Raw genomic sequence first — 114,260 nt, forward strand, 5'->3', positions numbered from 1 at the left:
TTGGACTTTTGATAATAATTGTTCACGGCCGTTTCCTCATTGGAGCGAAAGGTGGCCGGACGAACCATTAAAATGGTATTGGTAATCTGCATTGCTCGCTTATCTTTTCTTTTTATTTGCAAGGGTAAATATACGTGCAATTGCAACAATTTTAGGCAAGAAAAAGTCTCAATAAAGACTTTTTTTATCTGAAATTTCCGTGAAAATCCACCTCAATCCCAAAGGGATTTAACATCTTGTCCACCAGAACACTAACTGTACGTCGGTCAAGTTGTGTAGATATGGAAAATGGGATTTCAATGCCTTCTGAATCCCAAATTTCCTTAATGGCATCCAAGGTGATTCCTTTATTAACCTTGTTTAAGGTTGTTGCCAGGAACAGCGGGGTAACACCTGCTCCAGAAGCATGTTCATTCTTTAACTTCGGATATAGGGGCAACAGGCCATTTTTCAACTCAAATTCCGAGACAATCCTTTCAGGATAAAACCAGGTCTCGTTGGCCCATTTGTAAGGTATCCCAAATCCCTTGAGAATCCCTGTAGCTCCTATTCGCTGTATGGCTCCAAAGGCGTTATCATCTGGTGCAACATCAACATACGGCATGATATAGGCTTTGGTCTCCAATAGTGCTTGCTGTACTTGCCTAATGGAGACATCCGCTGTAGTTGTTTGCTTTTTTACCGCTATGGCCGCAATGGTTCCTGCAGCCTGTCCAATACCCAAGACCACAGGTTGCAACCGAGTGGTTCCATTGACTATGTTGGACACACTGATGTTCTTATCAGAAACCAAAAAGTTATCTACCTGTTCCGGAACCAAACTGCCCATGGGAATGGAGTACGACGGAACCTTGATGTTGATGAATTCGATTTTTGGAGCATCTGGATTCTTATCATGATGATGGTCAATAGGGTAATCCCCAACAGCCACGCCAGTTCTATACAGTTTAAAATCATAGGGGCGCTCCAAATGATCCACGACCAAAAAGGTTTTTCCCTTGGCCCTTCTCCCCTCTCTGTGGTACGGAATCATTGGGAAATTGTCTTTAGTGGGAAATTCATTGGCCAATCTTAAATTTTTGTAGCCCAATTCATTTTGGATATAGTACACAAACCCTTGGGTAAAATCCTTTGCCTGCTTCAATGCTTCTTCTTGCTGGTCTTGGGTCATTTCCTGCCAATCCACAAAAAAGTCGTTCCCACAATTGGGCCAGTTGATCATGTATTTGTCATTCGGCAATTTCCCATAGGTCAACATTTGATCACAATCCGCTACGGAGCCAAACATTTCACCTCCCTCTCGTTTGCAGGCACAGGTATAGGCATCAGCGTTGTAGTTTTTTGGTTTTTTTACAAGGCCTCTGCGATTTTTTTCATCCCCAACATCCTTTAGGATGGCTACATAGGTTAAATCCTGTACTATGGAATTGGCATTTTCAGGTGCTTCCTTTTCCCCAGTATCCGCTTTGGAATCCATTCCCAAACGAAAATTGGCCCCAACCAAGGGCAGCAGTTCCCCCGTTTCGGTAGCATCAATTAGAATGGAAGCCTTGGTCGAAAATGATTTGCCCTTCTTTTTATACCGCACCAGCCACTTGTCTTCCATTTTTTCGATACGATCAAAGCTGGCCTTGTACTCAATTTCTAGATTGTCAAGGTTGGCCATTTCTGTTAAAATCGACTTCCCTACGGAGGGTTCAAAAAGAGTGTGACTGACCCATCCCGTAGCAACAGCCTTGGGTCCTCCATAATAATCATATAGTTTTTGGCGGAATTCGCCCCAAATCCCCGATGGCATTTTGTGATTTCCGTCTATTGCCGAAACTCCCGCAGAGGTGAGCATCCCCCCTAACCACGAGGTTTTTTCAATAATCTGAACCTTGGCACCCATACGTGCTGCTTGGATTCCGGCGGACGTGCCTCCAGCTCCTCCACCGACAATAACTATATCTACTTCCTTTTGTGCATTGGCGAGAACAAAAGCCATGCTAAAAACGATAAGTCCAATGATTTTTTTCATTCGATCTACAATTTTGGATATACTGATTTGAAGAAAGCGTCATGGTCCTTTAAGCCTTCATAAAAAAAGAATACTTCACCCTGCAAACCCATATCTCTATTGGTTTTAATCATTCTTTTTAAAAATCGCTTGGAAGGTGAATAATCCCCAACTTTTAATAACACCCCAGGCACAAATAGGTTCTTTTTGTCCTTGGGCATAAACTCTAAGTTAGCTTCCAGTGTTGAACGATATGCTTTCCTATTGTATCGATAAACCTGCGGGATAATTTGATCTACCCATCCATTTTGCACCCAGGTTGGCCAATCTTGAAGGTATTCCTCCTTGCTCCATGGAAAAATACTTGGAGCCATGGTCACTTGGACATCCGAATTGATGTCTTTGACCGTTTTATAAATCTTCTCAGCAAATAGGTTTAGTCTCTTCGCTCGCCAATCAACCCAAGAGCTATCCCTGTAGTCTTTGGGAGGGAGCTGATTGTTGTGTTCCTTTTTATATTCCGAGACAGTATAGGTATCATAACCCGAGGTGGAAGGGTTGGCCGGAAGTCTATCATCCCCTTGCACTCCATCGATATCATATTTTTTAACCACCTCAACAATCAAGGACAATAAAAAATCCTGAACTTCTGGATCAAACGCGTTCATCCATTGAAATCCATTTTTGGATACCAGATTTCCATCCACATCGATGGCTTTCCATTCTGGTTTTTTCCGCAGGATGTGTCCCCCATCTTCCTCTTGATAACTGGAAGAGAATCCAAACTCAAACCAGGCGTGTACTTGCAAACCTTCCTTGTGTGCTTCATCTATTAGGGCCCGTAGCACATCAAATTTTGAAAACCTAGGAGCTACCTTGATTCCAAATTGTTCTTCCATTACCTCACTGGGGTATATCGTATATCCCCGATTCCATACCACTACATAGATGTGTTCCAATCCTATGGCCTTACATCTGGAGACGGCCTCTTGAATGCTTGCTTTGGAATCCAGTGCCGTGCTTGCCACATCGGTAAGCCATACCCCTTTTCGTGATTGCGAAAAACCAAGGCCAAAAGTCAGTACCGCGATGAATAGTATTAGATGTTTTCTACAGCTTAGTGTTTTCATTGATATTGAGCTTACCGATCCAATGCTTTTGAAATCTCATACAAAGCACGGGGCACATGAAAACAACCTTTCCATTTGCCTCCTTTTAAACGTAACAAAAGTTCTCCCGTGCGATTCAAATAACCATACCATTCCCCTCCGTTAACCGGATCCCTAAAATGATTCCAGGTATAATCATGCACTTTTTGAAACCAAGCTTCGGCCTTGGGACTTTGGTTAAAGGCGTACGTCTTGGCCAATGCCACCAAAGTTTCCAGATGTACCCACCATAATTTTTGATCCCATTCCAGTTTTTCAGGCGGATGACCTTTGGAATCCATAAAGTAAAAAATACCTCCATGAGTTTCATCCCAGCCGTTTTCCAGTTGTTGATACATGATTGCCTCCGCTTTGTTCACCAATTGCTGGTCCTTTCTTTTTAAACCAACATTCATTACAAACCACATGGCCTCGATGGCATGTCCGGGGTTTATCAACCTTCCTTCAAAACTGTCTACAAATTCACCTGTTGATGATACCTTTTCATAAACCAGACCTGTTTTGGCATCGTAGAACTGGTTCATGATTAGGTCAATAACAGCATCTGTTAATTCTTCCACCTGTTTTCCGTCCAATAGGTGTTCCAATTCCAAGGCCAAATTGCAAAGGATCATGGGCAGGGCAAAGTCCTGAAGATCTCGGGTTCCAGGGTATTTTTTGTTGTATTCCCCCTTGGGGTTGTGTTGTCTTGCCAAAATATGTTGAAAGGTGTCAAAAGCAATTTTAGCATAGGCCTCATCTCCCTCCACTTTGTAGTATTCACCAAATGCCATAGCGGCAAAACAATCCGCAAAAATGTTGTAAGGTTGCACCAAGGGCCTCCCTTTCTGATCTAGGGAGAAGTACCAATTTCCACCTTCATCTCTACCATATTTCTCCAAAAATTCGATGCCCTTTTTGGCCATTGTTTTCCAGCTTGCATTAGGGTGCAAGGAATTGTACAATTTAGAGAACATCCAAACCTGTCGTGCTTGCAGCCAAACAAATTTGTCCGTATCATATACCGTACCTTCCGGAGTCAAACAGGTAAAATAGCCTCCGTTTACCTTATCCACCGAAAATCGCTCCCAAAATGGAATGACCTGCTCCAAAAGCTCCGAACGGTATAGTTGGGCATATTTTTTCAAACTACCTACCTTTTGTTGGTTTTAAGGGAATCGTCAAAGTGCTCCATATATCGATTGTACAAATGACCTGCCTGCAAGTAGGAAGATTGCGGACTCATAAAATGGGAAAACTCAAATGTAATTGCCTTTTTACAGCCAGCCCGTTGGGCCGCTTGTATTTTCAACAACAACTTCTCAAACTTAATGGGCAGGAATTTAATGGGCATATCCCGATCAAAAGATTCAATATTGGACCAGGATTGCATTCCATAGGTATCAGCCAGTTTCTTGTTGACTACCAAATATTCTTCAAGTTCATCATAATCCACATGACCATCTTGGAAGGCTACGATATCCACCGCTCCTTTAATTCCTTGGAAAATCTCGTCCCATTCTTGGGCGTGTTCCTCCAAGGAGATTGCATTGTCTTTGGTTGTAAAACCTTCCGAAGACATTACGGCTTTTTTACCGTCAATCCAAGGGGAAATCAAAACCGGAAGATTATTGCTGACCGTTTTGCAGTGCTTGCCCAATTGCGCAATGGCCGCAATAGCACCTTTCGTCTTTCTACTTAATTCCAGACTTATGTACCATCCTTTGAAACTCTTATGGTGCCCATACATTTTAAAGGCTTCCTCAATAATTTGAAGATTCACCTCAATCTCATGGGTCATATCTCCCGTTTTCCAATACTCCCCACCATCATAGGTTCCGAAATAGAAGTCCATATCATACTTCTCCGAGAGCTCTAAAAATTGTTGGACCAAATCCACTGGAGGGGTAAAACAGGCTTTATTTTCTATAAGATATGGGGATGGATAGGCAAGGAATTTTTGATAGCCACAACGAATGAGCACCACTGTATTAATGCCCATTTGTTTCATATGCTTAAAATCAGCATCCCATTCCTTTCTGCCCCAATTCTGGTGTGGAATATCATGGCTTACTTCATCCAAAAAAGTGGCGCTAATCATTAAACCTCTATCCATCTAGTCCATATTCTTAAGGTTATCCCACCAGAATTTTTTGAGCAAATAGCTGGTCAAAATCAATATGGCGGACCAAATGACCATTTCGGTGTTTTCACGAAGCATAAAGTAGATAGGGATAACCACCTGGGCCATTTGCCAAATGATTCCCACAACCACATTAAATGTATCGCGTTTAAAATCCATGTTGGGAACAAAGGACGGGTCTTCTTGCATGACTTCCTTTTTTATGGGGCCCCAAAATCCCCAAGGTTTCGTCTGCTTGTAAAACTGTTTTACTTTTTCCCGATTTGGAAGCGGCTCCATATAGGTTCCAATGATGCAGCCCAAGAAGGAAAACAGGAATATGATAGGGAATACAAAAATGTCCACATATTCTGGGAAGAAAAACAATTTGACCGTGGACGCTATCAGTCCAAAGAGCATACCCCAGAAATATCCGTTTCCACTAAAACGCCACCAAATCCACTTCAATACGTTGGCAGCCACGTATCCGCCATACAGGGCAGAACTTAACCATAAGATCAGTTCATTTAAGGAGCTTGCATTCAATCCAAAAACAATGCCCACCATGACCATGCCCAAGGAAGACCATATGCTTAACCTAACCAAGCGCTTATCCGTTGCTCCAGGGTTGATATATTTCTTATAGATATCATTGACCAGATAGGCAGGTGCTGCATTCACAAAAGCAGCGAAAGTACCCATAAAAGCAGCCAAAAACCCAGCCAACATAAGACCCTTTAAGCCTACAGGAAGGAATTTGTTGATGGCCATGGGCAGCACTTGTTCAAAATCGATGTTCTCTCCCATTGCCAGAAGCTCAGGACCTAAATACACAAGAGACAATACCGTGAAACCAACAATCATAAAATAACGGGGAATGTAGAGCACGCAAATGGTCAAAAAGCTCATTTTGGCGGCTTCCCCAGGGGTCTTTGTGGCCAAAATCCGTTGCATATCATAGGAAGGCACAGGGCCTGCAATGGAGGCAAAAATTCCCTTGAGCACCATCAAAATAAAAAGCAGTCCAAAGAGATCAAAGCCATCTTTCGCGATTTTGGAATTCACCTGCGGAAAGGCAGCATTGCTCCAATCCAGATTCAAGTTCCAGCTGAACATTAAGTCCTTCCAGCCAGATGGGACAACCTTTTCTATTTGACCGGCATCCACCATGTTATATGCAATAATCCCAACCCCAATACAGGCTATGGTCATGATCACAAATTGCATAACCTCCGTGGCCACAACACTATGCATTCCTCCTTTCACCGTATAGAGGGAAGTGAGGCCGCAAATCAACAAAGCGTAGCTTTTTGCAGACGAAACGTGATAACCCAAAAAGTCAAAGCCCAAATCCCAAGGCAAAATGGAAGTGGAATATTTTCCTATTCCCTCAAAAAAGTAGGCGATGAATCCAAGAACACTGATAACGGCAAAAATGACGATGATGATGTGCGACAGTTTGGCTCCTTTTCCATCTCCAAAACGGAAGGTGATCCACTCAGCCCCTGTCATTACATTGGATCGTCGCATCCAAATGGCCAAGTAAACAAATACAAAAACCTGATTCCAAACAGGCCAGAGCCAAGGCAACCAAGTACTTTTAAGCCCATAGACAAACAGGATGCCAACTGTCCACATAGTTCCTGAAATATCGAACATGCCGGATGCGTTGCTCAAACCCAAATAGTACCAGGGAAGTTGGTTACCTCCCAAAAAATAGGACTCTAAATTCTTTGAAGCCCTTTTAGAAAGATAAAATCCGAGCACCAGCACTCCTATCACATAAGCAAGGACGATGGCGATATCAATGTTCGAGATTTCCATTAAGGTGCTTGATTGTTAAAGGTTGTTTGCACTACAGCTATGATTTTACTCTTAATCGAGAGAAGACCAGACTGAGCAAATCTACATTTTTTTGATATATCTCATATTGTTCACGAGCACAATTATGTATTTATTAATAGAAACGTAATTTTCATGAAATATCTTAATTTTTTATTATGGATTTTGCTTTTTTATTTATTGCTAAACGTTTATAACTTCACTACTTTGGTCCATGGATAGGAAAAGATGGATTGGATCTAACATGCCGTTCAATTCCGTTTGAAATCCTATCGGGTATTACCATTAGAACTAATTATCCTTACGTGCAGCCTAAAAAATACACACTTGAAGATATTGCCAAACTTGCCCAAGTTTCCAGAGGTACTGTGGATAGGGTAGTTAACAACAGGGGTAATGTTTCAGCAAAGGCAAGGGAGAAAGTAGAAAAGGTTCTGAAAGAAATAGACTATAAACCCAATCTGATCGCCCGATCTTTAAAACGACATAAAGACCTTACCATAGCGGTGGTTATCCCCAAGCACAATGAACAGGATATATATTGGGATCAATGCGCCCAGGGCATAGCGGAAGCAGGAAAAAAATTGACCCAATTTGGAATCATGCTCAATTATTTCCGCTATCAGAAAAGTAAAGAAAGTTTTGAAAAAATGTTGAAGGAGGCAATGCTGTTAGATCCGAGTGCGATTTTGATTGCCCCAATATTCTACGAAGAACTTAAAGCACTGTTTTCACAAGTTGAAAAGAAGGGTATTCCCATTGGGCTAATCAACACCCCAATTGAAGAAATCGACCATACGACCTTTGTGGGACAAGACTATAAAATGAGCGGAAGACTTGCCGCACAACTGATGGACCATATCATTGAGCATAGGCCCAGGCAGAAAATCCTGATTGCCCATCTTGGTGTTGATACCGACCATGCGATTCATTTGCGGGATAAAGAAAGTGGGTTTAAGGCCTATTTCAGTGAGCGCAATCCGGACTTGGAAATTGAGGCGGTTTCTTTTGGCTCCGACAACTTTCCAGAAAGTTTGGAATCCATTTTTTCAGAAATCGCTGGAATCTATGTCACCACCTCTAAGACCCATCTACTGTCAGCATATCTGAACGAGAATTCCAACATTAAAGTCATTGGCTATGATTTGGTCCCCAAAAATATAGCGCAATTGCAACAGGGTAATATCAACATCCTTTTGAACCAAAACCCAAAGATGCAAGGTGATGCTTGCATCAGTTTGCTTTCAGAACAACTACTTTACAACAATGTGGTGCCAAAGAAAAAACTATTCCCCATTGACATTGTAATGACGGAGAATTTGGAAAGCTACCTATAATTGCAACCTGTTCAGCTTCGTATCAGGGGCATGGTGCTGCAACGAAGCAGTCCTTCCTGTTTGGCAATCTCTGCGTAGGGAATTTCCTCCACGGTAAAACCTTGCTCGCGCAACCAGTTGTTCAAGCGGGTAAAGTTTTGTTCCGAAACCACAACTTCAGGTGAAATGGAAAATACATTGCTGAACATTTGATACATTTCGTCCTTGGTAATCTCAAAAATGTTCTCCTTTCCAAAATAATCCACCAACCATTGGTACTCTTCTTCCACTAAAAAGCCGTTTTTGTGTAGAATGGCCTTGTCCCTGCCCACGGGTTGAAAACAGCAATCCAGATGCAACGCATTCTCTTTGGCATTGGTATTGGATTTTCGCAGCTCAAAAGCCTTTACAGTTTTATGTGGAAATTGTGCTTTTAGGAATTCCACGGCCTCTTTGTTGGTCCGTGCCGTGATATAGTCTGGATAATCAGCTCCAGTATACGTCCCTACAAAGATGTAATCGTTCCAGGGCATCACATCCCCTCCTTCAATATGCACTTCTTCGGGAGGTCTGATAATTTTATTGGGGTCTATTTTTTCAAGTACCCCATGAATCGCCTCAAATTCGCGTTCGCGATCTGGCAGAATGTTGGAATGAAACAATTTATCTTCTATTACAAAGGCAATGTCCCTTGAGAAAATTTGGTTGCAATCTATCAACACATCAGGCCTGTAAACTGTAACTCCATGTTTGTGGAACACTTGGGCAAAAGCATCCATTTCCTTGACCATATCCGCTTCGGTTGGATACGTTCCTGCTAAAATGTGCTCCAAGGATTTTGGGTCATAAGCTTCTTCCGGTTTGGGTACTGGACCACAGCTTTCGGCCGTACCCAAGATAACCGCCTTTAATGGGCTGGTTTCATTTTCAACATGCAATTGCATCATAGTTTCAATTTTCAATTCCAAAAGGATGCGTCACTATCCGTAATGGGAGGAAATCCTCAAAAATACTATGGCAAAACTAGTGCTTTGCAAGCGATTTTCCACTTCACCAAATAGAAAATATCATAGTTGCACAGGGGCTTTTTGGAACAGTAAATGCTAAATCCCTTAGTTTTATTTAACTAGTTGATTATTAGTATATTGTATTTGATTTATTTTCAAAAATTCCTGTTCAAACCTACCTTAAATACTTGGGATAATACTAACTTTAAATGAAGAAACAGTCCTTGGATGAAAAAGATTGTTCTATTCATCGGTTTTATAGTAGCGGTGAGCCTTGGTTTGGCCTCCTTAAGCATTTTCCCTGAAAAAGTTTCCCTCCCAATTACTTTTGGGGGTCCGGCTCCCAATGCCCCTGACCAATCCACCAAATATTCCGATTGTATTGATTCACTGGATCTGTCCAAGCATTTAACAAAGCAGCCTCAATCCAATTTGGAAGGTTCTTTGACATTTGGAGAGATGGACAGTTCCTTGAAAAAGTACAGGCAATCCATGGATTCCGTTGTAAACAATCTTACCGCTTTGGAAGCCCACCAATTCTTGCATGCTGCATACAATAAATATAGGAACACCCTGCAATCCGATTCCCTATCTGAAGCGAAGACCTATTATCTTTTAGGAGCTATGCGAATTTGTTACCAACTGGACAAATCCTTAAATCTTACATCAGACACTCCAGAGAAAAATGCCAAATGAAAAGGCGACCCCAAAGCCGCCTCTCCATCTTTTGATATGTACACTATATTATCTTTTGTCCACAGAAACAAAGGATCTGTGGTTTTCGCCAATGTAAACCTGTCTAGGACGTCCTATGGGCTCTCCACGTAAACGCATTTCCCTCCATTGGGCAATCCATCCTGGCAACCTTCCCAAAGCAAACATTACCGTAAACATTTCTGTTGGAATTCCCAGGGCCCTATAGATTATCCCTGAGTAAAAGTCCACGTTGGGATACAACTTGCGTTTTACAAAGTATTCATCTTCCAAAGCTTCCTTTTCCAAGCCTTTGGCTATATCCAAAATAGGATCATCGATACCCAAATTTCCCAAAACCTCATCTGCAGCCTTTTTGATGATTCTGGCCCTTGGGTCAAAGTTCTTATACACTCTATGACCGAAGCCCATCAAACGGAAAGGGTCATTTTTATCCTTGGCTTTGGCCATATATTTTTTGGTGTCTCCACCATCTTCTTGAATGGCTTCCAACATTTCCAATACAGCTTGGTTGGCACCTCCGTGCAAGGGACCCCAAAGGGCAGAAATTCCCGCAGATAGGGATGCAAACAATCCAGCGTGCGAAGAACCGACTATCCGAACTGTGGAAGTGGAACAGTTTTGCTCATGATCTGCGTGCAATATGAGTAGCTTATCCAAAGCATCAATGGCAATACCATCCCTTTTATATTCCTGACTGGGTTTCTTGAACATCATTTTATGGATGTTCTCCACATATCCTAAGCTATCATCCCCATAATCCAGAGGCAGTCCTTTTTTCTTTCGCTGAGTCCAAGCTACCAAAACCGGGAATTTGGCCAATATACGTACAATGGAACGGTACATTGCTTTTTCTGAGGAAACATCAACCGATGTGGGATTGAATGCTACCAGGGCACTGGTCAATGAAGACAGTACGCCCATAGGGTGTGCAGATTTTGGAAAAGCATCCAAAATCTTTTTCATTTCCTCGTCCACATGGGACTCCTCCTTAATATCGTTATGGAATGTCTCCAGTTGTTCCTTATTGGGAAGTTCTCCAAAAATCAAAAGGTAGGCCACTTCCAAAAAATCAGCTTTTTCGGCCAAATCTTCGATAGAATATCCTCGATAACGCAGAATTCCCTTTTCCCCATCCAAAAAGGTAATGGCACTTTCACAGGAACCGGTATTCTTGTACCCCGGGTCCAAAGTTACTATCCCGCTAGTGCCACGGAGGGTTTTGATATCAATAGCGTGCTCATTTTCAGAGCCTTTGATAACTGGAAATTCGTATTTCTCACCTGCATATTCGAGTATTGCTTTGTCCGACATTTTAACTGATAAAGGATTAATAAAACAGAAGGTGAAAATTACGAAAAAGCGCAGCCATTAACAATTTCTGGGCACCCTTTCTAGGCCAGCAAAAACACAAATAAATGTTAAGTTTCAAACAGCCTATTCCGTATCCAACTGATAGAGGTCTTTGTAGTACTTGTCAACCGATTTTTCCCAAGTAAACCTCATTTTTTTGGCGGCAGTCTGCATTTTTTTCCAAGCCGGTTTATCATTTTGGAACATATCCAACGCCTGATCAAAACCATCCAACATGCTCTTTATCTTTTCGTCATACGTATCACCGTCAAAGGCAAAGCCCGTTTTCATGTGTTTAACCGTATCCTTAAGTCCACCAGTGTGGTGCACCAAACAGGGATTTCCATTTCGCATGGCCAACATCTGGCTAATACCACAAGGCTCAAATAGGCTCGGCATAAAATAGAGGTCGGATTCCAGGTAAATCGAGTCTATCAGACTTTCGGATTGCCCATTGGTAAAAACGAAGTTTTTATGTTCATAGCTCAATTGCCTGAACAATTCTTCATATTCTGGAGCCCCAGTACCCAACAGCATAAAAATCCCATCCACCTTTTCCAGTTTCTTTAAAATCTCCACAAATGCCTCCGGAGACCGTCTAAAAAAGTAGAATTTCTGTTCTGTAAGTCTAGCCACACTGGAAGCAATGAACTTGGGTCGATTATCCACATATTCCATGATCTTCTCCCCGGTATGGGCCAAAAAGTCCGCTTTGTACTTCTTGGATTCTTCTTGCAACCATCGGAACAGGGCCTTGACGGTATTACGGTAAATAAACCCTTTTTCCTCTATATTGATGTTCTTGTAATTACACCCGTTCAAAATCCCGAACAATCTTCCTTCCTCATCGGCAGTACGTAAATCCTGCTCCAGACTTTCTCCACCAATAAACTCTGGGGGCGAGCTTGGCTTCATTACGTCTTCCTTATAGGACGGGGATACGGTATGCACGGCATCTGCAAATCGGATTCCAACAGCCATAAGGTTGATGCAATCCTGGTAGCGATAGTCCATCAAGGTCCTATGGTCAAAAACCACATCGGGAAACCAATTTCTAACTGAAGAATAGTTGTCGTCAAAAGGACGGATTCCTTGTATGGCCAAATTATGGATGCTATATACAAAACGGATATCCTTTAGGTTGGTATACTCTTGATGATATGCCCTTAAAAATAGGAGCAGACTGGCATGCCAATCGTGTAAATGAACAATATCGATGTCCCCAAATGCTCCTTTTTTAACTGCCTCGGCCACAGCAGTGTTAAAGATGAAATATTTAATGGCATCTGTATAAAAGGGCTCTTCCGGGTCATTGTGATAAATGTGCGCTATATCCCCAGCTTCAATTTCTGGATGGTGCAGCACATAGTGAACAATATTGGGAAATTCTTTTTTGGGTTTCACCTCATACAGTTCAGCGGTATACGAGAGTCCCCGAAGACTAAAATTGAGATGGGTCTTAAAAAGTCCTTCCTTATGCAATCTGCTGTAGGAGGGAACAATCACATGAACTTTGTCCCCATGTTCCGAAATCTGTCTGGGAACATCCCTAACCACATCTCCCATTCCACCCGCTTTGCAATTGGCCAGTGCATCGTTTTCAGCTGCGACAAAAAGAAAGTTCTTCATTTAGGTAAGTTTGCTTGGTTTATTGAATTAAGTTAGCCAAAGTTCTTTTTTGAAACAAAAAAAAGCCTTTCACATTTCGGAAAGGCCTTTTCATTGCTATTAAATCATCAACAATTAATTTACTTTGAATGCTTTTTCCTGCGGATAGTAGGCCGTACTTCCCAATTCTTCCTCAATTCTCAATAATTGATTGTACTTGGCCATTCTATCACTACGTGAAGCGGAACCTGTTTTAATCTGACCTGTGTTCAATGCCACGGCCAAATCAGCGATGGTATTGTCCTCTGTCTCTCCAGAACGGTGGGACATTACGGAGGTGTAACCGGCATTTTTAGCCATATTTACTGCTGCAATAGTCTCCGTTAGGGTACCAATTTGGTTTACCTTGATCAATATGGAGTTGGCAATGCCATTTTCAATTCCACGGGAAAGTCGTTCTACATTGGTAACGAACAAATCGTCACCCACCAATTGTACTTTGTCCCCAACTTTTTCTGTCAACACTTTCCAACCGTCCCAATCGTTCTCATCCATTCCATCTTCAATGGATATGATGGGATATTTTTCGCAAAGATCAGCCAAATACTGAGCTTGCTCTTCAGAAGTCCTAACCACTCCTTTATCGCCTTCAAACTTGGTATAATCATATTTCCCGTCCACATAGAACTCGGCAGAAGCGCAATCCAACGCAATCATGATCTCATCCCCTAGTTTGTATCCCGCTTTGTCCACTGCTTTTGCGATGGTATCCAAGGCATCTTCCGTACCACCTTCCAAGGTTGGTGCAAATCCACCTTCATCTCCTACCGCTGTGCTCAAACCTCTATCGTGAAGTACTTTTTTAAGATTGTGAAAAATTTCAGTTCCCATTTGCATGGCATGGCTAAAATCTTTGGCCTTTACCGGCATTACCATAAACTCTTGGAATGCGATTGGCGCATCTGAGTGGGAACCCCCGTTGATGATATTCATCATGGGAACCGGAAGGGTGTTGGCACTTACGCCACCCACGTAGCGGTACAAAGGCAATCCCAATTCGTTGGCTGCTGCTTTGGCTACCGCCAAGGAAACACCCAAGATGGCATTCGCGCCCAACTTTGATTTGTTTGGCGTTCCATCCAAGGCAATCATGGCATCATCGATTTGATTTTGCTCAAATACCGAAGTACCTACCAATTCCTCTGCGATAATGGTATTTACATTGTTCACGGCCTGACCTACACCTTTGCCCATAAAAGAACTTCCACCATCCCTAAGTTCAACGGCTTCATGCTCTCCTGTAGAAGCGCCGGATGGTACGGCAGCTCTTCCCAAAATGCCATTTTCGGTAATCACATCTACCTCTACGGTAGGATTACCTCTTGAGTCTAAAATCTGTCTTGCATGAATGTTGATAATAATGCTCATGTGAACTTAAATTTATGGTTGAAATTAATTCGGCAAAGATACAAAAGGAGTGCAGTTCTGCTTCATGATAAGGCTCATAAAACACTGATAATAACCTAAAAATAAACTACAACGTTTTAGTTGCGTCCAGTTTCTATGGCCTCAAAAAATTGGTCAAACAGATAATCTGCATCATGGGGTCCAGGACTTGCTTCTGGGTGGTACTGTACAGAAAACACATCCTTATCCTTCATCTTGATTCCTGCTACAGTATTATCATTCAAATGCATATGGGTTATCTCCAAATCGGCATGGGCCTCTGTTTCTTCCCTATTGATGGCAAAACCATGGTTCTGGGAGGTGATTTCCCCTTTTCCTGTGACCAAATTGAGAATAGGGTGGTTGATACCCCTGTGCCCGTTGTGCATTTTATAGGTTGATACCCCATTGGCCAAGGCCAGTACTTGGTGCCCTAGGCAGATTCCAAACAAAGGCTTGTTGGACTTTATCATCTCCTTGGCTGTAGCAATTGCATCTGTTAATGGCTCAGGGTCTCCAGGTCCGTTTGAGATAAAGTACCCATCCGGGTTCCAAGCTTCCAAATCTTTAAAAGGCGTATTGTACGGAAATACCTTGATATAGGCTCCCCTTTTCGCCAAGTTTCTTAGAATGTTCTTCTTGATCCCAATATCCAGGGCAGAAATTTTGATTTTGGCGTCTTCCTCGCCAAAGTAATAAGGTTCCTTGGCGGAAACTTTGGAAGCCAATTCCAATCCTTCCATGCTCGGTACCTTTTTCAGCTCTTCCTTTAGTGTATCCAACTCATCCACCCGTGTTGAGATCAAAGCGTTCATGGCTCCATTATCCCGAATATAGCTCACCAAAGCTCTAGTATCCACATCGGAAATGGCAAATAGATTGTTTTTATCCAAAAACTCCAGAAGGCTCATATCCGCATCGGGTCTTGAATATTCATAACTGAAATTCTTGACAATCAATCCAGCAATTTTAATGGAATCGGATTCCACTTCATCCAAATTGGCTCCGTAGTTGCCAATATGCGCATTGGTGGCCACCATCAGTTGCCCGTAGTAAGAGGGGTCTGTAAAAATTTCCTGGTAACCGGTCATTCCCGTATTAAAGCATACTTCCCCAACAGCAGTCCCTTCTTTGTTTCCAATGGCCTTTCCATAAAAAACGGTGCCGTCTGCCAACAACACCAGTGCCTTTTTCTTAGCGTGATACTTCATTGTGGTTTTAAAATTTCAGTTTGACAAAAAAACATAAAAAAAGGATAAGTTTTCACTTATCCTTTTTCCACTAATACAATAGTTAATAACATTCTTCTTATTCTTCTGAATCGTCCGTTGTTTTCGTTTCTGCTACTGGAGCAGCAACTTCAGCTTTTTTACCTCCACCCCTTCTACTTCTTCTTGTAGATTTCTTGGCTGGTTTTCCGGCGTTGTACAATTCATTGAAATCCACCAACTCGATCATGGCCATATCGGCATTATCCCCAAGTCGGTTTCCTAATTTGATAATTCGGGTGTATCCACCTGGTCTGTCACCAACTTTTTCTGCAACCGCTCCAAATAGTTCGGTAACTGCATACTTGTTTCTAAGGCTAGCGAAAACAACCCTTCTGTTGTGCGTACCTTTTTCGGTAGTTTGGTTGTTCTCTGTTTTGGCCTTGGTGATCAATGGCTCAACAAACTGCTTAAGCGCTTTGGCTTTGGCAACAGTGGTGTTGATTCTCTTATGCTCTATTAGGGAACTTGCCATATTGGCCAACATTGCCTTTCTGTGGGCAGCTGTTCTCCCTAGGTGGTTAAATTTCTTTCCGTGTCTCATCTTTCTGTTTTATCATCTTGCTACCAAATCCCGATTGCAATCGGGAGAGCAAAATATGATTACTTAATCTTTGTCCAATTTATATTTTGACAAATCCATTCCAAACTGGAGTCCTTTGTTGATTACCAACTCTTCCAATTCAGTCAAGGATTTTTTACCAAAGTTCCTGAACTTCATCAAATCGTTTTTGTTGAAGGAAACCAAATCTCCCAAAGTATCCACTTCGGCAGCTTTCAGACAGTTCAATGCCCTTACGGACAAATCCATGTCTACCAATTTGGTCTTCAACAACTGACGCATGTGCAATGATTCCTCATCGTAAGTCTCTGTTTGGGCAATTTCATCAGCCTCTAGGGTGATACGCTCATCAGAGAACAACATGAAGTGGTGAATCAAAACTTTGGCAGCTTCAGTCAATGCATCTTTTGGGTGGATGGAACCATCAGTGATGATTTCAAAAACCAATTTTTCGTAATCGGTCTTTTGCTCTACCCTAAAGTTTTCGATGCTGTATTTTACGTTTTTAACAGGAGTGTAAACAGAATCAACCGCAATGCTTCCCAAGGGGGCATTGGATTTCTTGTTTTCCTCAGCAGGAACGTATCCACGACCTTTTTCGATAATAACCTCAAGGTTAATACTTACTTTGGGATCCATGTTACAGATGACCAAATCAGGATTCAATACTTGGTATCCTGAAATGAACTTCTGGAAATCTCCAGCGGTCAATTGCTCTTTTCCACTTACGGAAACAGAAACAGTTTCACTTTCAACATCATCAATCTGTCTTTTGAAACGAACCTGTTTTAGGTTCAAGATCATTTCCGTAACGTCTTCAACAACGCCTGGGATAACAGAAAACTCATGTTCAACTCCATCAATACGCACGGAAGTGATCGCAAAACCTTCCAAAGAGGAAAGTAGAACTCTTCTCAGCGCATTTCCAACTGTTAATCCATAACCAGGTTCCAAAGGGCGAAATTCAAATTTCCCTTCGAAATCTGTTGAATCGATCATTATAACTTTATCGGGCTTCTGAAAATTAAGTAATGCCATATTGGATTAATGTTGATTTTATTTAGAGTATAACTCGACTATTAGTTGTTCCTTGATATTCTCAGGAATCTGAAGTCTTTCAGGAATGGCCACGTAGGTTCCTTCCTTTGTTTCAGAATTCCAGGTAATCCACTCATAAACACTGCTATTGGCAGCCAAGGAATCTTGAATGGACTGTACGGATTTAGATTTTTCACGAACACCAACTACATCCCCTGCCTTAAGGCTATAGGAAGGAATATTCACTATCTCACCGTTCACGGTAATGTGTCTGTGGGAAACCAACTGTCTGGCACCTCGTCTTGATGGGGCAATTCCCATTCTGTAGACTACGTTGTCCAAACGGGACTCGCACAATTGAAGCAATACCTCACCGGTTACTCCCTTGCTTCTGTTGGCCTTGTCAAATAGGTTTCTAAATTGTCTTTCCAAAATACCGTAGGTATACTTGGCTTTTTGCTTCTCCATTAACTGGATAGCGTATTCTGATTTTTTACCACGGCGTCTGTTGTTACCGTGCTGTCCTGGAGGATAACTTTTTTTCTCGAAGGCTTTATCGTCTCCGAAAATCGCTTCTCCAAATTTTCTAGCGATCTTTGATTTTGGTCCTGTGTATCTTGCCATCTTCTAATTTTTTGAACGTGCGATTATGAATTAAGGCTTATCCTTCGATAATCTCCATGCACCTTCGTGAAGACCCTAACGGGCCGATTATGATTAATTAAACTCTTCTTCTTTTTGGAGGTCTACAACCGTTGTGCGGAAGTGGGGTAACATCAATGATTTCCGTAACCTCGATACCGGAATTATGGATGGAACGAATTGCAGATTCCCTACCATTTCCAGGTCCTTTTACGTAAACCTTCACTTTTCTCAATCCCGCCTCATGTGCAACTTTGGCACAATCTTCTGCGGCTACCTGGGCAGCGTAGGGAGTGTTCTTTTTAGAACCTCTAAATCCTAGCTTACCAGCCGAAGACCAAGAAATTACATCACCCTTTTTATTGGTCAAGGAAATGATGATATTATTAAAGGAAGCAGTAACGTGGGCCTCTCCAACGGACTCTACCACTACTTTGCGCTTCTTTGTTGTTTTTGTACTTGCTTTTGCCATATTTTTTAGTTTCTAGTGTTAGTTCTTAGTTATTGGAATCCTAGACTTTTACATTTCAAACAGATTCTTCTAACGTCTAAATACTAACTAATGACTTCTATCTAATTATTATTTGGTCGCCTTTTTCTTGTTGGCAACTGTCTTTCTCTTTCCTTTTCTAGTCCTAGAGTTGTTTTTGGTACGTTGACCTCTAAGCGGTAATCCGGATCTATGACGAATCCCACGGTAACAACCGATGTCCATCAATCGCTTGATGTTCAATTGGGTTTCGGAACGAAGTTCACCTTCAATAGTGTATGAGGAAACAGCTTCCCTGATTCTACCGATTTCATCATCGTTCCAATCGGAAACTTTAGTATCCTCGCTCACTTTGGCCTTCTCCAAAATTTCTTGGGCCCTACTTTTACCAATTCCGTAAATGTAGGTAAGTGAAATTACTCCGCGTTTTTGTTTGGGTATATCAACCCCTGCAATTCTTGCCATAATTACCCTTGTCTTTGTTTAAATCTAGGATTCTTTTTGTTGATTACGTATAATCTGCCTTTTCTGCGAACAATCTTGCATTCGGCACTTCTCTTCTTTATTGATGCTCTTACTTTCATCGTATTAGTATCTATAAGTAATTCTTGCTTTTGTTAAATCGTATGGGCTCATTTCAAGCTTTACCTTGTCCCCTGGAAGTAATTTGATGTAATGCATGCGCATTTTTCCAGAGATGTGTGCTGTTACAACATGACCGTTCTCCAATTCAACTCTAAACATTGCGTTTGACAATGCTTCGATTATGGTTCCGTCTTGTTCTATTGCAGGCTGCTTTGCCATTCTTTAGTCTTTAGTTTTTAGTCTTTAGTTGATAGTGTTCGACTAACGTCCATCAACCAAAGTCTATCGTCTAATTATGCTACTTTTCTATTCTTTCCGGTTTTCATTAAACCGTCATAATGTCTGTTCAACAAATAAGAATTTACTTGTTGTACTGTATCGATGGCCACACCTACCATAATCAATAGGGAGGTACCACCATAAAACAATGCCCATCCAGCCTGAACGTCCATCAACTTCACCACTACTGCGGGCAATACTGCCAACAGGGCCAAGAAAACAGAACCAGGCAAAGTGATCAAGGACATGATCTTGTCCAAGAAATCACCTGTTTCCTTTCCAGGTCTAATCCCTGGAATGAATCCACCACTTCTTTTTAGATCATCCGCCATTTTGTTCGTGGGAACTGTAATGGCTGTATAGAAGTAGGTGAATATGATAATCAATATGCCGAACAGAATGTTATAGGCCAATCCGAATATATCGGCAAACTGAACCTCCATCCACTGTCCTACTGCTGTATCGTTAAAGGTCTTTCCAATCAAACTTGGCGCAAACATAATCGCTTGGGCGAAGATAATGGGCATAACCCCGGAAGCATTCAACTTTAATGGGATATATTGTCTAGATCCCATGATGTTCTTCTCATATCCGCCAGAAGCTGTTCTTCTTGCATATTGAACCGGTATCTGACGTACGGCCATCACCAACAATACACTGGCCAAGATCACTAAGAACCAAATGATTACCTCAATCAAGATAAACATGATTCCACCGGTGTTGTTTGTAGTTCTTGAGATAAATTCCTGAACAAAGGATTGTGGCATCGTGGCAATAATCCCGATCATGATCAATAGGGAAATACCGTTACCGATACCTTTATCCGTTATCTTCTCTCCCAACCACATGGCAAACACACAGCCAGTAACCAGGATAATCACGGCTGGAATCATAAAATCCAATCCTTTCCCGATCACAAAAGCGGACGCAGGAACACCAAAACCAGCTTCAAGGCTGTATAAATAAGCAGGTGCCTGGACGATACAAATACCGATAGTCAACCAACGTGTTATCTGGTTGATGGTCTTTCTTCCACTTTCACCTTCTTTCTGCAGTTTTTGCAAATAAGGAATGGCAATCCCCATCAACTGCACCACAATGGATGCAGAAATGTAGGGCATGATTCCCAGAGCAAACACAGATGCGTTGGCAAAAGCACCTCCTGTAAAAGCATTCAATAATCCTAGTAATCCCCCATCAGTCCCATCGGCCAAAGCTCCCAATTGGGAAGTATCAATACCTGGAAGAACAATTTGTGCACCAAAACGGTACACCAAAAGCAAGCCAAGGGTAACAATAATCCGTTGCCTTAGCTCTTCAATCTTCCAAATATTTGATATGGTCTCTATAAATTTCTTCATGCTTCTTATTCTTATAAACTTATTGCCTCACCTCCAGCAGCTTCGATAGCAGCTTTAGCGGAAGCACTAAATTTATGTACAGATATTTTAAGGGCAGCTTTCAATTCGCCGTCTCCCAAAATCTTTACCAAGTCGTTTTTATGTGCCAATCTGTTTTCCACAAGGGTTTCCAAGGTCACTTCTTTCTTTACAACACCATTGTCCACCAATTCTTGCAATTTGCTCAAATTAATGCCCTGGTATTCCTTTCTATTGATATTCTTAAAACCAAATTTGGGAACACGACGTTGCAAAGGCATTTGTCCACCTTCAAAACCAATCTTCTTGGAATATCCAGATCTTGACTTGGCTCCTTTGTGACCACGGGTAGAAGTACCTCCTTTACCGGAACCTTCTCCACGACCTACACGTTTTCCCGCTTTCTGTACAGCACCTTCTGCTGGCTTAAGATTATGTAACTCCATGTGCCTTTATATTTTAAGCTTCCTCAGTGGAAACCAAGTGTTTTACCTTATTAATCATTCCAAGGATATTAGGTGTTGCATCGTGTTCAACAACATGCCCTATCTTGCGCAAACCAAGAGCTTCCAGAGTCCTCTTCTGGTTCTGGGTTCTTTTGATGGCGCTTTTTACCTGCTTTACTTTAATCTTTGACATAATAATATCCTCTTATTTATCCCTTAAAGACTTTTTCTAAAGAAATTCCTCTTTGGTTGGCAACAGTTTGCGCTCCCCTTAGTTGCAACAGGGCATCAAAAGTTGCCTTTACAACGTTGTGTGGGTTGGAAGAACCTTGTGATTTTGACAATACATCGTGTACACCAACAGCTTCCAATACCGCTCTTACAGCTCCACCGGCAATTACCCCGGTACCATGTGATGCTGGCTGAATATAAACACGCGCACCTCCATACTTACCTTTTTGCTCATGAGGAAGGGTTCCCTTGTTCAAAGGAATGCGAACCAAATTCTTCTTGGCGTCCTCGATAGCTTTGGCAATGGCCGTTGCTACTTCCTTGGATTTACCCAAACCATGTCCTACTACACCATTCTCATCACCAACAACTACAATTGCTGAAAAACCGAATGCTCTACCACCTTTGGTAACTTTGGTAACCCTTTGGACTCCAACCAAACGATCTTTCAACTCCAGTCCACCTGGCTTAACTATTTCTACGTTTTTGTATTTCTGGTACATAGTTTTATTAGAATTTAAGTCCTGCTTCCCTAGCTCCTTCAGCCAATGATTTAACTCTTCCGTGATATAGGTTTCCACCTCTATCAAAAGCTACGGCCTCAACACCAAGCTTCTTTGCTTTCTCCGCAATGGTCTTTCCTACCAAAGCAGCAACTTCAGTTTTGGTCCCCTTGGCATCAAGGTCTTTATCTCTTGAAGACGCAGCAGCCAATGTAACACCTTTGTTATCGTCAATCAATTGAGCGTAGATCTCCTTGTTGCTTCTAAAAACAGAGAGTCTTGGTCTTGCTTCAGTACCGGAAGAAATCTTTCTGATTCTTCTTCTGATGCGTAATCTTCTTTCAGTCTTGGATAATCCCATAGTCTTACTTATTATGCTGATTTACCTGCTTTTCTTCTTAATTGTTCACCAACAAACTTGATTCCTTTTCCTTTGTAAGGCTCTGGCTTACGGAAAGCGCGAATCTTGGCAGCAACCTGTCCTACCAACTGCTTGTCGTGAGATGTTAACTTAACGATAGGATTTTTACCCTTTTCGGAAATAGTCTCGATTTTGACTTCGGGAGCAATATCCAATACAATGTTATGGGAAAAACCTAACGCCAAATCCAATTTTTGTCCTTGGTTACTGGCTCTGTATCCAACCCCTACCAATTCCAATTCCTTGGTCCATCCTTTGGAAACTCCATCGACCATGTTGGCAATCAAGGCACGATATAGTCCGTGTTTTGCTTTGTGCTCTTTGGAATCAGACGGTCTTTCTAGCTGAACATTTCCTTCCTCAACCTTTACTGCAATTCCCGAAATCTCTTGGGAAAGTTCTCCCAACTTACCTTTTACGGTAACCACATTGTCGTTTACCTCAACGGTGACTCCTTCTGGGATTGCAACTGGATTGTTACCTATTCTAGACATTTTTCTTTTCTTTTCTCAATTAATAAACGTAGCACAATACTTCGCCACCTACGTTTTCTTGCTTGGCCTGCTTGCTGGTCATTACCCCATGGGAGGTTGACACGATAGCAATTCCCAAACCGTTAAGAACCCTTGGAAGCTCTTCTGAACCTGCATACTTACGAAGTCCAGGCTTGCTCACCCTTTGTAATTTCTTAATCACAGGCTCTTTGGTAAACTTATCGTACTTCAAGGCAATTTTGATATTACCCTGCGTATCGTTTTCCTCAAATTTGTAGCTCAAGATGTAACCTTGGTCAAACAAAATTTTGGTCATTTGTTTTTTTAGATTGGATGCTGGAACATCTACCACCCTATGACCTGCCCTACTGGCATTTCTAATTCTGGTCAAATAATCTGAAATTGGATCTGTAAGCATTTCTCTTCTTTATCTGTTTACCAACTTGCCTTTTTAACTCCTGGAATCAAGCCCTGATTGGCCATTTCCCTGAATGTAACCCTGGAAATACCAAATGTTCTCATATATCCTCTTGGTCTACCGGTCAATTTGCAACGGTTGCGCATACGTACCGGAGATGCATTTTTGGGAAGCTTTTGCAAGGCTTCGTAATCACCAGCTTCTTTTAAAGCTTTTCTCTTTTCTGCATACTTTGCAACCATTTTTGCCCTTTTTCTTTCACGGGCTTTCATTGATTCCTTAGCCATACTAGTTCTTTTTAAAGGGTACTCCCAATTGGGTTAACAATGATTTTGCTTCTTTATCTGTTTCCGCAGAAGTAACGAAAGTGATATCCATTCCGTTTATTCTGTTGATTTTGTCGATATTGATCTCCGGAAAAATAATCTGCTCGGTCACACCCAAGTTATAATTTCCCCTACCATCAAATCCAGTAGCCTTCACTCCTTGGAAATCACGTACCCTAGGAAGAGCAGATGTAATCAATCGGTCCAAAAACTCATACATGCGCTCACCTCTTAGGGTAACTTTGGCACCTATGGGCATTCCTTTTCTCAACTTGAAGGATGCAACGTCCTTTTTGGAAATGGTTGCTACCGCCTTCTGACCTGTGATATTGGTCAACTCATCAACGGCATGGTCAATCAGCTTTTTGTCAGAAACAGCAGCTCCAACCCCACGGCTAACCACAATCTTCTCCAATTTTGGAACCTGCATTACGTTTTTGTAACCAAATTCTTCGGACAACGCCTTAATCACGCGCTCTCTATATTCTTGCTTTAATCTTGGAATGTAACTCATAACTAAATTACTTCATTGGATTTCTTGGCAAACCTAACTTTCTTCCCATCTCTTTCTTCGTACCCAACGCGAGTGGCTTCACCAGATTTTGGGTCGATCAATGAAAGGTTTGAGATATGGATAGGCGCTTCCTTTTTTACAATTCCTCCCTGAGGATTCTTTGCACTAGGTTTTTCGTGCTTGGAAACGGTATTGACTCCTTCCACGATAGCCTTGTTCTTTTCACGGTCTACCTGAAGCACTTTTCCTTCGGTGCCTTTGTGGTCTCCTGTAATGACCCTAACGGTATCCCCTGTTTTTATTTTCAACTTCATCTTAACTGATATTTCTGTTAAAGCACCTCTGGAGCTAGTGAAACAATCTTCATGAACTGCTTGTCCCTAAGCTCTCTGGCCACTGGACCAAAAACCCTGGTTCCACGCATTTCACCTGTTGGGTTCAACAAAACGCAAGCGTTATCATCAAATCGGATGTAGGAACCATCTGGTCTTCTTACTTCCTTTTTTGTTCGTACCACAACTGCAGTAGAAACAGAACCCTTTTTTACTGTTCCGTTGGGAGTAGCTTCCTTTACGGTAACCACAATCTTATCTCCCAAAGAAGCATATCTTCTCTTAGTACCTCCAAGTACGCGGATGGTCAAAACTTCCTTTGCACCAGTATTGTCCGCAACCTTTAATCTTGATTCTTGCTGTAACATAATTATTTAGCTCTTTCAAGGATTTCAACCAATCTCCAACATTTCGTCTTGCTCAATGGTCGGGTTTCCATTATTTTAACGGTATCGCCTTCGTTGCAGTCATTCTTTTCATCATGGGCCACATACTTCTTGGTCTTAAGAACGAACTTACCGTACATAGGGTGCTTTACTCGTTTTACCTCAGAAACTACAATGGACTTCTCCATTTTGCTGCTGGTAACAACGCCTATTCTTTCTTTTCTTAAATTTCTTTTATCTTCCATAAGGCAAAACCAATTATTGTACTTCCCTTTTAGTTAATTCTGTTGCAAGTCTCGCTACCGTCCTTCTAGTCTGTCTGATCTGTAAAGGATTTTCCAAAGGAGTAACCGAATGTGCGATTTTTAAATCAGCGTGTTGCTTTTTAAAATCAGCCAGCTTTTCCTTTAGCTCTTCAATTGAAAGTTCTTTTATTTCTGATTGTTTCATCTTTCTTCCCAATTAAAAATTAAGCGGAATAATCCCTAGCTACAATAAACTTTGTTTTTACCGGTAACTTTTGGGCTGCAAGACGCAATGCCTCCTTGGCAACGTCCATAGGAACACCAGCTACCTCAAACATGATTCTTCCAGGCTTAACAACGGCCACCCAATATTCTGGAGCACCCTTACCTTTACCCATACGTACCTCAAGAGGTTTTTTGGTGATGGGCTTGTCCGGGAAAATTTTGATCCAGAGCTGACCTTGTCTTTTCATATACCTTGTCGCAGCAATACGCGCAGCCTCGATCTGACGGGAAGTAATGAAATGGGAATCCAAGGATTTGATACCAAACATTCCATTGGAAAGTTGGTGCCCTCTTTGGGAATTTCCTTTCATACGCCCCTTCTGGGCTTTACGAAATTTTGTTCTTTTTGGCTGTAACATTTTACCTTTACTTTATCTTATTACTTTCTACGACGTTGTGGCTTCTTACCATCTCGTTTGTCGCCTTTTCCTTGACTTTTGGACAATCCTACGAGCGGGGAAAGTTCTCTTTTTCCATAAACCTCACCCTTCATGATCCAAACTTTGATACCCAATCTTCCGTAAGTGGTGTGTGCTTCATGTAAAGCATAGTCCACATCTGCACGGAAAGTGGATAATGGAATTCTTCCTTCCTTGTAAGATTCTGAACGTGCCATCTCAGCTCCGTTCAAACGTCCCGAAATCTGAATCTTGATACCCTCTGCATTCATACGGATTGCAGCTGCAATCGCCATTTTGATGGCTCTTCGGTATGAAATTCTGCTTTCAATTTGTCTTGCAACACTTGCTGCAACCAAATTGGCATCCAATTCAGGTCTCTTTATTTCATGGATATTGATCTGAACCTCTTTGTTGGTGATCTTCTTAAGCTCTTCCTTAAGCTTATCCACCTCTTGCCCACCTTTACCAATGATGATACCAGGTCTTGCCGTAGTAATGGTGATGGTGATCAATTTTAAGGTTCTTTCAATAATTACCCTAGACACACTGGCCTTGGCCAAACGCGCATGGATATATTTTCTAATCTTATCATCCTCAGCCAGCTTATCGCCGTAATCATTACCGCCGTACCAGTTAGATTCCCATCCTCTGATAATTCCTAAGCGATTTCCTATCGGATTGGTCTTTTGTCCCATTTTATACTCTAGCTTTGAACGTTGTTATTGGCTTCCAAGATCATGGTAACATGGTTGGAACGCTTTCTAATTCTATGTGCTCTACCTTGTGGGGCAGGACGTAGTCTTTTCAACATTGTACCACCGTCCACACGGATCTCTTTGATAATCAGGTCTGCATCCTCTATGTTGGCCTCCTCATTTTTAGCTTCCCAGTTGGCAATTGCAGAAAGCAATAGTTTCTCCAATTTTCTGGAAGCCTCTTTGGGGTTGAACCTCAAGATGGCCAATGCCATTTCTACCTGCTTTCCTCTAACCAAGTCCGCAACCAAGCGCATTTTTCTCGGCGAAGTTGGGCAGTTGTTCAACTTGGCAATAGCAAGTTGCTTCTTCTCTTCCTTTAACCTTTCGGCCATTTGTCTTTTACGAACTCCCATAGCTTACTTACTTTTTACCTTTGTTTTTAGCTCCTGCATGACCTCTAAAAGATCGTGTAGGTGAAAATTCTCCAAGTTTGTGACCTACCATGTTCTCGGTTACATACACAGGAACAAATTGTCTCCCGTTGTGCACTGCGATGGTCTGTCCTACGAAATCCGGAGTTATCATTGAGGCTCTTGACCATGTTTTGATAACCGTTTTCTTACCTGAATCTATATTGGCTTGAACTTTCTTTTCCAAGCTGTGATGAACGTAAGGTCCTTTTTTTAATGAACGTGCCATTTACTTTTCTTTTATTTCTTTCTACGTTCTATGATATATCTATTGGTGTCCTTGGTCTTGGAACGTGTCCTGAAGCCTTTGGCCGGGATACCGTTCTTAGATCTTGGGTGACCTCCGGAAGCCCTTCCTTCACCACCACCCATTGGGTGATCAACAGGGTTCATGGCTACTGGTCTAGTTCTTGGTCTTCTACCCAACCATCTGCTTCTACCTGCTTTACCAGATACCAACAATTGGTGGTCAGAGTTGGAAACCGCACCGATGGTAGCCAAACAATTGGCCAAGATCATACGAGTTTCCCCTGAAGGCAATTTAATGGTAACGAACTTACCGTCCTTTGCCATTAACTGGGCAAAAGTACCAGCACTACGCGCCATTACAGCACCTTGACCTGGTCTAAGCTCTATACAGGAAATGATGGTACCCAATGGAATTTCACTTAAAGGAAGTGCATTTCCAATTTCTGGGGCCGCCTTGGAACCGGAAGAAATCTTCTGTCCTACCTGCATTCCGTTTTGGGCAACTACATATCTCTTTTCGCCATCCTTATATTCAACCAAGGCGATAAATGCAGTTCTGTTGGGATCGTACTGGATAGACACAATGGTTGCATCAACTCCTTGCTTATCTCTTTTGAAATCGATAATACGATACCTTCTTTTATGACCCCCACCTCTGTGGCGCATGGTCATTTTTCCTTGACTGTTCCTACCACCCGACTTTTTTAACGGAGCAAGCAAGCTTTTCTCCGGCTTATCAGTAGTAATCGCGTCAAATCCGTTTACTACTCTAAAACGCTGTCCGGGGGTTATCGGTTTTAATTTTCTAACTGACATTTCTCGTCTTTATAGATTACTGTAAAAATCAATAATATCACCCTCCGCCACATCAACAATTGCCTTCTTCAAAGCATTTGTCTTTCCGTGCTGGATTCCTGTTTTTGTATAACGACTCTTACGGTTTGGACCATAGTTCATGGTTCTTACCTTTTCCACAGAAACACCATAAGCAGCCTCAACCGCCTCCTTGATCTGAAGCTTGTTGGCTGTTGGGTCAACGTAGAAACCATAACGATTGAAAAGCTCGCTATCCGCGGTCATTTTTTCCGTAATGATTGGTTTTATCAACACACTCATGATATTCTTATTTCTTAAGGTTCGATTCTATTCCTTCCAAAGCACTTTCAGTAAGCACTACACTACCAGCATTAACTATCTTGTAAGTACTTAATTCTGAGCTAGTTACAACTTCGGAACGCTCCAAATTACGCGACGACAAATATACATTTTTATTTGAGTCGCCCAATACGATAAGAGACTTTTTGTTTTCTATGCCCAAGGAGCTCAAAAACGCTTTGAAATCTTTGGTCTTTGGAGCTTCAAAATTGAAGTCCTCAACAACCGTGATTGCCTTCTCTTTTGACTTCAAAGTCAAGGCCGATTTACGCGCCAAACGCTTTACGTTTTTGTTCAACTTTTGGGTATAATCTTTAGGTCTTGGACCAAAAATTCTACCACCACCTCTAAAAATAGGAGACTTGATACTACCGGCCCTTGCGGTACCTGTACCTTTTTGCTTCTTGATCTTTCTGGTACTACCAGCAATCTCAGCTCTCTCCTTGGCCTTGTGGTTACCTTGTCTTTGATGCGCCAAATATTGCTTCACATCCAAATAGATGGCATGCTCATTGGGCTCTATTCCAAATACCTCCTTAGAAAGGTCAGCCTTTCTTCCGGTATCTTTTCCTTTGATATCTAAAACTGCAACCTTCATTACTTCTCAATTGTTACGTACGAATTCTTGTGACCTGGTACCGCACCTTTAACTACGATAAGGTTTTTCTCAGGAACCACTTTCAATACTCTCAAGTTTTGAACCGTTACTCGTTCACCACCCATTCTACCGGCCATTTTCATTCCTTTGAAAACTCTCGCAGGATAAGAAGCAGCACCGATGGAACCAGGAGCCCTCAATCTGTTGTGCTGACCGTGGGTCGCTTGTCCAACACCGCCAAAGCCGTGTCTTTTAACTACACCTTGGAAACCTTTACCTTTTGATGTACCAATAACATCAACGAACTCACCCTCTTGGAAAAGCTCTACATTTAAAGTATCTCCTAATTTAAACTCACCTTCAAAATCCCGGAACTCAACGACTTTCTTCTTAGGAGAAGTACCTGCCTTTTTAACATGACCTTGCTCGGCCTTGTTTGCACGTTTTTCTGCCTTGTCATCGAAACCAAGCTGAAGGGCACTGTACCCGTCCACCTCTTCGGTTCTGACTTGGGTAACCACGCATGGTCCAGCTTCAAGAACGGTACATGGAATGTTCTTTCCATTTTCGTCGAAGATGCTGGTCATACCGATTTTTCTACCTATTAACCCAGACATATATTAATTATTAATTGTTCTAGTTATTTAATGTGCCAATTGCTTGGCAAAAAAATTGGGTCAAAGAAAAGATTCTGTGACCCAGATATTTTTCTTTTTCCCGTTTTTCCCTCGCCCGCAGCTCAGGACATGTCCACCTTTATCTCAAAAGGCGTGCAAATTTACACTTTTATTTCGACTTCAACACCACTTGGAAGCTCTAATTTCATTAAAGCATCAATGGTTTTTGAAGAAGAGCTATAAATATCCAGCAAACGCTTGTACGAACTTAACTGGAATTGCTCTCTCGATTTCTTGTTCACGTGTGGTGAACGCAAAACTGTAAATATCTTTTTGTGCGTTGGCAATGGGATTGGCCCAGTAACCACAGCACCGGTTGTCTTAACTGTCTTTACAATCTTTTCAGCAGATTTGTCCACCAAATTGTGATCGTAAGATTTAAGTTTAATTCTAATTTTTTGACTCATCTTGCTGAAAAATTAAGCGGTTACCCCTTTTACTGATTTAATTACTTCCTCCGCAATATTGTTAGGAGTTTCTGCGTAGTGCGAAAATTCCATAGTTGAAGTTGCTCTACCAGAAGACAATGTTCTCAAAGCAGTTACATAGCCGAACATTTCGGAAAGTGGCACTTCGGCCTTAACAACTTTGGAACCAGCTCTATCATCCATGTTGTTTACCTGACCTCTTCTACGGTTCAAGTCACCAACAATATCACCCATATTCTCTTCCGGAGTCAAAACCTCCAACTTCATGATAGGCTCCATCAATACAGCTCTTGCAGCCTTGGCGGCTACTTTGTAACCCAATTTAGCGGCAAGCTCAAAAGAAAGTGAATCGGAATCCACAGGGTGGAACGAACCATCTTTAAGGGTAATCTTCATACTATCCATCTCAAATCCAGCCAAAGGACCATTCTTCATAGCCTCTTTGAATCCTTTTTCAACAGATGGGATATATTCTTTAGGAATATTACCTCCTTTAATCTCATTGATAAATTCCAGTCCAGCCTTACCTTCTTCAGCAGGCTCCATGGTAAATACAATGTCCGCAAATTTACCACGACCACCAGTCTGCTTCTTGTAAGTTTCTCTGTGGTTTGCTGTAGCAGTCAATGCTTCCTTGTACTCAACCTGAGGCTGACCCTGGTTTACCTCAACCTTGAACTCACGACGCAAACGGTCTACAATGATATCCAAGTGAAGCTCACCCATACCTGAAATAATGGTCTGACCTGAAGCTTCATCGGTCTTCACCTGGAACGTTGGATCCTCCTCGGCCAATTTAGCCAAAGACATACCCAATTTATCCACATCAGCCTTGGTTTTAGGCTCAACCGCGATACCGATTACAGGATCAGGGAAGTCCATACTTTCAAGAACGATAGGATGTTTTTCAGAAGACATGGTATCCCCAGTCTTGATATCCTTAAATCCAACAGCAGCACCAATATCTCCTGCCTCAATGTACTCTATGGCGTTCTGCTTGTTAGAGTGCATTTGGTAGATACGGGAGATACGCTCTTTTTTACCAGAACGGTTATTCAAGATGTATGAACCTGCATCCAAACGACCAGAGTATGCTCTAAAGAATGCCAATCGACCTACGAAAGGATCTGTGGCGATTTTAAATGCCAAAGCGGAAAATGGTTCTTTTGGATCCGGCTTTCTAGTGATTTCATTTCCTGTATCAGGATCTGTACCTACAATATCGTCCTTGTCCAATGGAGAAGGCAAATAGCGACATACGGCATCCAACAAGAATTGAACTCCTTTATTCTTAAAGGAAGAACCACAAACCATAGGAATAATGGCTCTATCCATAACAGCAGCTCTCAACGCAGCGTGTACTTCTTCTTCAGTGATGGAATCCTCGTCTTCGAAGAATTTCTCCATCAACTCTTCGTCATATTCAGCTACAGCCTCGATCAAGGCAGCTCTGTATTCTTTAACCTCATCTTGCATTTCAGCAGGGATATCGATTACATCAAATGTAGAACCGAAGTTCTCATCGTGCCATACGATCGCCCTGTTCTTGGCAAGATCAACAATACCTTTAAAGTCAGCCTCCTCACCAATTGGCAAAACAATTGGCACTGCATTGGATCCCAACATTTCTTTCACCTGCTTACACACGTTCAAGAAGTTGGAACCTTGACGGTCCATTTTGTTTACGAAACCAATTCGAGGTACTTTATAGTTATCGGCCAGTCTCCAGTTAGTTTCGGATTGTGGCTCAACACCATCAACTGCACTGAACAAGAAGACCAAACCATCCAAAACACGCAATGAACGGTTTACCTCTACGGTAAAGTCAACGTGCCCGGGAGTATCGATAATATTAAAGTGATATCCTTTTGCATCCGCTGTGGGCTGCCCATTTTCAGTGGGGAACTGCCATGTACAAGTTGTAGCAGCAGAGGTAATGGTAATACCACGCTCCTGCTCTTGCTCCATCCAGTCCATAGTGGCCGCACCATCGTGCACCTCACCAATCTTGTGACTTACACCTGTATAAAAAAGAATACGCTCTGTAGTAGTGGTTTTTCCAGCATCAATGTGTGCCGCAATACCTATATTCCTTGTATATTTTAAATCTCTTGACATTGTTTTGACTAGAATCTAAAGTGTGAGAATGCTTTATTGGCCTCGGCCATTTTGTGGGTGTCCACTCTTTTCTTAACAGCAGCACCTTCTTCTTTGGAAGCAGCCAAAATTTCAGCTGCCAATTTTTGCGCCATGGATTTCTCATTACGCTTTCTAGCATAGCTGATCAACCATTTCATGGCTGTAGAAATCTTCCGGTCTGGACGAATCTGCATTGGAATTTGGAATGTAGCACCCCCCACTCTTCTACTTCTTACTTCTACGTGAGGCATTACATTGGAAAGGGCATCTTTCCACAATTCCAAAGCGGTCTTTTCTTCGTCTTGGTTTTTTTCGTCCACAATGTCAATGGCATCGTAGAAAACCTTGAAGGCAACGGATTTTTTTCCGTCCCACATCATCATGTTCACAAAGCGAGTTACCAGCTGGTCATTAAACCTTGGATCCGGCAACAATGGTCTTTTTTTCGCCTGTCTTTTTCTCATGTCTTCTTATTTTTTAGGACGTTTTGCTCCGTATTTTGATCTACGTTGCGTTCTACCTGCTACCCCTGCGGTATCCAATGCACCACGAACAATGTGGTATCGCACACCAGGTAAATCCTTTACTCTTCCACCTCTAACCAATACTATCGAGTGCTCTTGGAGGTTGTGACCTTCGCCAGGGATATACGCGTTGACTTCCTTACCGTTGGTTAACCTAACCCTTGCAACTTTACGCATTGCAGAGTTTGGTTTCTTAGGCGTAGTTGTGTACACACGCGTACAAACCCCTCTTCGCTGAGGGCACGAATCCAAAGCAGCCGATTTACTCTTCTTGGTAATGGTGACTCTTCCTTTTCGTACTAATTGTGAAATTGTTGGCATTAAAATTTCTATTAAAAATCAAAACAACCCTCGTTTTGAGGGCTGCAAATGTAGTGATATTTCGGAATAATTCAAATCCCGAAAGATTAAATTTCCGATCAATCTTGAAAATCAAATAACTATACTGAATATGGAGGAAAATTGTAGCTGCCCAACAATTGGACTTATTAATTGAATTGAACTAAAGATTACCCGCAAAGGTCACTACATTGATCAGCCCTCGCTTCGTCTTTAAATCAATACCCTTTTCTTTAATGAATTTCTTGACTTCTTGTTGATGTTCAACAGAGAATAAGGCCACAAAGTCTTTTTTCTTTGCAGGGATGTAGACAGGGAATGCATCATCCAATGCCAAATAATAATTGGTTTCATCCACAAATCGATGAGGAAAGGAAACGGAATGGGATGTTTTTGCCGGCTTCCCCTCCTTGAAGAGTTTCTTGTTCCGCTCGAACAAACGATAGTTCCCCAAAGACACAATCTCCTTCAAATAAGCTTGACTCCTCTCCCCTTTTTTATCAAGAAGAATCAAATAGAAATACAGATGACCATTGAGCATACAGGAGATATTTTGATTTTTGAGAAGCGCAAGGGTCTTGTCCTCTTTCAAATTGGAGTTCTTAATTTCAAATTCATCATTGAAAGCATTGTATCTCATGAACATTTTTCGATCTTCCTGTCCTTTGAAAAGAATCGAACCACTCTCAAAAGCTTCATTCATATAAATGGACCCTTCTATATCCCTCAAATTCAACTGTTGTTCAATACCAAGAGCAGCAAATTTATCGCGCATTTGACTGTAAAAGTTTTCTGACGCCGGATTGTTGCCAAAATCCGGACCTATGCCTTGGAGTCCTTTTTGGTAAACACTGATCACCCCAGGTTGAACATTAGCTTTTTGTTGCGCCAACAACAAGGGCCCAAAACCGAAGACGAAAAAGAAAAAAAATATTGTTCTCATACCCCTTGTATATAATAAGGTATAAATTACAAATTAAAACCCACCTCAACTTTCACCAAAAGACTTTTAACAAAAAACTGTTTTATTTCCGCCCTAAAGCCCCTCTTTTTTACAAATACAACAGGTATTTCGGCATTTTCAAAGATCCATAACACATTTGTATTAGGCCCGAAATTTGTCTTTTTGACAATTTTCACCCCTTCCAATTGATGACAACACAATTATCAAATGTCATTTTGCGCGCTTTGTATTTGTAGCCGCAGTCTTAAAATTTTAGTAAAATTAGTTTGGATTATTAACATGAAATTATGATTTTAGCGGCTAGCTAATTCAAATAATTTTAAAATGAGAACAAAACTTAATGGATTGTTAACGCTGTTATTGGCGTTTGTTGTGCATGTTTCCTTTGCACAAGACAAGACGATTACAGGTACTGTTACGGATGCCGACGGCCTTCCGTTACCTGGGGTCAACATTGTCGTTGATGGTACCACTACGGGTACCCAAACAGATTTTGACGGACTCTATACGATTAGTGCAAGTCAAGGTCAGACACTTCTTTTCACCTATATAGGACAGAGAGACGCAAGAAGGGTCGTTGGTGCAAGTGACGTAATCGATGTTCAAATGGAAGAGGACACTCAGGCTCTTGAAGAGGTTGTGGTTACGGCCCTCGGTATTAAGAGGGAGAAGCAAGCACTGGGTTATGCAGTAACCGAAGTTGGCTCTGACGATTTGGAACAACGTCCTGAAGGTGATGTGGCCAGGGTGCTACAAGGTAAAGCTTCCGGGGTTCAGATCACACAACAAAGTGGTCTTTCCGGGTCTGGTACCAACATTGTAATTAGGGGTCAAACTACTTTTAGTGGTAGTAACCAAGCTTTGTTCATCATTGATGGCGTACCATTTAGTACGGACACCAACTCACAGGGTCGAAATGGGGACAGACAAGATTTTGTCAACGGTAACAACGGTTCCAGTAGATTTTTGGATCTTGACCCAAACAGTATAGAAAGTGTCAACGTACTTAAAGGTCTAGCGGCCGCAACACTTTACGGATCTCAAGGACGTAACGGTGTAATCTTAATCACCACAAAAGGTGGTTCTACGCAAGCAGGTCCTAAGAAAACTGAAATTACTGTTAACTCTTCTTTGTTCTTCAACGAAATTGCCTCGTTGCCAGATTACCAGGATGAGTACGGAAATGGTTTCGACCAGTCTTTCGGATGGTTCTTCAGTAACTGGGGACCAAGCTTTAGAAGAGAAGGAGCTTCCGGTTGGGGTGCACAAGCTGCAATCGATGACCAAGGAACTTTGGCTCACCCATACTCTACTTCTACTGCTGCTATTCAGGCTGCTTTTCCAGAATTCCAAGGAGCTCGTTACGAGTGGAGACCTTATGACAGTGTAAAAAACTTCTTTAGAACTGGTACAGTTTCCAATACTTCTGTTAACGTAAGAGGAACTTCTGACGACGGAAAGGTTGGATACAACATGAACTACGGTTACCTTAAGGATAACGGATTTACTCCCAACAACAGTGTTACACGTAATACTTTATCCCTTGGTGGTAGGGCACAATTGTCCAACAAGTTCACTATTAACGGTACAGTTAACTTTGCAAGAACCAAATTCATCTCTCCTCCCGTAGCATTGAGCCAGGGTAACGGAGCTACTGGTACGGGTTCTTCCGTATTTGGTGACCTTTGGTTTACGCCAAGAAGTATCGATGTACAAGGACTTCCTTTCCAGGATCCTATTACAGGTGGTAGTGTATATTACAGACAGAACAACTCTATCCAGCACCCCTTATGGACTGTTGCAAACGCAGAGTCAAGACAGGAAACCAATAGGGTATTTGGACAGGCTACCGTACAGTACGAGTTGAATGACAATTTGAATATCATTTACCGTGCAGGTATCGATGTATATAGTGAGAACAATACCAACCACCAAAACAAAGGAGGTATCAACAGTAACTCCGGTGATGTTAGGTTGGCCAGTGGTGTTTATGAAACTTGGAACAACACCAATACGATTTGGGATCACAACCTTGTAATCAACGGTGATTACGACCTTACCGAGAAAATTGGTTCAACCTTTAACGTTGGTGCCACTACTCGTAGAACTGTTTTCGATCAAAATGGTGTAGCGAGTGATGGTCAGCAGGTATTTGGAGTATTGAGACACTTCAACTTCTTGAACCAAAACGAGATTCAAACATTTACCGAGCAGAACATTGCAGGGGTATATGGACAAGCAGATTTTGACTACGATAATTTCCTTTATCTGACCGTTGCCGCAAGGAACGACTGGGTATCTAACTTCTCTAAAGATAACCGTTCCCAGTTCTATCCTTCCGCAAGTTTGTCCTTCATTCCAACTGCTGCTATAGACGGATTGAAATCTGAAAATGTACTGAACTACTTGAAGATTCGTGGTGGTATCGGGGTTTCTGCAAACTTTGACGTATTAACCTCCGCTTATCCTGTTGCAAGTACCTTGATTTTGGATACTCAGGATGTTCAGGATGGTACAGGTCAGAATGTGGTAACCAATACTACTGGTACTCGTTTGGGTAACCCTAACCTTAAGCCAGAGACATTGGAAGAGATTGAAATCGGTATCGAGTCTAGATGGTGGGATAGCAGAATTACATTGGATGCTTCCATTTACCAAAGAAAGACCAATGATTTGATTTTGGACAGACCTCTTGATCCCGCTACTGGATTTACAGTAACTGCGACCAACATTGGTGAGATTGAGTCAGAAGGTATCGAATTGGATTTGGGTCTTAACTGGATCAGAGGTAATGAGGAAGGTGACTTTGATTGGACCACCAACATTAACTTCACTGCCTACGAAACTACGGTTACTGACCTAGGTTTGGATACAGATCAAGTAGTTTACTCTGGATTCTCCAACTTGGGTAACGCCGCTATAGAAGGTGAGCCTCTAGGGGTATTCTTCGGTAGTAGAATAGCTACGGATGCAAGCGGTAACTACGTTGTTGGTGCGGACGGTAACTACGTTCAAGATCCAACGGATGGTATCATCGGTGATCCAAACCCAGATTGGATTGCTAACGTAAGAAACAGTGTTTCCTATAAAAACTTCACCTTAGGATTCCAGTGGAACTGGACACAAGGTGGTGATGTATACTCTTCTACAATCTCTACACTTTTGGGTAGAGGATTGATCACCGAGACCATTGACAGGGAAAACACTTTTATTTTGCCTGGAGTTGACGCCGCTGGTAATGTAAACAACAGACAAATCAACAACTCAACGTATTTCTTCAGTAACCTATTGTTTGGCCCAAGTGAACTTCAAGTTTACGACGCTACTACAGTTAGGTTGCAAGAAGCTTCTTTGAGCTACAGCTTGCCATCCAAGTTCTTGGATAAAACACCTTTCGGTTCCCTTTCCTTTACTATTTCTGGAAACAACCTTTGGTACAGAGCAATCAACACGCCTAAGGGCGCTCGCTTTGATCCAAACACAAGTGGTACTGGTGTAGGTAACGGTTTTGGTTTTGACTTTATCAACGGACCAAGCTCAAGAAGATACGGCCTTAGTGTAAAAGCATCATTCTAAGAACATAACAATAATAATAATGAAAAACATTAGCAGATATATGACTTTGACGGTCTTAGGAGGATTGCTTGCATTCACCTCTTGCGAGACCACGGAGCTCGACCTTACAGCCAACCCAAATGCGCTGACTCCAGATCAGGCGGGTGTTGATTTCTTCTTGAATTCTATTCAGGAAGATTTCGTAAGGCAGTTTGAGGGCGACGCAGATTTTGACCTTAACGATAACTGGCAATCAGGTGGTAATACCACTGGTGACGGTTTCAACGAATTGGGTATGGAAATGACCCGTATCGTAAACATGAACGGTAGGAACTATAACACCGTTTACCAAGATAGCGACATGAACGATGAGTGGCTTAACGCCTATAGAGGTGTTCTAGCCGACATCCGTGCCATGACTCCACTTGCCCAAGAAGCTGGCTTGACCAGGCATATTGGTATTGCCCAATTTATCGAGGCTTACTTGATGATCAGTATGGTGGACTTCTTTGGTGATGTTCCTTACTCTGAGATTGTACAAGGTGAAGAGCAAAACTTTAATCCAGTATTGGATTCTGGTGCCAGTATTTATGACGCTTGTTTGGCACTTATAGATCAGGCTATTGCCAATTTCAACAGCAGCCCAACAGCCAACCCAGCAGTTGATTTCTACTATGGAAACGACTACGCAAAATGGGAAAGAGCTGCCAATACACTTAAGTTGAAAATATATGTTCAGCGTAGATTGGTAGATTCAGGTGCAGCTGCTAGCTTTAATGCAATTATCGCAGGTGGTAACTACATTCAGGATACCGCAGATGATTTCTTATGGAGATGGCCAGCCACAAGTGCTACACAACCTGATACAAGACACCCAAGATACGGTATCAACTACCAAGCTGCAGGTGCCGGGGAATATATGTCCAACTGGTTGATGTCTTTGATGGATGAGTCTGCTGATCCAAGAACTCGTTACTACTTCTACAGACAAACCAATGCGGTTCCTGGTGCAGAAATTGCTCCTAACGAGGAATTGTTGAACTGTTCTTTGGAAACTCCTCCTCAGCACTACATCAACGCTGGATTCGGCGGGGATTTCTGCTGGTTGCCTAACGGTTTCTGGGGTAGAGCCCACGGAGAGGCTGATGGTATTCCACCAGATGGACTTCTTAGAGCAACTTACGGAACTTACCCTGTAGGTGGTAGATTTGATGATGATAGTTTCTTGGCCATTAGCCCATCTGCGGGTGGTGGTGGAACAGGTATCACCAACCTATTGACCGCCTTCGGTGTTGATTTCATGAGAGCTGAAATGGCTATGGCTGCTGGAAATACTGGCGATGCTAGAACCTTCATGTTGGCAGGTTACGCTAAATCTGTTGCTAAGGTTCAGGCCTTCCTGACAGGAAGAGAAGCTGGTGCTGACCTTTCTTTCGTACCTTCTGAAGGTGATGTGAATGCATACGCCACACAAGTAGGTATCGCTTTTGACGATGCTGATGCTGATGGAAAATGGGATGTATTGGGTGAGCAGTATTTCATTGCCCACTTCGGTAACGGTGTTGAGCCTTACAACTTCTATAGAAGAACAGGTTTCCCAACCACACTTCAGCCTAACTTGGAGCCAGATCCTGGAACTTTCATTAGATCTATGTACTATCCTGCAAATGCGGTTAACAATAACTCTAACATCAGCCAAAAAGCTGATCAGACGCAGCCCGTATTCTGGGATACTAACCCCACCGCTCCCGCGGCTAACTAAAAAAAAGAGCGATGAAAAACGTAAAAATGAATTACATGAAAAATTTCAAGACGTATGTCTTGCTTGCCCTGGGCATCTTTATCGCAGGGTGTAGTGAAGACGATAAGGCCACAGTCATTGTACAGGAGACCGTGACCAGTGGAGCTATTTTAAGAACGCTTTCCGCAACTGGAGCGTTGGATATGTTTGACACTGCTAGCGTTTTGGCCTTCTCCATCCAAGAACAGGATGCTGAAGGTGGAGATTTGTTGGATCGAGTAGAGATCACGGCAAGCTTTGTGGACAACAACGGTACAGATAGCTCTGTATCCAATGCTGCTTTGGCTACTATCGCAGCTAGCGAATTTGGTGAAACAGAAGGATTGCCAAGTTTCGACTACAGCGTAACAATGGCCGAGGTTCTTTCTGCAACAGGTGTAGCACTTACCGATGTACTTCCTGGCGATCAATTCGTAATTGACATGGAGCTTTTCCTAACGGATGGAAGATCGTTCAAAAACTCCGATACCACTGGTAACGTGAGTGGAGGTTCGTTCTTTAGCTCTCCTTACCAATACACAGAATTGGTTGACGATGGTATCGCTTTTGATATCGAGGATGTAAATGCCAACGAAGTTTCTTTGACCAATCCAAACATGGATTACTCAGTTACCATCACCATTGATGATGGAAACGACCAAGCTTTGGTAGAAACTTTGAATCTATACCGTGCTTTTGTAGACAGAAGTATTGTTGATGATGTTAACCTATCTGAGCCAGAAGAGCTTTTTGAAACTTGGAACATTGCCGATTTGGATATCGCCGATGGTGTTAGCTCTTTGGATTACGAAATCACTTTGGATGATTTGTACGGTCCTAACCTAACTTTTGATGATTTAGGTGTAAATGATGAATTCCAATTGCGTTACGAAATTGTAACTGCTGATGGAAGAGTGGTTACTACAGATGAAAACGATACCGAGTACTACAGAGCGGTATTTGTGACCGAATGTATTCAGTTGAACGCCGATGCGCCATTCCCAGGTGAGTACACCATCAACTTCTTCGATAGCTACGGAGATGGATGGAACGGTGCTGCTATTGGAGTAAACATTGATGACGCTGGTGTTGTTGAGTACACACTAGAGGCCGGAGATAACGGTTCAGCTACATTTGACGTACCTGAAGGTTCCGTTTCCTTGGTTATCACTTTCATCTCTGGTGACTGGGATAGTGAGGTTACCTATACTATCCAAGATCCAAACTTGAAAACCGCTGCAAGTGGAGGTCCTAGCCCAGAAGTGGGTGAGATTACTATTCTTGTATGTGAATAAGATAGCCGAGCTATCGCAATACATAAAAGGGGCATCAATGATGCCCCTTTTTTAATAATGAATTTCCTTTTATATTAGACAAGCACATAACGCCGTTTTGTTGCTCGATCAATTTTCTTGAATTTAACTACCTTTAGCTCAAAAATTACTATGAAGCGAACTTTTCGAATGATTTTGGCTTCATTGCTATCCATCTTGTTTTTGATGTATGCATGCAACAGCGATGATAACTCCGTGGATCCAGTGGATGATACAGGACAAAATCCAACAGATGACGAACCAACCACTGATGATGAACCTACCACTGACGATGAACCAACGGATCCTCCCGGCGTTGGAGAGGAAGCCGGTACTGTAGAAATTCTTAATGCCGATTTGGTAAGTGACGGCTACGTCCTGATAAACGATGCTGGAGCGGACAGGGTATACCTTATGGACAAAAATTCCATTATCCTTCATGAATGGGACTTGCCCTTTGGTATTGGCAACGATGTGGAATTGATGGAGGATGGCCGCCTTTTGGGAATTATGAAAGCAGAGGAACCGGACATCCAATACGGAGGTCAGGGCGGTAAGCTGCAATTTGTAAATCCAGATAGTTCTGTAGATTGGAATTTTGATTATTCTTCCCCAGAATATATCACTCACCATGATGTTGAGCTACTTCCCAATGGCAACGTAATCACCATCGTCTGGGAAAGAAGAACCGCAGAACAGGCAGAACAAGCAGGATCAAGTTTGGAAATCGACATTTTCCCCGAAGCTATAATAGAAATAGACCCTACCACAGATGAAATTGTATGGGAATGGCATGCCTGGGACCATCTGGTCCAAGATTATGATGACACCAAAGACAATTTTGGCGTGGTAACTGACCATCCTAACCTTATTAACCTAAATTATGTAACGGACAAGGAAGGGGACATCATGCACGCAAACGGTCTTGAATATGACGAAAATAACGATTTGATTTTCCTAAGTGTAAACTTCTATCATGAAGTCTGGGTCATAGATCATAGCACCACCACCGAGGAAGCCGCAACCAGCTCTGGGGGCAACTTTGGTATGGGCGGTGACCTGATCTACCGATTTGGAAATCCTAAAGCCTACGATAATGCGATGGGCGAAAGACTATTTAGGAACAACCATCACCCTAGATTGTTGGACGGTGCAGATTTGGGCAAGTTTTCCATTTACTCCAACGGAGCGGATCTTGAGCAATCCACAGCCTATGAACTTGAGCTTCCAGACCCCTTGGAACTCCAGGCCAATGACGACAACGAGCCTACTGTGGCTTGGAGCTTTACAGATGCAGATCTTTATGCACCTCGTGTGTCCGGTATGGTAAGGATTCCTACTGGCAACAGACTTATCACCGAAGGTGATTTTGGCGTTTGGGAAGTTACCGAGTCAGGTGAAGTAGTCTGGAAGTTTCATACTCCGGGATTCTATTGGAGATCGTATCACTACGCAACAGACCATCCTGGGATAGCAGCCCTTGGACTTTAGCATTTGTTCCTTGGTTCTTGTTCCAGTTTAACTATATCGCTTTCAATAATATAGTATATTTCGCTACAAATTGAATTTACCCATGCCCAAGCTTTATACATATATATGCGTAGCCCTGCTCCTCTTTATAGTGGGCTGTGGTACCGATAAAAAAGACAGTACGGCTTCTACTGATCCAATTGCTAAAACGGAAGGGAAAAAGCTGTTCCAGAAACTGGAAAGTGCCTATACGGGAGTAAACTTCAGCAATACTATTACCCATGATGTAAGTACCATGGAGAATCTTTTTGATTATGATTACTTCTACAATGGCGCCGGGGTAGGTATGGAAGATTTGAACAACGATGGTCTTTTAGATGTGGTTTTCTGCGGAAATCAGGTTCCAAACCGTATCTATTTGAATCAAGGGGAACTAAAGTTTAAGGACATCACTGAATCATCCGGAATCAATACCGGAAAACATTGGTCCAATGGGGTCACATTTGTGGATATTGATGCTGATGGCTGGATGGATATTTACTTCTCCCAAGGGGGTCCAAAAAATCGCCAGGAACGCAAGAATCTGCTGTTTATCAACCAAAAGGATGGAACCTTTGTTGAAAGTGCAACGGCATTTGGACTTGCGGATGAAGGCATAAGCACGCAATCCGCATTTTTCGATTATGACAAGGATGGTGACCTGGATTGCATGGTCATGAATGAAAATGAGCTATATGGCTTTGACCCCATAAGCTTGGAACGTTACATCAAGTCCAACCCAGAAAGCATCTACTATAATTCGTCCCATCTGTACCGAAACGATGGAGGTAAATTTGTGGATGTAACCCGGGCAGCTGGCCTGGAAAAACCGATTTTCGGGCTTGGACTTGCCATTTCGGACATTGATGAAGATGGGTGGTTGGACATCTATTTGGCAAGTGACTATTATCTCCCAGATGTACTCTACCTCAATAATAAAAACGGAACCTTTTCAGATCGTATAAAGGAAACAACCAACCAAATTTCTTTCTACGGTATGGGTATGGACATTGCAGACATTGATAACGATAATCTTCAGGACATTTTTGTTCTGGATATGGCAGCCAATGATCATGTACGTTCCAAAACCCTAATGGCCTCCATGAGTACCAGCAGGTTTGATTATTTGGTGAACAAAAGGGATTTTCAGTACCAGTACATGTACAACTCCCTTCAAAAAAATATTGGTGACCTAAAGTTCAATAATATTTCCCAGCTCTCTGGTGTGGCCAATACAGATTGGAGCTGGTCTGTTCTCATGAACGATTTTGATTTGGATGGACAAAAGGAAATCCATATTACCAATGGATACCGCCGCTATGCCCTGGACAATGACCTTCAAAGGCGTGTTTTTGAAGCAAGACAGATGTATAGCAACAATGTACCCCTCCAGGTAAAACAGGAACTTTATGAGTCTATGCCTTCCGAAAGGTTGCCCAATATTATGTACAAAAGCACCTCTGCCTTAAAATTCGCCAATGTTTCCCAAGAATGGGGGTTGGCTGATTTTTCCTTTAGCAATGGTGCGGCCAGTGGGGATTTGGACAATGATGGAGATTTGGATTTGGTGGTCAACAACATGGATGATGCCGCCTTTGTCTATAAAAATCTATCCGTTGAGGAGGGAAAAGGAAATTATCTTAAGGTCATTACAGAGGGAAATAGCTCTGAGGAATTTGCCAAAGTTGTTATCAATACCGGAGAAAACTCCCAGATGATAGAGGTAAAACGGGTACGAGGTTACCGATCTGCCCAGGAACCCAATGCACTTTTTGGTGTTGGCAGCATACAAACCATTGATACGGTATCTGTTTATTGGAAATCAGGGAAAATGGAACAAAAAGTCAAGGTTCCCGCCAACTCCACCCTTGTTTTTAAGGAAGAAGATGCCACTTTGCCGCATCAGACCAAAAGTAGGAACAGTCTATTTGAAGCGCTTAATGCAAGAAATATAGGTTTGGATTTCACCCATAAGGAAAACCCCTTTGACGATTTTGAAAAAGAGATTCTACTCCCTTACAAGCAATCCAATCTGGGTCCTTTTGTTACCACGGGAGATATCAACAATGACGGGAAGGTAGACCTTCATATTGGCGGAGCTTCTGGTCAAGCCGGGCAACTATATGTACAGAGTAATAATGGATTTAAAAAACTGCCCAGCCCTACCCTAGTCAATGATGCTTCTTTTGAGGATATGGAATCCATGTTTTTTGATTTTGACGGAGATCAAGACTTGGATCTCTATGTGGTCAGTGGTGGCAATGAGTTTGCAGAACATTCCTCCTACCACACAGACAGAATCTACATCAACAACGGTAATGGGGAATTTTCCAGACTGGACAGTGATGTTTTGGGCAAATTCCCCAAAAATGGTAAGGCTGTAACCTTTATCGATTTTGACAAGGATGGGGACAATGATATTATAATTGGGAATCGGGTAGTTCCCGGTGCCTATCCCAATCACCAGTCATCTGCACTTTTGGAAAACCAAAATGGGGAACTGGTGGACGCCACAGACAAAATAGCCCCGGAGTTGCTGGATTTTGGAATTATCAATGATCTTGAAACCACAGACATCAACAATGATGGGTGGGAAGATTTCATTGCCGTTGGGGAATGGACAGGCGTTGGAGTTTTTATGAATCAGCAAGGTGTATTTAAAAACATGTCCAAAGACAACCCTGTTTTGGCAGAACAAGGCTGGTATTTTTCCATTAAAGAAACTGATGTTAATAACGATGGCCTAAAGGATTACATTTTAGGGAACGCCGGACTCAATATCAAATTCAAAGCCTCTGCAGATAAACCCTTCAAAATATTCTCCGCAGATTTTGACGACAATGGAACCAATGACATTGTATTGAGCAAAAAATACAACGGTACTTATGTGCCTGTTAGAGGTCGCGAGTGTTCTTCGCAACAAATGCCTTTTATCAAGGAAAAATTTGAAACCTATAATGAGTTTGCCAATGCCACTTTGGTAGATATCTATGGTGAAAAATTGAACACTTCCTATGAAAGAAGCGTAACCACCTTCACCTCCGCTGTATTGATCAACCAAGGGGATGGGAATTTTAAAAAGCAAGAGCTTCCCATTGAAAGTCAGATGTTCCCTCTTTTGGATTGTGTTTTTATCGACATTAACCAAGATGGATTTGAAGACGTAGTTACTGCTGGGAATATTTACGAAACCGAGGTTGAAACCCCAAGATTGGATGCCATTTCTGGGCAGATACTGCTATCCAATGGGAAAGATGGCTATATCAGCTTGCCACAACAGCAATCAGGTTTATTTTTGCAAGGAAATGTCAAGGACATAGAGGTCATAGAGACTGGGAACAATATCAAATACTTGATCAGTACGGTGAACAACGGATCAGTGACGGTACACAAATTTAGCTCGTAAGCAGTCCCGACCTAAATACAACTCAAGGAATGAACAACCAGATTTACGGTATAAGGGCCATAATGGAAGCCATTGAGGCCGAACAGCCTATCAACAAGATTTTTCTACAAAAGGGATTGGGCGGTGAACTTTTTAGGGAGTTGGAAACGGTCATTCGGAAAAACGGTATCAGTAGTTCCTATGTTCCTGTTGAAAAATTAAACCGATTGACCAAGAACAACCACCAGGGTGCGGTGGCACAGATATCGCCTGTGGAGTTTCAGGCGTTTGAGTCCTTGGTGGAGCAAGTGATGGAAAAGGAACAAGTCCCCTTTTTCCTGTTATTGGATCAAATTTCAGATGTTCGAAACTTTGGTGCTATTATAAGAACTGCCGAATGCTGTGGGGTTCATGGCATCATTGTTCCCAAGAACGGGGCGGCACCCATTACCGAGGATACAGTTAAAACATCGGCTGGAGCCGTGTTCAATGTTCCCATTGCCAAAGTGGACCATCTAAAAGATGCCATTTACTACCTTCAAGCTTCAGGTATATCTGTAGTTGGGGCGACCGAAAAGACCGATAACCAGATATATTCAGCGGATTTCAAATCTCCCTGTGCCATTGTAATGGGCGCTGAGGATAAGGGCATTTCAAACTCTGTAATGAAAGTTCTGGATAGCAAGGTAAAACTACCGCTACTAGGTCAAATTGGCTCTTTAAATGTATCGGTAGCCTGTGGCGTGTTCTTGTATGAAGTGGTGAGGCAACGTAGTTCCGTAACCTAGTTCTCTTCTCTTTTTTTATAGTGATAGGTCACCTTAACGGTTTCTTCATTCTCCGTTTCGGGTTGGGTCTCAATAAAATTCCCATCCTTATCGAACTGTTTTAGGAAGGGATCGTTCTCCTCATCGTAATCTTCCCGTTCCCAATCGTATTTTTTAGTCGAAGGAACCCGTACCTTGGTGGTCAAAGCCAGAAGAAGGCCAGTGACAAATCCTGAAAGGTGTCCTTCCCAAGAAATCCCGTCCTTAACCGGAAATATATACCAAATCATACTCCCGTAAATGAACACCACCACCAAAGAAAGGGCAACCAGTCTAAAATGTTTGGCAAAGACCCCTTTAAAAAAAATAAAACTGGCCAAAACATAGATGACTCCACTGGCCCCAATATGGTATGATGGGCGGCCAATCAGCCATGTTAAAGCTCCTGAAATCAAAACTCCTAAAAGTAAAGTTTTAAAGGCTGCGTTTCTGTAGAAATAAACCAAAAATGAGGTCAAAACCGCCAGTGGAATGGTATTGTTGTATAAGTGTTCCACAGATCCGTGCACAAATGGCCCAAACAGAATACCCCTTAAACCGGATAGTTTTCTGGGATAAATCCCAAATTCGTTGAAATTGAACCCAAACCTCACCTCCATCCAGTAAACTGTCCAAATGGAAAGGATGGCAACCAAAGGTGCCAACAGAACCGCATTGGAAAATTGAAAATGTTTGCTTTCGGACATATGTTAATAACTTCAATTATCCCTCCATAGTGTTGTATAGGCACAAATTGTCAGGTTTTGCGCTACCCATTCCTTAAAATTAGAAGAAATGCACTTCAATTTCATCCTTTAATTTATCTTATTTTTATCGGTATGAATGAACCGCTTGCAGAGCGTATACGCCCAAAAACATTAGAAGATTACATAAGCCAAAACCATTTGGTGGGTGCGGAAGGTTCCCTTACCCATCAAATTAAAAACGGTATTATCCCCTCCTTAATTTTTTGGGGCCCTCCAGGAACTGGAAAGACCACGCTTGCCCATATCATTGCCAATGAAAGCGAACGCCCTTTTTATACCTTAAGCGCCATAAGCAGCGGAGTTAAAGACGTGCGGGAAGTCATTGACAAGGCCAAACAAAGCGGAGGGCTTTTTACAGCCAAAAATCCCATTCTATTTATCGATGAGATTCATAGATTCAGTAAATCCCAACAAGATTCCTTATTGGGGGCAGTGGAAAAAGGTTGGGTAACCTTGATTGGTGCTACTACTGAAAACCCCAGTTTCGAGGTAATTCCCGCGTTGCTGTCGCGCTGTCAGGTTTATGTCCTCAATCCGTTTGATAAAAGCGACTTGGAAGCTCTGCTCCATAGGGCGATGGACACCGATACCGTCCTAAAATCGAAAAAAATTCATCTAAAGGAAACTGAGGCATTATTACGATTATCGGGTGGAGACGGGAGAAAGTTGTTGAACATCTTTGAACTGATTGTCAATGCTGAAGGTGGGGATGAAATTACGGTGACCAACGAGTCTGTAATGAACAAAGTGCAGAAGAATACGGTGCTTTACGACAAGACGGGAGAGCAGCATTATGATATTATTTCGGCATTTATCAAATCCATTCGTGGCAGTGATCCCAATGCGGCCGTATATTGGTTGGCTCGAATGATCGAGGGAGGAGAGGATGTAAAATTCATCGCCCGTAGGTTGGTGATTTTGGCTTCCGAAGATATAGGAAATGCCAATCCGACGGCCCTAGTTCTTGCCAATTCCACATTTCAGGCTGTTAACACCATAGGATATCCCGAAGCTCGGATAATCCTAAGTCAATGTGCTACCTACTTGGCAAGTTCCCCTAAGAGCAACGCAAGTTACGCCGCCATTAAGCTGGCACAGCAAAAAGTAAGGGAAACGGGAGACCTTTCCGTGCCCTTGGCCATAAGAAACGCACCTACCAAGTTGATGAAGGATTTGGGGTATGGTAAAGGGTATGACTATGCCCATGACCATGAAAACAATTTTGTGGACTTTGAATTTCTACCAGAGGAAATAGAAGGAACCACCTTTTACAAACCTGGGGATAATCCCAGGGAAAAAGCCATCAAGGATTTTCTTAAAAAACGTTGGAAGGACAAATACGACTTCTAGAACTTAATATGAAGTTCTTCCTGCTTCTTTCCGCTACTATCTGAATATTCAAGTAACCACTTGTCCCCTTTTTTGAAAACCATACCACTCCTGGTGTCATCATCCACCAAGAATATATTGTCCACTGAGGTTTTGATCAGCTTAAGCACCACTTTGGGAGTACTGTCCACCAGTTGATATCCATTTTCCGTAGGTTGGGCGTACAAAAGGTCTTTTGCAGGAGCTTCGGCCTTTTCCACCTTCTTCATATTGGAAGCCACAGGTTCCATACTTTTAAAACTTTGTTCTTCCTGGGTGGCCACCTGCTCCACTACCCTAGGTGTTTGTTGTGCAGGCTTCTCCTCAACCGATTTAATATCGTTTTTAAAACTCACTGTAATAGGAGCATCTTTTTTCTCATCTTTCGGTTCTTCCTTTGGAGTATAACTGTACATCATGGCTTGGATAGGGGCAAAAGCCTCACCCAAGGCCTCCCTATAGGCAGCACGGTACTCTTTTATCTTGCTTCTCCCCTCAATTGTCCTATAAACTTCATCCCCTTGGCAATCTTTGAGAACAAGGGTGGTTTTGGTGCTGAACATGTTAGATGAATCATCCAATTCCACAAGGAGTCCCAAACAACGATTGTTGGCAAGGTCTTCAGGAAGACTGTCATCATAAACAGTGGCAAACCCTTTTTGGGAAAATAGGTATTTGACCGTGGTACTGGTCTGGTACCGGTTTTCTTTGTTAAAGGCACTAAATTGCTTGGGTACAATGATATATTTATAGTTGTCCAATTGGGCATTTAACACACTTCCCATGCCAACTGCAAATACCAATAAATGTAATAGTCGAGATTTCATATGGAACAGTAAATCAATTATCGTTCCAAGATATAATATTAAATCCGAACTGTAAAGAAGCGTAGTGGCTATCCGCCACATTTCTATAGGCCAAAAGATTGTCGCCCATAATATAGAAATTTACCGGGCCAGCCCGGAGATTTAGCCCCAATCCAATATTGGTCAATGAATATTTGTCCGCCGTGTAGGTCGTTTTAAGGGCCAACGTCCGACCCAGCCTTTTTTGATAAAATCCTGTTAGGGCGGCTTGTATCCCCCGAGGTCTTTTCATCATAAAAAGTTGGCCTCCCACACTGTTCCTGTACATGTCATTGTTTTTTCCCTCCTCACCGGTTACAGCACAACCACAATCCCTGTTGTAAGTGGATTCGGCCTGACCATAATCATACCGGATTGACCCATACAATTTCACTGGTCTAAAAGAAATATAGCCCGTCTCATTTTCCTCATACGGAATAGCCTCTTCTATCTCGTCAACCAAATCTTGCCACAGATCATTGTTAAGGTCATTGATATCCTCTGGCAAAAACACGGTCAATCCCTCATTGGCAATGCTTCCACTGACTTTATAGTTTAGGATATCTTTGGAATTGTAGATAAATCCCATATCCAATATACTTCCGGTTATTGTGGTTTGGGGAGTAAGTTTATAGGTGAATCCAGCATCGAACCCCAACCCTAGATTACCTCCAAATAGTATTCTTCTCCTTAAAAGGTTTGTGATTGATGAAGAATCCTCCTCCAAAACATCAGTGATTTCATCCACCCCTGCCGTTTGAAGTTGCATATCTACATCCAAGGAAGTTCTATAAATGTTATCCTGACCAAGGGTAGTTGTGAAGGTTCCCCTATTCCCTGTGGATTGAAACTGGAAAATGCCAGAATAGATTTTGGCCCTTGCCCCTACCGTAAGCGTGTTGTTCAGTTTTCTATTTATCCCAAAATGGAGCACACTCACCATTTCTCCCCTAAGGCTCAAATCCCCTAGGTCAAAACTCCTGCCGATGTTAGCTCCGCCATTACCCTCAAAAGCAAGAATGGCCAAATCCCGTGGCCAGTACACAATCATATCCAATTCCTCGTATAGTCCAAAGGAATAATAATCGTCTGGGCGATTTGGGCTGCGAAACCCAACATTAAACACCTCTATTTGACTGTTGAAGCTAAAGTCATCCCTTTTGCTCATCCCATTAATAACCCGTTCCCGTACCTTGGTGGTAAAATCTACCCCATCATTGGCAAAAAGATCATTGACCGTAACCCCACTGGAACCTGCCTGCAGATAGAAACCGGAAAGGGCTGGAATGCCAGTATGCCATTTTTCCGTGGTCTTGACCCCTGGATTGATCATCAGCGACTGTGGGATTTCATAGAAATCGTAAAGTATTTGTTTGTTTTGGGCACCTAATACACCTATCCCAAAACACATGGAAAAAAAGAACAATGCCCCAAATCTCATAGCAACTCGAATCTAAATTCGGCGGCAGATCTAAGGACTACCTTGGGTTCCGAGACAGCTGAGGTACTGGAATTATCACCTAAATTTTGTGCGGTCACCCTTAAACTGGAGGTATTTCTTAAAATGTCCAAGTTCTTTCCCCCAGGGCCATAGGCCACCCTTAAGGTCAATAAGGGCGCAGGTTCAGGTTCTACGTCAAAAACCTCAACATCCAAGACGTTTCCACCCTCGTCCAAATATTCTATGGAAAAAGTCAAGGGTTTGCTTGTTGTGTTTTCAATTTCATAAAGAAGTGCTCCGTCCAATAAATTATCGGCCACAAATTGTTCATTAAACGGGTCAAAATTGAACGTATGGGAATAGAAAGTTGGATTTGCGGTTGCCAAATTGATGAACTCCTCTGTGGACTCCAGATAAAATAAACTGGAGGCAACCGTCGGTGTTACGTTAAGATCATCAGCTTGGTTGAAATCCTGTTCTTCAGCACAGGAGTAGGTGAACAACACGACCATGGTCGCCATTATGCAACGAGAAAGCAATCTTTTCATGGGATAAAAAGCAATTTTCTTATAGAACAACGGGGCCATGCTGTACCCTACTATAACTCTATAAAATCCCTTTTATTTCACTCAGATTGTTAATCATTGGGCAAATCTTGTGGTGTACCTCATTATGTGCATTAAAATGAAGGGTTTGAAACCCAACTGCAATTGCCCCTTGAATATCCGCTTCCAAACTGTCGCCCACCATCAAGGAATTTTCCGCAGAAACCTTAGCCCGATCCAAGGCCATGTGAAATATTTGCGGATGGGGCTTTTTTACACCGGCTTCCTCTGAATTGATGACATGCTCAAAATAGCGGTCAATGTTGGCTCCTTTTAGTTTTTTTTCCTGGATTTCCTGAAAACCATTGGTGATGATGTGCAGATTGTATTTTGGAGACAGATATTCCAATACCTCCACAGTACCTGGGAACAGATGGGTAAAAGTGGACAAATGCTGGATGTATTCATGGGCAAGTAAATGGATATGCTCATCGGAAACTTGGGCTCCCAATGCGTCAAATGTCTTTTTCAATCGCTGATACCGCAGCTCGGTTTTGGTAATCCTATCTTCCCCATATAATTTCCAATAATCCAAATTGATGGGCACATAGACCTTTAAAAAAGAATCCAGGTTCACATCAATCTTATTTCGCCCTAGGATTTTCTCAAAAGTGAGGGCAGAATTCCTTTCAAAATCCCATAGGGTATGATCCAAATCAAAAAAAATGTCTGTGATATGGTTCTTAAACATAATACCGCCTTAGCAAGGATTGGTAGAGCTCCATCCAGTTTATTTTGTGACTGCTTCCAAGTAATTCATTGGAAAAAACAGTTATCAATCCACCATTCACCTTACGGACCACGTTATAGATCCCATCCATTTTTGAAAAGACTTCTTCCTTGTTTTTGTATTGTTGAAGCGCGTAGTCATGCACCGCAAAGGGATGCACCTTGAGCGGTTGTCTTACTTCCATATTGATATCATAGAAATAAAAAGGCGTGCATGTTCCGGCCCTAAACCCAATCTCGTGGGTGTATCCCATTGAAAAATCATCTGTAAACTCGGTCTCTATCAAAGTTCTATAGGTCAATGGTACGTTTACCCTATTGTACCTTAAACGGGAATAGTTGATGGGCCTGTTGATAAGGTTGGACAACTGCTGTTTTTCTTCCTTGAGAACCGCCATATTGGTGGATGACAAAAAAGAGGTGCTCAGGGAAACTATGCTATAATCTGCTATGGACTTAATCAGGTAGCGGAACTTGTTGTTGTTTGGGGAAATATTCTTGTCATGGGTGGAATATTTGGCAAACTGAAAAAAGAACATGCTTTTTATCGGAAACTTTTTGTGAATGTCCACCAGAGCATAAAAATTATCAAAGGGGTCTTTCCTAAAGCCCAACAACACCAAAAACCGCTGAAACATTTTGCGAATTCTAAAGGATCCCAAATCCATTAACAAGCCACCCAAGCTTCTGGCCAATCCCCTATGGGCATAACTATGGGATGTGGTCACATTAATAATGGACGTAAATGAATAGCTTTTACCTCCATGTGCCATTTCAGGAAAACGCTCCTTAAGCAATTCCAGTAGTTGATAGGCCCATAAGTCCACTACGGGCAATTCCAAAAACTTATGCTGAAAAGCAATACTTTCCTTGGCCGGAAACCTGCCTACACTGTCCTTTACATGAGGTAAATATTCCTCATATCTGCTCAGCATGAAAAAGCTGGCCGAAAAAACATCATAGGGAATAGCACTTTTATCATCAGTGGCAAAAAAACAGGGAATTCCATTCCAGTCATTCACCTTTATATCCAAATCGTTTATCCCCTGTTCAAACAAAAGGTCATTGCTTCGGATAAAAAACTCATTTTGTAGCGGTTGCTTGGAGTAGGTAAGTTTAGGCCCCGTATGCTTTATAAAATCCTCCACTTTAGTGGTGAAAATGACCTCAATCCCCAAAATCTTTTCAAATAGCTGCTTTGCGGTATATGTTAGCCGATTGGTTATTTTATGGGTAAATATCAATAGCATTTAAACCGTTCAATTAGAGCATACCTTTATCCGCAAAGCTTAGATATCCGTACTGGGTTAATATTAAATGATCCAAAACTTTGATATCCAAGGCCTCTGATGCCAACTTTAGTTTTTTGGTAATATGTTTGTCTGCTGCACTTGGCTTTAGGCCACCCGAAGGGTGGTTATGGGCCAAAATGATGGCCACGGCACCTAGTTCCAGGGCTTGCTTCAGCACTAATCTTACATCCACAAGGGTTCCCGTTATTCCTCCTTTGCTCAGTAAAGCTTTATGGATCACTTTATTGGAATTGTTCAGGTAGAGTATCCAAAATTCTTCATGCTCCAATTCTCCCATCACTGGATGTAAAATCTCAAAAGCATCCTGACTATTTTCAATTTTAGTGGTACTACATCTTTCTTCACCTCGCCTCCTCCTCCCCACTTCCAAAGCTGCGGCAATGGTCACGGCCTTTGCATCTCCAATGCCCTCAAACTGTTTCAACTGGTTGACAGAAAGTTTACCAAGTTCATTTAAATTATGGTTCACGGTTGCCAAAATTCGTTGGGACAGTCCAACTGCGCTTTCCTTTCTACTTCCAGAACCAATTAAAATGGCAATGAGTTCTGCATCTGATAGCACCGTACGCCCTTTGTTCACCAATTTTTCCCTGGGTTTGTCATCCTCTGCCCAATGTTTTATGGGAAAAGAAGCTGTTTTTTCATGCATAGCCTAAAGGTAGGGTAATAGTTTGTAAATTTATTTAAAGCTTAAGTAATGAAATCACTATTTGATTCCGGTACTCTAGACGAGGTTATGGACAGGATAGAACTACTTAACGAGTCTTCCAAAGGTCTATGGGGTAAGATGGAAGTTGGGCAGATGTTATTCCACTGCCAATTTCCTTTGCGTTTGGCACTAGGTAAATATAGGATGAAAAAGCCGAATTTCTTAATGAAATTTCTATTTAGAAGTTTTAAAAAAAGCATGTACGATGTTAAGCTTTGGAAACCCAATCTTCCCACTGCAAAGGGTTTCAAAGTTTTGGAGGACAAGGAATTTGGAAATGAAAAAAACGCCTTAATAGGGTTTATTAAGGAGTTTCACGGAGCAAAAGATAAAAAGCAATGGGATCCACATCCTGCTTTTGGGCATTTTACACCCGAACAATGGGGGCAAATGCAGTACAAACATTTAGACCACCATCTGAGGCAATTTGGTGTCTAGGCTGGGTTATTTATAGACTATAGTCATCGTCTTGGATTTCTTGTTGCTCAATCTTTGCCCGGGTATCGTTGATCAACCGGTCTTCTTCCAAAACCACATTGGATACCCCAAGAATATAGGCAGAAAGTAATATGGAAGCTATACGGCGCAGCCGTTTCAGCACTCTTTTGGACAGCTTTGGTTTGGACAATTCCATGCCCATGGAAGACAACAACTATTCCATTGCCTCCAAAACTGACAAAATTACCCTATTTACTAACTAAAAAGCTCCTTGACCTTTTCAAAATTGAGCCCACCATAATTGCCAGAACTCATTAAAAGCAATGCAGAATTGTCAAAATCCGTTGCAAAAAGTTGATCTTGAAACGATTTTGGATCCGTAAAAACTTGGATGTCATCCCGCTGAAAAGCTGCGGCTATTTGTTGGGAAGTCACCTCATCCAGTTGTTTAATCTGTACCGCCTTCGGTGAATAAAAAACCATGGCCACATCTGCAGCATCCAGAGCTCCTTCATATTCTTGAAGAAACTCTGCATTCAGGCTGCTATAGGTGTGGAGTTCCAGACAGGCAATCAATTTGCGGTTTGGGTATTGCTCCTTTACCGCATTGGTGGTCGCCTTTACTTTACTGGGAGAGTGGGCAAAGTCTTTATAAGCTATTTTATTTTGCCCTTCCGCTATTTTTTCCATGCGTTTGGAGGCCCCTTTGAACGAAGCTATCGCTTCATAAAAATCAGCCTCATCCACTCCTATTTGTTGGCAAATCCACTTGGCGCCAGCCAAATTATTCAAGTTGTGTTTCCCAAAAATCTCAACGGGCATATCACCTTCTGGGGTTTCCAAAAACGTAACCCCATCAACTACTTTATGGTCAGGAGTACTGTACGGAAACTTCCTAATGGCATTCTCGGACGATTCCACCACCTTTGCAACCTCCTTATCCTCTGCATTGAAAGTAATGCTCCCACCTCGCACAATGCCATCAACAAAAATTTGGAACTGCTCCACATAATTGGCATAGGTTGGGAAAACATTGATGTGATCCCAAGCAATACCACTCAAGAGGGCTATGTTGGGTTGGTATAGATGAAATTTAGGTCGTCTATCAATTGGGGAGGAAAGGTATTCGTCACCTTCCAAAACAATAAAATCATTGTCCTCGGTCAAGTGTACCATTCTTTCAAAACCCTCCAGTTGGGCACCCACCATATAATCCACCTCAATGTCGTTGTAATTAAGCACATGAAGAATCATGGAGGTAATTGTGGTCTTTCCATGACTGCCCCCTATGACCACCCTGGTTTTATGCTTTGATTGTTCGTATAAAAACTCGGGGTAAGAATATATTTTCAGCCCTAATTCCTGTGCCTTGATCAGCTCAGGGTTATCGGCTTTGGCGTGCATTCCCAATACCACAGCGTCCAATTCATTGTTCAATTTTTCCGGAAACCAGCCAAACGTCGCGGGCAACAATCCCTGAGCGTCCAATCTACCCTTGGAAGGTTCAAAAATTATATCATCACTGCCCGTAATAGTATATCCTTTGTGGGCCAAAGCCAAAGCCAGGTTATGCATGGCACTACCGCCAATAGCTATAAAATGAATTTTCATTGCTGTGTTTTATCCCCCAAAAATAGACATTGACCCAGCCAATGCAAATAAACAATTCATCTTATTAATTTCTATCTTGTCGGAAAATTGAACACAATGAACCTAGCTGATATTAGCACAAAGGAAATTATGCCCGGTTACCACGGAAAAATGGTGCATGGCGAGACCTTGACCTGGGCCTTTTGGGAGGTGGAAAAAGATGCCGTTGTCCCAGAACACCATCATGTCCACGAACAGATCATGCATGTGCTGGAAGGGGAATTTGAATTTACCTTGGATGGCAGAACCCAAACCTATTTAGCCGGTGATGTTGTGGTTATACCCTCAAATACTCCTCATGGTGGCAAAGCCCTTACCCCTTGTAAATTAATGGATGTTTTTAGCCCTGCTCGGGAAGAATATAGATAATTATGAAGATTTCTTTAGAAGGAAAATCAGCCTTGGTAGGTGGTAGTAGTAAAGGAATTGGAGAGGCCATCGCCCGGCAATTGGCAGATAGTGGGGCCAGCGTCACCCTTATGGCAAGAAACAAGCCCAAAATGGAAGCCATTATTCAAGAATTGGATACTTCCCAAGGACAAACACACCAATATCTTGTGGTTGATTTCTCCAATTTTGAATCGTTCAAGGAAACCATTTCTTCTTTTATCCGGGCAAATCCTATAGATATTCTGGTCAACAATACGCAAGGCCCTGAGGCTGGAGGCGCATTGGAAAAAAATGTGGAAGATTACCAACTGGCCTTTGACCTCTTGTTTAAATCAGTGGTTTATACCACCACGCTTGCATTGGAACATATGCAACGGCAGCAATGGGGTAGAATCATTAATGTAGCTTCCATTTCGGTAAAGGAACCCTTAAATTATTTGGCCTTATCCAACTCGATTAGAGCGGCAGTGGTTACCTGGGCCAAGAGCCTGGCTTTTGACGTTGCCAAAGATGGGATTACCGTCAACAATGTGCTTACCGGTTATTTTGACACCGACAGAATAGCCCAGCTCAACGCCAAGAAAGCGGAAAAACTTGGGGTAATGCCTTCTGAGGTGCGATTTAATATGGAAGAGCAGGTACCTGCAAAAAGAATTGGCAATCCGCAAGAGTTTGGCTTTTTAGCCACTTTTTTGGCTTCAGAGAAGGCAGCGTACATCAACGGTACCAACATTCCCATTGATGGTGGGTTATTAAAGTCGCTCTAATCATATTTTAAATTTAACCCCTCCTATTTTAACATATTCGCAATTTTTAGCTATTTTTATTGCTTAACCAATAAAATTCAACTAAATGAACGCAAAAGTTTTTCTGGTCGTACGAATCTTGCTTGGACTCTTTGTCCTGACCTTTGGCTTGAATAAGTTTCTACACTTTATCCCAATGGGAGAAATACCAGAAGCCGTTATGGGATACTTTGGTGCCCTATCTTCTACACAAACCTTGAATTTGGTTGCTGTGGTGGAAATTTTAGCGGGCCTAGCCCTTATTTTAAACAAATATGGTGCATTGATGTCCGTTATTTTAATGAGCGTATCTGTCAATGCCGTATTGTTCCATGCCACTTTGGCACCGGATGGGATTGGCCCAGCTGTTGGACTTTTGATCTTGAATATAGCCGCACTCATTGGTTACAAAGACCGATATAAGGATATATTACGGGCTTGATAAACCGTATCATGTATAAAAAAGGGCCTTCATTTAGAAGGCCCTTTTTTCATGCGGTCGTTTTTTGATTATAAACTCATTCTATCCTTAAAAATATAGGATTGTCTTCTTGACACCTCCACCTCCTCGCCGTTCTTCATCTGAAGTTTAAGCTTGCCATTAAACCAAGGCACAACATTATCGATAAAGTTGGTGTTCACAATTTGTTGCCTGTTGGCTCGGAAAAAATCCTGTTCGGGGAGTTTCTCCTCAACTTGGTTTAGGGACTTGTACAGCATCGGGTTTTTATCCTCAAAGAAAACCCGTGTATAATTCCCAACGATTTCAAAGTGTGAGATATCACCAATTTTTACCAACCAGCAAGCCTCACCATCCTTTATAAATATCTGACTATTCACAGATAACCTTTTATCCGCTACTTTCTCATCCGATGCTTCTGCAAGCTTCTTTTTAACCTTGTCCAAAGCCATGGAAAAGCGCTTTTCGCTCACGGGCTTCAGTAAATAATCCAGGGCATTGTATTCAAAGGATTTGATAGCATATTCGTCAAAGGCAGTGGTAAAGACCGTAATGGGCACTTCATCCAACATTTCCAATAGTTCAAACCCGTCTTTCTCTGGCATATTAATATCCAAAAACAAGAGCCTAGGGCTTTTTTCCTGAATCAATTCAAATCCCTTGTCCACATTTTCGGCTTCGCCTACCAAATCTATTTCAGGATACTTTTTGATCAGCTCCTTCAACTCGTTGCGTGCCAATCTTGAATCTTCCACTATGACCGCCTCTATTTTCATGCCAGTGGAATTTTTATGTGGGCAACCACCTCTCCCGTAATCTCACTCAAATTAAATGATGCTTTATCTGCATACAATAATTTTAATCGTTGGCGGATATTCTTTAATCCCAATTGGGTGGTGTTTTTTCCAATCTGAAGTCTTCCAGTGTTTTTCACCTCAATAATTAAAAGACCATCCTCCTGCTTTAGGTTCAACACAATACGGCCTCCCTGCTTTAGGTTGGAAATACCATGCTTTACCGCATTTTCAATGAGTAGTTGAATGATCATGGGAGGAATTTGAAATTTCAAAGTTTCCTCGTCTATCTCCTTCACAAACTCCAAGCGATCTTCCAATTGAATTTTGGACAGATCTATATAATTATCCACCACCTCCAATTCCTCTTGAACCGCGATGGCATCAATATTATTTTTGGTAAGGGAGTACCGCAAAATCTCTGAAAGTTTGGTCAGCATCTCCCTCGACTTTTCCACATCCTCTAACATCAATCCCCTAATGTTGTTAAGGCTGTTGAACATAAAATGCGGGTTGATTTGCCCCTTCAAGGTATTCAGTTGCGCTTGTTTCAGGTGGGTGTTCAACTCCAAACGCTCAATTCTGTCCCTATTGAGCTTCAGCAGCAATTTAATTACCAAATACGTAACTGTCCAGGCCCCAATAATAAACAAGGAGTTTACAATCCATATCCAGGTAGCGTCATAATTTTCAAAATGCTGCATTTCTGCCTCGGTAAGTTCTGGCCCCCATTTTACATAGGCGTATCCCAAACCAAAATTTAAGAACCCGAAAAGCCCTGAAGTGACAAAAAAGGATACCAGGATCTTTATAAAATCCTTGACATCAAAGCCTTCAAAATTCACATTTCGCTTTAAATACCACCGAAGTAGTGAAGTGGAAAAAATCCCAATCAAAATCCCTGTGATAATGGAGTAAACTACCAGTTCCACACTGATTTTCTTCAGTATGAAAATGGATAGCATATTAATAAATCCCCATCCCAAAAACTGTAGGATCCAAAAAAATCGGTTTCTTTTACTTTCTGTCAAATGCATATCGCTTGCTCAACTTAGGTCAAATATAACCTATTGAAAACTCACTATGCTTCCACGCTTTTCGTACGCTTTTTAAACCAGTTGCAACAGGTTTTCCCTGAAGGCAGGAATGCAATCCACATAAAGGACATTCCACTGTAGAAAATTGGGAAATAGTCATTGTGCTCCCAACCATTGAATTTGCCATATAACCCCACTAGGGTACCTATGATGCCCAGTATAAAAATAAGCCATTGCGCTTTGTTTAATTTTTTCATTCCAGATGACTTTTGATGTTACACATTTTTTTAGACGAGAATATCCAACAGTAGGGATATTAACAATTTTGCTAAAGTGACCATTTCGTTGTTTTTGTATTGATAAACCAAATGTACTGTCACACAGCCCTTGCACAAAGGGTTTTATGAGCAGTGGTAAATTTGGGCATCCGAACGGTAACTTCAATTTATTGCATAAAAAAAGGGAGCCATTTAGACTCCCTTGTACTATCCTACCGCTTTATTAATCCCTAAGTGGTGTAGCAATTTCCTGCTTCCCCAAATGTTTGGCATAGAAGCCCATCATGGCCTTGTACAACTCCAAACGGTTTTCTTCCTTGCCAAATCCATGTCCTTCATCATATTTAACCATATAGGGCACATCATAGCCTTTTTCCCGAAGACCACTGACAATTTGGTCAGACTCGTCAATATTTACCCTGGGATCATTGGCCCCTTGCACTACAAAGAGGGGTTTATTGATCTTATCCATTTGATATACGGGTGAAACTTCTTCCATTATGACCTTTTCTTCAGGATTATCCTCATCGTACCAGATTTCCTTAATGATTTTGAGGTAAGGTTTCCAATAGGGTGGAATGGTCTTCATGAAAGTGAACAAGTTGGAAACCCCAACATAATCAACACCACAGGCGTACAAATCTGGGGTCTTGGTCAAACCACGTAATACGGCATAACCGCCATGACTTCCACCATATATGGCAGCCCTATCACCATCTACCCAACCTTGGTCTATGACATACTGAAGCCCGTCTTCCACATCGTCCATGGCCTTTCTTCCAATTTGTTTAAATCCAGACTCCAAAAACGCACGTCCATAACCTCCGGAAATCCTAAAGTTCACCTGTAAGGTGGCATACCCCCTACTTGCAAAAAGTTGTGCCTCAGGATTGAATCCCCAGGAATCCCTAATGCCTTGTGGGCCTCCATGCGGGTTTACAATTACTGGAACCTTTTCTCCAGCCAAGGTGGCTTTTGGTAGCGTAATATATCCATGAAGCGTGATTCCATCCCTACTGGTAAAGGTAATCGGTCTCATTTCGGACATATCTTCCTCTTTGAGTTGAGGCATGGTATTGTACAGTTCTTTTAGCTCATTTTTAGCTACATCATAGGCATAATATACGCCGTACAATCGGTCACTGTCCACATAGACCATATAGAGATTCTCATCTTCCGTTTCATCCAAAACGCGGAACTGCTTACCAGGAAGTTCCGACTTCATTTTTGCAGCCAGTTTTTTATATGGTTCGCTGATGGGGACAACAATGCTCTTTTCCCCTTCATAGGAGAAATAATCTATTTCATAATTTCTGGTTCTGGAAAGACCCATGGACTGTACGTCGTACATGTCGTTCACAAAAACCGTCTCCAAACTCTTGTCCTCTTTCAAATCGTACAGTACAATTTCTGCCTTGTCACTATCAAGATTGGACAGCACATAGGCGTCATCCGGATTTGGTGTGGCATAATTAAAATCCAGAATGACGAAGTTATCCTTCCAATTAAGTTGCTTTAGAATTTTGTACCCTCCGTTTCCATCTTCATAATAGAGATCTTGCTCTACCCCATCACGAATTCTAGTGAATCCTTTTAAGTTCCCATCCTTGTCAAAACTGTAGCCAAATATGGGATTTTGGGGGTCGTCGTTGGTGTATAGTTGTTTGCTTTCCCCCGTATTCAAATTGACCAAATACGGTTCAAAGACTTGAGGATTGTTCTTGTTCATGGAAACAATGATGTGTTCCTTGTCTTCCCGTAATAATTCGGTGAACTGGGCTCTAACTCCATCAAAGGGCGTTAGGTCTTTTAAATTGCTCCCGTCCAGGTCCACGGCATAGATATGATAATTTTCATCACCCCCCTGATCCATGGAATAATACAATCTGCTATTGTTGAGCCAACCATAGCCCCGTACCAGTTCTTCCTTTTCCTCTATGGCCATTTGGGTTTCTCCCGTAGCAATATTCTTGACAAAGATGTGCTGTTTCCCATTTTCATCGCTCTCCCTATACGAAAGATATTTTCCATCAGGGGAAAATCTGAAGGTAAAGGCTTTGGGGTTCGCAAAATAATCTTCAACCGTATACCTATAATCACCTTGATCCAACGCGGCTAAAGAAAGTAGTTCGGCATCAGATGTGGCCAGTTCAGGGTTTCCCGGTTTCTCTTGGGCTAAGCTTGTAAATCCCAAAAGCAGAGACAGGCCCGCAAGCTGCAAGGCCTTAAAATTGAGTCTAGTTTTCATACGTTTTTTGATTTAGAGTGTTCTTCAAAAATTAGTAATACTATCCTAATTAGACTGTGCCAGAAAACATTTGTTACATCCAGAAGAAAAAAGTTGGAAAAGATTTAAATTCTTAAATCCTTGATTTTCAAATGTGGGCGATTGCTATTGTGGGGGAAACTTGGAAAAAACCTTTTTGACCAAGGCTCTTAAAACATCCTCGCGGATACTGGGGGATGCATTTTCACGATACCCGCTTTCGCTGGTGGCCTGCCAGAACAGTGCATCTTTTTGGGCATCCACAAAATCAAATTGGATTCGGCGTTGTATGCCCGAATTTCCCAATGGAAGTCCTACCGAAACCCCGCCGCCAACGTTTCGGCCCGTACCTCCAATACCCACACCAACCGCATTGTTGGAAGCATTTCGGAATTCACTGCTTAAGATATTGATGTAAAAATCAGGCTCTTCCGTTAGTAGAAACCCCTTTGCCTGCAGAGTGGAGTCCAAAGCGCGAAGTAACCTTTTCTCATCCAGTTGGCTAAGACCGGAGTCCATATCCGAAAAATAATTGTAGCTGGTATAGTTGGAGAAATCCGTAGCCTTATCATAGTCATAATTGACGCGGGTCCCCGCACAGGAGGCCAACAAGCACAATACAACAATGGAAAAAAGGTATTTCATAGCATTCGGGAATACCTTTAAAATTAATCAATATTTGATTTGGGAATCGAAAAAAGCCAGATTATTCGTTCAACAGCTCCCAAAGCTTATCTTTGAGTTCCTGGATGCCTTGCTGAGCCACGGAGGATATGAAAAGGTAGGACACCCCTTTTAGGTCTTTATCCAGTTCGGCGCTCATTTCTGCCATTAGCTCCTCATCCAGCATATCACTCTTGGAGATGGCCACCAAACGCTCCTTGTCCAATAGTTCTGGATTGTATCGGCGCAACTCATCCAAAAGAATTTCATATTCCTTTGAAATATCCTTACTGTCTGCGGGAATTAAAAACAGGAGGGTAGCATTTCGTTCAATATGCCTTAAAAAGTAATGCCCCAGACCCTTTCCTTCCGCCGCTCCCTCAATAATACCAGGGATATCTGCCATTACAAAGCTTCGAAAATCACGGTATTTGACAATACCCAAATTAGGTTTTAAGGTGGTAAACTCGTAATCGGCTATCTTGGGTTTTGCAGAGGTCATAACGGACAGCAGCGTGGATTTACCAGCATTTGGGAATCCCACCAAGCCCACATCGGCCAACACCTTTAACTCTAGTGTTATCTGTGTTTCCTGTCCAGGGATTCCAGGCTGCGCATAACGGGGTGTCTGATTGGTAGCACTTTTAAAATGCCAGTTACCACGACCTCCTTTTCCGCCTTCCATTACGATGCGCTCTTCTTGATCTTCTGTAATCTCAAAGAGAATGTTGTTGGTGGCAGTATCCCGAACCACAGTACCCAATGGCACATCCATATAGACATCGGCACCGTCAGCGCCTGTACTCCGATTTTTGCTGCCGTGTTCGCCATGACCGGCCTTAAAATGCTTTTTAAACTTAAAATTGATAAGTGTCCAAAGGTTTTTGTCCCCCCTTATAATGACGTGCCCTCCACGACCGCCATCACCCCCATCAGGGCCACCTTTGGTAATGTACTTTTCCCGATGTAAATGCACAGACCCTTTGCCTCCGTTTCCAGAAGCTACATGAATCTTTACGTAATCGACAAAATTTCCCTCGGTCATCTTTTCTAACTGATTTAACAGATACCCTGCACCCTATAAATTACATCATTTGGTCTAAGGTCATGGTTTTGGTCAATAACTAATTTATCTGATGGGATAAAATTCAATTTTTCCACAGCCTTCTGTGACCTAATATTTTTTCTATCGACAAAAAGTAGTACCTCTTCCATATTTTGAAGGGCATGCTTTATCATCAACTCCTTTACCATGCCATTGAATTTTCCTCCCCAATACGCCCTGGATAGAAATGTCCATCCAATCTCCACAGCATTCCCGAAGGCAGGTCGCAATACAAACCTGGAACTGCCTATGACTTTTTGGGTGGCAACATCAGAAATCAACAAGGCGCCTTTGGATTTTAGAGACTCGGCAAAAAAAGGAGCAAAACCGTAGAGTTCAGCCCTTTCCTTTATGGGATGCTGTTCCCAAATCCTTGAATCGGATGCAACACGATAAAGGTTTATGAAATCTTTGGAAATCAACGGTCTCAAATGAACCTGCCCATTCGAAAGCGTGGGTTGCAAATCCAAAACCAAGCAATTACTGAATCACCACAAACTGGTCAATCACGTCACTCAATCGCTCAGTGATTTCTGCAATCTCCCCAATTCCGTTTACGGAATGAAATTTTCCTTGCTTATCGTAGTATGCCTTTAAAGGTGCGGTCTTTTGATTGTATTCGTCAAAACGATTTCTGATCTTATTCTCGTCTTGATCATCACTACGTCCACTCTCCTTACCTCGTTCCAACAAACGGGCAACCAAGACATCATCGTCTGCCTCCAAAGCAATGGTGGCATCAACCTGCATGTTTTTGGATTCCAAGAAATTATCCAATGCTTCAGCCTGAGCCTCGGTTCGTGGGAATCCATCGAAAATAAATCCAGCTGCATCGGGGTTCTTTTCCACCTCGTCCTTCAACATCCCAATGGTTACCTCATCGGGTACCAAATCCCCTCTATCAATGTAGGATTTGGCCAGTTTTCCGAGCTCTGTATCATTTTTCATATTGAACCTAAAGACATCTCCGGTTGAAATGTGCTTTAGATTATACTTTTCCTTTAACACTCCTGCTTGGGTTCCCTTTCCTGCTCCAGGTTTTCCAAAAAGCACTAGGTTAATCATATTTCCTTGGTTTAGTTGATATACTTCTCTTAAATTTCTACCCAACTCCTTGTAATCCAGTCCAAATCCCACAATAAAGTTGTTTGGAATTTCCAAGCCCACGTAGTCAATGGCATATTCGCCGTTATAGATTTCCGATTTGTAAAAAAGCGAGGCAATCTTGAACTGTTTAACATTGGTTCCTGAAAACAGATGTACCAACTGCTTGAGGGTCCTTCCCGTATCGATCACATCTTCCAAAATGATCACATCCCTACCCTCAATATTATCTGGGACATCCAGCAGGGTCTCCACAATACCGGTAGAGGTGAGTCCGTGATACGAGCTCAATCGAACAAAGGACACCTCACAGGGGTAAGGGTAGGCTTTTAAAAAATCGGATACAAACATGAAAGCCCCGTTGAGCACCCCCACAAAAATGGGTGTTTTGTCCTTATAGTCCGAGGCTATTTCTGCAGCCATTTTATCTATGGCGGCCAAAATTTGTCCTTCGGACAAAAAGGGTTTAAAAACCTTGTCGTGAAGCTTAATCAATTGGTCATCAATTTTATCAGGTTGGCAAAGATAACATTTTTAAGCCCTCTTCAACGGCTGTATCTTTATTGCTTCAAGGAATTCCCTTATTTTTGCTGTCATTCCAATTATTCAATTGATGAATTTCTTCTCTTCCGACTTTAAACTGGGCATTTTAGGTGGCGGACAACTGGGCAAAATGCTACTTTACGAGACCCGAAAATGGGATATCCAAACCAAGGTAATGGACCCTTCTCCAGAGGCACCATGCAAAATAGCCTGTAACGAGTTTGTCTTGGGCGATCTTTTGGATTTTGACAAGGTTTATAACTTTGGAAAGGATGTGGATCTACTAACCATAGAGATTGAAAACGTAAACGTGGAAGCTTTGGAAAAACTGGAAGAGGAAGGCGTAAAAGTCTTCCCGCAGACCAAGGCACTCCGAATCATTCAAAACAAGGCCACCCAAAAGCTCTTTTATACCGATCACGGAATCCCTACCGCTCCCTTTGTGCGGTTTGCCTATACCTCGGAAATCAAAGACAGTATTACCAATGGAGGTCTTGCACTGCCCTTTGTATGGAAAAGTGCCCAGTTTGGTTATGACGGACAAGGAGTGAAGGTGGTGAGGGCGATTGAAGACCTTGAAAACCTACCCAATGTGGAGTGCATTGCGGAAGAGATGGTAGCGTTCAAGAATGAACTTGCGGTGATAGTGGCCAGAAGCTCATCAGGAGAGTTGGTGAACTATCCCGTGGTGGAAATGGAGTTTCACCCAGAGGCTAATCAGGTAGAATATGTGATTTGCCCAGCCCGAATCGATAAAAATATTGCCCAGAAAGCTATGGATGTGGCTCTGAAAGTTTCAGAAAACATTGGTCATGTGGGACTTTTGGCTGTGGAGCTGTTCCAAACCCAAGATGACGAAATTTTGGTCAATGAGGTGGCCCCCAGACCCCATAACAGTGGACATTATAGCATAGAAGCAAGCTATACCAACCAGTTTGAGCAACATATCAGGGCTATTTTGGGTCTTCCGCTGGGTAAGACGGACAGTAAGGTGGCAGGAATCATGGTGAATCTGGTGGGTGCTGAAGGCCATACCGGGGATGTAAGGTATGAAAACATGGAGTCCATTTTGGACATGCAAGGTGTCACTCCCCATATTTATGGAAAAAAACAAACACGACCATTTCGAAAAATGGGACATGTGACCATTGTTGATGAAGATATGACCCGTGCCAGAGAGGTTGCACAACAGGTGAAGGAAACCATAGAAGTAGTGAGTAAATAAACCAAATAATCAAATCCCAAATGCCATTTTTGCTATTGGTTTTGGGCGATACCTAAGGATAATGATATGAAAAAAGTAGCCGTAATCATGGGAAGCACAAGCGATCTTCCCGTTATGCAAGATGCTGTTGAAATTTTAAAGGGATTTGACATTGAAGTGGACGTGGACATTGTCTCCGCCCACCGAACCCCTGAAAAACTTTTTGAGTTTGGAAAAAATGCCCACAAAAATGGCTATGGGGTAATTATTGCCGGTGCTGGTGGTGCAGCCCATTTACCGGGAATGGTGGCTTCGTTGTCCCCATTACCCGTTATCGGGGTACCCGTGAAAAGCAGTAATTCCATAGATGGCTGGGACTCGGTACTATCCATTCTTCAAATGCCCGGAGGTGTGCCGGTTGCCACCGTGGCCCTTAACGGAGCAAAAAATGCAGGTATCCTGGCAGCCCAAATCCTTGGAAGCTCTGACCAATGTATCCTTGACAAAATTGAGGTTTACAAGCAGGGGTTGAAAGAAAAGGTGATTAAGGGAGCTGAAGAAGTACGCAAAAACAAAGGATAGAAGGAACAAATGCCGAGTTACAATGAATTGGGTATTTTGTTTGGACTGGCAAGCACGGCAGTGGTGTTATCCGTGCGGAAAAAAATAAAACAACCGCATCACAAAAGCCTGTGGAAAAGTGCCCTACTCCTATTCTCCCTTTATACATTGATGCTTCTTATTACAGAAGTCAGATGGTATTTTATCAAAGAACAGCTACAAGCTTTCGATTTGAACCAAAATGGTTTCATTGATTTGGAGGAATATACAGATGAGGCGCTTGAAGCGTTGAACAAAAGAACCAAGGACACGGCAAGAAACTACGCATTTTTGATAACAGCCGTCATCTCTGCGGTGGTTTCATTGACTTTTTATACTACGGATGTGCTAAGAACCCATCGAAAAATCAAAAACCCAAAGAATACAACGATCCATGAATAATCCCCTTTTAGAACCGTTTGACCAAGCTCCCTTTGAGCATATTGAAAATGAACATTTTAAACCTGCTTTTTTGAAGGCCATTGAACAGGCTCGAAAAGAAATTGACCAAATTGTAGATAATCCTGAGCCCCGAACGTTCAAGAATACCTTGGAAGCCTTGGATTTTTCAGGCAAACAATTGGATCGCGTTTCCAGTATATTTTTCAACTTAAATTCTGCCGAAACCAACGAGGAAATCCAGAAAATTGCCCAGGAAATTTCACCCTTGTTATCCGAGTTCAACAATGACATTACCCTAAATGAGAAATTGTTCCAAAAGGTTAAATCGGTATACGAGCAAACGGACAAGCTCAACTTAACACCCGAACAGCAAACCTTGTTGGACAAACGGTATAAAAGTTTTAGTAGAAACGGGGCCAACCTGGATGAAGTTGGAAAAAAAAGATTACGGAAAATTGATGCCGAACTGTCCAAACTCAAATTGAAGTTCGGTGAAAATGTACTGGCAGAAACCAACAAGTTTGAAATGCATCTTACCGAGGAGTCAGATTTGGCAGGTTTACCCGAGGGAGCCAAGGAAGCAGCTGCCCAATTGGCCAAATCCAAGGATAAGGAAGGCTGGCTGATCACTTTGGACTATCCGAGTTATATCCCATTTATGAAATATGCAGCTAATAGGGAATTGCGTAAAAAGCTGTCGCTGGCCTTTGGAAGCAAGGGTTTTCATGGAGATGACTTGGACAACCGGGAAAATGTGCTGCAAATTGTATCTCTTCGTCATGAACGGGCCAATCTTTTGGGTTATCCCACCCATGCCGATTTTGTTCTTGAAGAACGCATGGCAGAAACCCCACAAAAAGTCTTGGATTTTTTAAACGAACTGCTGTACAAAGCCAAACCGGCGGCCATCCGCGAATTCAATCAATTGGCATCCTTCGCCAAGGATACTGATGGTATTGAACAATTGGAAAAATGGGACAGTGCTTATTATTCTGAAAAACTGAAACAACAACTGTTCAATTTGGATGATGAAAAACTCAAGCCCTATTTTAAACTGGAAAATGTAATTGATGGGGTATTCAAAGTGGCTGAAAAATTGTTTGGGTTGACTTTTAAAGAGGTTTTTGACGTTGAAAAATACCATGAAGAGGTCAAAACCTATGAAGTCTATGATAGAGAGAACCAATTCATTGCCCTTTTTTATGCAGATTTTCATCCGAGACCTGGAAAACGTGGGGGTGCCTGGATGACCTCGTACAAATCACAGTACACCATTAACGGAGATAATAGTAGACCGCATATATCCAATGTCTGCAATTTTACCAAACCCACAGAGACCAAACCTTCACTCTTGACCTTTAATGAAGTAACCACCTTGTTCCACGAGTTTGGGCATGGTTTGCACGGCATGTTGGCCAATACCACTTATCCAAGCCTGTCCGGAACATCTGTATATTGGGACTTTGTGGAATTGCCAAGTCAGATTATGGAAAACTGGTGTTACGAAAAAGAGGCCTTGGAACTCTTTGCTTTCCATTATGAAACGGGCGAATTGATTCCCATGGAATTGGTTGCAAAAATCAAGGAATCTGCAACTTTTCAAGAAGGGATGGCCACTTTGCGCCAACTGAGCTTTGGATTTTTGGATATGGCATGGCATGCGGCTGACCCATCTGCAATCCAAAATGTAAAAGCTTTTGAAACCAAGGCTTTTGAAGGCACCCATCTGTTTCCCGACACTCCAGAAACCTGTATGAGTACGGCCTTTGGGCATATTTTCCAAGGCGGGTATTCCTCAGGATACTACAGTTACAAATGGGCCGAAGTGCTGGACGCGGATGCTTTTGCCTACTTTAAAGAGAAGGGCATTTTTAACACAGAAGTTGCTGACAAGTTCAAGGAACATGTGCTGTCTAAGGGAGGCACCGAAAATCCGATGAAACTTTATAAGCGATTTAGGGGTGCCGAACCCCAAATTGAACCGCTGTTGGAGCGTGCAGGATTGATAAAAAAGGTTGGATAAATCGTTTTTGGCTCATTTTCATTCTGTTAATCTTTCCATAAAGTAGTAAACCATGAACTTTCCGTGATACTTTTTGAAGTCGTTTGTAATGGACAAAACATGGATTCATTAACTAAAACCATTACATTTGGTACTTCTTAAAACTATGGTAGCGTACGAACTTCATCCGGAAACCTGGGTTGACCAATATGCCGATTATCTGTTCAATTATGCGGTAGCCCGTGTAAGCGATGCGGAAATCGCCAAGGATTTGGTACAGGAAACATTTTTTGCGGGACTTAATTCCGCCAAAAACTATAAGGGTGATGCCGCCGAGAGAACATGGCTGATAGCCATTCTCAAGCGAAAGGTCATTGATCATTACCGGAAAATAAATTCCAAAAAAGGTAGAGCGGAAGTGCGTGTCAACTACAACGCAAGTTCAGATTCCGAAGGCGATTGGCTGGAAGAACAGGTAGCCGACCCGTTTAGTAAAGATGGACAAGGCACCATTGAAAATGAGGAATTGGGAATGGCGATTCAAGAGTGCATTTCCAAACTTCCCAAGAAACAATCCTTGGTTTTCAACATGAAGACCATTCAAGGAATGAGTACTGAAGATATTTGTAATGAACTCGGAATAAATCCGTCCAACCTGTGGGTGATGATCCATAGGGCAAGAACTGCCCTTATGGGTTGTTTAAATGAAAATTGGTTTTAGTTATGAAGATTTCATGTGAGGAAGCGGCCACAATATGCAATAAATCACAATACAAAGAAGCAGGATTCTGGCAAATTATGAAGCTTCGCTTTCATCTTTTTACCTGCAAGACCTGCGCAAAATTTACCAAGCAAAACCAAATGCTTACCACACTTTGCGATAAGGCCAATCTTAACGCTCTTTCCGAAGTTGAAAAGGAAGCCATGAAAAAAGATTTGGAGAAGCATCTCTAAATTACCTCGCTTAGAAGCCAAAATATTGCAAGCCAAAATATCGGGATTCCTTCCACCCAAAAAGAGGCCAAATATCTTTTTCCAAAATCCAATTTGGAACGAAACAATCCTAATAAGACCATTCCAACAATTATCCTACTTACAACTTCCGCCATACCAATATCATCCCTCAAAAATGTGAGCAGCAGGAAGATGACGATGAGTCCAACGCCTAGCTTTCTCGTTTTTTGAACTCCCAAAATTTGCGGTAGTGTCCTTAAGTCCTCAGAGTCCCATTTCAAATCCCTAATTTCAAAGGGCAGTATCAAAATTAAGACCAACAAAAATCGTTGCATGAACAGTACACCTATATCCCATGAGTAAGGAATCTGGGTATCCAAAATTGGAAGTATTACGGTAAACCCAGCCCATACTAGGGCCACAATAAAAACCTTCATTCCTCCCAAACTCCTTAAATTACCAGATTTGGGTAACAGTGGAACGGCATAAAGTGTGGACACCAATCCCAAAACACCAATGGCCCACAAGATTCGTTGGTCCATCTGCGATAAAAAGTACATTGCCACGCCAAAGCACAAGAAGCTAAAAATTTGGATGTATCTATGATATTGATTGGAAACAATAAGGTACTTCTCTGCCTCCACCCCATACTTTATAAAATTGTAACATACAACAGTACTACATCCGGTAAAACCCAACAGCAAACAATTTAACTGAATGTCTAACAGGAATAGGGTGACACTGGTTAAGGCCATCACCTCCAAAGCCACATGAACACTGGCATTCAAATAAAAATCAAAAATGGATTTAACCAAACGCATTAAACAAAATTCATCGATTTAAGCCAAGGGTTAATTTGTGGTTAACAACTTTGAATTGACCCAATACAAAAATCCCGAATTTGAATGAATTTATAACTAATTTTGTGCACTTTATAAAACTGGACATGAATACAGAAGTGTTTGCCTCAAGGCACATCGGAATCACTGAAAAAGATCTTCAACCCATGTTTGAAACGGTAGGTGTGGATAGCATGGAACAATTGATTTATGAAACCATTCCGGACGACATCAGATTGAAAGAACCCCTAAATCTGCCCAAAGGTATCAGCGAACATGAGTTTTTGACCCATATCCAACAACTCGCGGATCAAAACAAGGTTTTCAAGAGTTATATTGGACTGGGATATCATGAAAGCTTGACCCCTTCCGTAATCAAGAGGAACATTTTGGAAAATCCGGGTTGGTACACGGCCTATACGCCTTATCAGGCCGAGATTGCCCAAGGCAGGTTGGAGGCCCTTCTTAACTTCCAAACCATGGTAAGTGATCTTACCGGGATGGAACTGGCAAACGCCTCCTTGCTGGATGAAAGCACCGCCGCTGCAGAGGCCATGACCATGTTACTGGACTTAAGGTCCCGTCAACAGAAAAAAGAAGGCGCACTTAAGTTCTTCGTGTCCGAGGAAGTTCTTCCGCAAACCTTGAGCCTGCTTCAAACACGCTCCAAACCATTGGGCATTGAATTGGTCATAGGGAATCATGAGGAATTCGACTTTTCAAATGAATTCTATGGTGCTTTGCTCCAGTATCCAGGGAAACATGGGCAAGTTCATGACTATGCCGGTTTTGTTGAAAAAGCCAAGGAAAATGAGATAAAAGTGGCTGTTGCAGCGGACATTTTAAGTTTGGTATTGCTAACGCCTCCAGGGGAATGGGGAGTAGATGTTGTTGTGGGTACCACGCAGCGTTTTGGTATTCCGTTGGGATATGGAGGCCCCCATGCTGCTTTTTTTGCCACAAAAGAAGCTTATAAGCGAAGTATTCCTGGTAGGATTATTGGTATCACCAAGGACACGGATGGAAATCCAGCCTTGCGGATGGCCCTTCAGACCCGTGAACAGCATATAAAAAGAGATAAAGCCACCTCCAACATTTGTACCGCTCAGGTGCTATTGGCCGTTATGGCGGGTATGTATGCCGTGTATCATGGCCCAAAGGGATTAAAATATATTGCAGAAAAGGTTCACACCAGTGCTAAATTGGTTTCAGATTTTCTTACCGAGGTTGGTTTTGAACAGCTTAATGATGTGTACTTTGACACCATAAAAGTCAAGGTTAACAGCCCAAAACAACTAAAAATGGTTGCTGAATCCGTTGGAATCAATTTGAACTACATTGATGATAACACGGTATCCGTTTCCTTAAACGAAGCTGTTGAACAAGAAGACATCAAGCGTTTGATAGGTTGTTTTATGGAAAGTCATAACCAAAAACCAGATGCCTCATTTGCAAAATCGGTTACGGACATTCTTCCCGAATCATTACAGCGTAAATCTCCATTTTTAGAACACGAAGTATTCAATTCGTACCACTCGGAAACAGAATTGATGCGCTACATCAAGAAATTGGAGCGAAAAGACTTGGCCTTGAACCATTCCATGATATCCTTAGGGAGTTGTACCATGAAATTGAATGCCGCCAGCGAAATGTTACCACTAAGCTGGGCCAATTGGGGGAACATCCACCCCTTTGTGCCACTTGATCAGGCGCAAGGGTATCAAAAAGTACTCAAAGAACTGGAATCCCAATTGAATGTGATTACGGGCTTTGCTGCAACCTCCCTTCAACCCAATTCAGGAGCACAGGGAGAGTATGCCGGACTTATGACCATCAGGGCCTACCACGAATCGAGGGGGGAGGGTCATAGAAACATCTGTATCATTCCAGCCTCTGCCCACGGCACCAATCCTGCCTCTGCAGTTATGGCAGGGATGAAGGTTGTTGTTACCAAAACCGATGAACATGGAAACATTGATGTTTCGGATTTGGAAGAAAAGGCACAATTGCATTCTGAGCATCTTGCTGCCCTAATGGTCACTTACCCATCAACCCATGGTGTATTTGAGTCTTCCATTAAGCATATTACCCAAGTAATCCATGAGCATGGCGGGCAAGTGTACATGGACGGAGCCAACATGAACGCGCAGGTAGGGTTGACCAATCCGGCCACCATTGGCGCCGATGTGTGCCACCTGAATTTGCACAAAACGTTTGCTATTCCCCATGGAGGGGGCGGACCCGGGGTGGGCCCAATTTGTGTAGCCGAACAATTAAAACCCTTCCTTCCTTCCAATCCTGTTGTGGAAACTGGAGGCGAACAGGCAATCACCGCCATTTCAGCAGCCCCTTGGGGCAGCGCACTCGCTTGTCTAATTTCCTACGGATATATCAAGATGTTGGGTGCCGAAGGACTTACGGAAGCCACAAAAATGGCCATCTTAAATGCCAATTACATCAAGGATCGGCTTAAAGGGAAATTTGATGTGCTCTACACCGGCGAAAGAGGTCGTGCTGCACACGAAATGATTATTGACTGCAGGCCTTTCAAAGCCCACGGAATTGAAGTAACAGATATAGCCAAACGCTTAATGGATTATGGATTTCATGCGCCAACAGTATCCTTCCCGGTAGCTGGAACCATCATGGTAGAACCTACAGAAAGCGAAAGTTTGGCTGAATTGGACCGATTCTGCGAAGCTATGCTAGGTATTAGGGAAGAAATTGATGAGGCGCATGCGGACGATCCCAACAATGTGCTTAAAAATGCCCCCCATACCTTGCATATGGTCACCAGTGATTCATGGAAGTTTCCTTATAGCAGACAAAAGGCCGCATTTCCGTTGCCCTATGTTTCAGATAACAAATTTTGGCCAAGTATCCGTAGAACGGATGAAGCCTTTGGAGATCGTAATTTGATCTGTACCTGCGCACCTATTGAGGCATACGCGGAAGTGTAGCGCAACACCTATATTCAGGAATAAAACGCCTTGGTTTCCTACGTAAGCTAAGGTGTTTTCTTAATTAATTTCCATCCAAATCCATTTTGGGCATCGTATCAAATTCTGTTGGACAGTCGAAAAATTACTGTTGAAAATTATCTTCAATAACAAAACCTCGATATGAACATTGGCATTACTGGAACAGGGAGCTACATCCCACCCGTTATCACAAAAAATGAAGACTTTCTTGAACATCACTTTTTGGATACCAATGGCACTCATTTTGAGCACGACAATCAGGTCATCATTGAAAAATTTCAGGCCATTACGGGTATTGCTGAACGCCGATACGCCCCATCAGAATTGAAGACCTCCGATATAGGGTATCTGGCTTCCGAAAAAGCCATTGAAGATGCTGGAATTGACAGAGAGGAAATCGACTATATTATTTTTGCGCACAACTTTGGAGACCTAACACCGGGCAAGATACAAGGAGATACCCTCCCCAGCCTTGCAACTAGGGTAAAGCATCTTTTGCAAATCAAAAATCCAAAATGTGTTGCCTACGACATGATTTTTGGCTGCCCCGGTTGGGTTGAAGGGGTAATCCAAGCCTCTGCATTTATCAAAAGTGGTCTGGCCAAAAAGTGTTTGGTCATTGGCGGGGAAACCCTTTCTAGAGTTATTGATGAGCACGATCGCGATAGTATGATTTATTCGGATGGCGCCGGTGCGGTAATCTTGGAAGCCAATGCAGCATCTGGTGAAATCCTGGCTAATGCCTCCGAAACCCATGCCAATAAGGAAGCATACTATCTATTTTTTGATAAGACCTATAAAAATGAGGGCTGCCCAGAGACACGATATATTAAAATGCATGGTCGGAAAATCTATGAATTTGCGTGCACCCATGTGCCCCGCGCCATGAAAGAATGTTTGGACTCCAGTGGAACCCGTATTGATGAGGTAAGGAAAATCTTTATTCATCAAGCCAATGAAAAAATGGATGAGGCCATCATCAAGCGGTTCTACAGACTTTATGGCAAGCAGGTCCCAGAAGATATTATGCCCATGAGCATCCATAAATTGGGCAACAGTTCAGTAGCCACCGTACCCACGCTCTTTGATTTGGTAAAAAATGGGCAACTGGACAATCACGAAGTAACCCCAGGTGATGTAGTCATTTTTGCCAGCGTAGGAGCTGGAATGAATATCAATGCCTTGGTATATAGGGTGTAAGGACTCTGAGTTCTGAGTTCTGAGTTCTGAGTTCTGAGTTCTGAGTTCTGAGTTCTGAGTTCTAAATAAAAAAATCAAGCACCAAGCACCAAGCACCAAGCACCAAGCACCAAGCACCAAGCACCAAGCACCAAGCACCAAGCTTAAAAAAAAACAAATTTCAATTCCAATCATCCGATCATTGATTACTGATTATTGATTACTGATTACTGATTATTGATTACTGATTACTGATTACTGATTACTGATTACTGCTTTTAAAAAAAATCATCTGGCTTCTGGCATCTGACATCTGACATCTGACATCTGGCTTAAAACAAACAAATCCCAAATCTGAAGTCACAAATTCCAAGCTGCAACACCTTTTTTGGCATTTAGAGATTGATTATTGCTATTTTGCGGAATGAAACTGAGTGTGATCATTCCAGCCCACAATGAGGCAGACCACCTAACATCCTGTCTGGATTCATTCGTGAACCAATCCACTCCTCCGGACGAGCTGATTGTTGTGGATGACAATTCTTCAGACAACACTTTTAAAATCGCCTCCCAGTTTGCCCAAAAAAATACTTGGATCCAGGTTCTGCAACGTAAATCCTCTGAAGGGCATATCCCAGGAAAAAAAGTAGTGGATACCTTCAATTTCGGGTTGGACCATGCCTCAGAATTTGATCTTATAGGAAAGTTTGATGCAGATATTATACTTCCCCCCAATTACTTTGAACTTATGCTGAACCATTTCCAAAACAACCACAAACTTGGGATGTGTTCAGGATTGTTGTATGTAGAAAAAAACGCATCATGGATATACGAGAACATTTCGAACAAAGACCACATACGAGGCCCCATTAAACTCTATCACAAAGCGTGTTTTGAGAAAATTGGAGGCTTGAGACCAGGAGTGGGATGGGACACTGTGGACGAGTTATTGGCCCAATACCACGGTTTTGATACATGGACCATACCTTCTTTAAAAGTAAAACACCTAAGACCCACGGGACATGGATACACCGTCAAGAAATGGCAAAATAAGGGCGAAGCCCTTTACAAAATGCGGTATGGTATTGTGCTTGCCAAACTAACCGCTCTCAAAATGGCATGGCAGGCACAAAATCCGGTGCTGTATTTGCAAATCGTTTTAGGATTTGTAGGAGCCATTTTCCGTAAGCCCCAACGCTTTGTATCCCCAGAGGAAGGAAGCTTTATACGTAAGTTGCGCTGGAAAGGAATACGAGCCAAACTATGATCAAAGTGTTCCATACTCCACATCCGATCGGATTTGGATGGGCCTATGCCCTTATTCCAGCTTCGGTCGTCTTTTTCATATTGGTATTCCTTGCACCTTACGGGTTTGATGAACTTAACTTGGTTGACCGCATTGTATTGGCGTGTCCATTTACCCTGATTACAGCCTTTGCGGCCCCATTGAATCTTTTTTTGGCCAAGCTAATCTTGCCCAAATACATCAACGAAGAAAAATGGACCCTGGGCCGTGAATTCATTTATGACATCTATGATTTTGCGTTGATTGGACTTTGGAACGCCATTTTTCTAAAATTCACTTTTAGGTCCGAAGAACCTTTTCTACCTCTATTACTTCGCCTGGAATGGCATACATTTTTAGTGGGACTGATACCACTGATTGCGTTGATAGCCTACAAACATCAACGCGCCATGCATCGGCAATTGGTGCTTTCCAAAAAAATAACCGAAGAGCTACAATCAAAACTTGTAAACGAACAAAAAGAAAACGATGTGGTGCTATACTCGGAGTCTGGCAGTTTTGAAATAAAGTTAGACCCTAAAAACATCATAGTCCTAGGTTCAGATGGAAACTACGCCGAGTTATATTATACGGCAGATGACGGGACAAAAAAACATCTTATCCGCAATCGTTTAAAGATATTATTGGAGCGTTTTCCTTCCCAGTATTTTGTACAATGCCACAAAAGTTTCATTGTCAATTTGCAGCATGTGACACGGGCAGAAGGTAATGCACGGGACTTGAAACTTATTCTTACCAATGGGATGGCCATCCCCGTATCACGTAGTAAATCCAAAGAACTGCTGCAACAACTCAATTCCTGATTGTCCTGTCCCGTTTATAACACCAATCCGCCCACTCATACCAAATTCCTATACCGCCATTGATGTTTCTGGAAAAATAATCTTCTTGCCAGCAAAATAGGTATGCCATGCAAGCAAAAACAAGGATTGTTGCCCTAGATGTATTAAGAGGTTTTGCCATTTTGGGAATCCCGTTAATGAACGTACAAAGCTTGGCCATGGTGGGTCAGGCTTATCTAAACCCTACCGCTTTTGGCGACCTGGGTGGATGGAACCTGTTCACATGGATTATGAGTCACATACTGGCCGATCAAAAGTTCATGACACTTTTTTCACTCCTGTTTGGAGCCTCAATCCTATTGATTACCGGTAAATACGAACAAAAAGGTATCTCCTCGTTCAAAATACATTACCGTAGAAATTTTTGGCTTTTGGTCCTAGGGTTGTTGCACGCCTATTTGGTCTGGTACGGCGATATCTTGGCACCCTATGCGTTTTGCGCATTTTTGGTATATCCGTTCCGTAAGTTGTCCATCAAGTTTCTCATTATTTTGGGGCTTGCAGTTTTCTCCATAAGTAGTCTGTTGGAGATACACACGGGATTGCAGCTTCTTGATGCCCCAAAGGAGATCATCGAAAGCATCTCTGGAGGCTGGGCACCCCATGCCGAGCTGGTCCAGCGTGAGATTGATGCATACCAGGGAAATTTTGCAGAGCAGTTGGGGCAACGCACACGTACCGCATTCATGATGCAAACCACGTATTTCTTTGGACACATATTCTGGCGGGTATTTGGACTTATGCTATTAGGAATGGCCTTATATAAATCAGGATTTTTAACGGGGGAAAACAGTAACAGAACGTACAAAAAAGTACTGGTCCTCATTGGATTGCCTTCCCTAATTTGTGTTGTGGCCGGGGTCGTTTTTAACTTCCATTACCAATGGCAATTACAGTATTCCATGTTCTTGGGAAGTCAATTCAATTATTGGGGCAGTCTTGGTATGGCCATGGCCTATGTGGGCCTTACCATGCTAGTGATCAAGAACCAATACTGGAAAAATCTATTGATGCGGATAGCCGCCATAGGCAGAATGGCTTTGACCAATTATTTGGTTCAATCCCTGGTCATGGCTATGTTCTTTTATGGATTTGGTTTTTTTGGAACGGTTGAAAGATCGCAACAGCTCATCCTTGTCTTTTTTATTTGGATATGCCAATTGGCCTACAGCAACTATTGGTTGGGCAACTACCATTACGGCCCATTTGAATGGTTGTGGCGAAGTTTAAGCAGGGGTAAAATTGAAGTGTTTCGAAAAAAATAGTTCGCTGGCAACAATGAATTATCGTCCCTGATTTACCCAACTCATTCAGATATCCCATCCATCAATTGAAAACGGGCATCCGTCAATTGAAAAGGGGTATCCATCAATTTACCTACCTAATGTGTAGGATAATATGGTAATCTGTAATGAGAAATCACGCATCCAAGCAGACATAAAACCATTTTTATCACTTATGTCCACCGATGTTGATTAAGGTTGTCCAATCCAAAAAATCAACATATGATACAATCGTTCAAAAAATCCATCTTCATTTCGTCCGTTTTACTTTTGGTAACCTCCTGTAGTCAGGAACTAGAAAATGGTCAAAAAAATGGAAAACAATTTGAAGAAAATGGATATTTTATTTCCGAAAACGAAGCTGTCTCCATGGCTTCATTGATTTCGTACTCCTCTAAAGGCTCCCTGGATGACAAAACCAACTCGTCCACTAGAACGATCTCAAGAACCATGACCATACCGGATTCAACGGGTGTCCCTGCTTTCTATATCATGAATTACAAAGAGGGTGGATTTATTATGATTTCAGGCGATAAGCGATCCATTCCAATATTGGCATTTTCCAAAGAAAATGGTTTCGACCTGGATTCTAAAATATTGCCATCAGGTCTCATAGGCTGGTTAAACGAAACCACCTCTAAAATTTCCAACTTAAGACATATGCCCATAAAACCAAGACTTGACATTGCCGCCCAAATGGAGGGTATGTACGGACCTTGCCCAATGCAACTAATTGTTGACCCCTACGCCTCCGGAACACTTAAATGCGAGGAACCCGATACGCCTAATGACTGTGAAGAGTCCTATCAGTATTCCAAAGGACCATTAATTGGCTCCAAATGGGGTCAATGGCAAGGGTTCAACAATCTCCTGCCTATGATGGGATGTAACAACACAACTGAGAGGCCGCCCTCTGGCTGTGTCGCCACCGCAATTGGACAGGTAATGAGATACCATGAATCCCCCGTGTCATATAATTGGAATGCTATGCCCTTAACATCAGGTTCAAATGAGGTTTCTCGTCTTTTGCGTGATATTGGAACTGCCGTGAACATGGATTACGCCTGTGATGGTTCAGGTGCACAAACGGAAAGTGGCGTGACTGCCTTAAAAAACACTTTTGGGTATTCATCAGCTTCTTTTGGAGGGGTAAACTATACGACAATTGAAAATGAAATAAAGTTTGGCAGACCTGTAGTGATGGCTGGACACAAAGTAAAAGATTGTTTCTTATGGTGGTGCAGTTATAAAGATGGACACGCTTGGGTATGTGAGGGGTATAGCGTATATGGCACCTGCTATAGCGTATCTACCCATTATTATATGAACTGGGGTTGGGGTGGTCTATATAATGGTAGCTATGCGAACAATGGGGACACAAATTATAAGTACAACAAACGTATGCTCTACAACATTAAACCATAGCTCCATGCACATAAAATTATTCATTCTAATGATCAGCTTGGGTCTTTTGGCCTGCAATCAAGAAGATCCACTTGGTGGTTGTTCCTCCACCCCGGATGATATTATGTTCCGCTTCTCCTTAAAGAATTCGGAGAACCAAGATTTATTGGACCCTAATATGGAGGATACTTTTAATACCTATAATATCCTACTCTACCATAAAAAAGGTGATGAATATGTTCTTTCTTCACAAAACAATGGCTTTGGGACAAGTGATGAACATGGGTATGATATTTACAACAACGATGGAAGCTATGAATTTGCCCCCTTGAACATGGAGTTTGGTCTAAACTTGCACGAACTTAAGATTGACTGGGGAAATGGAAGGATAGATTTTATCAGCGTTGAATGCCTAGGGAACAACTGCGTAAAATATGCTGATAAAATTCGCTATAACAACGAATTGGTCTGGAATCGAGCCTCAGGAGAACCAAAGCACTTCACCATAATCGTGGAGAAGTAACACTATTCCAACACCTCCGAAATTGGACTTCCAGTCGTTCCATTAGGGAATGCCGTACCCAATAAGGTAGCAACGGTTGGCGCAATATCCGGAATTTCCGTTCGATTTACAGTACTCCCTTTTTTAATTCCCTTTCCAAAAAGCAACAAGGGCACATGGGTGTCATAAATCATGGGAGACCCATGGGTAGAGCCCGTTTCCCGATACGAAGTATGTCCTGGCCTAGGAACCAAAAGCACATCTCCAGAGCGTTTTTGGTTATAGCCATTTTGAAGGATATACGGGATTCCTCGGGTATATTCGTTCTGCCACATTTGCGAAGCAGTATACACTTGGTTCACTTGCCCATAACCCAGAAGCTCCATAGCAATTTCCTCTTGGGCATCGTCCAAATCGATATCCAAATTATGGATGACCTTATGATCCAAGAACACCTGATAATTGGAAATGTTTGTAACCACATCCGTGGTACCGTACTTGTATTTTAGAAATTCAGTGAATCTGGATTTGAGTGCATCCATATCCAAATAATTGGCAGGTACTTTTTCATCACGCAAATACGCAGGTACGTTAATGGCCCCATGGTCTGCGGTTAAGAACACCGTGTATTGTCCAGCACCCACCTTGGTATCCAAAGTATTGAACAACCGGGCCAAATCTTGATCCAATCTCAAATAGGTATCCTGAATCTCCTTGGAATTCACCCCAAACTTGTGCCCCACATAATCCGTACTGGAGAAGCTTATCGCTAGAAAATCGGTAATAGCATCCGCACCAAGGGACTCATGTTCCAAAGCTTCCAGAGCAAAATCCATGGTAAGGCTATTGCCATAGGGGGTATACTTGATGATTTCAAAATCCTTTGTTTTACTTAAAAGATTGGGCGTGCTATGCGGAAATGTTGGTGTGGTCTCCTCCTCAAACAAACCTTCATAAGCATTGTTATCAGTTCCGCTCTCTACATAAAGGGCTATGTCTTTCAAGGTGGTCCAAGCCTTTTTATATTCTTGTACCTTTCCTGATGAATTAAAATTTTTCACCCACTGGGGTAGGTCGCTCATATAATAAGAGCTACTGATCCATTTACCGGTATCCCCTCCTTCAAACCAATAGGCTGCATTGGCCATATGTCCTCCGGGAAGCACCGCCCCTCTGTCCTTCAGTGCCACGGCAATCACTTTTCCGCGTTTTTGGGTATGCAGCCGCAATTGATCGGTAATGGTGGTGGTCAGCATTCGGTGGGGAGACATTTTCCCAGCATCCGAAAGGGTGCCCACCGTGGAACGGCTTTCGTCCGAAGCACAATAAACCTCCTTATCTTGATACTTATCATACCAATTGTTGCCTATAATGCCATGGGTTGCAGGGGTAGTTCCGGTATATACCGATGCGTGCCCAGGCCCTGTGCTGGTGGGTGCATAATTAAAATGGTGGTTTTTGCAATTGAACCCATCCCGCACCATTCGCTTAAAACCTCCCTCGCCATAGTGGTTCCAAAAACGGGTGAGGTAGTCATACCGCATTTGGTCCACTACGATTCCAACTACCAATTTTGGGTTTTGGGCAATCTCCACGGGTGGAATCACCGGTGCTTTTCTATTTTTTCTTTGAGCTAGCATTGAGGTGGTTGTCAGTAGTGACAATCCAAGGAACAAAAGCGTAAAATTTCTCATGAATTCAATTTGGTTCAACGGGGACAAAACTATCCAATAATTCCCTGTTTAAAATTTAAATCGAGGTTAAATACACGGCAATATTCTTATTTTTATGCCTGCAAGTCAACTTTTGGTACATGAAATACCTTGAAGCGATTGGAAAGTACTTCATCATGATATATGAAGTATTTAAAAAACCAACCAAGTGGCCAATCATGAGATCCCTAATTTTGAAGGAAATCGATGAGCTGATTTTTGGGTCGTTGGGTATTATCATATTTATCTCCTTTTTTATAGGAGGTGTTGTCACCATCCAAACCGCCCTGAACCTCAACAGCCCATTAATCCCAAAAAGTTTGATTGGGTTTGCTACGCGACAGTCTGTAATCTTGGAATTTGCTCCAACCTTCACTTCCATTATTATGGCCGGAAAAGTAGGTTCCTATATCACTTCCAGTATTGGCACCATGAAGGTCACGGAACAAATTGATGCCTTGGAAGTCATGGGAATTAATTCCGTGAACTACCTGGTGTTTCCAAAGATCATTGCCATGTTGGCCTATCCCTTTGCGGTTGCCATTGCCATGTATGTGGGTATTTTGGGTGGATGGATTGCCGGGGCTTTTGGGGGATATGCTCCAAGTGGAGAATTTGTAAAAGGATTACAATTGGATTTTGATTCATTCCACGTGACTTATTCCTTCATCAAAACCATTGTTTTTGCTTTTATAATTGCAACCATTCCCTCGTTTCATGGCCTGTATATGAAAGGTGGGGCCTTGGAGGTAGGAAAGGCAAGTACCACCTCCTTTGTTTGGACCAGTGTTGTGATCATCATTTTGAACTATATCCTAACCCAATTGCTGCTAGGCTGATGATAGAAGTGGAAAACATACACAAATCGTTTGGAGACACCCATGTTCTTAAAGGTGTAAGCACCGTTTTTGAGCAGGGAAAGACCAATTTGGTCATTGGGCAAAGTGGCTCCGGTAAAACAGTGTTTTTAAAATGTCTTTTGGGTCTTTTTGAACCCGAACAAGGACAGATTTGTTACAACGGAAGCTATTATTCCGAGCTTTCCATGGACCAAAGACGGGATTTGCGACAAGAAATGGGCATGGTATTCCAAGGAAGCGCTCTTTTTGATTCCATGACTGTGGAAGGTAACGTAATGTTCCCGTTGGATATGTTTACCAAACAGTCCAAAGCGGAAATGCAAGATCGCGTGGATTTTGTGCTCGAGCGCGTTAACCTAATAGATGCCCACAAAAAATTTCCTTCGGAAATCTCTGGGGGAATGCAAAAACGGGTGGCCATAGCACGTGCCATTGTGATGAACCCGAAATATCTATTCTGCGACGAACCCAATTCGGGATTGGATCCTAAAACAGCCATCCTAATTGATAACCTCATCCAGGAGATTACCCGTGAGTACCAAATCACTACGGTGATCAATACCCACGACATGAATTCCGTTATGGAAATTGGGGAAAAAATCATCTTTCTAAAAAATGGCTATAAGGAATGGGAAGGCACCAACAAGGAAATCTTCAAAACGGATAATGAGGCCGTAACGGACTTTGTGTATTCTTCCGAATTATTCAAAAAAGTGCGGCAGATGTATATTGAGGAGCGGAATTAACCTAGATGGTTGGATTTTTGGATAGTAAAGAACTGAAATCTGATGTCTGATGTCTGATGTCTGATGTCTGATGTCTGATGTCTGATGTCTGATGTCTAAAAAAACTAATCCACCTCCTTCACCACCAAAGTTGAATCCTGAATGCGAAGTTTTAGCCAGTCCGTCAATTTTTTGGAATCCGCTTCTTTTTGATTGCTTCCAGTTCCATTCTTCCATTTCACTTCAAAAACAGGAACGGTATCCAACTTTTTAAAGTCCGTTTGAAGTTGGTATGAAAATCCAAGTCCTTCAATATTGGCATAGTTGGCCTTGGCCTCAGCGCTAATTCCCGCAAATGGAATCTGTTTCCCCGCATTCTTGGTAAGCGTGGCCACTTCCTCTTCCAACAATCTAATTTGCTCATCCTTGTTCAACAGCTCAGCCTTATTCTTTTCGTAGAGTTCACTTACGTAATTGAATTTTTCCTCAGAATCATCCTTCCCTCCTTGCAAAATCCGAAACTCGGCATCTTTCAATCTGGAATATTCGTTCTTTTGGACACGCCAAGTATTGATCACATTTTCAGGGATCAGCTCATCTCCCATACAGACCAGTTCAATTAAAGATGGATTCTCTCCTTCCTTATATTCCAATTTGGTCAGATTGTCTACATATCTCCCCGCAGAGTTAAACTGATATACCTCTATAGTCTCCTTTAAAAATTCTTGTGCCTGTTTTTTAAACAGTGATGCCTGAAACACCTGATAAAATGTAAATCCGGCAGGAATCATAACCGCAATCCCGGTCAATGAAGCTGCTCTAGCAATTAACCTTCTTCTTTGCGAATTGGCGTAGCGCACCATCGGAAACCGTAAAAATTTGATGACCAAAAAAGTGGCCAACCCTATAAATATGGTGTTGATAATGAACAAATACATGGCCCCAGCTGCATACCATGGTTTACCTATGGCCAACCCAAAACCTACCGTACAGAGCGGTGGCATAAGTGCCGTGGCAATGGCTACACCAAAAATAACACTGGCAATGGTGCCTTTTTTTGCTCTAGCAATGACCAAGGCCAAACCTCCAAAAAAGGCAATCAGCACATCCCGAATATCCGGTTTGGTTCTCGCCAAAAGCTCCGAAGATTCATCGCGAAGCGGGAACAAATAGAAGAACAAAAAAGCGGTGACTACACTCAACACTACCATTACCGTAAAGTTCTTAAGAGATCTTCGTAAGGTGTCAATATCATTGATGGCCAGTGAAAGCCCCATACCCAAAATGGGACCCATTAGAGGGGATATTAACATCGCTCCTATTACAACTGCGGTAGAGTTGGCGTTAAGACCCACGGAAGCTATAAAAATGGAACATATCAGAATCCAGGAAGTATGTCCCTTAAAGGGAATATCGGCGATAATGGACTCTTTGGTAGCAACGGCGTCCGTGTTGGTTCGTATCTCTAAAAGTTCAGAGAGGAACTTGCCTACACTTCCCAACAAGCCTTTAAAATCCCTCTTTACGTTGTCCCCACTATCTGGGTTTGGGGAATCACCGTTTGCAAATAAATGTTCACTCATTACTATGCGTACTCGTCTCCGAATTTATCTTTAACCTTGTTCAAGACCAACTTAATGTCTTGCTGCTTGGATTTGGGGAAAATCAGTAAAACCTCTTCCTTGTCCACAATAATATAATCTTCCAATCCGTCCACAACAACAACTTTGCCCCTTTGGGAACGAATCATATTGCCTTTCGCATCCTGCAGAAGCGTTTTACTGTTGACCACGGCATTTTTGGCTTCGTCCTTATCCAATTTATCATACAGGGCTCCCCAGGTTCCTAGGTCGTTCCAATCAAAGGTAGCAGGCAGGGTAAAAATAGTTTGGGAGTTCTCCAAGATAGCATAATCTATGGATATGTCTTTGGCCTTCGGGTAGTTTTCAGCAATAAAAGCAGCTTCTTCCGGAGTATTATAGCAAGAAATCCCGCTTTGGAAGAGGTCATATTGCTCCGGTTGATAGGTCTTGAAAGCGTTGACAATGGTCTCCACACTCCACATAAAAATACCTGCGTTCCATAGGAAGTTGCCCTGGGCCAAAAACTCTTTTGCGGTTTCATAGTCGGGCTTCTCCCTAAACTGTGACACCTTTTTTAGCTTGGCGTCACTTCCTTTTTCAAATTCGATATAACCAAACCCAGTGTTGGGAAAACTCGGCTGAATTCCTAAAGTGCAAAGCACCTCCTCCTTTTCACATTTATCAAAACAGGCCTTGACATTATCCTCGAAAGCCTGTTCATCCTCAATCCAGTGGTCGCTGGGAGCCACGATCATCACCGCATTGGGATTCATTTTTTGGATTTTGAGAGCTGCGTACAAAATACAGGGTGCCGTATTTCGCATGGCGGGTTCCAAGACCACCTGCTCTTGGGTTACCTGAGGTAATTGCTGCAAAACCAAATCGTTATAGCGCTCATTGGTCAAAATGAGGATATTCTCCGTTGGAATGAATCGATTGAGCCGGTCAAAAGTTTTTTGGATGAGGGTTTTCCCCGCCCCGAGCATATCATGGAATTGTTTCGGATTTTCAGATGTACTCACTGGCCAAAACCGGGAACCTACTCCCCCGGCCATTAAAACCGCGTAATAGTTGTTGTTCATTCTAGGTTGAAATTTATCTTTTTAAAACGGTGGTTCCACATCCGATGTTATGTGCACCGGCTCTACCTCCGCATTTGGTTGGAACAAATATAACCTTCCTGTAGTCAATTCCGTACACTCATACCGCTTTACCCTTTTGTTACCTTTTTTATAGATTCTACCGTTATGCATTCTAAAAGTGCTCCCTTTGGGAAGTTCGAAGACATAACTTTGTTTTCGTTCCTCAGGGTCAAAGGCCTTCAGCGCAATGGATAAACGTGCATCTGAGCTACTGCTGGCCTTCGGATTTTTAAAGTGGTTGGCTATTACGGGCAGCAATTGTGATGGAAATATCTCTGGCCTTATAAAGGGAACCATTAAATGTTGAAAAGTCCTTTTCCACTCCCGCCCATGTGGTTTTATTCGTCGTCCAAAATTTTCAATGGCCACCAAATGGGCAATCTCATGAATCAAGGTGATTAAAAACCGGTATTTATTTAAAGAGGCATTGACCGTGATTTTATGGGTGCCATCGGGCATACGTCTGTAATCCCCATGTCGGGTATTTCTATGCCCCACGATCTTCAAATGGACTTCATGCTGGCGAATCAGTTCAAGACAAGGATCTACGGCCCTTTCCGGAAGGTATTTTTGCAAAGTGGTATCCACGGAAACAAAATTAGAGGTTTTATCAATTGAAATAGGGTGTGCGTCAATTTTGATTCAAAAAGTGTGTCCTAAATAAGTATCTTGTTCTTATAAACCATTTCCCGTTTTGGGATGCAACCTTTGGACTGTCAACAAATCAAACCCAACCAAGCATGAAACAAATTCTCCCATTTCTACTGCTAATTGCCTTTTGCAATTGCCAACCTGAAGAAACCCAAACCTGGATCATCACCCCATACCCCAATACCGTCGCCATTGAACCTGGTGGCTTTGATTTTGATCAAGGAATCAATTTTGAAACATCTGACCATACCCTAGAAGGTGTTGTTTCCTTCTTTCAGAAAAAAATGGAAGAAATTGGGATTAGCGCAGACCCTGAATCTAGAAAAAAAATACATCTGGAACTGGTCAAAGGGGGTGAAAAAGGCCCAGAGGCCTATAAGTTGCATATCAACAAAAACAACATCAAACTTACCGCTTCGCAGCCCAAAGGTATTTTTTACGGGATTATGACGCTGTGGCAACAATTAAAACGCTCCGGCAATAAATCTGTGCCCTGCGGGGTTGTGGAAGATGCTCCCAGATACGCCCATCGAGGGTTTATGCTGGACGAATCCAGGCATTTCTTTGGCAAGGAAAAGGTAAAACAGCTTATCGACCTGATGTCCGTGCTCAAGCTGAACACTTTTCATTGGCACCTCACTGATTCCCCTGGATGGCGGGTGGAAATCAAGGCGTACCCCAAGCTGACCACGATTGGTGGAATTGGCAACCACACCAATCCTGAGGCTCCGGCGCGTTTTTATACCCAAGAAGACATTAAGGAAATTGTTGCCTTTGCAGCGGAAAGGCAAATTGAGGTTATCCCAGAAATTGATATGCCCGGACATGCCACAGCGGCCAACCGGGCCTACCCAGAATTCTCCGGAGGAGGTAGCGAAAAGCATCCCGAGTTCACCTTTGATCCCGGAAAGGAAGCCACCTATCAATATTTGACCACCATTCTTAAAGAAGTAGCCGGCCTGTTCCCGTCCCAATACATTCATTTGGGAGGGGACGAAGTGCATTTTGGAAATGAAAAATGGAAGACCAATGACTCCATTCAAGCACTGATGCACCGAGAAAACCTGTCCAGCTTGGTGGATGTGGAGCATTATTTTATCCGAAGAATGGCAAACCAACTGACCCAAATGGACAAGAAATTAGCGGGATGGGACGAGATTGTTGAATCCGATGTCTCCAACCAAAGCTCAGTGGTGTATTGGTGGCGGCATGATAAGGAGGATCAATTACAGAAATCCTTGGACAAGGGTTACCCAACGGTACTCTGCCCCAGAATACCTTTGTATTTTGATTTTGTACAGCACGATTCCCATGAAAATGGCAGACGTTGGGATGGGTTTGGTACACTGGAAGATGTTTATGCCTATCCGGAGAGTACCCATGATTTTTCGGAAGTGGAAGCCGAACTCATCTTAGGAATCCAGGGAAATCTGTGGACGGAAAAGTTTGATTCAGAAATTTGGGTGGACTTTATGACCTTTCCCAGAATAGTGGCCTTGGCGGAATCGGCTTGGACTAACGCTGACCATAAGGACGTTAAACGCTTTACTGAAAATTTACCTTCAATTTTGCAGTATCTTGAGTCTAGAGGCATTTATTACTTCAATAACCTAAATCCCGAACAAACCAAAGAACCCAAATAATCGGGATACATTAGTTTTAGAACCTATTTTTCTTTGCCGTGACAACAAGCATATCTGTCTATTCTGCCCAAGGAACCCCTATTAAAACAAAGTGTCTTTTATGGTATTCTATTACCCTACTAATTGATTGCTTGAATTATCCCACGCATAAGCACAAGGAATGTGTAAAATTTTGCACGCTAGACCACTAGCGAACATTAAGCTCCCAGAATTTTTAGCATAAGGTGGCGGATTTTGAATAAGAATAATGTAGAAAATTTTTATATTAACACTTTACTTTTCTCACATGTCCTTTCTAAACAAAAACGATTTTAACAAATCAACTTCACTACTAGCCGCAATATTGACCATTGTTTCTGTTATTTACGGAATGCTTACGGATTTAAACTTGCTTATCATTGGTCTTACCATTGGTCTGGTCTATTTTATAATTTATTGTATTATATATTTTCTCAACAAATTAAACGACCCTTATAAATTTACAATTACGGCCAGTGAACTGTGTATAGACCTATTGGATGAAACAGGATCCAATGCCAAGATTACCAAGACCCATACCATAAAGGCCAAAAAGGACAACCTATCAAAGATCACTGATATTTTTCATGCCGATGGCACCATCGATACCGAAAATTTTTTGGTATCTCCCGGTACGGGTAAAATTTCCAAAAAAGCTGGGGCCTACATATTGGAAACTAGTTTAAACAGGCCATATCATAGGAATGAAGTGGTGGACCGCACCATTGAATTGAATTTCATAGACACATTTACAAAAAGGAACGAATGGTGGGATGTAAGTCCGTTGCATCCGATCGAGGCGCAGAAAATCAAAATAAAATTCCCTAGAAATAGGCCATGTCAATCCTATGAAATCCAAAAAATTGAAGGCACCTATGCCGCACCTTACAAACTCAATTCTGACTTATATCCCGGGGAAGACAAGAGGTCAATATTGGTGGTAGATTTTCCACCCATATTGGACATGAACAAAAAGAATGAATATCGTATAAGTTGGATTTGGTAGAATTATCCACCTGCTCCACCACCGTTCAAGTTATCTTTAGAAACCATATAATGAATCATGTTCTTACGAATAAATTTATTCAAATTTTTCATAGCTGATATTTTTAAGAGAACTCGTTATTCACAATTTTATTTTATAACTTCTTTGCTGTTTTTGCTTTTTTCTTAAAAAAACCTCAAATCAAAGAATATTATTCAATAATACGCTATTTTTTTTACATTTTCAATAATCGTGCCTAAACGACCTCCCAATCCAGTTGCAAAAGTAATACAAATCATAGTAATCTTGATAACTGCCCTTTATCAAACTGGCTTGCTGCCAAAATAGTTCAAAAACCTATCTTTAATCCATGGATATTAAACTTACCGATGCCGAACGGATCAAAATCCTAAATTCTGATGACCTCTACGGAATAATGCAACGGATTTTGCTGCGTGAAGACAAAATAGACCAAAACCGGGAACATTTTTGGGTGATCGGTCTGGCGAACAACTGCCGCATCCTGTTTATAGAACTCATCTGCTTGGGCTCGGTGAACCGATCCATTGCCGATCCCATGGAGGTATTTAGCCTTGCCCTGCAAAAAAGGGCTGTGCAGATTATCCTCTGCCACAATCACCCTTCGGGTGAGTTAAGGGCATCCGCGGCGGACAAGGACAGTACCGACCGCCTGATCCAAGTGGGCAAAATTGTAAGTACCCCAGTACTGGATCACCTGATCATTTCGGATAAAAGCTTTATCAGTTTTATGGATACCGGCCTAATGGACGAACTGGAAATGAGCGATAAATATGTTCCGCCATATAAGCTGAAGGAACGCTATGAAAAAGAGGCTGCGCGGATTGCAGAACAAAAAAGAACAATTGATATTGCAAGGCAATTAAAATCAAATGGTGTTGACCTTCAGACCATTTCTGATTCTACTGGACTTTCAATGAAGGAATTGGAGAGCTTAGAAAATGATAGCAAATTAAACCCTTGACATTGAGCCAAATCATTTCACAACAAAACCTAGTAAACGACCAACCTTAAATTGAATTTCGTAAAAAAGTTCTCAGAAATTAGATCCATTTTGTCACAGTACTATTGGGTTTTGGGGATTCCTATTTTGTTGTATGCAATCATGCAAAACATGGAGGAAAAAGCTGCGATTGATAACAACCTCACAACCACGATCGGAAAAGTTATTCGTTCAAACCCTGTTTCCAACCAACACAGTAAAAGGAGATACCAATATGAGTTCTACGTTAATGGCAAAAAACACGCCGGAAGTTCTATAGGTCATCTCTCGGATTGGATTGAAAATGGCAATTTTTACCAGGTTGAATATTCTTCAGAAAATCCGGAATCTAGTAGAATGATCTTTGAAATAGAGTTTGTACAAGAAATCAAGACACAAGAAAATGGAATCAAAGTAGATACCCTATATGTCCCAAAAGATTTGAAAATTAAAAAAGAATTGAATTCGGCAGTTGAAAAATTAAGATATAAAACCAACTAAAATATATGGAAAACGAATTTACCCAAGTCATGTCCGAAAGGACGGATGAAGAACTCATCAAAATTGTAACCGTAGAACGTGAAAATTACCAACTGTTGGCCGTAGAGGCAGCAGAACAAGAAGTTGAGAAAAGAAACATTGACCCGGACACTTTTGAAAAGGTTAAAGAGCAGGTGACAGCCGTGCATGTACAAAAAACAATAACTGATTCTGGTACTGTGGGTTCAGATATCCGTTTTGTACACTATATTGTTGATGTTATTGCTTCCTACATATTGGTAATAGTGGTGTTTATCTTGCTTGGAATTTTCTTCCCATTTGAAGATGAGGCTTTGTTGGGATTCTTTTCCATTATAATGTTCTTTGGTTCTTTCTTTGGCTATTACTTTGTAATGGAACTCCAGTTTCAAAAAACGCTGGGCAAATTCATAACAAAGACAAAAGTGGTAAACAAATATGGGGAGAAACCTACCGTGGGAGAACTGGTAGCAAGAACCTTCTGCAGGTTTATTCCCTTCGATAATTTTTCATTTTTGTTTACCAAGAATGGGTTTCATGATTCCCTTTCATCCACTAAAGTGGTCAGGGATTCGGTAAACCATACTAAAAAATAACCCCCTTTCACTTATAGAATACGGTGCAACAAACCATTACCAAAAATCCCGAAAACCTTGAAATTCTGTACAAGCTTGTTGCCAATGGGTTTTACCAGGGATCGGTGGAATCCACAAAATTTGAGTTGGTGGGAAAACACAGCACCAACTACCGAATTGTAGGTAAATTGAGTGGCAAGGAAAAGTTTGTGGTAAAGGCCGAACCCAAATTCTCCCATAATATTTCGCAAAAAATTATGTTGGCGCTTGGAATTTCAGCCTGCCTAATTTTGTTGGTCAAACGCAACTGGATCATTCCGTTATTGATAGCAATTACGGGCTTGGCTTCCTTGGCCACCACCCGTAGTAAAAAGAAGCGGGAATTGGACAGGTTTACGAACAGATTCTTGGACTTTGTAAAACAAGAAGGATCCAAAATCTGCTTGAATTAAATCCCTAGAACTGAAAATCACTCACTTTCAAAAATCACTTTGGAATGAATTGGTGTTCCGTCATCAGTAACTCCCTGCAAAGTGGCTTGATAGATTGCTGGGAGGTCAGAGGTGTAAAACGATACCTTGACCTTTCCGTCTGGTGACAATTCAATGTTGGGTTCCCAATGAAGGGTCCTTCTAAAATCTGCTCGCCCCTTTTTTGAGTCTTTTTTGTTGTACACCGGCTCATAGAATTTCTTGGTAGCTACAAAACCTGGATGTACATAAGAAAGGGTACCCACACCATTTTCAGTTGGGGTTCGTTCCTTGTAAAAGCGTTCCCTACCATCCAAAGTGTATACTGCTATGATCCCATTTGCACCGTTAACACCGTATATTGCGGTAGTTGCCGGCCTAATGTAGTCCACAAAGTCTATTTCAGTAACAGGAATGTCAAAAATGGTTTGTTCTGCAACCGGAAAACCATCCAGTAAATAAAAAGGCACCCTGTCATATCTGTTTCTAATATATACTTGCTCCCCAACAACAGTTACCCCAGGAATTCTGCCTTGCAAAGCGGTCAAAGCATTTCCAATTGGGTTGTTTCTAAACTGTTCATAATCCAACGAGTATGACGGTCTGATATACAGTGAGGCTTTCCGTTTCCGCTTCATGTTGGCCTCCTTGTCCAATTTATTCTCAGTCACAACGGTCTCTTTAAGTCGTATCAAGTCCGCTTCATCCACTATAAAGGGTTTGTTTTCCGGTAACACCACGGGATAAGCACTAACATAGTCCGCTGTATTAGACCTTAGAGGTAGAGACTCCAATATCTTGACCTCCGGCGTGCTAAACGAATCCAGTTCTATAAAGAAACTGGGGTCTGAGCCTTTATTCCTTTTATTCTTTTTGTTCTTATTGGACAGGGCATTCGCATACATAAAAATGGATGTGCTATCCTTAAAATGAAGGTCCACGAACTCAAATTCTCCCTTTTCATTGGTTTCAACAACATCATAGCCCGCTTCCGTCCTGTTTTTGTACGCCAATGAAATAAGTGCCGGCACAGCTTTGTCACGGGAATTGGACTGAACCACCCGTCCTTTCAAGGTAATCCCGGTTTCACGGGGAAAACGCAACTCCTCTACCTCATAATCTATAAAGCTTCGCCAACCCTGGGTCATCATCAAAAAATCCAAGTTTTTTCTTCGGGCAGGATCGTTGGAATTAAAATAATAAGCTGGATTTTCGATTTCCCCCTTAAGTTCTGAAGTCAATAGGAGGTATGTTTTTATATCGATATCACCCATTTTGGGTGCTGACAAAGCAGTCTCTGAAACCGAAAGGGACATATTCGCTGCAAAATCCGCTGCATCCTCATCCACCTTTATTTCCAAATCCACCAGCTCCCTTTTCCCGTATTGCTTTTTCGAGGTTTCCATCCCTACCTGTTCCCTTTCTGAATGGTGAAAAACCAGTCGTTCACAAATGGGCTGCCCCGCGCTATCGTAAAGAGTAAACTGAACAATCCCATCTTTTACCAGTTCTTTGGGCAAGGTAACCACCGCATATTGATCCTTCCCTTCTATTTTGGATTTGGAAATTTCCTCCCCTCCTTGAAAAGCCGTCAATTGAAGTCCATTTACGCCGTTGACCCTGGAAGATTTAATTTCTACTTGGTAATGATCCCCGCGATCAAAAACATGCATCATGGTACCTGACACTAGGCCATTGGGCAAGGGGTAGGTGAAAGTGTTGCCATTATATTGGATCTCTGCCAGGTAATTTTCGCCATTTTGAGGTATAAAGGAAAGCATTCCCATACCCAAATGGGAACTGGTAAACTCGGTGATCAATTTACCGGAACCATCTACGACTTTCCCATTAATATTGGTTCCCAATCCATTGGGAGCAACCAATTTGAATCCCATCCTATTGATAAAACCATTAACCAGGTTCCCGCCTTCAGGAAAAAACTGAAGATCCGGTTTCTCCAAATGTAAAACAGCATCCTTTAGGTCTGCTACGGGTTTCTCTCCTGTAAAAACTTTTTCGCCAGCAAGGTTTGCCCCTCCCCCTATTCGTATGTTTTTTCTGAAAAAAGTGGAGTTCCCGTGGTTTCGCATAAAGTTGGTGTAGGCTCTAATGGTATACATTCCATCTGCTGTTTCCAAGGGAATCTGGAAATCCCCAGATGCACTTCCTTGTTCCGTTTGGAGCATTTTAGTGATCAAGACCTCATTTTTGGAGTTGATAAGGTCCACATAGACAATTTCATTGGTCGCCACAGGCTTGTTGCTACCTGCCCGTACAACGTAAGCTTTAAACCAAATACGTTCCCCAGCATGGTAATCCGATCTATCCATGTGCAGATAAACCTTTTCTCGGTCCATATTTTGAACCAGGGCATCCGGATTGTGGACATTACTAATGAAGGAAGCATAACCCATATGGGAAAAACAGACCATTCCCAATGTAAGAAGGAGAAATCGAATTGGCGTTGCCATAATTTTGCGTTTTTAGATGTTAGCGGGAACCTTTAAAAATGCCACAATTTTCGTACCAAATCTTTCACAGTTGTACTACGGAGTACTGTTGCTCACTTGCAACAGTTTTCCATTGTATAGTTGATGTCCCTTTAGGGCAAAATCCTTGATATATTCAGCCATTTCCAAGGCAGTGACGGGAGCCTCATAACCTGGAAAGGCTTCGGCCAACATTTCGGTTTGAACAGCTCCCAAGGCCAAAACATTAAAACTGGGACCAATTTCCTTAAATTCTTCAGCCCAAAGCTCAGTCAAGGTAATTACAGCACCCTTACTTGAGCTATAGGCAGATAAGCCCGGAAACTTCATACTCCCTTGCACCCCACCCATGGAACTAATGGTGACCACGTGTCCATTTTTTCCCATCTTCGGCACCACCAAGCGGGTCATTTCAGCCACGCCAAACACATTTACTTTGTAAACCGCTTCAAATTCTTCCGAAGTAATTTCCAAAAAGGGTTTGTTCAATAAGCTTCCCGCATTATTGATCAGGACATCCACTGTCTCCCATTTTTCAATATGTTGAGCCACTTTTTTATAATCCTCAGCTTGGGAAAGGTCACAGGGTAAACTGTGTACATTAGGCAATTTTAGATTGGAACACGGCCCAGCATTGCGTGACAATGCCAGCACTTGATGTCCTTCCTCCCCTAAAAGCTTAACCAGTTCGTAGCCAATCCCACGGCTGGTTCCTGTGATGATAATATTTGCCATATTTGACCTCTTGACCGCTCTCGAGGAAGTATTTTAATTAGTTTATCTTGATTTCTTGGGTAGGTGCATTTGCGATGCCTTCAACAACCGGCAGCATTTGGTTCACCAAACTCGCCATATGTCCAAAATCCATCAATTCCACTTCATCCCCTACTTTGTGGTAATGGTTGAAGTTTGTAAAATCGAAGGTGCAGAACGTATGCGAAGGAACCCCAAACTCCTTGTGGAAGGGATAATTGTCCGAACGCTGGAACAGACCATATTTTTTGGCCGTAGGAAGATAACCTACCAACTTTTTCTGCGCATATGCATTGCATACCTCAGCTAGGTTGGACATTTCGTACCCTGTAATATACACATCGTAACTGGTTCCGTTTAGGGGAACCCCGGTCATTTCAAAATTAAGCATAGCGTACAGATTCAAGTCCTGTGCTTTCATTTTTTTGGCTAAATGTTCCGAACCCAACAGCCCTTTTTCCTCTGCACTGAAGAGCGCAAATATCAAGCTTCTTTTATTTGTTTTATTACTGCCAAAATACCTGGCCAATTCCATTACGGTGGATGTTCCAGAAGCATTATCATTGGCCCCGTTGGCAATATAGTCCCCATTTTCAGGGGCGATGGTTCCGATATGATCGTAGTGGGCCCCAATCAAAATGTATTCGTTCTTAAGCTCTTTATCGTTTCCTTCCACTACACCCACCACATTATAAGATGTCTTTTTAAAATTGGTTAGGGTATCCCTATAGGATTCGAAATAAGGCTTGACCTGATACGATTTAAAGTAGTTTTCAATGTAGGTTGCGGCCATTGCAATACCCTCGCTTCCAGAATCACGGCCCTTTAAATCATCCGAGGCCAAATAGTTCATCAGATCTCCAATGCGTTCGGAACTGGAGAATTCGGCGGCTGATTTTGTTTTGACTTCTGCTTCTTCAACAACAGTTCCCTTAAGCGCTTCTGGCCCATTGGGTTTCTCTGAATCTGCAGATGAATAGGTCGGGATTTTTTTGGTGGAACTACAACCCATGACCAGAACCATGAGCAAATAAATAAGTACGTTTTTCATTTTGATGAATTTGTTTAAAGATAAAAAAAGCATCCTAAAAGGATGCTCTTATATATGTTTGTGAAAAACAGTTCTCGACCGCCTGCCTGTCGGTAGACATGGCGCTCGAACTGACAACTATGCCAACATAGTCACTGGATTTTCCAGATATGCCCTTAGCGTCTGTAAAAATTGTGCACCTACAGCGCCATCAACAGTTCTATGATCGCACGCCAAGGTAACTTTCATGGTACTTCCCACTACAATCTCACCATTTTTCACCACAGGTTTTTCTACAATTGCACCAACCGATAAAATAGCTGAGTTCGGTTTGTTAATAATGGAAGTAAATTCCAAAATCCCGAACATGCCCAGGTTGGACACCGTAAAGGTGCTTCCTTCCATCTCGTCCGGCTTGATCTTTTTTGATCGGGCCCTTCCAGCCAAATCCTTAACAGATGCCCCCAATTGGGTCAAGCTAAGTTGATCGGCGAATTTGATCACCGGAACAACCAATCCCTCATCCACAGCTACCGCTACTCCCATATGAATATGGTGTTTGTAGATCGTGGCTTCGTCCGTCCACGTGGTATTCACTTGTGGGTGCTTTTTAAGCGCCATGGCACAAGCTTTTAGCACCATGTCATTAAATGACACTTTGGTATCCGGCAAATTATTGATTTGGGCCCTTGAGGCTTTGGCATTGTCCATATCCACCTCTATGGTCAAATAGAAATGCGGTGCAGAAAACTTGGATGCGCCCAAATGCTTGGTAATCGCTTTTCGCATGGAAGAGTTTTTCACTTCTTCCTGACTTTCTTCGCCTACTGCTACCGGAACAGGTACAATAGGAGCAGTGGCCGCAGGTGCTTCCACTTTTTCCGCAGCTGGAGCGGTTTTTTGTGAAGGTTGGTAGTTCTCTACGTCCCTTTTGATGATTCTTCCATGATCGCCGGAACCAGCCACATCAGCCAAATTGATTCCCTTGTCACTAGCTATTTTCTTAGCCAGCGGAGAGGCCAAAATACGTCCGTTTTGTGAAGGTGCAGCTTGTATGGTTGGTTCTTGGGCCGGAGCAGCAGCAGGAGCTTTTTCAGCCACGGGAGCACTTTCAGCAGCGGGAGCACCAGCGGGGGCACTCAAAACAGCATTTACATCAGTACCTTCAGGACCAATAACCGCCAACACCTCATCTACAGGCGCCGACTCACCTTCTTGGATTCCAATATGCAATAAGGTCCCGGAATAAAAGGATTCAAACTCCATAGTGGCTTTATCTGTCTCAATCTCGGCCAAAATATCCCCTTCTTCTACAGCATCTCCCACCTTTTTTAACCAAGATGCCACGGTTCCTTCTTCCATGGTATCACTCAAACGGGGCATTTTTACAATTTCCACGCCTTCAGGAATTGCCGCAGGTGCAGCAGCTGGAGTGGCTGCAGGAGCACTTTCAGCAACGGTCTCGACGGCAGGAGCTTCCTCGATGGTGGCAGGAGCAGTTCCTCCAGCCAACAATGAGGATATATCCTCCCCATCTTCACCAATAATGGCCAGAAGCGAATCTACAGGAGCACCGTCTCCTTCAGCAATACCGATATGTAGTAGCGTTCCTTCATGAAAGGATTCAAACTCCATGGTGGCCTTGTCCGTTTCGATCTCAGCCAAAATATCTCCTTCCTCTATCTTGTCCCCTACTTTTTTGAGCCATTTTGCCACGGTACCTTCCTCCATGGTATCGCTCAAACGGGGCATGTTGATCACTTCTGCCATTTACCTAAAGTTTATGTTGTAAAAATGGATAATCTTCTTGTTCGTATACGGTATCGTAAAGTTGTTGGATTGGAGGAAAATCGGATTCCTCAGCAAACTTCTCACATTCCGATACCAAATCCTTCACCCTTTTGTCCATCTCCTTGATTTCATCCTCAGAGGCATAACCCTTTTCCAAGATGATATCCTTAACCTGGGTAATAGGATCAATTTTTTTGTATTCCTCGACTTCTTCCTTGGTTCTGTAGTGCTGCGCATCTGACATGGAATGTCCTCGATAACGGTAGGTCTTCATCTCCAAGAAAGTTGGGCCTCCACCCGTTCTGGCACGCTCAATAGCTTTGTCTACTTCTTTTGCCACAATCGCCGGATCCATTCCATCCACAGGACCGCATGGCATCTCATATCCAAGACCCAATTTCCAAATATCCGTGGTATGGGCGGTTCGAGCTACGGAAGTTCCCATGGCATACCCGTTGTTTTCACAAATGAATACCACAGGAAGTTGCCACAACATGGCCAAATTGAATGCTTCGTGCAAGGAACCCTGTCTAACAGCTCCATCACCCATATAACAAAGCGTAACGGAATCCCTTTTGAAATACTTGTCCGCGAAAGCCAGTCCAGCACCTAATGGAATTTGCCCGCCAACAATACCATGACCGCCATAAAAACGATGCTCTTTGGAAAAGATGTGCATGGATCCCCCCATTCCTTTGGAGGTACCTGTTACCTTTCCATAGAGTTCGGCCATCACCTTTCTTGGATCAACGCCCATTCCTATAGGTTGCACGTGGTTACGGTAGGCTGTTATCATACGGTCTTTGGTTAGATCCATTGCATGCAACGATCCCGCCAAAACAGCTTCTTGACCATTATATAAGTGTAGAAAACCTCTAACTTTTTGTTGAATATAAACAGCGGCGAGTTTGTCCTCAAACTTCCTCCAGAACAACATGTCCTCGTACCACTTTAAATAGACTTCTTTGGTAATTTTTTTCATCAACGGTTGAATTAAATGAAATGTCCCTATTTGGGAGAACAGCAAAAATACATATATATCTGTTTTGTAAAAAGAATTGGATTAAGAATCACTCAAAAATGAACTGCTGAAAGCCAGAGGTAAAATATCGGCCATGGAAGCACATTTATAAATGGGTCCTTTTTCTCCGCGAAGCATAATGGAAATAGGTGTTTTCTGTCGCTGCTCATATTCAATAATGGACTGTCTACAATTGCCACATGGAGCAGCGGGGGAATCCACCACATAGTCTTTGGAAGTTGCAGTTATTGCAATGGCTTTTATAGCTATGCCCGGATATCTGGCGCCAGCCTGAAAGACGGCCACCCTTTCCGCGCAAAGCCCCGATGGATAAGAGGCATTTTCCTGGTTGTTGCCTATGACAACTTCGCCATTTTCCAGAAGTACGGCAGCACCTACCTTAAAATTGGAATAGGGGGCATAGGCATTTTCCCGAGCTTCTTCTGCAGCGCTTAACAAATTTTGCTCGATTTGTGAGAGTTCCTCTGGTTTTTCAAAGACGGAAAGTTCGAAACTTATTAGTTGCTTCTTCATAAGCTGATGTGGGTATATCCCAAAAATAAGAAAACCTGTCCAAGGACAGGCTTTCCCAATTTTTTCATGAGCAATTTTAATCGTTTAAGAACTCTTCGCCAAAATTAAAGGTAAGCGAGAAGCGCAATGTATTTTCCAAGGGATTCCTCACTTGTGCAGTGGAGAAGAGATACGAAAGATCTATTTGTGCGGATTTGAATTTGAATCCAGCACCCAAGGTAAAGAACTGTCTAGCTCCCTTGACCTCACTTTCGTTAAAATACCCTGCACGAAGCATAAAGGCTTCCATATATTTATACTCGGCCCCTAAAGCCCAAGTAACTTCTTTAAGTTCCTCACTGAACCTATCAGGAGCATCACCCAAGGATTCAAAAACTCCACTGAAGAACCCAATTTGCTGATACTCATCGTTATCCTCCGCTGTGATCAATCCATCTCCGGAAAAATCACGAGGTGTGGGAACCAACAGCTTATTGAATTCGGTATGAAGTCCTAAGACATTGTCCTGATCAAAAATGAAATCAAATCCAGCACCAAACTTCAAATTGGTAGGTAAGAAATTCTCTTGCCCTCCTTCATCATATTGGATTTTTCCGCCCAAGTTGGAAATGTTGAAACCAGCTCTCCAACGGCCATCAAAATTTTCATAGGCTATTTCACGGGAACGGAAAAAACCGGCAATATCCACGGCAAAGGAATTGGCTGCCTGGGAATCCTGTGCTCCATCCTGAAACCTGAGGTTGGAACTGATAAACCGTCCAGCGACCGCCATGGAAAAAGTCTGGCTTAATTTTAAGGAATAAGAACCATCTACCGCAAATTCGTTGGGTTTAACCAAGGTGGGATCCTCATCTATGGTCTGTCTCAATTCAATTTCTCCCAAACCAAAATACCGTATGCTAAAAGCAAAGGCACTCCTGTCATTGACTTTGTTATAAAAACTTGCATTTAGTAGGGAAACATCGTTTACAATGCTTTCCAAGTAAGGGGTATAACTTAGCCCCACTCCTGTTTTTTGGGTAGCGAAAGCAAATTTTGCGGGGTTCCATTGTTGGGAGAATGCATCAAAAGATGTTGCCACTCCCATATCTCCCATACCGGAAGACCGGGCATCCGAGGCTATGGTCAAGAATGGAACTGCGGTTGTAATTACTCTTTCTTGCTGCGCGTTCATCCTAGGGGCAAGGGTAAGAAGCACCACCAATATTAGTAACTTTTTCATTTTTTGTTTTTAGCGTTTAGTTAACTATGAGGTCCGTGATATGCCATACTATATCGCTGGACGTATTACATGTAAACGAGCATTTCCTGAAATTCTTATGCAAACACCCCGTTTTTTTAACGAATTTTTGGCCTTCATACAAGGAGGGTAAGCAACGCTTGACATTTTAAATGAGCAAAACCGTTAAAACCAAAAGAATCCATACTAATTTTGGACCTTTGGCGTTTAATCAATAGCGAATGCCCGCAGGATGGTTGCAACAATTATTTTGCGAGCACAAAATATTATGGTGAAAACATCGTTTTAAAGCCATTGAAAGGATTTAATATCAAAATCAAATTAAAGTAGCTAGGGGATAAAAGCCCTTATTTTTAAAGTACTCAAGCCCAAATTATGAAAAAACATCTTATCAAAGTTGTACTTTCTAGCGCTGTCATAGTAGGAAGTTTTACCAGTTGTAAAAATTCCTCATCCTCTTCTTCTTCCAAAAACATCTCAAGAGCCACGGGATGGAAGATCAATGCCAAAGAGGGTGGGTTTCAATACAAAACGGACTTCAAGGAACAAGAAACTCCTCCGGGAACTGTATTTATTGAAGGTGGAACCTTTACCAAGGGTAAGGTTCAGGACGATATTATGCACGACTGGAACAATACCCCTACCCAACAGCACGTACAGTCCTTTTACATGGACGAAACAGAGGTTACCAATGTCATGTACCTAGAATATTTGGACTATTTGAAGGCAGTATATCCTCCTGACAACCCTAACTACAGAAACATTTACAATGGTGCCTTGCCAGATACCTTGGTTTGGAGAAACCGATTGGGCTTCAATGAGACCATGACCAACAACTACCTAAGACACCCTGCCTATGCGGAATATCCCGTGGTTGGTGTTAATTGGGTTCAGGCGTCACAGTATGCAGAATGGAGAACCGATAGGGTTAATGAGCATATGCTGGAACGGGAAGGCTACTTGGCCCAGGATGCCAAATACCAGGTTTTGAGTGGTGACATAGGTGGCACATTCAGTACAGAAGCCTATTTGAACAATCCAGAATCTGTATACGGAGGACAAATTGATTCCCTTCAAGGAAAGCAAAAGCGAGATTCCATCAGTGTTTTTGCCAAAAGAAGCAGTGGTGTTATTATGCCAGAATACCGTCTTCCTACCGAAACAGAGTGGGAATACGCCGCACAGGCACTTATTGGTTCAAGGGAATACAACAACTATAGAGGTAGAAAAAAATATCCATGGGAAGGTGATTACACCAGAAATGGACAACGTGTGGGCCGAGGAGATCAGTTGGCCAACTTTAAACAAGCCAAAGGTGACTACGGTGGTATTGCCGGATGGTCCGATGACGGTGCTGATATCACAGCCGAGGTGAAGTCCTACAAACCCAACGATTTTGGTTTGTATGACATGGCGGGTAACGTATCCGAATGGGTTGCCGATGTATACCGTCCTATTGTGGATGATGAAATAAGTGATTTCAACTATTACCGCGGAAACATTTTCCTTAAAAAGGCCATTGGCGATGATGGGAAGGTTAAGGTCCTAAGAGATGAAATTAAATATGATACCCTGCCCAATGGTAAAATTGTAGCCATCAATTTACCAGGTGAGATTGAAATGGTTCCTGTGACCGAAGAAGAAACTTATTTGAGAACCAATTTTGATTCCAGCGATAACAGAGGTTACCGCGATGGTGATCCAGGTTCTTCCAGATTCTTCCAAAGATTTAGCGATGAATCTGACAATAGAAAAATGTATGACTCACCAAAACATAAAGTAGAGCGTGATTCCACTGGTAAATTAATTCGCCAGTACGACACCTCCAACTACAGAACTTCCTTGATCAATGATGAAGTAAGGGTGTACAAGGGTGGATCTTGGAGAGACCGCGCATTCTGGTTAGATCCCGCGCAACGTAGATATATGCCACAATATATGGCAACAGATGATATCGGATTCCGATGTGCAATGTCCAGAGTAGGATCCAAATCCAAGTCAAAAAACAAAACTGTACGACATAAGAAAGCTAAGTAATAGCTAAGCATAATATTAAAGAAGCCTCGATGAAAATCGGGGCTTTTTTTTATCTTCGATTTATGACTTTGGAACAACTTCATCTCCTTTTTTTGGAGCACCCCGTTATCTGTACAGATACTAGAAAAATCACGGAAAATTGCCTGTTCTTCGCCTTAAATGGGCCCAATTTCAATGGAAACGCCTTTGCCAGTGAAGCCTTGGACAAAGGGGCTTCCTACGCCATTATTGATGAAGCGGGGCACAACACCTCAGATAAAAGCATTCTAGTAGATGACGTATTGACCACCTTGCAAAATTTGGCCACGCTCCACCGCCAGTCCTGTCAGGCCAAGTTAATCGCACTAACAGGAAGTAATGGAAAGACCACTACCAAAGAGCTTATTAACGAAGTACTTTCCACGAAATACAAGACCATTGCCACCAAGGGCAACCTAAACAATCATATTGGAGTTCCATTGACATTGTTATCTATTGAAAAGGATACCGAAATAGCGATTGTGGAAATGGGAGCCAATCATAAAAAGGAAATAGCCCAACTTTGCGAGATCGCACAACCTGACTTTGGATACATTACCAACTTCGGGAAAGCCCATTTGGAAGGGTTTGGGGGTGTGGAAGGAGTCATTCAAGGTAAAAGTGAACTCTACGACCACTTAACAGCTCAGAACAAGTACATTTTTTTGAATGCGGATGATCCCATCCAATTGGAGAAATTGGGCAGCTACATCAAAAAATTTGGTTTTAGCGGGGATAATCCCCAATATTTCAACATCCAATTCAAAAATGCCAACCCATTTGTAGCATTGGAGTTTGAAGATGTGCAGGTAGACACCCAATTGGTGGGAAAATACAATTTCCCAAATGCGTGTGTGGCCATAACCATGGGCAAATACTTTAATGTTCCCTCCACAGACATCAAGGAAGCATTGGAAGCATATCAACCAAAGAACAACCGATCCCAGGTGCTTGAACAAAACGGATACCAGATTGTCCTGGATGCCTACAACGCCAATCCCACAAGCATGAAGGCGGCTCTTGAAAACTTTAGGAATATGGCGGCAGAGACCAAAACCTTGGTACTTGGAGACATGTTTGAGTTGGGTCCGGATGCCAAAAAAGAACATCAAGGAATAGCGGATTTAGCCAAGGAAATGGAATTTGAGCGTGTTTTCCTGGTTGGCGAAAACTTTTGGGAAGTGCAATCCTCCTTTCAGAAATTTAAGAGTTTTAATGATCTCAAAAGTTCTGTTGAAAACAATCCCCCAAAAAAGGGAAGTATCCTCATCAAAGGATCAAGGGGAATGGCTTTGGAAAGGGTTTTGGATTTATTGTAAATCCATCTTTATTTGGACTTTATTTACTTGGTTTGCTCTGTCGGTTATCCTTCATGGCGATGACCGTTACTACATCAGCATCAAAAACGTAAAAGATAGTCGTGTTTTTGTGAATGACAGCTCTTCTTAATAATTTTTGATTTTGGGATTCAGGATATAGTGTAGGAAAATTTGATATGGTTAACTCAAATTGTCTTAACAGTCCTTCAAATTTCAGCACCTCTTTTCTGCCGAACTTCCTCTTTAGATAAGTTTTAATCTCCAGGGCATTTGAAAGTGACCTTACGGTCCATTTAACCTCATGTTGCTCATCCATTGGCCAAGCCGTTCCAAAAGTCTTTTGAACTCATAGTAAGCCCCTGTTGGAAATCTCTAATGCCCGAAAGGATATTTACCCGGTCACTTTCTGTTAGCCCGTCCCACCAGTCGCCAGATTTTCCCTCACTCGATAATTTTACCGAATTGAGCAGGCTTACCATAGAATCATCTTTAAGGGATTCAATCCAATCTACGAGTTCCTTCTTGGTTGTATTCAATTCCGATGTGCCCATATTAATCCTTTAAAATAAAGTTACAAAAATCATGCAACTACTTAAATTGAAGTTTTCAGTGAATCGTTTATTTGAACTTTATTTAGTCGAGACAATTAATTCTCTTGCATCTACATCTAACACTTTTGCTATTTCTACTAACGTTTCAAGGGAAGGTTGCACGTCATTGGTACACCATCTAGACACAGTTGCAGTATTTTTGTCCAACTTCCCAGCCAACCATTTATTGGTTCTTCCTTGTTCCGCTAAAACAACTTTAAGTCGATTAATTACTTTTTTGGCCACTTTTTTTGCCTTTAGATTAAATCAATTTGTGAATTAAACAAATTTAATCGATTGAAAAAGAAACAATTATTGATTTAATGAACAACTTTAATTGTTTTTTAAATCATTTTATTTGTTTCAAAAAACTTTTTGTTATATTTTTAAGTCAATATTTATTGACTTTATATGCAAACAAACTAGAAGTCATGAGCAAAACCTATACCAAATCCAACCTGGAACAAATCATTGGCCTGCAACTGGAGAGCTTGCAGGTCCAACAAAAAGCAATGGACTCCCTAAAGCTAAGAAATGAGCGTTTAGAACGGGCCAACCAAAAACTAAGAGACAAGATTGCTGAATACGAGTAGAAAAAGTGGGATATACTGGATTCGAACCAGTGACCTCTGCCCTGTCAAGGCAGCGCTCTAAACCAACTGAGCTAATATCCCAAAAAAGCGCTGCAATATCGGAAAATTGTTACCAATCTCCATATTCTGCAGAATTCTTTTGTGTTTCGTGCAAGGTTATGTGCAATAATTGGCCTTTTTCCAGCTTGGGCTTTAAGATGTCGTAGATCACTTTGACAAAATACTCCGTAGTTGGAAGCCCATGACTAAACTCGGGGCAGTCCTCATTTAAATTCTTATGGTCAAAACGCTCTTCTATTTCATCCCGAATCAAAGTACCAAGCACGGCCAAATCCATTACAAAACCCGTATCTGGATCCACTTCTCCTCTAACCCGCACCTCCAAATCAAAGTTATGTCCGTGATAAGTAGGGCTATTGCACTTTCCGAAAACGGCAACATTCTTCTCATCACTCCAGTTGGGATTATGCAACCTATGGGCCGCATTAAAATGAGCTTTTCTGCAAATTGTGGTAATCATAGTGCAAAGCAACTAAAAAGATGGGATAAGACCCAGTTTTGGATCAAAAAAAAGAGCTGCATAAGGCAGCTCTTTTCTCTAGTTAACTTAATTGTTACGAACAAATATTTAAAACTATCTCGCCAGGTGTTGGGCCAGGTCCGCCAGCCGCAGCTGTCTCCCCAGATGGAGCCAAAAGTTCAAAAACATGTTCCGCCTCAAAGGCTCCAGGTGTATAGGTGAACACCAGTTCTGTGGTTCCGTCCGGAACAGAAATGGTAAACGAGGCTGCGCTACCTGAAGCTATGGTATATTGAGTATCAGTTCCATCAATGGTTACCGTAATAAAAGCACCATCCCATCCATCGCCATACAAATCGGTCAGGTTTAACTCGTAATCTCCTGTAACTGGTGTAACGGGAATACAGTTGATCCCTGCCGAATAGGCAAATGGAGAGGAGAAGAAAGATCCATTGGCCACTGTACCCGCAGCCCTGTTGGTAAAAACCCTTCCGTCCGTAAGTTGGGCCTCCAACCTAAAGCTAATGGCATCACCTCCGTCCACCAGCGCAAAATCGGTTCCAGTTCCTGACAATGCTTCGTTTAAGGTCACGATCAGATCGGCCCTAGGGAACCCAAAAGGTCCCTCGCTAAAAGCGGATGCAGGAATTGTAGCTACCTGGGCCTCTGATGATGATCGGTCATTGTCATTTTCAATGGTATTGTCCACAAATTGGGCAAACACCCTAACCTCTGAAAGCAATTGGCCATTCTCAGCATCCTGGGCCTCAATGGTAACCCCAAAGGTTGAGGAAGGATCCAACAGGTTATAGGTGGTGCTTAAATTGGCCACTGTTCGGAGTACAAGGCCGCGCTCTACCGTTTGAAGGACTTGATCAACTATTTTTTCCTCAGTACAGGACATAGCAGAGACCAATCCCATAGCGAGCAATATATATATTTTTAGTTTTCTCATGATTCTTGTTTTATAAGACATTGCTGTTATTAATTTGATCTTGGGAATGCTGGTCCCGCTGGATTATTATCCCAAAATACCTGAACCGAAAGGTTGGTTTTCTGGGTAATATTGGAGTTCGATGTCACCGCCTGATTAGGATAAAACATAGATCTGGGGAAACTTCCCGGATCAGGTTCCCTGTTTGGCTGTAAAGTACTTGGAAAGCCGGTTCTCCTATAAAAGTTATAGGTCTCTATCCCGTTTCCATAATGCGCCACAAAGTGGTTTTCGGCCAGAATATTCCATTGATCATCTCCCGAAGCCGCACCAAAATCAGTCACAACAGTGTTGATAAAGTCGGTTACATCTGTTGCAGAAGGTTCAAAAGAGAGATCGGCATTGGGATCCACAGAAACTGCTGCCCTTACCTTGGCAATCTGTTTGGTCAGCCCTGCTTCCAAGAAAGTTTGGGCTGTAGCCGCATCTCCTTGGGCCAAGGCTACCTCAGCGCGCCAGAAATCAACCATAAAAGCATTTAATATGAGCGTTGCCCCTAGACCATTCCCTCCATTGGATAATGGGTCTGTAGGTTGGGCCACTGGACTAAAACTGTCATCATCAAACCGTCCCCCGGCAGGGTAGACACCCCATGTGGTACGTACCGGTCCATCTGGAGGAGTTCCTTCATCATCCCCATGATCTCTTCCCCAATACCCATTGGGAAGGTTGCAGAATGTAAATCCGCCATTGGAATAATGCAATGGTGGGGTCTGCAAGGAACATCTTAAGGTTTGCTCATCTGGATCGGCCTCCTGCCCAGGAACCTCATTGGTTTGCCTGTAGAAATAATACCGCATCCTTGGATCATTGTTCACCATCATCTGGTTCATCAACCAATTGCCTTGATAGTCCCCGGGACCATTGGACACATAATTGAGCCCATATCTTGGATGTCTGTTATCTGGATTGGAAGCGCTTGTTCCTGCCCAAATAAATTCCAAGTCGTCTGCGGTATCTGTAATATAATCACCAGAGGCCACAATGGCATTAAAGGCCGCAATAGCACCTGGATCCACCAAACGGGTCTGAAGATATAACTTCATCTTCAAGGTATTGGCCGCTTTTACCCATTTTGTATAGTCGTTATTGTAAAACAACTCTACCGCTGGGTTAGCCGATGCCGTATTGGTAAAATTGACAATGGCTTGATCCAATAAGGCTTGTGCTGCTTCATAAACCGATTGGCCACTATCCAATTTGGCATTTACAATGGCGGGAGCCTGAACGGCTTCGGTATACGGAATATCTCCAAAGAAATCCACCAAAGAAGAGATAATGTAAGCCTCAATAAATTGGGCAATTCCCAGGTGGCGTGTCTGTCCGGCCTCCTGTGCCAATGGGGTCATCAACCGAATATCGAAAAGAATTCCACGATAGGCATTGTCCCATTCATCATCCACATCACTATCTTGATAGGTACTTTCATAGTCCCTACTCTGCATGGCCACTAAACGGGTAAGTTCCATTCCAAGCGGTGACAATCCATCACCAAATTGGAAACCACCTGTTACCCAATTATCGTTGGGGTCACCAGCAACATCCCCATCCAAATGTCTTGCAAAATCCTCTTGAATGGATGTGATGAAGAAATCAGGGGCCGCTTCACTTGGTGTTAAAAAGTTAGGGTCATTGGTGCCTTCCAACTCAGTGACCTCACAGGAAGTCAAAGCCAGAAGTCCTACAAAGAGACCCAATATGCTATGTTTACTTCTTATTTTCATCTTTAATTTTTTTTAGAAAGTTGCTTTTACACTGAATCCATATCTTCTGGAACTTGGTCCGTTCAGGAATTCGAAACCAAATCCATTACCTACACCTGTACCGGATGTATTGGGGTCAAAATTGGCCCCGTCCGGAGTATTGATTGCATCGTACCAAAGATTGAATCCAGATACCGTAAAGGACAATGATCCAAAAGGAGTGTCTTCCAGGAATTTTTTTGGAAGGGCGTAACCCAATGTAACTTCTTGCAAACGCAGTACCGTGGCATCAAACACCTGCAGTTCTGAAATATTTCCTAGAATATTGTTGAAATAATAATCGGAGTTGTTGATCTGTACATCATTTACCCTACCATCGCTCTGCTGAACACCAGGAAGTACAAAGGTGTTTTCACGATCTAAGGTCTCTACAATAAGCCCTCTTCCCAACAAGGTTGAAATGGTACTGGACCAGATATCCCCTCCTTGCGTCCAATTGAACTGGAATCCAAGACTGAAGTTCTTGTAGGAGAAGGTATTGTTGATGTTGGCCACAAAATCCGGGTTGGGGTCTCCAATGACTCCATCCTGAGAATCCTGAACGTAATCCCCAATGGCATTCACCACAAAGTTTCCGGCATCGTCCCTAAGAATACGCGTACCGTAGATAACCCCTAAAGGTTGTCCTTCGATGGCTGCGTTTCCAAGGTTTCCAAATCCAGAATATACGATCAAGTCTGTTTCCTGACCCAAATCCGTAACCTCGGTTTCATTGGCCGTAAAGTTGATATTGGTATTCCAATTGAATCCACCTTCTTCCTGGCTTCTGAAGAAATTAAGACCTAAATCCACTTCTACACCTTGACCTTTGATTTCACCCACATTGGTATTGGTTCTAAAATAACCCGATGAAGGATCTAGAGGTTGCTGTACAATCAAATCCGTGGTGGTTCTTTCATATATCGAGGCATCCAAGGTAATTCTACCGTCCCACCATCTCGATTCAACACCCAACTCAATTTCATCCACACGTTCTGGTTTCAAATCCGGATTACCCAAGGTAAGCGGACTTGTATTGGACACAATGGTATTACCCTGTGGATCCAGATGATCTTGGGTATCCAAAATCAACCTGTTTGCCACTGGGAAATTATCCGAATTAGCATCGGGGAAACCTGCCGAGGTTCCGTATCCTGCCCTAATTTTCAAATAGTTCAGTACATTCTCACTCTTAAGCCCGTCTATAGCCGTGGTAGGTACAAACGAAAGACTCGCACTGGGATAGAACAAGGCCCTATTGTCTGTAGAAAGGTTGGAAACCCAGTCATTTCTACCCGCTACGGTCAAGTATAAGAAACTATCGTAATCAACTTCAACCTGTCCATAAAACCCAACAAGATTTCTATCCGAGGTTAACTGAATCTCATTTTGGTTCAGGAAGTTGAAATGCCTTAACACTCCAAAAACCTGTTGTGCATCACTGGCAATACCATTTTGGTTAAACAATTCCCTTCTTCCGTTGACACCGATATTAAAGGTGGTGCCTATTTTATCGGTGATATCATAGTCTCCGTTCAATGCCAAGTTATGATCCCAGATGGTGTTGGTGTTATTCCAGGTTTCATAGATACCACTCGCCAATCTAGGCTGCGGAACGTTACCGTTGATACCTCCCTTATTTTGATAATTGAGGTTGTTCTCACTATAAACATCCAAACCAACCCTGTAGATCAGGTTTAGATTATCATTGAACTGGAATTGGGCCGCCATATTACCAAAAACCCTGTTGGTCTCCTGTTCAGTACCTGCATTGTTCACGGTCCACAACGGGTGCTGAATGTCATTTCCGTTCCTATAGTAAATACTTCTACCGTCTATTGGACTCTGGAATGGCAGTCCCACCACATCTATACTTCTAGGAGTAAAGAACAAATCCCCAAAGACAGAAGACCCGGAACCGGTAGCTCCGTTACCCTGACTTAGGGCAATTGGTGGCGAAATAAATTTGGTTCGGGAATAGTTCATAGTCCCGGAAATCGTGAACTTGTTGCTCAAAATAGCTCGCCCCCCAACACCAAAATTGTTTCTGTTGAGACTATTTCCTGGCGTAAAGCCTATATCTTTTAAATGTCCGTAGTTTGCGTTGTAGGATATTTTGCCATCATCTGATGCACCCCTTGCATTAACGGACAAGTTTGTTACGGTTCCCGTTTTGAAGAATGCCCCAAAACTATCATAGGGTCTCCATTCGTATCGAGCATTGGCAAATTCCGGAAAGGCTTGCTGACCTGCCGCCGATATGGAATACGGGTGTGGCAAGGTTCCTTCAGAATCAAAGGCTGAACTATTGCCCCAACCTGAGATACCATCCCGGTCAAAACTTGGCCCCCAGTTGCTAAAGAACCATCCGAAGGATTGGTCAAAACCATTTCCAAACTGATTCTGGTATTCGGGCGTTGAAGCTATTTCGTTAAAGAATATGGAGGAATTCACCGTGATTTCGGTTTTCTTGGCTCCTCCTTGCCCAGCTGAACCGGCCTTGGTAGTAATCAAAATTACCCCATTCCTACCCAAAGAACCGTAGAGGGTGGAGGCCGCAAGTCCTTTAAGTACGTTTACACTTTCTATACTGTTGGGGTCCAGATCCAAAAATCTACTGGATCCATTGTTACCATTAATAAAATCCTGTCGGTCTCCCTGTCTACCAGAAGCATTGGTGTCACCATTAAAGGGAACCCCATCCACAATGAACAAAGGCTGGTTGCTCTGGCTAAAGGAGTTATAACCCCGGATAATGATATTGGTACCTGAACCGGAAAGTCCACTTTGCTGGGTAATGTTTACCCCAGAAGCTTTCCCGATTAGTACCCTTCCCAAATCACCTTCGGCCTTTTCCTCTAGCTGTTCAGAGCTTACCTCTGCCACGGCATAACCCAGGGCTTGCTTTTCCCTTTTAATACCCAAAGCCGTAACAACGACTTCTTCAAGTGCCTGGGCATCTTCCTCCATTTGAAGGTTGATTACATCTTGGGCACCCACGGTGCGTCTTGCTGTTCTTTGGCCCAAATAGGTGTAGACCAAGATTTGGCCCACGCTGGCTTCAATGGAGTAGTTACCATCAAAATCTGATTGGGTCCCCGTTGTGGTACCCTCTACAACAATGTTGACGCCAGGCAGCGGAATTCCGGTCTGATCAATGATCGTACCTGTAATTGTCTTTTCTTGGGACTGAACCGAGGTAATGCACAAAAGCACGAACACAAGTGTCCCAAATAGCTGTTTTACTTTCATAGAGTTAGCAGTTTTATTAGAAAATTATGAGTCAGTGCAACTGAGAAAGGCAGGCGGGAGTAGGTGGTATTGATAGCTAATTCAAATAATACTCCCTAACACGAAAACAAAACTTAATGGAAAGTTTTTATTAGAAGGTAGTAAGGCCTCTCACCGCCTTACCTTTACAATTGCAATGACAAAACAATTGTATGGGGGATTATTAGAAGTACTTCTAAAACGGGACGTACAACAAAACCGCCGCAGCCCAACCAGAAGAACCTTTTTTAACAAACTCTTGTGAAGAAGGAAGTCTTTAAAAGGTTTCTTAAAATTTAACATCTACCCGAAACCTTCGGAAGTTGGATCATACCAATGACCATCAATGCTGGTGTTATATCTTAGAGGAAGAATGTCAAAAAAACTTGCTACAGTAAAGGAGGTAATCAGGATGCAAAACTGCCGGTCAAAGACCTAAAGTCATTGGGGCTTACCCCTGTTTCCTTTTTAAAGGCGGAGTAAAAACTGGTTTTGCTGTTAAAGCCAACCTCATACATCACTGCCTTTACACTAAGAAAGGGGTGGTTGAGTAAAAGATCTTTGGCTTCCGCAATTCGATACTGATTGATTAAGGAATAAAAATTCTTGGACAGATACTCATTTAGTACCTGGGAAACTTTATATCTATCCTTATTTATATAAGTCGAAAGGTCATTAAGGCTAAGGGTATTGCTTTTATAAATTTTATCATACTCAAAGGCATGCCTTATCTTTTCCCTGATGTCTATAGCCTCTTGCAAAGTCAATCCCGATTTCACATACTTGGATGCCACCACCGATCCAATATGCCTGGATTGTGCACGTCTTAGTGAAAATATGTCCAAAATCAACTTTCGCATTTGGATTGGATTGAGGTTATCCTTTACTTCAAGTTCCCTCAAAATCATGTTTTGGAAGTTTTTTCCGATAAGGTTTTACGTAAATTCTCTTCGGGAAGATTTACCGTTTTCGCAGAATGCCTATAATTCCTATAGGAATATGGACATCTCTTCTGGAAAGAAAATTCCAAAGGTTACTTGATCAGTTGCCCTGAAGGTTCTCTTTCGTGAATATTTCCAAGGCCATCAATTGATTGGTTCTGACCTCCGTGTTTGCAATCAACTTGTCATAAAAAGCTTGAAGCGCAAGTTCCCCTTGTTTACTTGGATTTTGATCAATAATAAAATCGATGGTGTTACGGGTTAGGCAGGCTTTGTTTTCGTTAATCAAATCAAAAC

General features: G+C 42.3%; 118 protein-coding genes and 1 tRNA gene (2 of these 119 only partly in view). 37 read left to right on the forward strand and 82 right to left on the reverse strand.

Translation table 11 applies throughout. From position 1 onward, the window contains the following. The 6 genes from ctlX to ACO6S0_RS13390 form a co-directional block, all read right to left on the reverse strand. On the reverse strand, window positions 1-92 hold the start of the coding sequence (gene ctlX / locus ACO6S0_RS13365) for a citrulline utilization hydrolase CtlX (RefSeq protein ID WP_422348859.1). It extends 841 nt beyond the left edge of the window; 92 of the gene's 933 nt are visible here — the first part of the coding sequence; it begins with the start codon at window positions 90-92; the stop codon falls past the left edge of the window. A 92-nt stretch (window positions 93-184) separates the two neighbouring features. Beyond that, window positions 185-2,020: an FAD-dependent oxidoreductase gene (locus ACO6S0_RS13370; protein WP_422348860.1), complete on the reverse strand. Its 1,836-nt coding sequence runs from the start codon at window positions 2,018-2,020 to the stop codon at window positions 185-187. 5 nt (window positions 2,021-2,025) lie between these two features. Further along, window positions 2,026-3,129, reverse strand: coding sequence for a glycoside hydrolase family 10 protein (locus tag ACO6S0_RS13375; RefSeq protein ID WP_422348861.1), 1,104 nt, complete (start codon window positions 3,127-3,129; stop codon window positions 2,026-2,028). 11 nt (window positions 3,130-3,140) lie between these two features. Continuing rightward, window positions 3,141-4,295, reverse strand: coding sequence for an AGE family epimerase/isomerase (locus tag ACO6S0_RS13380; RefSeq protein ID WP_422348862.1), 1,155 nt, complete (start codon window positions 4,293-4,295; stop codon window positions 3,141-3,143). A 5-nt stretch (window positions 4,296-4,300) separates the two neighbouring features. Further along, complete coding sequence (locus ACO6S0_RS13385; RefSeq protein ID WP_422348863.1) at window positions 4,301-5,263, reverse strand: DUF4434 domain-containing protein; 963 nt, start codon at window positions 5,261-5,263, stop codon at window positions 4,301-4,303. Continuing rightward, window positions 5,264-7,093, reverse strand: coding sequence for a sodium:solute symporter family protein (locus ACO6S0_RS13390; RefSeq protein ID WP_422348864.1), 1,830 nt, complete (start codon window positions 7,091-7,093; stop codon window positions 5,264-5,266). Window positions 7,094-7,416: 323 nt separating this feature from the next. Here ACO6S0_RS13390 and ACO6S0_RS13395 point away from each other — a divergent pair, with 323 nt between their 5' ends. Further along, the gene (locus tag ACO6S0_RS13395) at window positions 7,417-8,448 is read left to right on the forward strand and encodes a substrate-binding domain-containing protein (protein ID WP_422348865.1); all 1,032 of its coding nucleotides are present in this window, start codon (window positions 7,417-7,419) and stop codon (window positions 8,446-8,448) included. Between the two features lie 11 nt (window positions 8,449-8,459). Here ACO6S0_RS13395 and ACO6S0_RS13400 read toward each other — a convergent pair whose 3' ends face one another. Next, a complete protein-coding gene (locus ACO6S0_RS13400; RefSeq protein WP_422348866.1) occupies window positions 8,460-9,374 on the reverse strand; it encodes a dimethylarginine dimethylaminohydrolase family protein in 915 nt (304 codons plus the stop codon). Window positions 9,375-9,662: 288 nt separating this feature from the next. Between ACO6S0_RS13400 and ACO6S0_RS13405 the strand changes: the two genes are divergently transcribed. Beyond that, window positions 9,663-10,130, forward strand: a complete 468-nt coding sequence (locus ACO6S0_RS13405; RefSeq protein ID WP_422348867.1) for a hypothetical protein — start codon at window positions 9,663-9,665, stop codon at window positions 10,128-10,130. A 48-nt stretch (window positions 10,131-10,178) separates the two neighbouring features. Here ACO6S0_RS13405 and ACO6S0_RS13410 read toward each other — a convergent pair whose 3' ends face one another. The 37 genes from ACO6S0_RS13410 to ACO6S0_RS13590 all read right to left on the reverse strand — a co-directional run bounded on the left by ACO6S0_RS13410 (window position 10,179) and on the right by ACO6S0_RS13590 (window position 34,020). Then, entirely contained in the window at window positions 10,179-11,462 is a 1,284-nt protein-coding gene (locus tag ACO6S0_RS13410; RefSeq protein ID WP_422348868.1) for a citrate synthase, read from the reverse strand. 123 nt (window positions 11,463-11,585) lie between these two features. Further along, window positions 11,586-13,130: a glycogen synthase gene (locus tag ACO6S0_RS13415; protein ID WP_422348869.1), complete on the reverse strand. Its 1,545-nt coding sequence runs from the start codon at window positions 13,128-13,130 to the stop codon at window positions 11,586-11,588. A gap of 114 nt (window positions 13,131-13,244) precedes the next feature. Next, the gene (gene eno, locus ACO6S0_RS13420) at window positions 13,245-14,537 is read right to left on the reverse strand and encodes a phosphopyruvate hydratase (RefSeq protein WP_422348870.1); all 1,293 of its coding nucleotides are present in this window, start codon (window positions 14,535-14,537) and stop codon (window positions 13,245-13,247) included. A 116-nt stretch (window positions 14,538-14,653) separates the two neighbouring features. Continuing rightward, window positions 14,654-15,766: a glutamine-hydrolyzing carbamoyl-phosphate synthase small subunit gene (gene carA, locus ACO6S0_RS13425; RefSeq protein WP_422348871.1), complete on the reverse strand. Its 1,113-nt coding sequence runs from the start codon at window positions 15,764-15,766 to the stop codon at window positions 14,654-14,656. A gap of 97 nt (window positions 15,767-15,863) precedes the next feature. After that, window positions 15,864-16,367, reverse strand: coding sequence for a 50S ribosomal protein L17 (rplQ, locus tag ACO6S0_RS13430; RefSeq protein ID WP_422348872.1), 504 nt, complete (start codon window positions 16,365-16,367; stop codon window positions 15,864-15,866). Window positions 16,368-16,430: 63 nt separating this feature from the next. Next, entirely contained in the window at window positions 16,431-17,423 is a 993-nt protein-coding gene (locus tag ACO6S0_RS13435; protein WP_097047045.1) for a DNA-directed RNA polymerase subunit alpha, read from the reverse strand. Between the two features lie 18 nt (window positions 17,424-17,441). Next, entirely contained in the window at window positions 17,442-18,047 is a 606-nt protein-coding gene (gene rpsD / locus ACO6S0_RS13440; RefSeq protein WP_420400678.1) for a 30S ribosomal protein S4, read from the reverse strand. Between the two features lie 97 nt (window positions 18,048-18,144). Next, complete coding sequence (gene rpsK / locus ACO6S0_RS13445; RefSeq protein WP_298791405.1) at window positions 18,145-18,537, reverse strand: 30S ribosomal protein S11; 393 nt, start codon at window positions 18,535-18,537, stop codon at window positions 18,145-18,147. 108 nt (window positions 18,538-18,645) lie between these two features. Next, window positions 18,646-19,020 carry a 30S ribosomal protein S13 gene (gene rpsM / locus ACO6S0_RS13450; protein ID WP_420400680.1) on the reverse strand — a complete coding sequence of 125 codons (375 nt, stop codon included), beginning with the start codon at window positions 19,018-19,020 and terminating at the stop codon, window positions 18,646-18,648. Between the two features lie 2 nt (window positions 19,021-19,022). Beyond that, complete coding sequence (gene ykgO / locus ACO6S0_RS13455; RefSeq protein ID WP_013621733.1) at window positions 19,023-19,139, reverse strand: type B 50S ribosomal protein L36; 117 nt, start codon at window positions 19,137-19,139, stop codon at window positions 19,023-19,025. A gap of 4 nt (window positions 19,140-19,143) precedes the next feature. Beyond that, window positions 19,144-19,359, reverse strand: a complete 216-nt coding sequence (gene infA, locus ACO6S0_RS13460) for a translation initiation factor IF-1 (RefSeq protein WP_014031991.1) — start codon at window positions 19,357-19,359, stop codon at window positions 19,144-19,146. 74 nt (window positions 19,360-19,433) lie between these two features. After that, window positions 19,434-20,780, reverse strand: coding sequence for a preprotein translocase subunit SecY (gene secY / locus ACO6S0_RS13465; protein ID WP_420400681.1), 1,347 nt, complete (start codon window positions 20,778-20,780; stop codon window positions 19,434-19,436). Between the two features lie 11 nt (window positions 20,781-20,791). Continuing rightward, window positions 20,792-21,244 carry a 50S ribosomal protein L15 gene (gene rplO / locus ACO6S0_RS13470; RefSeq protein ID WP_138835161.1) on the reverse strand — a complete coding sequence of 151 codons (453 nt, stop codon included), beginning with the start codon at window positions 21,242-21,244 and terminating at the stop codon, window positions 20,792-20,794. A gap of 13 nt (window positions 21,245-21,257) precedes the next feature. Further along, on the reverse strand, window positions 21,258-21,437 hold the full coding sequence (rpmD, locus tag ACO6S0_RS13475; RefSeq protein ID WP_055397075.1) for a 50S ribosomal protein L30: 180 nt from the start codon (window positions 21,435-21,437) through the stop codon (window positions 21,258-21,260). A 16-nt stretch (window positions 21,438-21,453) separates the two neighbouring features. Continuing rightward, the gene (gene rpsE / locus ACO6S0_RS13480; protein WP_420400682.1) at window positions 21,454-21,978 is read right to left on the reverse strand and encodes a 30S ribosomal protein S5; all 525 of its coding nucleotides are present in this window, start codon (window positions 21,976-21,978) and stop codon (window positions 21,454-21,456) included. Window positions 21,979-21,985: 7 nt separating this feature from the next. Then, window positions 21,986-22,339 (reverse strand): 50S ribosomal protein L18, encoded by a 354-nt coding sequence (gene rplR / locus ACO6S0_RS13485; protein WP_422348873.1) that lies wholly within the window; start codon window positions 22,337-22,339, stop codon window positions 21,986-21,988. Between the two features lie 11 nt (window positions 22,340-22,350). Further along, a complete protein-coding gene (gene rplF / locus ACO6S0_RS13490) occupies window positions 22,351-22,893 on the reverse strand; it encodes a 50S ribosomal protein L6 (protein WP_420400684.1) in 543 nt (180 codons plus the stop codon). Window positions 22,894-22,912: 19 nt separating this feature from the next. Then, window positions 22,913-23,311, reverse strand: coding sequence for a 30S ribosomal protein S8 (rpsH, locus tag ACO6S0_RS13495; RefSeq protein WP_420400685.1), 399 nt, complete (start codon window positions 23,309-23,311; stop codon window positions 22,913-22,915). A gap of 17 nt (window positions 23,312-23,328) precedes the next feature. Continuing rightward, window positions 23,329-23,598: a 30S ribosomal protein S14 gene (gene rpsN, locus ACO6S0_RS13500; RefSeq protein ID WP_116218582.1), complete on the reverse strand. Its 270-nt coding sequence runs from the start codon at window positions 23,596-23,598 to the stop codon at window positions 23,329-23,331. Between the two features lies 1 nt (window position 23,599). Continuing rightward, on the reverse strand, window positions 23,600-24,151 hold the full coding sequence (gene rplE, locus ACO6S0_RS13505; RefSeq protein ID WP_422348874.1) for a 50S ribosomal protein L5: 552 nt from the start codon (window positions 24,149-24,151) through the stop codon (window positions 23,600-23,602). 2 nt (window positions 24,152-24,153) lie between these two features. After that, window positions 24,154-24,465, reverse strand: coding sequence for a 50S ribosomal protein L24 (gene rplX, locus ACO6S0_RS13510; protein WP_420400686.1), 312 nt, complete (start codon window positions 24,463-24,465; stop codon window positions 24,154-24,156). A gap of 17 nt (window positions 24,466-24,482) precedes the next feature. Further along, a complete protein-coding gene (rplN, locus tag ACO6S0_RS13515; RefSeq protein ID WP_073181004.1) occupies window positions 24,483-24,851 on the reverse strand; it encodes a 50S ribosomal protein L14 in 369 nt (122 codons plus the stop codon). Window positions 24,852-24,853: 2 nt separating this feature from the next. Then, entirely contained in the window at window positions 24,854-25,114 is a 261-nt protein-coding gene (rpsQ, locus tag ACO6S0_RS13520; RefSeq protein WP_073181006.1) for a 30S ribosomal protein S17, read from the reverse strand. Window positions 25,115-25,127: 13 nt separating this feature from the next. Further along, on the reverse strand, window positions 25,128-25,319 hold the full coding sequence (gene rpmC, locus ACO6S0_RS13525) for a 50S ribosomal protein L29 (RefSeq protein WP_138835174.1): 192 nt from the start codon (window positions 25,317-25,319) through the stop codon (window positions 25,128-25,130). 19 nt (window positions 25,320-25,338) lie between these two features. Then, entirely contained in the window at window positions 25,339-25,758 is a 420-nt protein-coding gene (gene rplP / locus ACO6S0_RS13530; protein ID WP_073181010.1) for a 50S ribosomal protein L16, read from the reverse strand. 20 nt (window positions 25,759-25,778) lie between these two features. After that, window positions 25,779-26,495, reverse strand: coding sequence for a 30S ribosomal protein S3 (gene rpsC, locus ACO6S0_RS13535; protein ID WP_420400687.1), 717 nt, complete (start codon window positions 26,493-26,495; stop codon window positions 25,779-25,781). An 8-nt stretch (window positions 26,496-26,503) separates the two neighbouring features. Then, window positions 26,504-26,911, reverse strand: a complete 408-nt coding sequence (rplV, locus tag ACO6S0_RS13540; protein WP_420400688.1) for a 50S ribosomal protein L22 — start codon at window positions 26,909-26,911, stop codon at window positions 26,504-26,506. Window positions 26,912-26,918: 7 nt separating this feature from the next. Then, a complete protein-coding gene (gene rpsS, locus ACO6S0_RS13545; RefSeq protein ID WP_116182579.1) occupies window positions 26,919-27,197 on the reverse strand; it encodes a 30S ribosomal protein S19 in 279 nt (92 codons plus the stop codon). An 11-nt stretch (window positions 27,198-27,208) separates the two neighbouring features. Beyond that, on the reverse strand, window positions 27,209-28,033 hold the full coding sequence (gene rplB, locus ACO6S0_RS13550; RefSeq protein ID WP_422348875.1) for a 50S ribosomal protein L2: 825 nt from the start codon (window positions 28,031-28,033) through the stop codon (window positions 27,209-27,211). 9 nt (window positions 28,034-28,042) lie between these two features. Beyond that, window positions 28,043-28,333 (reverse strand): 50S ribosomal protein L23, encoded by a 291-nt coding sequence (rplW, locus tag ACO6S0_RS13555; RefSeq protein ID WP_138835180.1) that lies wholly within the window; start codon window positions 28,331-28,333, stop codon window positions 28,043-28,045. A gap of 7 nt (window positions 28,334-28,340) precedes the next feature. Then, window positions 28,341-28,970: a 50S ribosomal protein L4 gene (gene rplD, locus ACO6S0_RS13560; protein WP_422348876.1), complete on the reverse strand. Its 630-nt coding sequence runs from the start codon at window positions 28,968-28,970 to the stop codon at window positions 28,341-28,343. Then, on the reverse strand, window positions 28,970-29,587 hold the full coding sequence (gene rplC, locus ACO6S0_RS13565) for a 50S ribosomal protein L3 (RefSeq protein WP_138835184.1): 618 nt from the start codon (window positions 29,585-29,587) through the stop codon (window positions 28,970-28,972). Before rplC ends, rplD begins: the two co-directional genes overlap by 1 nt. 161 nt (window positions 29,588-29,748) lie before the next feature. Further along, on the reverse strand, window positions 29,749-30,054 hold the full coding sequence (gene rpsJ / locus ACO6S0_RS13570) for a 30S ribosomal protein S10 (RefSeq protein ID WP_007094989.1): 306 nt from the start codon (window positions 30,052-30,054) through the stop codon (window positions 29,749-29,751). A 12-nt stretch (window positions 30,055-30,066) separates the two neighbouring features. Beyond that, window positions 30,067-32,193: an elongation factor G gene (gene fusA / locus ACO6S0_RS13575; protein ID WP_422348877.1), complete on the reverse strand. Its 2,127-nt coding sequence runs from the start codon at window positions 32,191-32,193 to the stop codon at window positions 30,067-30,069. Window positions 32,194-32,201: 8 nt separating this feature from the next. Further along, the gene (rpsG, locus tag ACO6S0_RS13580; protein WP_422348878.1) at window positions 32,202-32,678 is read right to left on the reverse strand and encodes a 30S ribosomal protein S7; all 477 of its coding nucleotides are present in this window, start codon (window positions 32,676-32,678) and stop codon (window positions 32,202-32,204) included. Window positions 32,679-32,684: 6 nt separating this feature from the next. Further along, window positions 32,685-33,059 (reverse strand): 30S ribosomal protein S12, encoded by a 375-nt coding sequence (gene rpsL, locus ACO6S0_RS13585; RefSeq protein ID WP_031445118.1) that lies wholly within the window; start codon window positions 33,057-33,059, stop codon window positions 32,685-32,687. Window positions 33,060-33,240: 181 nt separating this feature from the next. Continuing rightward, a complete protein-coding gene (locus tag ACO6S0_RS13590; protein ID WP_422348879.1) occupies window positions 33,241-34,020 on the reverse strand; it encodes a hypothetical protein in 780 nt (259 codons plus the stop codon). A gap of 345 nt (window positions 34,021-34,365) precedes the next feature. Between ACO6S0_RS13590 and ACO6S0_RS13595 the strand changes: the two genes are divergently transcribed. The 6 genes from ACO6S0_RS13595 to rlmB all read left to right on the forward strand — a co-directional run bounded on the left by ACO6S0_RS13595 (window position 34,366) and on the right by rlmB (window position 46,371). Further along, window positions 34,366-37,617: a SusC/RagA family TonB-linked outer membrane protein gene (locus tag ACO6S0_RS13595; protein WP_422348880.1), complete on the forward strand. Its 3,252-nt coding sequence runs from the start codon at window positions 34,366-34,368 to the stop codon at window positions 37,615-37,617. Window positions 37,618-37,636: 19 nt separating this feature from the next. Continuing rightward, window positions 37,637-39,358, forward strand: coding sequence for a SusD/RagB family nutrient-binding outer membrane lipoprotein (locus ACO6S0_RS13600; protein WP_422348881.1), 1,722 nt, complete (start codon window positions 37,637-37,639; stop codon window positions 39,356-39,358). A 35-nt stretch (window positions 39,359-39,393) separates the two neighbouring features. Beyond that, on the forward strand, window positions 39,394-40,671 hold the full coding sequence (locus ACO6S0_RS13605; protein ID WP_422348882.1) for a hypothetical protein: 1,278 nt from the start codon (window positions 39,394-39,396) through the stop codon (window positions 40,669-40,671). Between the two features lie 150 nt (window positions 40,672-40,821). Then, entirely contained in the window at window positions 40,822-42,180 is a 1,359-nt protein-coding gene (locus ACO6S0_RS13610) for an arylsulfotransferase family protein (protein ID WP_422348883.1), read from the forward strand. 82 nt (window positions 42,181-42,262) lie between these two features. Continuing rightward, window positions 42,263-45,604 (forward strand): VCBS repeat-containing protein, encoded by a 3,342-nt coding sequence (locus ACO6S0_RS13615; protein ID WP_422348884.1) that lies wholly within the window; start codon window positions 42,263-42,265, stop codon window positions 45,602-45,604. A gap of 29 nt (window positions 45,605-45,633) precedes the next feature. Next, entirely contained in the window at window positions 45,634-46,371 is a 738-nt protein-coding gene (rlmB, locus tag ACO6S0_RS13620) for a 23S rRNA (guanosine(2251)-2'-O)-methyltransferase RlmB (protein ID WP_422348885.1), read from the forward strand. Here the strand turns inward: rlmB and ACO6S0_RS13625 are convergent. Further along, the gene (locus tag ACO6S0_RS13625; RefSeq protein ID WP_422348886.1) at window positions 46,368-47,096 is read right to left on the reverse strand and encodes a rhomboid family intramembrane serine protease; all 729 of its coding nucleotides are present in this window, start codon (window positions 47,094-47,096) and stop codon (window positions 46,368-46,370) included. The genes rlmB and ACO6S0_RS13625 overlap by 4 nt on opposite strands. Window positions 47,097-47,228: 132 nt before the next feature. Here ACO6S0_RS13625 and ACO6S0_RS13630 point away from each other — a divergent pair, with 132 nt between their 5' ends. Next, window positions 47,229-48,506 carry a replication-associated recombination protein A gene (locus ACO6S0_RS13630; RefSeq protein WP_422348887.1) on the forward strand — a complete coding sequence of 426 codons (1,278 nt, stop codon included), beginning with the start codon at window positions 47,229-47,231 and terminating at the stop codon, window positions 48,504-48,506. Here ACO6S0_RS13630 and ACO6S0_RS13635 read toward each other — a convergent pair. Genes ACO6S0_RS13635 through radC form a run of 6 tightly spaced genes read right to left on the reverse strand, consistent with a single transcriptional unit; the run spans window position 48,503 to window position 54,106 of the window. After that, a complete protein-coding gene (locus tag ACO6S0_RS13635; protein ID WP_422348888.1) occupies window positions 48,503-49,351 on the reverse strand; it encodes a hypothetical protein in 849 nt (282 codons plus the stop codon). The genes ACO6S0_RS13630 and ACO6S0_RS13635 overlap by 4 nt on opposite strands. Window positions 49,352-49,364: 13 nt before the next feature. Further along, window positions 49,365-50,810: a DUF5723 family protein gene (locus tag ACO6S0_RS13640; RefSeq protein ID WP_422348889.1), complete on the reverse strand. Its 1,446-nt coding sequence runs from the start codon at window positions 50,808-50,810 to the stop codon at window positions 49,365-49,367. After that, the gene (locus tag ACO6S0_RS13645) at window positions 50,807-51,358 is read right to left on the reverse strand and encodes a hypothetical protein (protein WP_422348890.1); all 552 of its coding nucleotides are present in this window, start codon (window positions 51,356-51,358) and stop codon (window positions 50,807-50,809) included. Before ACO6S0_RS13645 ends, ACO6S0_RS13640 begins: the two co-directional genes overlap by 4 nt. A gap of 58 nt (window positions 51,359-51,416) precedes the next feature. After that, window positions 51,417-52,106 (reverse strand): YjjG family noncanonical pyrimidine nucleotidase, encoded by a 690-nt coding sequence (locus ACO6S0_RS13650; protein ID WP_422348891.1) that lies wholly within the window; start codon window positions 52,104-52,106, stop codon window positions 51,417-51,419. Beyond that, window positions 52,099-53,394, reverse strand: coding sequence for a polysaccharide deacetylase family protein (locus tag ACO6S0_RS13655; RefSeq protein WP_422348892.1), 1,296 nt, complete (start codon window positions 53,392-53,394; stop codon window positions 52,099-52,101). The genes ACO6S0_RS13650 and ACO6S0_RS13655 overlap by 8 nt, the downstream gene beginning before the upstream one ends. Before the next feature lie 13 nt (window positions 53,395-53,407). Beyond that, a complete protein-coding gene (gene radC, locus ACO6S0_RS13660) occupies window positions 53,408-54,106 on the reverse strand; it encodes a RadC family protein (protein WP_422348893.1) in 699 nt (232 codons plus the stop codon). A 48-nt stretch (window positions 54,107-54,154) separates the two neighbouring features. Between radC and ACO6S0_RS13665 the strand changes: the two genes are divergently transcribed. Continuing rightward, window positions 54,155-54,604, forward strand: a complete 450-nt coding sequence (locus ACO6S0_RS13665) for a DUF1569 domain-containing protein (RefSeq protein ID WP_422348894.1) — start codon at window positions 54,155-54,157, stop codon at window positions 54,602-54,604. Window positions 54,605-54,614: 10 nt separating this feature from the next. On the opposite strand, the gene ACO6S0_RS13670 is transcribed toward ACO6S0_RS13665, so the two are convergent. Beyond that, window positions 54,615-54,806: a hypothetical protein gene (locus ACO6S0_RS13670; protein ID WP_422348895.1), complete on the reverse strand. Its 192-nt coding sequence runs from the start codon at window positions 54,804-54,806 to the stop codon at window positions 54,615-54,617. Window positions 54,807-54,859: 53 nt separating this feature from the next. After that, window positions 54,860-56,215, reverse strand: coding sequence for a UDP-N-acetylmuramate--L-alanine ligase (locus ACO6S0_RS13675; RefSeq protein ID WP_422348896.1), 1,356 nt, complete (start codon window positions 56,213-56,215; stop codon window positions 54,860-54,862). A 96-nt stretch (window positions 56,216-56,311) separates the two neighbouring features. Here ACO6S0_RS13675 and ACO6S0_RS13680 point away from each other — a divergent pair, with 96 nt between their 5' ends. The 3 genes from ACO6S0_RS13680 (at window position 56,312) to ACO6S0_RS13690 (ending at window position 57,871) form a co-directional block, all read left to right on the forward strand. After that, on the forward strand, window positions 56,312-56,623 hold the full coding sequence (locus ACO6S0_RS13680) for a cupin domain-containing protein (protein ID WP_422348897.1): 312 nt from the start codon (window positions 56,312-56,314) through the stop codon (window positions 56,621-56,623). A gap of 2 nt (window positions 56,624-56,625) precedes the next feature. Next, window positions 56,626-57,411, forward strand: coding sequence for an SDR family oxidoreductase (locus ACO6S0_RS13685; protein ID WP_422348898.1), 786 nt, complete (start codon window positions 56,626-56,628; stop codon window positions 57,409-57,411). Between the two features lie 85 nt (window positions 57,412-57,496). Then, entirely contained in the window at window positions 57,497-57,871 is a 375-nt protein-coding gene (locus tag ACO6S0_RS13690) for a DoxX family membrane protein (RefSeq protein WP_422348899.1), read from the forward strand. A gap of 68 nt (window positions 57,872-57,939) precedes the next feature. Here the strand turns inward: ACO6S0_RS13690 and ACO6S0_RS13695 are convergent, their stop codons facing one another. From ACO6S0_RS13695 to ACO6S0_RS13730, 8 genes are all read right to left on the reverse strand, one after another. After that, complete coding sequence (locus tag ACO6S0_RS13695) at window positions 57,940-58,665, reverse strand: LytR/AlgR family response regulator transcription factor (protein WP_422348900.1); 726 nt, start codon at window positions 58,663-58,665, stop codon at window positions 57,940-57,942. Then, window positions 58,662-59,720, reverse strand: a complete 1,059-nt coding sequence (locus ACO6S0_RS13700; RefSeq protein ID WP_422348901.1) for a sensor histidine kinase — start codon at window positions 59,718-59,720, stop codon at window positions 58,662-58,664. Before ACO6S0_RS13700 ends, ACO6S0_RS13695 begins: the two co-directional genes overlap by 4 nt. 44 nt (window positions 59,721-59,764) lie before the next feature. Continuing rightward, window positions 59,765-59,977 (reverse strand): hypothetical protein, encoded by a 213-nt coding sequence (locus tag ACO6S0_RS13705; RefSeq protein ID WP_422348902.1) that lies wholly within the window; start codon window positions 59,975-59,977, stop codon window positions 59,765-59,767. Between the two features lie 244 nt (window positions 59,978-60,221). Continuing rightward, the gene (locus ACO6S0_RS13710) at window positions 60,222-62,246 is read right to left on the reverse strand and encodes a S9 family peptidase (RefSeq protein ID WP_422348903.1); all 2,025 of its coding nucleotides are present in this window, start codon (window positions 62,244-62,246) and stop codon (window positions 60,222-60,224) included. A gap of 144 nt (window positions 62,247-62,390) precedes the next feature. After that, complete coding sequence (locus ACO6S0_RS13715) at window positions 62,391-62,909, reverse strand: DUF4136 domain-containing protein (RefSeq protein ID WP_422348904.1); 519 nt, start codon at window positions 62,907-62,909, stop codon at window positions 62,391-62,393. Window positions 62,910-62,970: 61 nt separating this feature from the next. Then, the gene (gene obgE, locus ACO6S0_RS13720; protein ID WP_422348905.1) at window positions 62,971-63,972 is read right to left on the reverse strand and encodes a GTPase ObgE; all 1,002 of its coding nucleotides are present in this window, start codon (window positions 63,970-63,972) and stop codon (window positions 62,971-62,973) included. A gap of 14 nt (window positions 63,973-63,986) precedes the next feature. Further along, complete coding sequence (locus ACO6S0_RS13725; RefSeq protein ID WP_422348906.1) at window positions 63,987-64,502, reverse strand: GNAT family N-acetyltransferase; 516 nt, start codon at window positions 64,500-64,502, stop codon at window positions 63,987-63,989. 10 nt (window positions 64,503-64,512) lie between these two features. Continuing rightward, the gene (locus tag ACO6S0_RS13730) at window positions 64,513-65,631 is read right to left on the reverse strand and encodes an adenylate kinase (RefSeq protein ID WP_422348907.1); all 1,119 of its coding nucleotides are present in this window, start codon (window positions 65,629-65,631) and stop codon (window positions 64,513-64,515) included. 118 nt (window positions 65,632-65,749) lie between these two features. On the opposite strand from ACO6S0_RS13730, the gene ACO6S0_RS13735 reads away from it, so the two are divergent. From ACO6S0_RS13735 to ACO6S0_RS13760, 6 genes are all read left to right on the forward strand, one after another. Beyond that, complete coding sequence (locus ACO6S0_RS13735) at window positions 65,750-66,904, forward strand: 5-(carboxyamino)imidazole ribonucleotide synthase (protein ID WP_422348908.1); 1,155 nt, start codon at window positions 65,750-65,752, stop codon at window positions 66,902-66,904. Between the two features lie 66 nt (window positions 66,905-66,970). Next, complete coding sequence (purE, locus tag ACO6S0_RS13740) at window positions 66,971-67,465, forward strand: 5-(carboxyamino)imidazole ribonucleotide mutase (RefSeq protein ID WP_420400722.1); 495 nt, start codon at window positions 66,971-66,973, stop codon at window positions 67,463-67,465. Window positions 67,466-67,474: 9 nt separating this feature from the next. Then, window positions 67,475-67,885, forward strand: a complete 411-nt coding sequence (locus ACO6S0_RS13745) for an EF-hand domain-containing protein (protein WP_422348909.1) — start codon at window positions 67,475-67,477, stop codon at window positions 67,883-67,885. Next, window positions 67,878-69,908 (forward strand): M3 family metallopeptidase, encoded by a 2,031-nt coding sequence (locus ACO6S0_RS13750; protein WP_422348910.1) that lies wholly within the window; start codon window positions 67,878-67,880, stop codon window positions 69,906-69,908. Before ACO6S0_RS13745 ends, ACO6S0_RS13750 begins: the two co-directional genes overlap by 8 nt. A gap of 145 nt (window positions 69,909-70,053) precedes the next feature. After that, window positions 70,054-70,608 (forward strand): sigma-70 family RNA polymerase sigma factor, encoded by a 555-nt coding sequence (locus tag ACO6S0_RS13755; protein ID WP_422348911.1) that lies wholly within the window; start codon window positions 70,054-70,056, stop codon window positions 70,606-70,608. Between the two features lie 2 nt (window positions 70,609-70,610). Next, the gene (locus ACO6S0_RS13760) at window positions 70,611-70,841 is read left to right on the forward strand and encodes a hypothetical protein (protein ID WP_422348912.1); all 231 of its coding nucleotides are present in this window, start codon (window positions 70,611-70,613) and stop codon (window positions 70,839-70,841) included. Here the strand turns inward: ACO6S0_RS13760 and ACO6S0_RS13765 are convergent. Beyond that, window positions 70,838-71,662 (reverse strand): hypothetical protein, encoded by an 825-nt coding sequence (locus ACO6S0_RS13765; protein ID WP_422348913.1) that lies wholly within the window; start codon window positions 71,660-71,662, stop codon window positions 70,838-70,840. The genes ACO6S0_RS13760 and ACO6S0_RS13765 overlap by 4 nt on opposite strands. A gap of 125 nt (window positions 71,663-71,787) precedes the next feature. Between ACO6S0_RS13765 and gcvP the strand changes: the two genes are divergently transcribed. From gcvP to ACO6S0_RS13800, 7 genes are all read left to right on the forward strand, one after another. After that, the gene (gene gcvP, locus ACO6S0_RS13770) at window positions 71,788-74,640 is read left to right on the forward strand and encodes an aminomethyl-transferring glycine dehydrogenase (protein ID WP_422351831.1); all 2,853 of its coding nucleotides are present in this window, start codon (window positions 71,788-71,790) and stop codon (window positions 74,638-74,640) included. A gap of 162 nt (window positions 74,641-74,802) precedes the next feature. Then, window positions 74,803-75,861: a 3-oxoacyl-ACP synthase III family protein gene (locus ACO6S0_RS13775; protein ID WP_422348914.1), complete on the forward strand. Its 1,059-nt coding sequence runs from the start codon at window positions 74,803-74,805 to the stop codon at window positions 75,859-75,861. 403 nt (window positions 75,862-76,264) lie between these two features. After that, window positions 76,265-77,107 carry a glycosyltransferase family 2 protein gene (locus ACO6S0_RS13780; protein ID WP_422348915.1) on the forward strand — a complete coding sequence of 281 codons (843 nt, stop codon included), beginning with the start codon at window positions 76,265-76,267 and terminating at the stop codon, window positions 77,105-77,107. Beyond that, window positions 77,104-77,949, forward strand: a complete 846-nt coding sequence (locus ACO6S0_RS13785; RefSeq protein ID WP_422348916.1) for a LytTR family DNA-binding domain-containing protein — start codon at window positions 77,104-77,106, stop codon at window positions 77,947-77,949. The genes ACO6S0_RS13780 and ACO6S0_RS13785 overlap by 4 nt, the downstream gene beginning before the upstream one ends. Window positions 77,950-78,056: 107 nt before the next feature. Beyond that, window positions 78,057-79,253 (forward strand): DUF418 domain-containing protein, encoded by a 1,197-nt coding sequence (locus ACO6S0_RS13790; RefSeq protein ID WP_422348917.1) that lies wholly within the window; start codon window positions 78,057-78,059, stop codon window positions 79,251-79,253. Between the two features lie 240 nt (window positions 79,254-79,493). Further along, window positions 79,494-80,696 carry a C10 family peptidase gene (locus ACO6S0_RS13795; RefSeq protein ID WP_422348918.1) on the forward strand — a complete coding sequence of 401 codons (1,203 nt, stop codon included), beginning with the start codon at window positions 79,494-79,496 and terminating at the stop codon, window positions 80,694-80,696. A gap of 4 nt (window positions 80,697-80,700) precedes the next feature. Next, window positions 80,701-81,198, forward strand: coding sequence for a hypothetical protein (locus ACO6S0_RS13800; protein WP_422348919.1), 498 nt, complete (start codon window positions 80,701-80,703; stop codon window positions 81,196-81,198). A 2-nt stretch (window positions 81,199-81,200) separates the two neighbouring features. On the opposite strand, the gene pafA is transcribed toward ACO6S0_RS13800, so the two are convergent. Then, entirely contained in the window at window positions 81,201-82,871 is a 1,671-nt protein-coding gene (gene pafA, locus ACO6S0_RS13805) for an alkaline phosphatase PafA (RefSeq protein ID WP_422348920.1), read from the reverse strand. Between the two features lie 119 nt (window positions 82,872-82,990). Between pafA and ACO6S0_RS13810 the strand changes: the two genes are divergently transcribed. Then, window positions 82,991-83,728, forward strand: coding sequence for an MlaE family ABC transporter permease (locus ACO6S0_RS13810; protein WP_420400732.1), 738 nt, complete (start codon window positions 82,991-82,993; stop codon window positions 83,726-83,728). After that, window positions 83,728-84,495, forward strand: a complete 768-nt coding sequence (locus ACO6S0_RS13815; protein ID WP_422348921.1) for an ABC transporter ATP-binding protein — start codon at window positions 83,728-83,730, stop codon at window positions 84,493-84,495. The genes ACO6S0_RS13810 and ACO6S0_RS13815 overlap by 1 nt, the downstream gene beginning before the upstream one ends. A 104-nt stretch (window positions 84,496-84,599) precedes the next feature. Here the strand turns inward: ACO6S0_RS13815 and ACO6S0_RS13820 are convergent, their stop codons facing one another. Genes ACO6S0_RS13820 through ACO6S0_RS13830 form a run of 3 tightly spaced genes read right to left on the reverse strand, consistent with a single transcriptional unit; the run spans window position 84,600 to window position 87,787 of the window. After that, window positions 84,600-86,057, reverse strand: coding sequence for a DUF389 domain-containing protein (locus tag ACO6S0_RS13820; RefSeq protein ID WP_422348922.1), 1,458 nt, complete (start codon window positions 86,055-86,057; stop codon window positions 84,600-84,602). A 2-nt stretch (window positions 86,058-86,059) separates the two neighbouring features. Beyond that, the gene (locus tag ACO6S0_RS13825) at window positions 86,060-87,139 is read right to left on the reverse strand and encodes a mannose-1-phosphate guanylyltransferase (RefSeq protein ID WP_422348923.1); all 1,080 of its coding nucleotides are present in this window, start codon (window positions 87,137-87,139) and stop codon (window positions 86,060-86,062) included. Window positions 87,140-87,160: 21 nt separating this feature from the next. After that, on the reverse strand, window positions 87,161-87,787 hold the full coding sequence (locus ACO6S0_RS13830) for a SprT-like domain-containing protein (RefSeq protein WP_422348924.1): 627 nt from the start codon (window positions 87,785-87,787) through the stop codon (window positions 87,161-87,163). A 152-nt stretch (window positions 87,788-87,939) separates the two neighbouring features. Here ACO6S0_RS13830 and ACO6S0_RS13835 point away from each other — a divergent pair, with 152 nt between their 5' ends. The 6 genes from ACO6S0_RS13835 to ACO6S0_RS13860 all read left to right on the forward strand — a co-directional run bounded on the left by ACO6S0_RS13835 (window position 87,940) and on the right by ACO6S0_RS13860 (window position 93,063). Continuing rightward, window positions 87,940-89,493 carry a beta-N-acetylhexosaminidase gene (locus ACO6S0_RS13835; RefSeq protein WP_422348925.1) on the forward strand — a complete coding sequence of 518 codons (1,554 nt, stop codon included), beginning with the start codon at window positions 87,940-87,942 and terminating at the stop codon, window positions 89,491-89,493. A gap of 286 nt (window positions 89,494-89,779) precedes the next feature. Continuing rightward, on the forward strand, window positions 89,780-90,517 hold the full coding sequence (locus ACO6S0_RS13840; protein ID WP_422348926.1) for a hypothetical protein: 738 nt from the start codon (window positions 89,780-89,782) through the stop codon (window positions 90,515-90,517). A gap of 349 nt (window positions 90,518-90,866) precedes the next feature. Then, window positions 90,867-91,499 (forward strand): JAB domain-containing protein, encoded by a 633-nt coding sequence (locus ACO6S0_RS13845; RefSeq protein WP_422348927.1) that lies wholly within the window; start codon window positions 90,867-90,869, stop codon window positions 91,497-91,499. A gap of 150 nt (window positions 91,500-91,649) precedes the next feature. Further along, a complete protein-coding gene (locus tag ACO6S0_RS13850) occupies window positions 91,650-92,018 on the forward strand; it encodes a hypothetical protein (RefSeq protein ID WP_422348928.1) in 369 nt (122 codons plus the stop codon). A gap of 5 nt (window positions 92,019-92,023) precedes the next feature. Beyond that, window positions 92,024-92,632: an RDD family protein gene (locus tag ACO6S0_RS13855; RefSeq protein WP_422348929.1), complete on the forward strand. Its 609-nt coding sequence runs from the start codon at window positions 92,024-92,026 to the stop codon at window positions 92,630-92,632. Between the two features lie 23 nt (window positions 92,633-92,655). After that, window positions 92,656-93,063 carry a hypothetical protein gene (locus ACO6S0_RS13860; protein ID WP_422348930.1) on the forward strand — a complete coding sequence of 136 codons (408 nt, stop codon included), beginning with the start codon at window positions 92,656-92,658 and terminating at the stop codon, window positions 93,061-93,063. 17 nt (window positions 93,064-93,080) lie between these two features. On the opposite strand, the gene ACO6S0_RS13865 is transcribed toward ACO6S0_RS13860, so the two are convergent. The 7 genes from ACO6S0_RS13865 to porV all read right to left on the reverse strand — a co-directional run bounded on the left by ACO6S0_RS13865 (window position 93,081) and on the right by porV (window position 101,921). Beyond that, the gene (locus ACO6S0_RS13865) at window positions 93,081-95,552 is read right to left on the reverse strand and encodes a TonB-dependent receptor plug domain-containing protein (protein ID WP_422348931.1); all 2,472 of its coding nucleotides are present in this window, start codon (window positions 95,550-95,552) and stop codon (window positions 93,081-93,083) included. Window positions 95,553-95,627: 75 nt separating this feature from the next. Then, window positions 95,628-96,305 (reverse strand): SDR family NAD(P)-dependent oxidoreductase, encoded by a 678-nt coding sequence (locus ACO6S0_RS13870; RefSeq protein ID WP_422348932.1) that lies wholly within the window; start codon window positions 96,303-96,305, stop codon window positions 95,628-95,630. Between the two features lie 37 nt (window positions 96,306-96,342). Continuing rightward, window positions 96,343-97,374, reverse strand: a complete 1,032-nt coding sequence (locus ACO6S0_RS13875; protein WP_422348933.1) for a M28 family metallopeptidase — start codon at window positions 97,372-97,374, stop codon at window positions 96,343-96,345. Window positions 97,375-97,491: 117 nt separating this feature from the next. Continuing rightward, window positions 97,492-99,123 (reverse strand): 2-oxo acid dehydrogenase subunit E2, encoded by a 1,632-nt coding sequence (locus ACO6S0_RS13880; protein WP_422348934.1) that lies wholly within the window; start codon window positions 99,121-99,123, stop codon window positions 97,492-97,494. Between the two features lie 4 nt (window positions 99,124-99,127). Continuing rightward, a complete protein-coding gene (gene pdhA / locus ACO6S0_RS13885; protein WP_420400742.1) occupies window positions 99,128-100,126 on the reverse strand; it encodes a pyruvate dehydrogenase (acetyl-transferring) E1 component subunit alpha in 999 nt (332 codons plus the stop codon). 81 nt (window positions 100,127-100,207) lie between these two features. Continuing rightward, window positions 100,208-100,699, reverse strand: coding sequence for a cytidine deaminase (gene cdd, locus ACO6S0_RS13890; RefSeq protein ID WP_422348935.1), 492 nt, complete (start codon window positions 100,697-100,699; stop codon window positions 100,208-100,210). Between the two features lie 76 nt (window positions 100,700-100,775). Beyond that, window positions 100,776-101,921, reverse strand: a complete 1,146-nt coding sequence (gene porV / locus ACO6S0_RS13895; protein ID WP_422348936.1) for a type IX secretion system outer membrane channel protein PorV — start codon at window positions 101,919-101,921, stop codon at window positions 100,776-100,778. A 393-nt stretch (window positions 101,922-102,314) separates the two neighbouring features. On the opposite strand from porV, the gene gldJ reads away from it, so the two are divergent. After that, window positions 102,315-103,976, forward strand: coding sequence for a gliding motility lipoprotein GldJ (gldJ, locus tag ACO6S0_RS13900; protein ID WP_422348937.1), 1,662 nt, complete (start codon window positions 102,315-102,317; stop codon window positions 103,974-103,976). Window positions 103,977-104,038: 62 nt separating this feature from the next. Further along, the gene (locus ACO6S0_RS13905; RefSeq protein ID WP_422351832.1) at window positions 104,039-105,313 is read left to right on the forward strand and encodes a UDP-N-acetylmuramoyl-tripeptide--D-alanyl-D-alanine ligase; all 1,275 of its coding nucleotides are present in this window, start codon (window positions 104,039-104,041) and stop codon (window positions 105,311-105,313) included. A 308-nt stretch (window positions 105,314-105,621) separates the two neighbouring features. Here the strand turns inward: ACO6S0_RS13905 and ACO6S0_RS13910 are convergent, their stop codons facing one another. Beyond that, complete coding sequence (locus ACO6S0_RS13910) at window positions 105,622-105,864, reverse strand: hypothetical protein (protein WP_422348938.1); 243 nt, start codon at window positions 105,862-105,864, stop codon at window positions 105,622-105,624. A 78-nt stretch (window positions 105,865-105,942) separates the two neighbouring features. Continuing rightward, entirely contained in the window at window positions 105,943-106,149 is a 207-nt protein-coding gene (locus ACO6S0_RS13915; protein ID WP_152131397.1) for a helix-turn-helix transcriptional regulator, read from the reverse strand. Window positions 106,150-106,334: 185 nt separating this feature from the next. On the opposite strand from ACO6S0_RS13915, the gene ACO6S0_RS13920 reads away from it, so the two are divergent. Next, window positions 106,335-106,496, forward strand: coding sequence for a hypothetical protein (locus ACO6S0_RS13920; protein WP_422348939.1), 162 nt, complete (start codon window positions 106,335-106,337; stop codon window positions 106,494-106,496). A 6-nt stretch (window positions 106,497-106,502) separates the two neighbouring features. Here ACO6S0_RS13920 and ACO6S0_RS13925 read toward each other — a convergent pair. The 7 genes from ACO6S0_RS13925 to ACO6S0_RS13955 form a co-directional block, all read right to left on the reverse strand. Continuing rightward, window positions 106,503-106,577, reverse strand: a tRNA-Val gene (locus tag ACO6S0_RS13925). 28 nt (window positions 106,578-106,605) lie between these two features. Further along, the gene (locus ACO6S0_RS13930; protein WP_422348940.1) at window positions 106,606-107,016 is read right to left on the reverse strand and encodes a 6-carboxytetrahydropterin synthase; all 411 of its coding nucleotides are present in this window, start codon (window positions 107,014-107,016) and stop codon (window positions 106,606-106,608) included. A 94-nt stretch (window positions 107,017-107,110) separates the two neighbouring features. Further along, window positions 107,111-107,971, reverse strand: a complete 861-nt coding sequence (locus tag ACO6S0_RS13935) for a hypothetical protein (protein ID WP_422348941.1) — start codon at window positions 107,969-107,971, stop codon at window positions 107,111-107,113. Window positions 107,972-108,000: 29 nt separating this feature from the next. Next, a complete protein-coding gene (locus ACO6S0_RS13940) occupies window positions 108,001-109,734 on the reverse strand; it encodes a SusD/RagB family nutrient-binding outer membrane lipoprotein (RefSeq protein WP_422348942.1) in 1,734 nt (577 codons plus the stop codon). A gap of 12 nt (window positions 109,735-109,746) precedes the next feature. Then, the gene (locus ACO6S0_RS13945) at window positions 109,747-113,004 is read right to left on the reverse strand and encodes a SusC/RagA family TonB-linked outer membrane protein (protein ID WP_422348943.1); all 3,258 of its coding nucleotides are present in this window, start codon (window positions 113,002-113,004) and stop codon (window positions 109,747-109,749) included. Window positions 113,005-113,429: 425 nt separating this feature from the next. Further along, window positions 113,430-113,930 carry a helix-turn-helix domain-containing protein gene (locus tag ACO6S0_RS13950; RefSeq protein ID WP_422348944.1) on the reverse strand — a complete coding sequence of 167 codons (501 nt, stop codon included), beginning with the start codon at window positions 113,928-113,930 and terminating at the stop codon, window positions 113,430-113,432. 133 nt (window positions 113,931-114,063) lie between these two features. Then, on the reverse strand, window positions 114,064-114,260 hold the 3' end of the coding sequence (locus ACO6S0_RS13955) for a LacI family DNA-binding transcriptional regulator (protein ID WP_422348945.1). It continues 829 nt past the right edge of the window; the window shows 197 of its 1,026 coding nt (coding positions 830-1,026); the start codon falls outside the window, past its right edge; it ends in the stop codon at window positions 114,064-114,066.

Origin of the sequence: Flagellimonas sp., from assembly GCF_965233845.1 — a bacterium.
Lineage (GTDB): Bacteria > Bacteroidota > Bacteroidia > Flavobacteriales > Flavobacteriaceae > Flagellimonas.

What these genes read in the sequence shown, in the direction of transcription:
- ACO6S0_RS13370 (WP_422348860.1), bottom strand. Translation starts at nt 2,020, where the DNA reads ATGAAAAAAATCATTGGACTTATCGTTTTTAGCATGGCTTTTGTTCTC.
- ACO6S0_RS13375 (WP_422348861.1), bottom strand. Translation starts at nt 3,129, where the DNA reads ATGAAAACACTAAGCTGTAGAAAACATCTAATACTATTCATCGCGGTA.
- ACO6S0_RS13385 (WP_422348863.1), bottom strand. Translation starts at nt 5,263, where the DNA reads ATGGATAGAGGTTTAATGATTAGCGCCACTTTTTTGGATGAAGTAAGC.
- ACO6S0_RS13390 (WP_422348864.1), bottom strand. Translation starts at nt 7,093, where the DNA reads ATGGAAATCTCGAACATTGATATCGCCATCGTCCTTGCTTATGTGATA.
- ACO6S0_RS13400 (WP_422348866.1), bottom strand. Translation starts at nt 9,374, where the DNA reads ATGATGCAATTGCATGTTGAAAATGAAACCAGCCCATTAAAGGCGGTT.
- ACO6S0_RS13405 (WP_422348867.1), top strand. Translation starts at nt 9,663, where the DNA reads ATGAAAAAGATTGTTCTATTCATCGGTTTTATAGTAGCGGTGAGCCTT.
- ACO6S0_RS13410 (WP_422348868.1), bottom strand. Translation starts at nt 11,462, where the DNA reads ATGTCGGACAAAGCAATACTCGAATATGCAGGTGAGAAATACGAATTT.
- ACO6S0_RS13415 (WP_422348869.1), bottom strand. Translation starts at nt 13,130, where the DNA reads ATGAAGAACTTTCTTTTTGTCGCAGCTGAAAACGATGCACTGGCCAAT.
- eno (WP_422348870.1), bottom strand. Translation starts at nt 14,537, where the DNA reads ATGAGCATTATTATCAACATTCATGCAAGACAGATTTTAGACTCAAGA.
- carA (WP_422348871.1), bottom strand. Translation starts at nt 15,766, where the DNA reads ATGAAGTATCACGCTAAGAAAAAGGCACTGGTGTTGTTGGCAGACGGC.
- rplQ (WP_422348872.1), bottom strand. Translation starts at nt 16,367, where the DNA reads ATGAGACACGGAAAGAAATTTAACCACCTAGGGAGAACAGCTGCCCAC.
- ACO6S0_RS13435 (WP_097047045.1), bottom strand. Translation starts at nt 17,423, where the DNA reads ATGGCATTACTTAATTTTCAGAAGCCCGATAAAGTTATAATGATCGAT.
- rpsD (WP_420400678.1), bottom strand. Translation starts at nt 18,047, where the DNA reads ATGGCAAGATACACAGGACCAAAATCAAAGATCGCTAGAAAATTTGGA.
- rpsK (WP_298791405.1), bottom strand. Translation starts at nt 18,537, where the DNA reads ATGGCAAAAGCAAGTACAAAAACAACAAAGAAGCGCAAAGTAGTGGTA.
- rpsM (WP_420400680.1), bottom strand. Translation starts at nt 19,020, where the DNA reads ATGGCAAGAATTGCAGGGGTTGATATACCCAAACAAAAACGCGGAGTA.
- ykgO (WP_013621733.1), bottom strand. Translation starts at nt 19,139, where the DNA reads ATGAAAGTAAGAGCATCAATAAAGAAGAGAAGTGCCGAATGCAAGATT.
- infA (WP_014031991.1), bottom strand. Translation starts at nt 19,359, where the DNA reads ATGGCAAAGCAGCCTGCAATAGAACAAGACGGAACCATAATCGAAGCA.
- secY (WP_420400681.1), bottom strand. Translation starts at nt 20,780, where the DNA reads ATGAAGAAATTTATAGAGACCATATCAAATATTTGGAAGATTGAAGAG.
- rplO (WP_138835161.1), bottom strand. Translation starts at nt 21,244, where the DNA reads ATGGAGTTACATAATCTTAAGCCAGCAGAAGGTGCTGTACAGAAAGCG.
- rpmD (WP_055397075.1), bottom strand. Translation starts at nt 21,437, where the DNA reads ATGTCAAAGATTAAAGTAAAGCAGGTAAAAAGCGCCATCAAAAGAACC.
- rpsE (WP_420400682.1), bottom strand. Translation starts at nt 21,978, where the DNA reads ATGTACCAGAAATACAAAAACGTAGAAATAGTTAAGCCAGGTGGACTG.
- rplR (WP_422348873.1), bottom strand. Translation starts at nt 22,339, where the DNA reads ATGGGATTATCCAAGACTGAAAGAAGATTACGCATCAGAAGAAGAATC.
- rplF (WP_420400684.1), bottom strand. Translation starts at nt 22,893, where the DNA reads ATGTCTAGAATAGGTAACAATCCAGTTGCAATCCCAGAAGGAGTCACC.
- rpsH (WP_420400685.1), bottom strand. Translation starts at nt 23,311, where the DNA reads ATGCTTACAGATCCAATTTCAGATTATTTGACCAGAATTAGAAATGCC.
- rpsN (WP_116218582.1), bottom strand. Translation starts at nt 23,598, where the DNA reads ATGGCTAAGGAATCAATGAAAGCCCGTGAAAGAAAAAGGGCAAAAATG.
- rplE (WP_422348874.1), bottom strand. Translation starts at nt 24,151, where the DNA reads ATGAGTTACATTCCAAGATTAAAGCAAGAATATAGAGAGCGCGTGATT.
- rplX (WP_420400686.1), bottom strand. Translation starts at nt 24,465, where the DNA reads ATGAAGTTGAAAATAAAAACAGGGGATACCGTTAGGGTCATTACAGGA.
- rplN (WP_073181004.1), bottom strand. Translation starts at nt 24,851, where the DNA reads ATGTTACAGCAAGAATCAAGATTAAAGGTTGCGGACAATACTGGTGCA.
- rpsQ (WP_073181006.1), bottom strand. Translation starts at nt 25,114, where the DNA reads ATGGAAGATAAAAGAAATTTAAGAAAAGAAAGAATAGGCGTTGTTACC.
- rpmC (WP_138835174.1), bottom strand. Translation starts at nt 25,319, where the DNA reads ATGAAACAATCAGAAATAAAAGAACTTTCAATTGAAGAGCTAAAGGAA.
- rplP (WP_073181010.1), bottom strand. Translation starts at nt 25,758, where the DNA reads ATGTTACAGCCAAAAAGAACAAAATTTCGTAAAGCCCAGAAGGGGCGT.
- rpsC (WP_420400687.1), bottom strand. Translation starts at nt 26,495, where the DNA reads ATGGGACAAAAGACCAATCCGATAGGAAATCGCTTAGGAATTATCAGA.
- rplV (WP_420400688.1), bottom strand. Translation starts at nt 26,911, where the DNA reads ATGGGAGTTCGTAAAAGACAAATGGCCGAAAGGTTAAAGGAAGAGAAG.
- rpsS (WP_116182579.1), bottom strand. Translation starts at nt 27,197, where the DNA reads ATGGCACGTTCATTAAAAAAAGGACCTTACGTTCATCACAGCTTGGAA.
- rplB (WP_422348875.1), bottom strand. Translation starts at nt 28,033, where the DNA reads ATGTCAGTTAGAAAATTAAAACCGATAACCCCCGGACAGCGTTTTAGA.
- rplW (WP_138835180.1), bottom strand. Translation starts at nt 28,333, where the DNA reads ATGAGTGTGTTGATAAAACCAATCATTACGGAAAAAATGACCGCGGAT.
- rplD (WP_422348876.1), bottom strand. Translation starts at nt 28,970, where the DNA reads ATGAAGGTTGCAGTTTTAGATATCAAAGGAAAAGATACCGGAAGAAAG.
- rplC (WP_138835184.1), bottom strand. Translation starts at nt 29,587, where the DNA reads ATGTCTGGGTTAATAGGTAGAAAAATCGGTATGACCAGCATCTTCGAC.
- rpsJ (WP_007094989.1), bottom strand. Translation starts at nt 30,054, where the DNA reads ATGAGTCAAAAAATTAGAATTAAACTTAAATCTTACGATCACAATTTG.
- fusA (WP_422348877.1), bottom strand. Translation starts at nt 32,193, where the DNA reads ATGTCAAGAGATTTAAAATATACAAGGAATATAGGTATTGCGGCACAC.
- rpsG (WP_422348878.1), bottom strand. Translation starts at nt 32,678, where the DNA reads ATGAGAAAAAGACAGGCGAAAAAAAGACCATTGTTGCCGGATCCAAGG.
- rpsL (WP_031445118.1), bottom strand. Translation starts at nt 33,059, where the DNA reads ATGCCAACAATTTCACAATTAGTACGAAAAGGAAGAGTCACCATTACC.
- ACO6S0_RS13590 (WP_422348879.1), bottom strand. Translation starts at nt 34,020, where the DNA reads ATGAGAACAATATTTTTTTTCTTTTTCGTCTTCGGTTTTGGGCCCTTG.
- ACO6S0_RS13595 (WP_422348880.1), top strand. Translation starts at nt 34,366, where the DNA reads ATGAGAACAAAACTTAATGGATTGTTAACGCTGTTATTGGCGTTTGTT.
- ACO6S0_RS13600 (WP_422348881.1), top strand. Translation starts at nt 37,637, where the DNA reads ATGAAAAACATTAGCAGATATATGACTTTGACGGTCTTAGGAGGATTG.
- ACO6S0_RS13605 (WP_422348882.1), top strand. Translation starts at nt 39,394, where the DNA reads ATGAAAAATTTCAAGACGTATGTCTTGCTTGCCCTGGGCATCTTTATC.
- ACO6S0_RS13610 (WP_422348883.1), top strand. Translation starts at nt 40,822, where the DNA reads ATGAAGCGAACTTTTCGAATGATTTTGGCTTCATTGCTATCCATCTTG.
- ACO6S0_RS13615 (WP_422348884.1), top strand. Translation starts at nt 42,263, where the DNA reads ATGCCCAAGCTTTATACATATATATGCGTAGCCCTGCTCCTCTTTATA.
- rlmB (WP_422348885.1), top strand. Translation starts at nt 45,634, where the DNA reads ATGAACAACCAGATTTACGGTATAAGGGCCATAATGGAAGCCATTGAG.
- ACO6S0_RS13625 (WP_422348886.1), bottom strand. Translation starts at nt 47,096, where the DNA reads ATGTCCGAAAGCAAACATTTTCAATTTTCCAATGCGGTTCTGTTGGCA.
- ACO6S0_RS13630 (WP_422348887.1), top strand. Translation starts at nt 47,229, where the DNA reads ATGAATGAACCGCTTGCAGAGCGTATACGCCCAAAAACATTAGAAGAT.
- ACO6S0_RS13635 (WP_422348888.1), bottom strand. Translation starts at nt 49,351, where the DNA reads ATGAAATCTCGACTATTACATTTATTGGTATTTGCAGTTGGCATGGGA.
- ACO6S0_RS13640 (WP_422348889.1), bottom strand. Translation starts at nt 50,810, where the DNA reads ATGAGATTTGGGGCATTGTTCTTTTTTTCCATGTGTTTTGGGATAGGT.
- ACO6S0_RS13645 (WP_422348890.1), bottom strand. Translation starts at nt 51,358, where the DNA reads ATGAAAAGATTGCTTTCTCGTTGCATAATGGCGACCATGGTCGTGTTG.
- ACO6S0_RS13650 (WP_422348891.1), bottom strand. Translation starts at nt 52,106, where the DNA reads ATGTTTAAGAACCATATCACAGACATTTTTTTTGATTTGGATCATACC.
- ACO6S0_RS13655 (WP_422348892.1), bottom strand. Translation starts at nt 53,394, where the DNA reads ATGCTATTGATATTTACCCATAAAATAACCAATCGGCTAACATATACC.
- radC (WP_422348893.1), bottom strand. Translation starts at nt 54,106, where the DNA reads ATGCATGAAAAAACAGCTTCTTTTCCCATAAAACATTGGGCAGAGGAT.
- ACO6S0_RS13665 (WP_422348894.1), top strand. Translation starts at nt 54,155, where the DNA reads ATGAAATCACTATTTGATTCCGGTACTCTAGACGAGGTTATGGACAGG.
- ACO6S0_RS13670 (WP_422348895.1), bottom strand. Translation starts at nt 54,806, where the DNA reads ATGGGCATGGAATTGTCCAAACCAAAGCTGTCCAAAAGAGTGCTGAAA.
- ACO6S0_RS13675 (WP_422348896.1), bottom strand. Translation starts at nt 56,215, where the DNA reads ATGAAAATTCATTTTATAGCTATTGGCGGTAGTGCCATGCATAACCTG.
- ACO6S0_RS13680 (WP_422348897.1), top strand. Translation starts at nt 56,312, where the DNA reads ATGAACCTAGCTGATATTAGCACAAAGGAAATTATGCCCGGTTACCAC.
- ACO6S0_RS13685 (WP_422348898.1), top strand. Translation starts at nt 56,626, where the DNA reads ATGAAGATTTCTTTAGAAGGAAAATCAGCCTTGGTAGGTGGTAGTAGT.
- ACO6S0_RS13690 (WP_422348899.1), top strand. Translation starts at nt 57,497, where the DNA reads ATGAACGCAAAAGTTTTTCTGGTCGTACGAATCTTGCTTGGACTCTTT.
- ACO6S0_RS13695 (WP_422348900.1), bottom strand. Translation starts at nt 58,665, where the DNA reads ATGAAAATAGAGGCGGTCATAGTGGAAGATTCAAGATTGGCACGCAAC.
- ACO6S0_RS13700 (WP_422348901.1), bottom strand. Translation starts at nt 59,720, where the DNA reads ATGCATTTGACAGAAAGTAAAAGAAACCGATTTTTTTGGATCCTACAG.
- ACO6S0_RS13705 (WP_422348902.1), bottom strand. Translation starts at nt 59,977, where the DNA reads ATGAAAAAATTAAACAAAGCGCAATGGCTTATTTTTATACTGGGCATC.
- ACO6S0_RS13710 (WP_422348903.1), bottom strand. Translation starts at nt 62,246, where the DNA reads ATGAAAACTAGACTCAATTTTAAGGCCTTGCAGCTTGCGGGCCTGTCT.
- ACO6S0_RS13715 (WP_422348904.1), bottom strand. Translation starts at nt 62,909, where the DNA reads ATGAAATACCTTTTTTCCATTGTTGTATTGTGCTTGTTGGCCTCCTGT.
- obgE (WP_422348905.1), bottom strand. Translation starts at nt 63,972, where the DNA reads ATGACCGAGGGAAATTTTGTCGATTACGTAAAGATTCATGTAGCTTCT.
- ACO6S0_RS13735 (WP_422348908.1), top strand. Translation starts at nt 65,750, where the DNA reads ATGAATTTCTTCTCTTCCGACTTTAAACTGGGCATTTTAGGTGGCGGA.
- purE (WP_420400722.1), top strand. Translation starts at nt 66,971, where the DNA reads ATGAAAAAAGTAGCCGTAATCATGGGAAGCACAAGCGATCTTCCCGTT.
- ACO6S0_RS13745 (WP_422348909.1), top strand. Translation starts at nt 67,475, where the DNA reads ATGCCGAGTTACAATGAATTGGGTATTTTGTTTGGACTGGCAAGCACG.
- ACO6S0_RS13750 (WP_422348910.1), top strand. Translation starts at nt 67,878, where the DNA reads ATGAATAATCCCCTTTTAGAACCGTTTGACCAAGCTCCCTTTGAGCAT.
- ACO6S0_RS13755 (WP_422348911.1), top strand. Translation starts at nt 70,054, where the DNA reads ATGGTAGCGTACGAACTTCATCCGGAAACCTGGGTTGACCAATATGCC.
- ACO6S0_RS13760 (WP_422348912.1), top strand. Translation starts at nt 70,611, where the DNA reads ATGAAGATTTCATGTGAGGAAGCGGCCACAATATGCAATAAATCACAA.
- ACO6S0_RS13765 (WP_422348913.1), bottom strand. Translation starts at nt 71,662, where the DNA reads ATGCGTTTGGTTAAATCCATTTTTGATTTTTATTTGAATGCCAGTGTT.
- gcvP (WP_422351831.1), top strand. Translation starts at nt 71,788, where the DNA reads ATGAATACAGAAGTGTTTGCCTCAAGGCACATCGGAATCACTGAAAAA.
- ACO6S0_RS13775 (WP_422348914.1), top strand. Translation starts at nt 74,803, where the DNA reads ATGAACATTGGCATTACTGGAACAGGGAGCTACATCCCACCCGTTATC.
- ACO6S0_RS13780 (WP_422348915.1), top strand. Translation starts at nt 76,265, where the DNA reads ATGAAACTGAGTGTGATCATTCCAGCCCACAATGAGGCAGACCACCTA.
- ACO6S0_RS13785 (WP_422348916.1), top strand. Translation starts at nt 77,104, where the DNA reads ATGATCAAAGTGTTCCATACTCCACATCCGATCGGATTTGGATGGGCC.
- ACO6S0_RS13790 (WP_422348917.1), top strand. Translation starts at nt 78,057, where the DNA reads ATGCAAGCAAAAACAAGGATTGTTGCCCTAGATGTATTAAGAGGTTTT.
- ACO6S0_RS13795 (WP_422348918.1), top strand. Translation starts at nt 79,494, where the DNA reads ATGATACAATCGTTCAAAAAATCCATCTTCATTTCGTCCGTTTTACTT.
- ACO6S0_RS13800 (WP_422348919.1), top strand. Translation starts at nt 80,701, where the DNA reads ATGCACATAAAATTATTCATTCTAATGATCAGCTTGGGTCTTTTGGCC.
- pafA (WP_422348920.1), bottom strand. Translation starts at nt 82,871, where the DNA reads ATGAGAAATTTTACGCTTTTGTTCCTTGGATTGTCACTACTGACAACC.
- ACO6S0_RS13810 (WP_420400732.1), top strand. Translation starts at nt 82,991, where the DNA reads ATGAAATACCTTGAAGCGATTGGAAAGTACTTCATCATGATATATGAA.
- ACO6S0_RS13815 (WP_422348921.1), top strand. Translation starts at nt 83,728, where the DNA reads ATGATAGAAGTGGAAAACATACACAAATCGTTTGGAGACACCCATGTT.
- ACO6S0_RS13820 (WP_422348922.1), bottom strand. Translation starts at nt 86,057, where the DNA reads ATGAGTGAACATTTATTTGCAAACGGTGATTCCCCAAACCCAGATAGT.
- ACO6S0_RS13825 (WP_422348923.1), bottom strand. Translation starts at nt 87,139, where the DNA reads ATGAACAACAACTATTACGCGGTTTTAATGGCCGGGGGAGTAGGTTCC.
- ACO6S0_RS13835 (WP_422348925.1), top strand. Translation starts at nt 87,940, where the DNA reads ATGAAACAAATTCTCCCATTTCTACTGCTAATTGCCTTTTGCAATTGC.
- ACO6S0_RS13840 (WP_422348926.1), top strand. Translation starts at nt 89,780, where the DNA reads ATGTCCTTTCTAAACAAAAACGATTTTAACAAATCAACTTCACTACTA.
- ACO6S0_RS13845 (WP_422348927.1), top strand. Translation starts at nt 90,867, where the DNA reads ATGGATATTAAACTTACCGATGCCGAACGGATCAAAATCCTAAATTCT.
- ACO6S0_RS13850 (WP_422348928.1), top strand. Translation starts at nt 91,650, where the DNA reads ATGGAGGAAAAAGCTGCGATTGATAACAACCTCACAACCACGATCGGA.
- ACO6S0_RS13855 (WP_422348929.1), top strand. Translation starts at nt 92,024, where the DNA reads ATGGAAAACGAATTTACCCAAGTCATGTCCGAAAGGACGGATGAAGAA.
- ACO6S0_RS13865 (WP_422348931.1), bottom strand. Translation starts at nt 95,552, where the DNA reads ATGGCAACGCCAATTCGATTTCTCCTTCTTACATTGGGAATGGTCTGT.
- ACO6S0_RS13870 (WP_422348932.1), bottom strand. Translation starts at nt 96,305, where the DNA reads ATGGCAAATATTATCATCACAGGAACCAGCCGTGGGATTGGCTACGAA.
- ACO6S0_RS13875 (WP_422348933.1), bottom strand. Translation starts at nt 97,374, where the DNA reads ATGAAAAACGTACTTATTTATTTGCTCATGGTTCTGGTCATGGGTTGT.
- ACO6S0_RS13880 (WP_422348934.1), bottom strand. Translation starts at nt 99,123, where the DNA reads ATGGCAGAAGTGATCAACATGCCCCGTTTGAGCGATACCATGGAGGAA.
- pdhA (WP_420400742.1), bottom strand. Translation starts at nt 100,126, where the DNA reads ATGAAAAAAATTACCAAAGAAGTCTATTTAAAGTGGTACGAGGACATG.
- cdd (WP_422348935.1), bottom strand. Translation starts at nt 100,699, where the DNA reads ATGAAGAAGCAACTAATAAGTTTCGAACTTTCCGTCTTTGAAAAACCA.
- porV (WP_422348936.1), bottom strand. Translation starts at nt 101,921, where the DNA reads ATGAAAAAGTTACTAATATTGGTGGTGCTTCTTACCCTTGCCCCTAGG.
- gldJ (WP_422348937.1), top strand. Translation starts at nt 102,315, where the DNA reads ATGAAAAAACATCTTATCAAAGTTGTACTTTCTAGCGCTGTCATAGTA.
- ACO6S0_RS13905 (WP_422351832.1), top strand. Translation starts at nt 104,039, where the DNA reads ATGACTTTGGAACAACTTCATCTCCTTTTTTTGGAGCACCCCGTTATC.
- ACO6S0_RS13910 (WP_422348938.1), bottom strand. Translation starts at nt 105,864, where the DNA reads ATGGGCACATCGGAATTGAATACAACCAAGAAGGAACTCGTAGATTGG.
- ACO6S0_RS13920 (WP_422348939.1), top strand. Translation starts at nt 106,335, where the DNA reads ATGAGCAAAACCTATACCAAATCCAACCTGGAACAAATCATTGGCCTG.
- ACO6S0_RS13930 (WP_422348940.1), bottom strand. Translation starts at nt 107,016, where the DNA reads ATGATTACCACAATTTGCAGAAAAGCTCATTTTAATGCGGCCCATAGG.
- ACO6S0_RS13935 (WP_422348941.1), bottom strand. Translation starts at nt 107,971, where the DNA reads ATGAGAAAACTAAAAATATATATATTGCTCGCTATGGGATTGGTCTCT.
- ACO6S0_RS13940 (WP_422348942.1), bottom strand. Translation starts at nt 109,734, where the DNA reads ATGAAAATAAGAAGTAAACATAGCATATTGGGTCTCTTTGTAGGACTT.
- ACO6S0_RS13945 (WP_422348943.1), bottom strand. Translation starts at nt 113,004, where the DNA reads ATGAAAGTAAAACAGCTATTTGGGACACTTGTGTTCGTGCTTTTGTGC.
- ACO6S0_RS13950 (WP_422348944.1), bottom strand. Translation starts at nt 113,930, where the DNA reads ATGATTTTGAGGGAACTTGAAGTAAAGGATAACCTCAATCCAATCCAA.